At 70.2% G+C, this 110,524-nt stretch carries 107 protein-coding genes, 2 rRNA genes, 3 pseudogenes and 1 riboswitch (2 of these 113 cut by a window edge); of the genes and pseudogenes, 53 read left to right on the top strand and 59 right to left on the bottom strand.

Annotation, left to right across the window (positions count from 1 at the left end; translation table 11 throughout):
• Positions 1 to 509, bottom strand: partial view of a LysE family translocator gene (locus QFZ67_RS33845; protein ID WP_307664840.1) — the 5' portion only. The gene continues 121 nt to the left of window position 1, outside the view; only the first 509 of its 630 coding nucleotides appear in the window; its start codon is at positions 507 to 509; the stop codon falls past the left edge of the window.
• Between the two features lie 82 nt (positions 510 to 591).
• On the opposite strand from QFZ67_RS33845, the gene QFZ67_RS33840 reads away from it, so the two are divergent.
• Positions 592 to 1,503, top strand: coding sequence for a LysR family transcriptional regulator (locus tag QFZ67_RS33840; protein WP_307664839.1), 912 nt, complete (start codon positions 592 to 594; stop codon positions 1,501 to 1,503).
• A gap of 14 nt (positions 1,504 to 1,517) precedes the next feature.
• Here QFZ67_RS33840 and QFZ67_RS33835 read toward each other — a convergent pair whose 3' ends face one another.
• On the bottom strand, positions 1,518 to 1,949 hold the full coding sequence (locus tag QFZ67_RS33835) for an ATP-binding protein (protein ID WP_307664838.1): 432 nt from the start codon (positions 1,947 to 1,949) through the stop codon (positions 1,518 to 1,520).
• Positions 1,950 to 2,177: 228 nt separating this feature from the next.
• Here QFZ67_RS33835 and QFZ67_RS33830 point away from each other — a divergent pair.
• Together QFZ67_RS33830 and QFZ67_RS33825 are read left to right on the top strand one after the other, a co-directional pair.
• Positions 2,178 to 3,047, top strand: a pseudogene (locus tag QFZ67_RS33830) (helix-turn-helix domain-containing protein).
• 14 nt (positions 3,048 to 3,061) lie between these two features.
• Positions 3,062 to 3,268 carry a DUF397 domain-containing protein gene (locus QFZ67_RS33825; RefSeq protein WP_307664837.1) on the top strand — a complete coding sequence of 69 codons (207 nt, stop codon included), beginning with the start codon at positions 3,062 to 3,064 and terminating at the stop codon, positions 3,266 to 3,268.
• A gap of 14 nt (positions 3,269 to 3,282) precedes the next feature.
• Here the strand turns inward: QFZ67_RS33825 and QFZ67_RS33820 are convergent, their stop codons facing one another.
• Positions 3,283 to 4,428, bottom strand: a complete 1,146-nt coding sequence (locus tag QFZ67_RS33820; RefSeq protein ID WP_307664836.1) for an 8-amino-7-oxononanoate synthase — start codon at positions 4,426 to 4,428, stop codon at positions 3,283 to 3,285.
• A gap of 145 nt (positions 4,429 to 4,573) precedes the next feature.
• Here QFZ67_RS33820 and bioB point away from each other — a divergent pair, with 145 nt between their 5' ends.
• From bioB to QFZ67_RS33795, 5 genes are read left to right on the top strand one after another with little or no spacing between them, the layout of a single operon-like run.
• The gene (bioB, locus tag QFZ67_RS33815; RefSeq protein ID WP_307664835.1) at positions 4,574 to 5,746 is read left to right on the top strand and encodes a biotin synthase BioB; all 1,173 of its coding nucleotides are present in this window, start codon (positions 4,574 to 4,576) and stop codon (positions 5,744 to 5,746) included.
• Positions 5,739 to 7,034 (top strand): adenosylmethionine--8-amino-7-oxononanoate transaminase, encoded by a 1,296-nt coding sequence (locus tag QFZ67_RS33810; RefSeq protein ID WP_307664834.1) that lies wholly within the window; start codon positions 5,739 to 5,741, stop codon positions 7,032 to 7,034. Before bioB ends, QFZ67_RS33810 begins: the two co-directional genes overlap by 8 nt.
• Before the next feature lie 43 nt (positions 7,035 to 7,077).
• On the top strand, positions 7,078 to 7,791 hold the full coding sequence (gene bioD, locus QFZ67_RS33805) for a dethiobiotin synthase (protein WP_307664833.1): 714 nt from the start codon (positions 7,078 to 7,080) through the stop codon (positions 7,789 to 7,791).
• Positions 7,792 to 7,797: 6 nt separating this feature from the next.
• Entirely contained in the window at positions 7,798 to 8,151 is a 354-nt protein-coding gene (locus QFZ67_RS33800) for a VOC family protein (protein ID WP_307664832.1), read from the top strand.
• 34 nt (positions 8,152 to 8,185) lie between these two features.
• A complete protein-coding gene (locus tag QFZ67_RS33795; RefSeq protein ID WP_307664831.1) occupies positions 8,186 to 8,872 on the top strand; it encodes a class I SAM-dependent methyltransferase in 687 nt (228 codons plus the stop codon).
• A 36-nt stretch (positions 8,873 to 8,908) separates the two neighbouring features.
• Here QFZ67_RS33795 and QFZ67_RS33790 read toward each other — a convergent pair whose 3' ends face one another.
• Positions 8,909 to 9,280, bottom strand: coding sequence for a fic family toxin-antitoxin system, toxin component (locus tag QFZ67_RS33790; protein ID WP_307664830.1), 372 nt, complete (start codon positions 9,278 to 9,280; stop codon positions 8,909 to 8,911).
• Complete coding sequence (locus QFZ67_RS33785) at positions 9,277 to 9,573, bottom strand: antitoxin (protein WP_307664829.1); 297 nt, start codon at positions 9,571 to 9,573, stop codon at positions 9,277 to 9,279. Before QFZ67_RS33785 ends, QFZ67_RS33790 begins: the two co-directional genes overlap by 4 nt.
• 164 nt (positions 9,574 to 9,737) lie before the next feature.
• On the opposite strand from QFZ67_RS33785, the gene QFZ67_RS33780 reads away from it, so the two are divergent.
• From QFZ67_RS33780 to QFZ67_RS33760, 5 genes are all read left to right on the top strand, one after another.
• Positions 9,738 to 10,550 (top strand): ABC transporter ATP-binding protein, encoded by an 813-nt coding sequence (locus QFZ67_RS33780; RefSeq protein ID WP_307664828.1) that lies wholly within the window; start codon positions 9,738 to 9,740, stop codon positions 10,548 to 10,550.
• 7 nt (positions 10,551 to 10,557) lie between these two features.
• A complete protein-coding gene (locus QFZ67_RS33775; protein ID WP_307664827.1) occupies positions 10,558 to 13,122 on the top strand; it encodes an ABC transporter permease in 2,565 nt (854 codons plus the stop codon).
• 155 nt (positions 13,123 to 13,277) lie between these two features.
• Positions 13,278 to 13,700, top strand: coding sequence for a GNAT family N-acetyltransferase (locus tag QFZ67_RS33770; protein WP_307664826.1), 423 nt, complete (start codon positions 13,278 to 13,280; stop codon positions 13,698 to 13,700).
• 161 nt (positions 13,701 to 13,861) lie between these two features.
• Positions 13,862 to 15,199, top strand: a complete 1,338-nt coding sequence (locus QFZ67_RS33765) for a hemolysin family protein (protein ID WP_307664825.1) — start codon at positions 13,862 to 13,864, stop codon at positions 15,197 to 15,199.
• Positions 15,196 to 16,209, top strand: a complete 1,014-nt coding sequence (locus tag QFZ67_RS33760) for a hemolysin family protein (RefSeq protein WP_307664824.1) — start codon at positions 15,196 to 15,198, stop codon at positions 16,207 to 16,209. Before QFZ67_RS33765 ends, QFZ67_RS33760 begins: the two co-directional genes overlap by 4 nt.
• Here the strand turns inward: QFZ67_RS33760 and QFZ67_RS33755 are convergent.
• Together QFZ67_RS33755 and QFZ67_RS33750 are read right to left on the bottom strand one after the other, a co-directional pair.
• On the bottom strand, positions 16,206 to 16,454 hold the full coding sequence (locus QFZ67_RS33755; protein WP_307664823.1) for a holin: 249 nt from the start codon (positions 16,452 to 16,454) through the stop codon (positions 16,206 to 16,208). The genes QFZ67_RS33760 and QFZ67_RS33755 overlap by 4 nt on opposite strands.
• 62 nt (positions 16,455 to 16,516) lie before the next feature.
• Positions 16,517 to 17,521 (bottom strand): maleylpyruvate isomerase family mycothiol-dependent enzyme, encoded by a 1,005-nt coding sequence (locus tag QFZ67_RS33750; RefSeq protein ID WP_307664822.1) that lies wholly within the window; start codon positions 17,519 to 17,521, stop codon positions 16,517 to 16,519.
• A gap of 58 nt (positions 17,522 to 17,579) precedes the next feature.
• Between QFZ67_RS33750 and QFZ67_RS33745 the strand changes: the two genes are divergently transcribed.
• The 3 genes from QFZ67_RS33745 (at position 17,580) to mug (ending at position 20,620) form a co-directional block, all read left to right on the top strand.
• On the top strand, positions 17,580 to 18,359 hold the full coding sequence (locus QFZ67_RS33745; RefSeq protein WP_307664821.1) for an SGNH/GDSL hydrolase family protein: 780 nt from the start codon (positions 17,580 to 17,582) through the stop codon (positions 18,357 to 18,359).
• Positions 18,360 to 18,548: 189 nt separating this feature from the next.
• Entirely contained in the window at positions 18,549 to 19,991 is a 1,443-nt protein-coding gene (gene purB, locus QFZ67_RS33740; RefSeq protein WP_307664820.1) for an adenylosuccinate lyase, read from the top strand.
• Positions 19,988 to 20,620 (top strand): G/U mismatch-specific DNA glycosylase, encoded by a 633-nt coding sequence (mug, locus tag QFZ67_RS33735; protein WP_373430254.1) that lies wholly within the window; start codon positions 19,988 to 19,990, stop codon positions 20,618 to 20,620. Before purB ends, mug begins: the two co-directional genes overlap by 4 nt.
• Here mug and QFZ67_RS33730 read toward each other — a convergent pair.
• Together QFZ67_RS33730 and QFZ67_RS33725 are read right to left on the bottom strand one after the other, a co-directional pair.
• On the bottom strand, positions 20,617 to 21,036 hold the full coding sequence (locus QFZ67_RS33730) for a hypothetical protein (protein WP_307664819.1): 420 nt from the start codon (positions 21,034 to 21,036) through the stop codon (positions 20,617 to 20,619). The genes mug and QFZ67_RS33730 overlap by 4 nt on opposite strands.
• Before the next feature lie 40 nt (positions 21,037 to 21,076).
• The gene (locus tag QFZ67_RS33725; RefSeq protein ID WP_307664818.1) at positions 21,077 to 21,661 is read right to left on the bottom strand and encodes an ABC transporter permease; all 585 of its coding nucleotides are present in this window, start codon (positions 21,659 to 21,661) and stop codon (positions 21,077 to 21,079) included.
• 120 nt (positions 21,662 to 21,781) lie between these two features.
• Here QFZ67_RS33725 and QFZ67_RS33720 point away from each other — a divergent pair.
• The 3 genes and pseudogenes from QFZ67_RS33720 to QFZ67_RS33710 all read left to right on the top strand — a co-directional run.
• A pseudogene (locus QFZ67_RS33720) lies at positions 21,782 to 22,333 on the top strand (sensor histidine kinase); the annotation flags it as partial.
• A gap of 4 nt (positions 22,334 to 22,337) precedes the next feature.
• Entirely contained in the window at positions 22,338 to 22,988 is a 651-nt protein-coding gene (locus QFZ67_RS33715) for a response regulator transcription factor (protein ID WP_307664817.1), read from the top strand.
• Positions 22,989 to 23,075: 87 nt separating this feature from the next.
• The gene (locus QFZ67_RS33710) at positions 23,076 to 24,233 is read left to right on the top strand and encodes an ROK family transcriptional regulator (protein WP_307664816.1); all 1,158 of its coding nucleotides are present in this window, start codon (positions 23,076 to 23,078) and stop codon (positions 24,231 to 24,233) included.
• A 42-nt stretch (positions 24,234 to 24,275) separates the two neighbouring features.
• On the opposite strand, the gene QFZ67_RS33705 is transcribed toward QFZ67_RS33710, so the two are convergent.
• Together QFZ67_RS33705 and QFZ67_RS33700 are read right to left on the bottom strand one after the other, a co-directional pair.
• The gene (locus QFZ67_RS33705) at positions 24,276 to 25,040 is read right to left on the bottom strand and encodes a GntR family transcriptional regulator (protein ID WP_307664815.1); all 765 of its coding nucleotides are present in this window, start codon (positions 25,038 to 25,040) and stop codon (positions 24,276 to 24,278) included.
• Between the two features lie 252 nt (positions 25,041 to 25,292).
• A complete protein-coding gene (locus QFZ67_RS33700; RefSeq protein ID WP_307664814.1) occupies positions 25,293 to 26,177 on the bottom strand; it encodes an RNA polymerase sigma-70 factor in 885 nt (294 codons plus the stop codon).
• Positions 26,178 to 26,345: 168 nt separating this feature from the next.
• On the opposite strand from QFZ67_RS33700, the gene QFZ67_RS33695 reads away from it, so the two are divergent.
• The gene (locus QFZ67_RS33695) at positions 26,346 to 27,176 is read left to right on the top strand and encodes an alpha/beta fold hydrolase (RefSeq protein ID WP_307664813.1); all 831 of its coding nucleotides are present in this window, start codon (positions 26,346 to 26,348) and stop codon (positions 27,174 to 27,176) included.
• An 84-nt stretch (positions 27,177 to 27,260) separates the two neighbouring features.
• On the opposite strand, the pseudogene QFZ67_RS33690 reads toward QFZ67_RS33695, so the two are convergent.
• Positions 27,261 to 28,052 (bottom strand): annotated as a pseudogene (locus QFZ67_RS33690) (DMT family transporter); the annotation flags it as partial.
• A 136-nt stretch (positions 28,053 to 28,188) separates the two neighbouring features.
• On the opposite strand from QFZ67_RS33690, the gene QFZ67_RS33685 reads away from it, so the two are divergent.
• The 3 genes from QFZ67_RS33685 to QFZ67_RS33675 all read left to right on the top strand — a co-directional run bounded on the left by QFZ67_RS33685 (position 28,189) and on the right by QFZ67_RS33675 (position 33,425).
• Positions 28,189 to 29,679 (top strand): PLP-dependent aminotransferase family protein, encoded by a 1,491-nt coding sequence (locus tag QFZ67_RS33685; protein ID WP_307664811.1) that lies wholly within the window; start codon positions 28,189 to 28,191, stop codon positions 29,677 to 29,679.
• 133 nt (positions 29,680 to 29,812) lie between these two features.
• Complete coding sequence (locus tag QFZ67_RS33680; protein WP_307664810.1) at positions 29,813 to 31,390, top strand: alkaline phosphatase; 1,578 nt, start codon at positions 29,813 to 29,815, stop codon at positions 31,388 to 31,390.
• A 619-nt stretch (positions 31,391 to 32,009) separates the two neighbouring features.
• Positions 32,010 to 33,425 (top strand): GNAT family N-acetyltransferase, encoded by a 1,416-nt coding sequence (locus QFZ67_RS33675; protein WP_307664809.1) that lies wholly within the window; start codon positions 32,010 to 32,012, stop codon positions 33,423 to 33,425.
• On the opposite strand, the gene QFZ67_RS33670 is transcribed toward QFZ67_RS33675, so the two are convergent.
• Positions 33,361 to 34,560 (bottom strand): PLP-dependent aspartate aminotransferase family protein, encoded by a 1,200-nt coding sequence (locus QFZ67_RS33670; protein ID WP_307664808.1) that lies wholly within the window; start codon positions 34,558 to 34,560, stop codon positions 33,361 to 33,363. The two genes, QFZ67_RS33675 and QFZ67_RS33670, sit on opposite strands and share 65 nt — an antisense overlap.
• Positions 34,561 to 34,619: 59 nt before the next feature.
• On the opposite strand from QFZ67_RS33670, the gene QFZ67_RS33665 reads away from it, so the two are divergent.
• The gene (locus QFZ67_RS33665) at positions 34,620 to 35,111 is read left to right on the top strand and encodes an Lrp/AsnC family transcriptional regulator (RefSeq protein ID WP_307664807.1); all 492 of its coding nucleotides are present in this window, start codon (positions 34,620 to 34,622) and stop codon (positions 35,109 to 35,111) included.
• Positions 35,112 to 35,170: 59 nt separating this feature from the next.
• Entirely contained in the window at positions 35,171 to 36,853 is a 1,683-nt protein-coding gene (locus QFZ67_RS33660; protein WP_307664806.1) for a DUF885 domain-containing protein, read from the top strand.
• Positions 36,854 to 37,077: 224 nt separating this feature from the next.
• On the opposite strand, the gene QFZ67_RS33655 is transcribed toward QFZ67_RS33660, so the two are convergent.
• A complete protein-coding gene (locus QFZ67_RS33655) occupies positions 37,078 to 37,560 on the bottom strand; it encodes a rhodanese-like domain-containing protein (RefSeq protein WP_307664805.1) in 483 nt (160 codons plus the stop codon).
• Positions 37,561 to 37,654: 94 nt separating this feature from the next.
• Here QFZ67_RS33655 and QFZ67_RS33650 point away from each other — a divergent pair, with 94 nt between their 5' ends.
• Complete coding sequence (locus QFZ67_RS33650) at positions 37,655 to 38,101, top strand: Lrp/AsnC family transcriptional regulator (protein ID WP_307664804.1); 447 nt, start codon at positions 37,655 to 37,657, stop codon at positions 38,099 to 38,101.
• On the opposite strand, the gene QFZ67_RS33645 is transcribed toward QFZ67_RS33650, so the two are convergent.
• The 3 genes from QFZ67_RS33645 to QFZ67_RS33635 are packed head-to-tail and all read right to left on the bottom strand — an operon-like array spanning position 38,091 to position 43,066.
• Positions 38,091 to 41,234, bottom strand: coding sequence for an SMC family ATPase (locus QFZ67_RS33645; protein ID WP_307664803.1), 3,144 nt, complete (start codon positions 41,232 to 41,234; stop codon positions 38,091 to 38,093). The two genes, QFZ67_RS33650 and QFZ67_RS33645, sit on opposite strands and share 11 nt — an antisense overlap.
• Positions 41,231 to 42,397 (bottom strand): exonuclease SbcCD subunit D, encoded by a 1,167-nt coding sequence (locus tag QFZ67_RS33640; RefSeq protein ID WP_307664802.1) that lies wholly within the window; start codon positions 42,395 to 42,397, stop codon positions 41,231 to 41,233. Before QFZ67_RS33640 ends, QFZ67_RS33645 begins: the two co-directional genes overlap by 4 nt.
• Before the next feature lie 42 nt (positions 42,398 to 42,439).
• Entirely contained in the window at positions 42,440 to 43,066 is a 627-nt protein-coding gene (locus QFZ67_RS33635) for a YigZ family protein (RefSeq protein WP_307664801.1), read from the bottom strand.
• A 62-nt stretch (positions 43,067 to 43,128) separates the two neighbouring features.
• Between QFZ67_RS33635 and QFZ67_RS33630 the strand changes: the two genes are divergently transcribed.
• Positions 43,129 to 43,536 (top strand): CoA-binding protein, encoded by a 408-nt coding sequence (locus tag QFZ67_RS33630; protein ID WP_307664800.1) that lies wholly within the window; start codon positions 43,129 to 43,131, stop codon positions 43,534 to 43,536.
• Between the two features lie 50 nt (positions 43,537 to 43,586).
• Here the strand turns inward: QFZ67_RS33630 and QFZ67_RS33625 are convergent, their stop codons facing one another.
• Both QFZ67_RS33625 and QFZ67_RS33620 read right to left on the bottom strand, forming a co-directional pair.
• Positions 43,587 to 44,141 carry a YbaK/EbsC family protein gene (locus tag QFZ67_RS33625; protein ID WP_307664799.1) on the bottom strand — a complete coding sequence of 185 codons (555 nt, stop codon included), beginning with the start codon at positions 44,139 to 44,141 and terminating at the stop codon, positions 43,587 to 43,589.
• A 44-nt stretch (positions 44,142 to 44,185) separates the two neighbouring features.
• Positions 44,186 to 44,758 (bottom strand): helix-turn-helix domain-containing protein, encoded by a 573-nt coding sequence (locus QFZ67_RS33620; RefSeq protein WP_307664798.1) that lies wholly within the window; start codon positions 44,756 to 44,758, stop codon positions 44,186 to 44,188.
• A 93-nt stretch (positions 44,759 to 44,851) separates the two neighbouring features.
• Between QFZ67_RS33620 and QFZ67_RS33615 the strand changes: the two genes are divergently transcribed.
• On the top strand, positions 44,852 to 45,715 hold the full coding sequence (locus tag QFZ67_RS33615) for a DMT family transporter (protein WP_307664797.1): 864 nt from the start codon (positions 44,852 to 44,854) through the stop codon (positions 45,713 to 45,715).
• 34 nt (positions 45,716 to 45,749) lie between these two features.
• Here QFZ67_RS33615 and QFZ67_RS33610 read toward each other — a convergent pair whose 3' ends face one another.
• Entirely contained in the window at positions 45,750 to 46,487 is a 738-nt protein-coding gene (locus QFZ67_RS33610) for an acyltransferase (RefSeq protein ID WP_307664796.1), read from the bottom strand.
• A 300-nt stretch (positions 46,488 to 46,787) separates the two neighbouring features.
• On the opposite strand from QFZ67_RS33610, the gene QFZ67_RS33605 reads away from it, so the two are divergent.
• Together QFZ67_RS33605 and QFZ67_RS33600 are read left to right on the top strand one after the other, a co-directional pair.
• Positions 46,788 to 47,222, top strand: coding sequence for a hypothetical protein (locus QFZ67_RS33605; RefSeq protein WP_307664795.1), 435 nt, complete (start codon positions 46,788 to 46,790; stop codon positions 47,220 to 47,222).
• A gap of 117 nt (positions 47,223 to 47,339) precedes the next feature.
• On the top strand, positions 47,340 to 47,795 hold the full coding sequence (locus tag QFZ67_RS33600) for a roadblock/LC7 domain-containing protein (RefSeq protein ID WP_307666070.1): 456 nt from the start codon (positions 47,340 to 47,342) through the stop codon (positions 47,793 to 47,795).
• Between the two features lie 243 nt (positions 47,796 to 48,038).
• Here QFZ67_RS33600 and QFZ67_RS33595 read toward each other — a convergent pair whose 3' ends face one another.
• Positions 48,039 to 50,870 (bottom strand): LuxR C-terminal-related transcriptional regulator, encoded by a 2,832-nt coding sequence (locus QFZ67_RS33595; RefSeq protein WP_307664794.1) that lies wholly within the window; start codon positions 50,868 to 50,870, stop codon positions 48,039 to 48,041.
• An 88-nt stretch (positions 50,871 to 50,958) separates the two neighbouring features.
• Here QFZ67_RS33595 and QFZ67_RS33590 point away from each other — a divergent pair, with 88 nt between their 5' ends.
• Entirely contained in the window at positions 50,959 to 51,486 is a 528-nt protein-coding gene (locus QFZ67_RS33590) for an ATP-binding protein (RefSeq protein ID WP_307666069.1), read from the top strand.
• A 31-nt stretch (positions 51,487 to 51,517) separates the two neighbouring features.
• Here QFZ67_RS33590 and QFZ67_RS33585 read toward each other — a convergent pair whose 3' ends face one another.
• The 3 genes from QFZ67_RS33585 to QFZ67_RS33575 form a co-directional block, all read right to left on the bottom strand.
• Positions 51,518 to 52,051 (bottom strand): gamma carbonic anhydrase family protein, encoded by a 534-nt coding sequence (locus tag QFZ67_RS33585; protein WP_307666068.1) that lies wholly within the window; start codon positions 52,049 to 52,051, stop codon positions 51,518 to 51,520.
• A 60-nt stretch (positions 52,052 to 52,111) separates the two neighbouring features.
• Positions 52,112 to 52,774 (bottom strand): DedA family protein, encoded by a 663-nt coding sequence (locus QFZ67_RS33580; protein ID WP_307664793.1) that lies wholly within the window; start codon positions 52,772 to 52,774, stop codon positions 52,112 to 52,114.
• Positions 52,775 to 52,880: 106 nt separating this feature from the next.
• Complete coding sequence (locus QFZ67_RS33575) at positions 52,881 to 53,318, bottom strand: DUF4442 domain-containing protein (protein ID WP_307666067.1); 438 nt, start codon at positions 53,316 to 53,318, stop codon at positions 52,881 to 52,883.
• A 109-nt stretch (positions 53,319 to 53,427) separates the two neighbouring features.
• Between QFZ67_RS33575 and QFZ67_RS33570 the strand changes: the two genes are divergently transcribed.
• Both QFZ67_RS33570 and QFZ67_RS33565 read left to right on the top strand, forming a co-directional pair.
• Positions 53,428 to 54,483 (top strand): hypothetical protein, encoded by a 1,056-nt coding sequence (locus tag QFZ67_RS33570; protein WP_307664792.1) that lies wholly within the window; start codon positions 53,428 to 53,430, stop codon positions 54,481 to 54,483.
• 41 nt (positions 54,484 to 54,524) lie between these two features.
• A complete protein-coding gene (locus QFZ67_RS33565) occupies positions 54,525 to 55,832 on the top strand; it encodes an MFS transporter (RefSeq protein WP_307664791.1) in 1,308 nt (435 codons plus the stop codon).
• On the opposite strand, the gene QFZ67_RS33560 is transcribed toward QFZ67_RS33565, so the two are convergent.
• The 3 genes from QFZ67_RS33560 to QFZ67_RS33550 form a co-directional block, all read right to left on the bottom strand.
• The gene (locus QFZ67_RS33560) at positions 55,794 to 56,639 is read right to left on the bottom strand and encodes a spermidine synthase (RefSeq protein WP_307664790.1); all 846 of its coding nucleotides are present in this window, start codon (positions 56,637 to 56,639) and stop codon (positions 55,794 to 55,796) included. The two genes, QFZ67_RS33565 and QFZ67_RS33560, sit on opposite strands and share 39 nt — an antisense overlap.
• A 70-nt stretch (positions 56,640 to 56,709) precedes the next feature.
• A complete protein-coding gene (gene tuf / locus QFZ67_RS33555; RefSeq protein WP_307664789.1) occupies positions 56,710 to 57,879 on the bottom strand; it encodes an elongation factor Tu in 1,170 nt (389 codons plus the stop codon).
• A gap of 287 nt (positions 57,880 to 58,166) precedes the next feature.
• The gene (locus QFZ67_RS33550; protein ID WP_307664788.1) at positions 58,167 to 58,865 is read right to left on the bottom strand and encodes a DNA alkylation repair protein; all 699 of its coding nucleotides are present in this window, start codon (positions 58,863 to 58,865) and stop codon (positions 58,167 to 58,169) included.
• A 49-nt stretch (positions 58,866 to 58,914) separates the two neighbouring features.
• Here QFZ67_RS33550 and QFZ67_RS33545 point away from each other — a divergent pair, with 49 nt between their 5' ends.
• The 5 genes from QFZ67_RS33545 (at position 58,915) to QFZ67_RS33525 (ending at position 64,244) form a co-directional block, all read left to right on the top strand.
• On the top strand, positions 58,915 to 59,619 hold the full coding sequence (locus QFZ67_RS33545; protein ID WP_307664787.1) for a TVP38/TMEM64 family protein: 705 nt from the start codon (positions 58,915 to 58,917) through the stop codon (positions 59,617 to 59,619).
• Between the two features lie 147 nt (positions 59,620 to 59,766).
• Positions 59,767 to 61,812, top strand: a complete 2,046-nt coding sequence (locus QFZ67_RS33540; protein WP_307664786.1) for an ABC transporter ATP-binding protein — start codon at positions 59,767 to 59,769, stop codon at positions 61,810 to 61,812.
• Positions 61,813 to 61,918: 106 nt separating this feature from the next.
• Positions 61,919 to 62,794 (top strand): undecaprenyl-diphosphate phosphatase, encoded by an 876-nt coding sequence (locus QFZ67_RS33535; protein ID WP_307664785.1) that lies wholly within the window; start codon positions 61,919 to 61,921, stop codon positions 62,792 to 62,794.
• 53 nt (positions 62,795 to 62,847) lie between these two features.
• Positions 62,848 to 63,021, top strand: a complete 174-nt coding sequence (locus QFZ67_RS33530; RefSeq protein ID WP_307664784.1) for a hypothetical protein — start codon at positions 62,848 to 62,850, stop codon at positions 63,019 to 63,021.
• Between the two features lie 47 nt (positions 63,022 to 63,068).
• Positions 63,069 to 64,244: a methyltransferase gene (locus QFZ67_RS33525; protein ID WP_307664783.1), complete on the top strand. Its 1,176-nt coding sequence runs from the start codon at positions 63,069 to 63,071 to the stop codon at positions 64,242 to 64,244.
• A 3-nt stretch (positions 64,245 to 64,247) separates the two neighbouring features.
• On the opposite strand, the gene QFZ67_RS33520 is transcribed toward QFZ67_RS33525, so the two are convergent.
• A complete protein-coding gene (locus QFZ67_RS33520; RefSeq protein ID WP_307664782.1) occupies positions 64,248 to 64,865 on the bottom strand; it encodes a flavin reductase family protein in 618 nt (205 codons plus the stop codon).
• 82 nt (positions 64,866 to 64,947) lie between these two features.
• Here QFZ67_RS33520 and QFZ67_RS33515 point away from each other — a divergent pair, with 82 nt between their 5' ends.
• From QFZ67_RS33515 to lnt, 3 genes are all read left to right on the top strand, one after another.
• Positions 64,948 to 65,943, top strand: coding sequence for an aldo/keto reductase (locus tag QFZ67_RS33515; RefSeq protein WP_307664781.1), 996 nt, complete (start codon positions 64,948 to 64,950; stop codon positions 65,941 to 65,943).
• A 62-nt stretch (positions 65,944 to 66,005) separates the two neighbouring features.
• Entirely contained in the window at positions 66,006 to 66,464 is a 459-nt protein-coding gene (locus QFZ67_RS33510; protein WP_307664780.1) for a nuclear transport factor 2 family protein, read from the top strand.
• A 94-nt stretch (positions 66,465 to 66,558) separates the two neighbouring features.
• Positions 66,559 to 68,226: an apolipoprotein N-acyltransferase gene (gene lnt, locus QFZ67_RS33505; protein WP_307664779.1), complete on the top strand. Its 1,668-nt coding sequence runs from the start codon at positions 66,559 to 66,561 to the stop codon at positions 68,224 to 68,226.
• On the opposite strand, the gene QFZ67_RS33500 is transcribed toward lnt, so the two are convergent.
• Positions 68,150 to 69,055 (bottom strand): Gfo/Idh/MocA family protein, encoded by a 906-nt coding sequence (locus tag QFZ67_RS33500; protein ID WP_307664778.1) that lies wholly within the window; start codon positions 69,053 to 69,055, stop codon positions 68,150 to 68,152. The two genes, lnt and QFZ67_RS33500, sit on opposite strands and share 77 nt — an antisense overlap.
• The gene (locus tag QFZ67_RS33495; protein WP_307664777.1) at positions 69,052 to 70,296 is read right to left on the bottom strand and encodes an FAD-dependent monooxygenase; all 1,245 of its coding nucleotides are present in this window, start codon (positions 70,294 to 70,296) and stop codon (positions 69,052 to 69,054) included. Before QFZ67_RS33495 ends, QFZ67_RS33500 begins: the two co-directional genes overlap by 4 nt.
• A 106-nt stretch (positions 70,297 to 70,402) precedes the next feature.
• Between QFZ67_RS33495 and QFZ67_RS33490 the strand changes: the two genes are divergently transcribed.
• Positions 70,403 to 70,996, top strand: coding sequence for a TetR/AcrR family transcriptional regulator (locus QFZ67_RS33490; RefSeq protein WP_307664776.1), 594 nt, complete (start codon positions 70,403 to 70,405; stop codon positions 70,994 to 70,996).
• A gap of 40 nt (positions 70,997 to 71,036) precedes the next feature.
• Complete coding sequence (locus tag QFZ67_RS33485; RefSeq protein ID WP_307664775.1) at positions 71,037 to 71,552, top strand: DinB family protein; 516 nt, start codon at positions 71,037 to 71,039, stop codon at positions 71,550 to 71,552.
• Positions 71,553 to 72,085: 533 nt separating this feature from the next.
• Here the strand turns inward: QFZ67_RS33485 and QFZ67_RS33480 are convergent.
• The 7 genes from QFZ67_RS33480 to QFZ67_RS33450 form a co-directional block, all read right to left on the bottom strand.
• Positions 72,086 to 72,592: a hypothetical protein gene (locus tag QFZ67_RS33480; RefSeq protein WP_307664774.1), complete on the bottom strand. Its 507-nt coding sequence runs from the start codon at positions 72,590 to 72,592 to the stop codon at positions 72,086 to 72,088.
• Positions 72,593 to 72,730: 138 nt separating this feature from the next.
• On the bottom strand, positions 72,731 to 73,414 hold the full coding sequence (locus QFZ67_RS33475; RefSeq protein WP_307664773.1) for a uracil-DNA glycosylase: 684 nt from the start codon (positions 73,412 to 73,414) through the stop codon (positions 72,731 to 72,733).
• 68 nt (positions 73,415 to 73,482) lie between these two features.
• On the bottom strand, positions 73,483 to 75,063 hold the full coding sequence (locus tag QFZ67_RS33470) for an ABC transporter substrate-binding protein (RefSeq protein ID WP_307664772.1): 1,581 nt from the start codon (positions 75,061 to 75,063) through the stop codon (positions 73,483 to 73,485).
• A gap of 116 nt (positions 75,064 to 75,179) precedes the next feature.
• The gene (locus tag QFZ67_RS33465; protein ID WP_307664771.1) at positions 75,180 to 75,941 is read right to left on the bottom strand and encodes an SDR family oxidoreductase; all 762 of its coding nucleotides are present in this window, start codon (positions 75,939 to 75,941) and stop codon (positions 75,180 to 75,182) included.
• Positions 75,942 to 75,958: 17 nt separating this feature from the next.
• The gene (fabG, locus tag QFZ67_RS33460; RefSeq protein WP_307664770.1) at positions 75,959 to 76,720 is read right to left on the bottom strand and encodes a 3-oxoacyl-ACP reductase FabG; all 762 of its coding nucleotides are present in this window, start codon (positions 76,718 to 76,720) and stop codon (positions 75,959 to 75,961) included.
• Positions 76,721 to 76,874: 154 nt separating this feature from the next.
• Positions 76,875 to 77,258: a DUF3037 domain-containing protein gene (locus QFZ67_RS33455; RefSeq protein WP_307664769.1), complete on the bottom strand. Its 384-nt coding sequence runs from the start codon at positions 77,256 to 77,258 to the stop codon at positions 76,875 to 76,877.
• On the bottom strand, positions 77,255 to 78,070 hold the full coding sequence (locus QFZ67_RS33450; RefSeq protein WP_307664768.1) for a HipA family kinase: 816 nt from the start codon (positions 78,068 to 78,070) through the stop codon (positions 77,255 to 77,257). Before QFZ67_RS33450 ends, QFZ67_RS33455 begins: the two co-directional genes overlap by 4 nt.
• A gap of 130 nt (positions 78,071 to 78,200) precedes the next feature.
• Here QFZ67_RS33450 and QFZ67_RS33445 point away from each other — a divergent pair, with 130 nt between their 5' ends.
• Positions 78,201 to 78,641 carry a Rieske (2Fe-2S) protein gene (locus QFZ67_RS33445; RefSeq protein WP_307664767.1) on the top strand — a complete coding sequence of 147 codons (441 nt, stop codon included), beginning with the start codon at positions 78,201 to 78,203 and terminating at the stop codon, positions 78,639 to 78,641.
• On the opposite strand, the gene QFZ67_RS33440 is transcribed toward QFZ67_RS33445, so the two are convergent.
• Positions 78,628 to 79,278, bottom strand: a complete 651-nt coding sequence (locus QFZ67_RS33440) for a cysteine hydrolase (protein WP_307664766.1) — start codon at positions 79,276 to 79,278, stop codon at positions 78,628 to 78,630. The two genes, QFZ67_RS33445 and QFZ67_RS33440, sit on opposite strands and share 14 nt — an antisense overlap.
• A gap of 141 nt (positions 79,279 to 79,419) precedes the next feature.
• Between QFZ67_RS33440 and QFZ67_RS33435 the strand changes: the two genes are divergently transcribed.
• Positions 79,420 to 79,887: a pyridoxamine 5'-phosphate oxidase family protein gene (locus QFZ67_RS33435; RefSeq protein WP_307664765.1), complete on the top strand. Its 468-nt coding sequence runs from the start codon at positions 79,420 to 79,422 to the stop codon at positions 79,885 to 79,887.
• A 20-nt stretch (positions 79,888 to 79,907) separates the two neighbouring features.
• On the opposite strand, the gene QFZ67_RS33430 is transcribed toward QFZ67_RS33435, so the two are convergent.
• Positions 79,908 to 80,837: a LysR family transcriptional regulator gene (locus QFZ67_RS33430; protein ID WP_307664764.1), complete on the bottom strand. Its 930-nt coding sequence runs from the start codon at positions 80,835 to 80,837 to the stop codon at positions 79,908 to 79,910.
• A gap of 74 nt (positions 80,838 to 80,911) precedes the next feature.
• On the opposite strand from QFZ67_RS33430, the gene QFZ67_RS33425 reads away from it, so the two are divergent.
• Positions 80,912 to 81,985 carry a DMT family transporter gene (locus QFZ67_RS33425; protein ID WP_307666066.1) on the top strand — a complete coding sequence of 358 codons (1,074 nt, stop codon included), beginning with the start codon at positions 80,912 to 80,914 and terminating at the stop codon, positions 81,983 to 81,985.
• Here QFZ67_RS33425 and QFZ67_RS33420 read toward each other — a convergent pair.
• Positions 81,976 to 83,307: an aminotransferase class I/II-fold pyridoxal phosphate-dependent enzyme gene (locus QFZ67_RS33420; protein ID WP_307664763.1), complete on the bottom strand. Its 1,332-nt coding sequence runs from the start codon at positions 83,305 to 83,307 to the stop codon at positions 81,976 to 81,978. The two genes, QFZ67_RS33425 and QFZ67_RS33420, sit on opposite strands and share 10 nt — an antisense overlap.
• Positions 83,308 to 83,342: 35 nt before the next feature.
• On the opposite strand from QFZ67_RS33420, the gene QFZ67_RS33415 reads away from it, so the two are divergent.
• Positions 83,343 to 84,008, top strand: coding sequence for a pyridoxamine 5'-phosphate oxidase family protein (locus tag QFZ67_RS33415; RefSeq protein ID WP_307664762.1), 666 nt, complete (start codon positions 83,343 to 83,345; stop codon positions 84,006 to 84,008).
• Between the two features lie 52 nt (positions 84,009 to 84,060).
• Here QFZ67_RS33415 and QFZ67_RS33410 read toward each other — a convergent pair whose 3' ends face one another.
• From QFZ67_RS33410 to QFZ67_RS33400, 3 genes are all read right to left on the bottom strand, one after another.
• Positions 84,061 to 85,023 (bottom strand): DMT family transporter, encoded by a 963-nt coding sequence (locus QFZ67_RS33410; RefSeq protein ID WP_307664761.1) that lies wholly within the window; start codon positions 85,021 to 85,023, stop codon positions 84,061 to 84,063.
• A gap of 162 nt (positions 85,024 to 85,185) precedes the next feature.
• Positions 85,186 to 86,187: a DMT family transporter gene (locus QFZ67_RS33405; protein ID WP_307664760.1), complete on the bottom strand. Its 1,002-nt coding sequence runs from the start codon at positions 86,185 to 86,187 to the stop codon at positions 85,186 to 85,188.
• A gap of 107 nt (positions 86,188 to 86,294) precedes the next feature.
• The gene (locus QFZ67_RS33400; RefSeq protein WP_307664759.1) at positions 86,295 to 86,819 is read right to left on the bottom strand and encodes a Clp protease N-terminal domain-containing protein; all 525 of its coding nucleotides are present in this window, start codon (positions 86,817 to 86,819) and stop codon (positions 86,295 to 86,297) included.
• A 242-nt stretch (positions 86,820 to 87,061) separates the two neighbouring features.
• Here QFZ67_RS33400 and QFZ67_RS33395 point away from each other — a divergent pair, with 242 nt between their 5' ends.
• On the top strand, positions 87,062 to 87,490 hold the full coding sequence (locus QFZ67_RS33395) for an SRPBCC family protein (RefSeq protein ID WP_307664758.1): 429 nt from the start codon (positions 87,062 to 87,064) through the stop codon (positions 87,488 to 87,490).
• An 82-nt stretch (positions 87,491 to 87,572) separates the two neighbouring features.
• Here the strand turns inward: QFZ67_RS33395 and QFZ67_RS33390 are convergent, their stop codons facing one another.
• Positions 87,573 to 88,175, bottom strand: coding sequence for a PadR family transcriptional regulator (locus tag QFZ67_RS33390; RefSeq protein WP_307664757.1), 603 nt, complete (start codon positions 88,173 to 88,175; stop codon positions 87,573 to 87,575).
• Positions 88,176 to 88,313: 138 nt separating this feature from the next.
• Here QFZ67_RS33390 and QFZ67_RS33385 point away from each other — a divergent pair, with 138 nt between their 5' ends.
• Entirely contained in the window at positions 88,314 to 89,141 is an 828-nt protein-coding gene (locus QFZ67_RS33385) for a PhzF family phenazine biosynthesis protein (RefSeq protein WP_307664756.1), read from the top strand.
• Positions 89,142 to 89,216: 75 nt separating this feature from the next.
• Here QFZ67_RS33385 and QFZ67_RS33380 read toward each other — a convergent pair whose 3' ends face one another.
• Complete coding sequence (locus QFZ67_RS33380; RefSeq protein ID WP_373430158.1) at positions 89,217 to 89,969, bottom strand: CPBP family intramembrane glutamic endopeptidase; 753 nt, start codon at positions 89,967 to 89,969, stop codon at positions 89,217 to 89,219.
• A 209-nt stretch (positions 89,970 to 90,178) separates the two neighbouring features.
• Here QFZ67_RS33380 and QFZ67_RS33375 point away from each other — a divergent pair, with 209 nt between their 5' ends.
• Positions 90,179 to 90,697: a hypothetical protein gene (locus tag QFZ67_RS33375; RefSeq protein ID WP_307664754.1), complete on the top strand. Its 519-nt coding sequence runs from the start codon at positions 90,179 to 90,181 to the stop codon at positions 90,695 to 90,697.
• 8 nt (positions 90,698 to 90,705) lie between these two features.
• Here the strand turns inward: QFZ67_RS33375 and QFZ67_RS33370 are convergent, their stop codons facing one another.
• Positions 90,706 to 92,217 (bottom strand): glutamate-cysteine ligase family protein, encoded by a 1,512-nt coding sequence (locus QFZ67_RS33370; RefSeq protein WP_307664753.1) that lies wholly within the window; start codon positions 92,215 to 92,217, stop codon positions 90,706 to 90,708.
• A 500-nt stretch (positions 92,218 to 92,717) separates the two neighbouring features.
• Here QFZ67_RS33370 and QFZ67_RS33365 point away from each other — a divergent pair, with 500 nt between their 5' ends.
• Together QFZ67_RS33365 and QFZ67_RS33360 are read left to right on the top strand one after the other, a co-directional pair.
• Positions 92,718 to 93,305, top strand: coding sequence for a hypothetical protein (locus QFZ67_RS33365; protein ID WP_307664752.1), 588 nt, complete (start codon positions 92,718 to 92,720; stop codon positions 93,303 to 93,305).
• 341 nt (positions 93,306 to 93,646) lie between these two features.
• On the top strand, positions 93,647 to 93,853 hold the full coding sequence (locus QFZ67_RS33360) for a DUF5999 family protein (RefSeq protein WP_307664751.1): 207 nt from the start codon (positions 93,647 to 93,649) through the stop codon (positions 93,851 to 93,853).
• 77 nt (positions 93,854 to 93,930) lie between these two features.
• On the opposite strand, the gene gcvP is transcribed toward QFZ67_RS33360, so the two are convergent.
• Positions 93,931 to 96,816: an aminomethyl-transferring glycine dehydrogenase gene (gene gcvP, locus QFZ67_RS33355; RefSeq protein WP_307664750.1), complete on the bottom strand. Its 2,886-nt coding sequence runs from the start codon at positions 96,814 to 96,816 to the stop codon at positions 93,931 to 93,933.
• A 181-nt stretch (positions 96,817 to 96,997) separates the two neighbouring features.
• Positions 96,998 to 97,095, bottom strand: a riboswitch (glycine riboswitch).
• A gap of 102 nt (positions 97,096 to 97,197) precedes the next feature.
• Here gcvP and QFZ67_RS33350 point away from each other — a divergent pair.
• Complete coding sequence (locus tag QFZ67_RS33350; RefSeq protein WP_307666065.1) at positions 97,198 to 97,593, top strand: PRC-barrel domain-containing protein; 396 nt, start codon at positions 97,198 to 97,200, stop codon at positions 97,591 to 97,593.
• On the opposite strand, the gene QFZ67_RS33345 is transcribed toward QFZ67_RS33350, so the two are convergent.
• The 12 genes from QFZ67_RS33345 to QFZ67_RS33290 all read right to left on the bottom strand — a co-directional run.
• A complete protein-coding gene (locus QFZ67_RS33345) occupies positions 97,503 to 99,098 on the bottom strand; it encodes a DNA polymerase IV (protein ID WP_307664749.1) in 1,596 nt (531 codons plus the stop codon). The genes QFZ67_RS33350 and QFZ67_RS33345 overlap by 91 nt on opposite strands.
• 92 nt (positions 99,099 to 99,190) lie before the next feature.
• Positions 99,191 to 99,739 carry a MerR family transcriptional regulator gene (locus QFZ67_RS33340; protein ID WP_373430253.1) on the bottom strand — a complete coding sequence of 183 codons (549 nt, stop codon included), beginning with the start codon at positions 99,737 to 99,739 and terminating at the stop codon, positions 99,191 to 99,193.
• Positions 99,740 to 99,954: 215 nt separating this feature from the next.
• Positions 99,955 to 100,428 (bottom strand): bifunctional nuclease family protein, encoded by a 474-nt coding sequence (locus QFZ67_RS33335; protein ID WP_006123076.1) that lies wholly within the window; start codon positions 100,426 to 100,428, stop codon positions 99,955 to 99,957.
• Between the two features lie 53 nt (positions 100,429 to 100,481).
• Positions 100,482 to 101,225 (bottom strand): MerR family transcriptional regulator, encoded by a 744-nt coding sequence (locus tag QFZ67_RS33330; RefSeq protein WP_307664747.1) that lies wholly within the window; start codon positions 101,223 to 101,225, stop codon positions 100,482 to 100,484.
• Between the two features lie 43 nt (positions 101,226 to 101,268).
• Positions 101,269 to 102,150 (bottom strand): FHA domain-containing protein, encoded by an 882-nt coding sequence (locus QFZ67_RS33325; RefSeq protein ID WP_307666064.1) that lies wholly within the window; start codon positions 102,148 to 102,150, stop codon positions 101,269 to 101,271.
• Between the two features lie 148 nt (positions 102,151 to 102,298).
• Entirely contained in the window at positions 102,299 to 103,168 is an 870-nt protein-coding gene (locus QFZ67_RS33320) for a DUF881 domain-containing protein (RefSeq protein WP_307664746.1), read from the bottom strand.
• 5 nt (positions 103,169 to 103,173) lie between these two features.
• Positions 103,174 to 103,506, bottom strand: a complete 333-nt coding sequence (locus tag QFZ67_RS33315) for a small basic family protein (RefSeq protein ID WP_307664745.1) — start codon at positions 103,504 to 103,506, stop codon at positions 103,174 to 103,176.
• Positions 103,503 to 104,432 (bottom strand): DUF881 domain-containing protein, encoded by a 930-nt coding sequence (locus tag QFZ67_RS33310; protein WP_307664744.1) that lies wholly within the window; start codon positions 104,430 to 104,432, stop codon positions 103,503 to 103,505. The genes QFZ67_RS33315 and QFZ67_RS33310 overlap by 4 nt, the downstream gene beginning before the upstream one ends.
• A 97-nt stretch (positions 104,433 to 104,529) precedes the next feature.
• Positions 104,530 to 107,025 (bottom strand): mannose-1-phosphate guanyltransferase, encoded by a 2,496-nt coding sequence (locus QFZ67_RS33305; protein ID WP_307664743.1) that lies wholly within the window; start codon positions 107,023 to 107,025, stop codon positions 104,530 to 104,532.
• A gap of 111 nt (positions 107,026 to 107,136) precedes the next feature.
• Positions 107,137 to 107,745 (bottom strand): CDP-alcohol phosphatidyltransferase family protein, encoded by a 609-nt coding sequence (locus tag QFZ67_RS33300; RefSeq protein ID WP_307664742.1) that lies wholly within the window; start codon positions 107,743 to 107,745, stop codon positions 107,137 to 107,139.
• Positions 107,746 to 107,890: 145 nt separating this feature from the next.
• Positions 107,891 to 108,007 (bottom strand): 5S ribosomal RNA (gene rrf, locus QFZ67_RS33295).
• A gap of 87 nt (positions 108,008 to 108,094) precedes the next feature.
• Positions 108,095 to 110,524, bottom strand: a 23S ribosomal RNA gene (locus tag QFZ67_RS33290); it runs 693 nt beyond the window's last position.

Genomic DNA, 110,524 nt, shown 5'->3' with positions numbered 1-110,524 from the left:
AGCAGCGCCACCGCCGGGAACCAGAGCAGCGCCAGTACGACGACGATCGCGGCAAGCAGCAAGGTGCGCGGCAGCACCGGCGCACCGTCCGGCACGAACTGCGGGAGCAGGCTGAGGAAGAGGACCGGCGCCTTCGGATTGAGGACGTTGGTGAGGAAGCCCTGCCGCAGACTGCGTCCGACGCCGTCGGCCGCCTCGCCCTCCTGGTCCGGCCCGGCGGGCGCCGGACGCAGCGCACCGCGCACCGCCCGTACCCCCAGGTAGAGCACATAGGCGCCGCCCACGATCTGCAGCGTGCGGAACAGCACCGGCACCGCGACCAGAACCGCCGCGAGCCCCGCCACCGCGAGCGCGGTGTGCACCAGCAGTCCCCCGGCGACGCCGACGGCGCAGGCCACGCCCGCGCGCCGGCAGGCGAGGGCGTTGCGTACGACGACCGTGAAATCCGCGCCCGGCATGGCGACCATGCCCGCGGCGACCCCGGTGAAGGCGACGAGTTGTGCGTCCATGGAAACCATCCTGGACCGGAGCAGGCCTTAGCGTGTACTTGCAATCTTCTAGGTCTGCCCAAAGCAATGCTTAAGGGGTGGCATGTACGACCCGACACGGCTGGCGGCGCTGGTGGCGGTCGCCGAGGCCGGTTCGATCACCCGGGCCGCAACCCGCCTGGGCTACACCGCACCCGCGCTCTCCCAGCAACTGGCCAAGCTGGAGCGCGAGGCGGGGGCGACTCTGCTGGTCCGCCACCACCGCGGGGCGCGGCTGACGGCCGCGGGCGAGCTGCTGGCGACACGGGCCCGCCGGGTGCTGGACGAGATGGAGCAGGCGCGGCACGAGCTGGCGCGGCTGGCAGGTCTGTCCGGGGGGCGGCTGCGGGTGGGCACCTTCACGACGGTCGGCATCCATCTGCTGCCGCCGGTGCTGAGCGCGTTTCGCCGTGCGCATCCGGATGTGGAGCTCACCGTCGCGGAGTACGAACCGCCGGCCGGGGTCCTGGCCGTGGCGGCCGGCGATGTGGATCTGGCGCTGACCCATGCGTACGAACCGGGCGAACCGGCGCCGCTGCCCGCGGGTGTGGTGCTGGATCCACTGCTGGTGGAGGAGTTGGTCCTGGTCACGGCGCCCGGCCATGCGCTCGCGGGCGGCTCGGGCCGGCTGCCGGTTGCCGGGCTGGCGGGCCAGCCGCTGATCAGCAGCGCTCCTTCGCATCCGTCGCGCAAGGGGGTCGAGGGGGCCTTGGCGCAGGCGGGGGCGAGCCCCGCCGTGGTCTGCGAGTCCCCGGGCTATGCGCTGGTGTGCGCGCTCGTCAGCGCGGGGCTCGGGGTGGCGGTGGTGCCGGAGATGGTCGCCGCGATGGCCGCGACGCCGCTCGGCGTACGGCAGTTGGAACCGGCGGCGTACCGGCGGACGATCTCGGTGGCACACCGCGGCGAGGAGTCGGGTCCGGCTGCCGAGTCACTGCGGGCTCTGCTGCGCGGCGCGTTCGGCCGCGCGGGAAACTGACCGCCGGGCCGTGATCAGCTCTGCACCGGTACGGTCCACGGCAGGACGATCCAGACGGTCTTGCCGCCCTCCGGGGTCGGGGTGACCAAGAGCTGTCCGCCGCACTCCGCGGTGAGGCTGCGGATGATGACCATGCCGCGGCCGTTGTCCTGGCGGACGGCGGCGGGCAGCCGCTGCGGCCAGCGGGGGTGGCTGTCGGTGACGCCGATGCGCAGCTCCTCGTCCCGCTCGAGACGCAGGTCCACGGTGAAGGTGGGCGACTGGCCGAAGGTGTGCTGGACGGCGTTGGTGGCGAGTTCGGAGACGATCAGCCGGACGGTGTCGACGGCTTCGGTCTCGACCGGCAGGCCCCATTCGGAGATGACATCGGTGGCGTATCTCCGGGCGGCGGAGACCGAGGCGGGGGCGCTCGGCAGAGTGACGGAGGCTTCCTGATGGTCTGCCATGGCGACGCTGTCCCTTTCCCACCGGGGCCGGGCTCCGACTCGTAGCGGATGAATGCGAGGACGGCCACGGATTGCGCTTCGCGCCAGAGTGCCACCTATCGTGCCGTCAGGGGCGGCGATCCACCAAGATGTGCATATATCTGTCGCTCAAAGCGGTGAACTCTGCTACGCGAGACCGTATTTGGGCGGCACACTCACCATTTGGGCACAGTCGGGAAGGAGCGGGAGATGCGGCACGGTCCCGCGGTGCGCCGTCGCAAACTCGGCGAGGAACTGCGGAGGCTGCGCCTGGACGCGGGCCTCACCAGCCGGGACGCAGGGCGGCTGGCGGGCTGGCACCAGTCGAAGGTGAGCCGGATCGAGACCGGCGCCAGCAGGGTCAAGGCAGCCGATGTGACCCTGCTGCTGGAAGTGTACGGCGTCGGTGATCCTCAACTGCGGTCGCTGCTCGAGAACTTGGCGGGCTGCGGCGGACGGCGCGGGCAGCGGCTGGTGGCATGCGTTCCGCGGGCTGATCCCGCCCGAGTACCGGGACTTCATCAGTCTGGAGGCCAATGCATGTGCGGCGCGCACGCTGGAGACCTCGGTGGTGCCGGGCCTGTTGCAGACGCCCGACTACGCACGTGCGGTGACCCGCGCGGCGCTGGAGGAGCTGCCTGTGGAGAGCGTCAACTCGCTGGTGGAGGTGCGGATCGCCCGTCAGTCGGTGCTGCGCGCGGAGAGGCCGCTGGAGCTGAGCGCGGTGCTCGACGAGGCGGCGCTGCGGCGCGAGGTGGGCGGCTGCCGAGTGATGCGCGAGCAACTGCGGCAGCTGGCGGAGACGGCACAACTGCCCCATGTGCGCCTCCAGCTACTGCCGTTCTCGGTCGGCGGCTACGTAGGACTCACCGGCCCTTTCGTTATCTTCTCCTTTATCTTCTCCTTTCCGAACATTTTCGATCTGGGCGTGGTTGTTCGCGACCACTTGACGAGTAGCCTCTACCTCGAGCGAAAAGAGGACTTGGAGGTGTACAGCGCCGCCTTCCATACGATGCAGAAGCGTGCTCTGTCACCAGCGGACTCATTCGACTCATCGCAAGGATCAGTGACGGCGCATAGGAGGCACCCCCCACATGTCCGATCGCCTCGCACAGGACTCACTACGGTGGCGGCCCAGCAGCCGCAGCACGGGAATGAACAACTGCGTCGAGGCGGCCCGGCTGCCCGACGAAACGCTCGCGGTAAGGGACTCGAAGAACATCGCGCGGCAGTCCCTGCGTTTCTCGCCGCAGGCCTGGTCCCGCTTTTTGACCGCGGTCCACGACAAGACCGTCAATTGACCGTCGGCTGAAGGTCAATTGACGGGCGCGGTCCCGGTGATCGTGGCGATCGCCGCCTCGATCTGCTGATCCGTCAGATCTGCCCTCGCCGTGAGCCTGATCCGGGAGATGCCGTCCGGCACCGACGGGGGTCGGAAACAACCCACGACGAGCCCGGCGGCGCGGCAGTCGGCGGCCCAGCGCAGAGCGGACTCCGGTGACGGCGCCCGTACGGAGACGACGGCGGCGTCCGGCCGTGCGGCGGTCAGGCCCACGTCCGTGAGCCGGCGGTGCAGGGTCGCGGCGACCGTGCGGGCCCGCTCGGCCAGCGCCGGTTCGCGGCCGAGGAGTCGCAGGCTCGCCAGCGCGGCTCCCGCGGCGGCAGGCGCCAGGCCCGTGTCGAAGATGAAGGTACGGGCAGTGTTGACCAGGTGGTCGATCACCCGGGCCGGGCCGAGGACCGCTCCGCCCTGGCTGCCCAGGGACTTGGAGAGGGTGAGCGTGGCGACGACGCCTGCGCCGCCCGCGATGCCCGCGGCGTTCAGCGCTCCGCGCCCGCCGTCGCCGAGTACGCCGAGACCGTGCGCGTCGTCGACGAGCAGCGCGGCGCCGTGCTCGCTGCACGCCTCGGCGAGGTCCGTCAGCGGAGCGGCGTCACCGTCCACCGAGAAGACCGAGTCGGTGACCGCGAGGGCGCGCCGCCCGGGGTCCGCGTCGAGTGTCTTGCGTACGGCGTCGACGTCGGCGTGCGGGACGACCGCGGTCTCCGCGCGCGCGAGCCGGCAGCCGTCCACGATCGAGGCGTGGTTGCCCGCGTCGGAGACGATCAGCGAGCCGCGGCCGCTCAGCGCGGTCACGGCGGCGAGATTCGCGGCATAGCCGGAGGACAGCACCAGGGCGGCCTCGAATCCGCAGAAGGCGGCAAGCTCCCGCTCCAGCTCGGCGTGGAGCGCTGTGCTGCCCGTGACCAGCCGGGAGCCGGTGGCCCCCGCTCCCCAGCGGCGGGCCGCCTCGGCCGCCGCGCCGGTGATCTCCGGACGGCGGGTGAGGCCCAGATAGTCGTTGCTGGCGAGATCAAGCAGCTCGGAGTCGGCGGTGCGCGGCCGGAGCGTACGCACGAGACCCGCGCGCTCACGGCGGCGCGACTCGTCGTCGATCCAGTCGAAAGGATCCTGGGGCATGGTGGTCCGGTCCTTTTGTAGGCAGCGCACAGACCCTAACCGGGCTCACTCGAGGAGCGGATGTGGCCATGCACACACCTCAAACATGCTCTGTTGTGGGGTTCCTCCTTGGCCACGACGTGTGCCGTACGTCAGGATCTGCGCCATGGACCTGCTGAACACGCTGGTGGAGAAGGGGTTGCGGCGCGAGCTGCCGACCCGTGAAGAAGCGCTCGCCGTGCTGGCGACCTCCGACGACGATCTGCTCGAAGTGGTGACCGCGGCCGGCAAGGTGCGCCGCCAGTGGTTCGGGCGGCGGGTGAAACTGAACTATCTCGTCAACCTGAAGTCGGGGCTGTGCCCCGAGGACTGCTCGTACTGCTCCCAGCGGCTCGGCTCCAAGGCCGAGATCCTCAAGTACACCTGGCTGAAGCCCGACGAGGCCTCGCAGGCTGCCGCGGCGGGGGTGGCGGGCGGCGCCAAGCGGGTCTGCCTGGTGGCCAGCGGCCGCGGCCCGACGGACCGCGACGTCGACCGGGTCTCCAAGACGATCGAGGCGATCAAGGAGCAGAACGAGGGCGTCGAGGTCTGCGCCTGTCTGGGGCTGCTCTCGGGTGGGCAGGCGGAGCGGCTGCGGGCCGCGGGCGCCGACGCGTACAACCACAACCTCAACACGTCCGAGGGAACATACGGGGACATCACCACCACCCACACGTACGCCGATCGGGTGGACACGGTGCACCAGGCGCAGGCCGCCGGGCTCTCCGCCTGCTCCGGGCTGATCGCGGGCATGGGCGAGAGCGACGATGACCTGGTCGATGTCGTCTTCTCGCTGCGCGAGCTGGACCCGGACTCGGTGCCGGTGAACTTCCTGATCCCCTTCGAGGGCACGCCGCTCGCCAAGGAGTGGAACCTCACCCCGCAGCGCGCGCTGCGCATCCTGGCCATGGTCCGGTTCGTCTGCCCGGACGTGGAGGTACGGCTCGCGGGCGGGCGCGAGGTGCATCTGCGCTCGATGCAGCCGCTCGCGCTGCACCTGGCCAACTCGATCTTCCTTGGCGACTACCTCACCAGCGAGGGGCAGGCCGGGCAGGCCGACCTCGACATGATCGCGGACGCGGGGTTCGAGGTGGAGGGCGCGGGCACGACGACGCTGCCGGAACACCGTACGGACAGCGCGGCCGGGGGCGGCTGCGGTTCGCACTCCGGCGGGTGCGCGCCGTGCGGTGACAGCGAGCCCGCCGCTCAGGTGCCGGCGGCACAAGCGCCGGACGCCCGTACGGATCTGGTCGCGGTACGCCGCCGTGGCGCCGGCACCGATCTGGCGCCCAATGCATGAGTCCCGTCTCCGCCCCGGCGAGCTGCTGGCACTGGACCGGGCGCATGTCTGGCATCCGTACGGCCCCATGCCCGGGCGCAGCGATCCGCTGATCGTCGAGTCGGCGTCCGGGATACGGCTGCGGCTGGCCGAGCCGGTCCACGGGCATCGCGAGTTGATCGACGGCATGTCGTCCTGGTGGTCGGCGATCCACGGCTACAACCACCCGGTGCTCAACGAAGCGGCGCACAGCCAGCTGGAGCGGATGAGCCATGTGATGTTCGGCGGGCTCACGCACGAGCCCGCCGTACGGCTGGCGGCCCGGCTGGTCGAGATCACGCCCGAGCCGCTGCGCCATGTCTTCCTCTGCGACTCGGGCTCGGTCTCGGTCGAGGTCGCGGTGAAGATGTGCCTGCAGTACTGGCGCTCGGTGGGGCGGCCGGCCAAGCAGCGGCTGCTGACGTGGCGCGGCGGGTACCACGGGGACACCTGGCAGCCGATGTCGGTGTGCGACCCCGAGGGCGGGATGCACGAGCTGTGGTCGGGGGTGCTGCCGCGCCAGATCTTCGTGGACGCGCCTCCGGTCGGGTTCGAGGAGTCGTACGCACAGCAGCTGCGCGACGCCGTCGCGCGGCACGCGGACGAGCTGGCCGCGGTGATCGTGGAGCCCGTGGTGCAGGGGGCGGGCGGGATGCGGTTCCACTCGCCCGAGTATTTGCGGGTGCTGCGGGAGGCGTGCGACGAGCACGGCGTGCTGCTGATCTTCGACGAGATCGCGACGGGGTTCGGCCGTACGGGCGCGCTGTTCGCGGCTGAGCACGCGGGGGTCTCGCCGGATGTGATGTGCCTGGGCAAGGCGCTGACCGGCGGCTATCTCACGATGGCGGCGACGCTGTGCACCTCGCGGGTGGCGGACGGCATCTCCCAGGGCGAGGTGCCGGTACTGGCGCACGGCCCGACGTTCATGGGCAACCCGCTGGCTTCGGCGGTGGCCTGCGCATCGATCGATCTGCTGCTCGGCCAGGACTGGCAGCAGGAGGTCAAGCGGATCGAGGCCGCACTGGCCCAGGGGCTGGCGCCGGCGCGCGGGCTGCCGGGTGTGAAGGACGTACGGGTGCTGGGGGCGATCGGCGTCGTACAGCTGGACCACGAGGTGGACATGGCGGCGGCGACGGAGGCGGCGGTGCGCGAGGGGGTGTGGCTGCGGCCCTTCCGGGACCTGGTCTACACCATGCCGCCGCTTGTGTCGGCTGACGAGGACGTGGCCCGGATAGCGCGGGCGGTGTGCGCGGCGGCGGCGCCGGGGTGATCCCCACGCAAGGGTACGGATGCGGGACAGGGCAAGGAGCGGGATGAGCGTCATCGTCATCAGCGGGACCGGGACCGAGATCGGCAAGACGGTCGTGACCGCCGCCGTCGCCTCGGTCTTCCAGGCGCAGGGGCGGTCCGTCGCCGTCCTCAAACCGGCGCAGACCGGGGTCGCTCCCGGTGAGCCGGGGGACGTGGCCGAGGTCGCTCGGCTGGCGGGCGCGGTAACCGGGGTTGAACTCGCGCGGTTTCCCGAGCCGTTGGCCCCTGCGACCGCCGCGCGGCGGGCCGGGATGGCGACGGTGCGGCCGCAGGAGGTGGCCGAGGCCGTTGAGAAACTGGCCGCGGAGCATGACCTCGTGCTGGTCGAGGGGGCCGGGGGGCTGCTCGTGCGGTTCGACGAGGACGGGGGGTCGCTCGCCGATGTCGCCCGGCTGCTGGGCGCGCCCGTGCTGGTCGTCGCACCCGCCGGTCTCGGCACGCTCAATGCGGTGGCGCTGACCGCCGAGGCCCTGCGGGCACGGGAGTTGGAGCAGCTCGGCGTGGTGGTCGGGAGCTGGCCCGGCGAGCCGGATCTGGCCGCCCGGTGCAATCTCGCGGATCTGCCCGAGGCCGCGGGCGCGCCGCTGCTGGGGGCCGTACCGGAAGGGGCGGGTGCGCTGGCGCCCGCCGAGTTCCGGGCGCGGGCCGGGAGTTGGCTCGCGGGCCGGCTCGGCGGCGCGTGGGACGCCCAGGCGTTCACCACCGCCGTACGCTGATTCCTCATGCGAGCCCAAATCGACGAGATCGTCTTCGACTGCCACGACCCCGCTAGCCTGGTGCGCTTCTGGGCGTCCCTGCTCGGCGGGGACCCGGTGGACCGCAGCGCCGACTGGTCGTACATCGATCCGCCCGGTTTCGTGCGGGTCGCCTTCCAGCGCGTGCCGGAGGGCAAGTCGGCCAAGAACCGGCTCCATCTCGATCTGGACGCGGGCGAGGTGGACGAGGCGGCAGACGAGGCCGTGCGGCTCGGCGCCGCTCGGCTCGGCGCGGTCGTCACCAACGATCACGGAAGGTTCCAGGTCCTGACCGATCCCGAGGGGAACGAGTTCTGCTTTGTCGCCGCAGGGGGACAATGACGGTGAGCGCACCGCCGTTCCGAGGAGGCCCGCAATGCCCCTGCGCAGCACCAAAGTGCCCCGGGACGCCGTCCACCACCCGGTCTTCGCCCGCGTCTACGCCAAGGTCAGCGTGGCGGCCGAGACGAAGGCGGGTATCGCCGCCTACCGCAAGGAACTGCTGTCCGGGCTGTCCGGCCGGGTGATCGAGATCGGCGCGGGCAACGGTCTGAACTTCGCGCACTACCCGTCGGCCGTCTCCGAGGTCGTGGCGCTCGAACCGGAGCGCAGCCTGCGGCACTTGGCGGCGCAGGCCGCGCGGAGCGCCGAGGTTCCGGTGGACGTGGTGCCGGGGGCGGCCGAGGCACTGCCGGTCAAGAGTGAGGCGTTCGACGCGGCCGTCGTGTCGCTGGTGCTGTGTTCCGTACGGGATCTGCCGCGGGCGCTCGCCGAGATCAGGCGGGTCCTGCGGCCGGAAGGTGAGCTGCGGTTCTTCGAGCACGGACTGGCCGAGACCAAGGGCATGGCACGGACCCAGCGCGCCCTGGACCGCACGGTGTGGCCGCTGCTGTTCGGCGGGTGTCACACCGCGCGGGACACCATCGCCGCGATCGAGGCGGCGGGCTTCGAGCTCGGGACGTATCGCAGGCTGCAGGTGCCCGAGACGGGCATGCGGCTTCCTTCGTCCCCCTGCGTGCTGGGCGTGGCGCGGCGGCCGTTCAGCGATACCGCGGGCGCGTGATCGCCGGCTCGCGCGTAATCACTGGCTCGCGCGTAATCACTGGCTCCACTGCCGCAGCTCGTCGGCGATGGTTCTGACGTCCGCCTTGCCCTCCTTGACCAGCCGCGCCAGGTCCCGTACCTGCACGGGCGAGGTGACGACCTTCAGTCCGCTGGCCACGAGATAGCCGTACGCGACGGCGGAAGCGAACATCGCGTTGGAGTGCTCGAGCGCGGGCACATGGAGCAGCAGCTGAAGCAGGGACGCGGCGCGGGCGTGCGGGTCGCTGTAGACGGGGATGCCGAATATCTCGGCGTCATGACGGCTGACGGCGGCGACGAGCGCGCCCCAGTCGGTGACCTGTGGATCGCCGGGGGTCTTGTGCTCGGCGACCATGAGCAGCCACGCGAGGTCGATCTGAAGAGTCAACGCTTGCCTTCGCGTCCGGTGCCATTGCTGGTACCCGTGCCGGTGCCGGTGCCATTGCCATTGCCGGTGCCGGTGCCGGTGCCGAACTCGCCGAACTCCTCCGCGAACACGGATTCGTACTGCTTCATGAAGTCCGACGCCGCCTCCACGAAGGTGCGTCCCACCTCGCCCGCGTCCTGCTTGACGAGCTCCTCGATGTAGCGGTTGACGCTCATCCCGCGCTGCATCGCCCGCTGGCGCGCGGCCTCCGCGGTGGTCTCGTCCACTCTCACGTTCAACTGAGTCTTCGCCACAGGGTAAAGCTAGCGCACAGACGCTAGCATGGGCAACACGTCCGTCAGGTGCCCCTTACATGAACCCGGAGGACCGGACCTACGAGGGATACCGACGCACGCACGCGCCCTCTACTCTCGCCACTTGTACGGGAGTCGGAGCGGCCACGACCCGGGAGGCGGCCTTGTCCACACCTGCCACTGCACCCGCCCACGACCATGCCTCGGAAGTGCCACTCGCCGCCCGGGCGCGAGCCCTGACCAAGGCATACGGCAGCGGGGAGACGACCGTACTCGCCCTGGACGCCGTCGACGTCGACATCGCGCGTGGCCGGTTCACCGCGGTCATGGGTCCCTCCGGGTCGGGGAAGTCCACACTGATGCACTGCCTCGCCGGACTCGACACCGTCTCCGCCGGTCAGGTCTGGCTGGGCGACACGGAGATCACCGGTCTGAAGGACCGCGAGCTGACCCGGCTGCGCCGGGACCGGATCGGCTTTATGTTCCAGGCGTTCAACCTGCTGCCCACGCTGACTGCCGCCGAGAACATCACGCTCCCCATGGACATCGCCGGGCGCAAACCCGACAGCGAGTGGGTCGATCAGGTCATCGACACGCTCGGGCTGCGCGACCGGCTGCGGCACCGGCCCGCCCAGCTCTCCGGCGGGCAGCAGCAGCGGGTGGCCTGCGCGCGGGCGCTGGCCTCCCGCACCGAGCTGATCTTCGCGGACGAGCCGACCGGCAATCTCGACTCGCGCGCGGGCGCCGAGGTGCTCACCTTCCTGCGCGAAGCCGTCGACCGGCTGGACCAGACGGTGGTGATGGTGACGCACGACCCGGGCGCGGCCGCCTACTCCGACCTGGTGCTGTTCCTCGCGGACGGACGGATCGTCGACGTCATGCAGGATCCGACTGCGGAGGCGGTACTGGAACGCATGCGGCTCTTCTCCGGGGCACAGCCCCAGACCCCCGGCTCCGACGCCCTGCGCAAGAGCTGAGGCCACGATGCTGAAAGCGACGCTGCGGAGCTTCTTCGCACACAAGGGCCGGCTGCTGCTTTCGGCGCTGGCGGTGCTGCTGTCCGTGGCCTTCGTGAGCGGCAGCCTGATCTTCTCGGACACCGTCTCCCGTACCTTCGACCGGCTCTTCGCCTCCACCTCGGCGGATGTGACGGTCGCGCCGAAGGAGGGCATCGGCGAGAGGCTGCCTACCGGAGTCGTACGGACCCTGCCCACCGAACTCGCCGACCGGATCGGCTCGGTCGACGGCGTCAAAGCCACACACATCGACGCGGCGGTGGAGAACATCACCGTCGTCGACGACAGGAACGACCCCGTCGGACCGACGGCCGGCGCCCCCACCGTCGCCACCAACTGGAATGTCACCGAACGCAGTCCGGTGAAGCTCACCAGCGGCCGCGCGCCGAGCGGGCCGGGCGAGGCGCTGCTCGACAAGGACACCGCCGACAAGAAAAAGGTGGACATCGGGGACACGCTCACCGTCCTCGCGCAGCCCGGCTCGTTCAAGGTCGAGGTCGTCGGCATAGCGACCTTCACCACCACCAACCCGGGCGCCGCGCTGGTCTACCTCGACACTCCGACAGCCCAGACCAAGCTGCTTGGCAGGCCGGGGGTGGCCACCTCGATCTCGGTGGACGCCGCGGACACAGTCGGCGACGCGACGCTGAAGCAGCGGATCGCGGCCGAACTGGGTGATGCGTACGACCTCAAGACCGCCGACGAGCAGGCCGAGTCGGCCGCCGCCCAGCTGGGCGGCTTCCTCGATGTCATCAAGTGGGTGATGCTCGGCTTCGCCGGTGTCGCCGTGCTGGTCGGCATCTTCCTGATCGTCAACACCTTCTCGATGCTGATCGCCCAGCGCACCCGCGAGCTGGGGCTGCTGCGGGCGCTCGGCGCGGACCGCCGCCAGGTGCGCCGCTCCGTGCTCACCGAGGCGGTACTGCTGGGGCTTGTCGGCTCGACGCTCGGTCTTGCCGCCGGGATCGGGCTGGCGGCCGGGCTGATCGAGCTGATGGGTCTGCTCGGCATGAATCTGAGCGCCGCCGAAATGGTGCTGGGTGTGGCGACACCGGTGTCCGCGTACGCGGTCGGTCTCGGCGTCACCTTCGTGGCCGCCTATCTGCCAGCCCGGAGGGCGGCCAAGGTCTCCCCGATGGCCGCGCTCGCGGATGCCGAAGTCGCGGGTGTGGGGCGGCCGTTGAAGATCCGGGCGATCGCCGGAACCGTGGTCGGCGCGGCGGGAGCGGCGGCGCTGGCCGGCTGCGTGGTGAGCGAGAAGACCGCGACCGCGTCCTCCCTGCTCGGCCTTGGCGTGGTGCTGACGCTGATCGCGACTGTGGTGGCGGGGCCGCTGCTGGTGCGGCCGGTGATCCGGGTGCTGGGCGGGGCGTTCCCCAAGGTGTTCGGCTCGGTCGGCCGGATGAGCCAGCGCAACGCGCTGCGCAATCCGCGGCGCACCGGCGCCACCGCGGCCGCGCTGATGGTGGGCCTGGCGCTGGTGGGCGGGCTCTCGATCGCCAGCGCCTCGATGACCAAGTCCTTCGACGACCAGATCGACAAGACGCTGGGCGCGGACTTCGTCGTACAGAACAGCAACTTCATGCCCTTCCCGCAAGAGATCACCGAGAAGGTGAAGGGGGTGAAAACCGCGGGCACCGTCGTACGGCAGCGCTTCGCGCCGCTCGCGCTGAGCCTGCCGGACGGGAAGCGGGTGGAGTCGACGGCTTCCGGCTACGACCCGAAGCTCGACGAGGTCGCCCACATCACCTATGCGAACGGGGACACAGCGGCCGCCCTCGCGCCGGACAGCATCGCCATGGACCGTAAGTACGCCACCGAACACAAGGTGCGCATCGGGTCGGTCCTGCCGGCCGAGTTCGCGGGCGGACAACGCGCGAGGCTGACGGTGGGGGCGCTCACGGACATGGACCAGAGCGGCGGGCCCGGGATGGAGGGCGGCCTGTTCATGGGGCTCGCCACCGCCGAGAAGTATCTGCCGGGCGGGCAGGAGGCCGCACTCTACGTCAACGCCAAGAGCGGCAGCGACGCCCAGGAGCTGCGCAAGGGCCTGGAGACGGCCCTCGATCCGTATCCGCAGGTGCAGGTCAGGGATCAGGCCGACTACAAGGAGCTGATCCGCCAGCAGATCGCCGTGATGCTCTACCTGGTGTACGCGCTGCTGGGGCTGGCGATCGTCATCGCCGTGCTGGGCGTGGTCAACACCCTTGCGCTGTCGGTGGTGGAGCGGACCCGGGAGATCGGGCTGCTGCGCGCGATCGGTCTCTCCCGCGTCCAGCTGCGGCGCATGATCCGGCTGGAATCGGTCGTGATCGCGGTCTTCGGGGCGCTGCTGGGGCTCGCGTTGGGCATGGTGTGGGGTGTGGCGGTGCAGCAAGTGCTGGCGCTGGAGGGGCTGACGGCGTTCGCCGTGCCGTGGGGCACGGTCGTCGCGGTCGTGGTGGGCTCGGTGGTCGTGGGGCTCGCGGCGGCGGTGCTTCCGGCGCTGCGCGCCTCGCGGATGAATGTGCTGGCCGCCATCGCGCACGAGTAGTCGGCCCGGTGATCGGGGAGCAGTCCGCCCGGTGGTCCAAGAGCTGCGCGTCCGACCGGAAGCCGCACGCCCGGCCGGAAGCCTCACGCCCGCGGCCCGTCTCGAACCCTGAAAGTCGGTGGCGGCCCGTTCCCCCGCGTGCTTGGCTCCCGTCCGTGATCGACCTGCAAATACGCGCCGCCAGGGCCGACGAGGCCGAGACCGTCCTCAGCTTCTGGAAGGAAGCGGCGGAGGGCACGAGCATCACGGACGACGTGCACGGGGTCACCCGTCTTGTCGCGCGCGATCCCGAGGCGCTGATCCTCGCCGAGTCCGAGGGCCGGGTGGTGGGCTCGGTGATCGCCGGGTACGACGGGTGGCGCTGCTCGCTGTACCGGCTTGCCGTGCTGCCGTCCCATCGTCGGCAGGGGATCGCTTCGGCGCTGCTGGAGGCGGCCGAGAGGCGCTTTCTGGCCGCGGGCGGCAGGCGCGGCGACGCCATGGTCCTGGAGGCCAATGAGCGGGCCCGGCGCGCGTGGGCCGCCGCCGGGTACCAGCGCGAGGACCACTGGCGCCGCTGGGTGAAGCCGTTCGTCTGAGCGCCGTCGCCGTCGCATCGGACACTTTGCACGTCCTTTACCATGGGCAGGTCATCCACTCCGTACGAAAGGTGTGAGCGTCCGCCCATGGGCGAGCCTCCCAGTAGTCGACATCGAGCATTCCTCCAGTCCCTGCCCGATCATGGGACGGAGGTGAACCGATGACCGAAGTGCTCTTGCTCGTCGTGGCGGTGCTGCTCTCGGTCGCCTGCGGCGCCTTCGTCGCGGCGGAGTTCTCCCTCACCACGGTCGAGCGCGGCGACCTCGAGCGGGCCGCCGAGCGCGGCGAGCGCGGTGCGGCCGGCGCCCTCAAGGCCGCCCGGAGCCTCACCTTCCAGCTCTCCGGCGCCCAGCTCGGCATCACCGTCACCAACCTGATCGTCGGCATGCTCGCCGAGCCGTCCATCGCCAAGCTGATCCGCGGCCCGCTCGAGGCGCTCGGCGTCTCCCCCTCGGTGGCCTCATCCACAGCCCTGGTCATCGGCACCGGGCTGTCCACCATCGTGCTGATGGTCGTCGGCGAGCTGGTCCCGAAGAACTGGGCGATCTCCTCCCCGCTGGCCGTGGCGAAGGTGGTGGCGCCCCCGCAGCGGATCTTCACCGCCGCCTTCAAGCCCTTCATCAGCCACCTCAACAACACGGCCAACCGCATCCTGCGCCGGCTCGGCATGGAGCCGACCGAGGAGCTGGCCTCCGCGCGCAGCCCGAAGGAACTGGTCGCGCTGGCCCGCCACTCCGCGAAGGAGGGCGCGTTGGAGGCGGACACCGCCGAGCTGTTCGTACGCACCCTCAATCTGGCCGAGCTGACCGCGGAGAATGTGATGACCCCGCGGGTCCAGGTCACCGCCCTGGAGGTACAGGCCACCGTCGAGGACGTAGCCAACGCCACGCGCGCGACCGGCCTGTCCCGCTTCCCCGTCTACCGGGGCAGCCTCGACACCGTCGTCGGGATCGCGCACATCAAGGACGTGCTGGCCGTCCCTGCCGGGCGACGGCCCCGGCACCCGGTCTCCGAGCTGCTGCGCGAGCCGCTGCTCGTGCCCGAGACACTGACCGTGGACCGGCTCCTGGACCGACTGTCAGGCAAGAACACGATGGCCGTCGTCATCGACGAGTACGGCGGCACGGCCGGCGTGGTCACGCTGGAGGACATCGTGGAGGAGGTCGTCGGCGAGGTGCGCGACGAGCACGATCCGCACGAGACGCCGGACCTGGCGCCGGCCGGCGAGGACGCGGACGGGCGCACCCTGTGGTCGGCGGACGGCGCCGCCCGCACCGACCAACTTGAGCGGGTCGGGCTGCGGGTGCCGGAAGGCCCGTACGAAACACTCGCCGGACTTATCGCCACCGAACTGGGGCGCATCCCCGCTGAGGGCGACCGGATCGATCTGGAGGGCTGGCAGCTCGATGTCGTGGACGCCTCCGGACGGCGTGCGGCACGGGTACTGATGCATGCGCCGCTCCCCTCGGCCGACGCCGCCGAGGAGGCCGGACGATGACCGTGATCCAGCTCCTCATCGGTTTTCTGACCCTGGTGGTCAACGCCTTCTTCGTCGGCGCGGAGTTCGCCCTGATCTCCGTACGCCGCAGCCAGATCGAGCCGGAGGCGGAGGCCGGGAACCGGCGGGCGCGCAGCGTCCTGTGGGGCCTTGAGCATGTCTCGGCGCTGCTGGCCGCGGCCCAGCTCGGCATCACGCTGTGCACCCTGGTGCTCGGCATCGTCGCCGAGCCGGCCATCGCGCATCTGCTGGAGCCCGTGTTCGACGCGGTGGGTGTGCCGCACGGCCTGGTGCACCCGATCTCCTTCGTGATCGCGCTGGCGGCGGCGACCTATCTGCACATGCTGCTCGGCGAAATGGTGCCGAAGAACATCGCGCTGGCCGAGCCCACGCGGACCGCGCTACTGCTCGGACCGCCGCTGGTCACGCTGGCCCGGGCGCTGCGCCCGGTGATCTTCACCGTCAACGCCTTCTCCAACGGGCTGCTGAAGCTGCTGCGGGTGGAGACGAGGGACGAGGTGTCGGCGACCTTCTCGGACGACGAACTGGCGCGGCTGGTGCGGGACGCGGACGACGCCGGGCTGCTCGACGGCCGGTCTGCCGAGCGGTTGCGCGACGCGCTGAAGCTTGGGCGCCGGCCGGTGCGCGATGTGGTGATGCCGATCGAGCGGGTGGTGTACGCACGGGCCGGGACCACGCCCGAGCAGTTGGAGCAGCTGGCGGCCGAGTCAGGGTTCTCCCGCTTCCCGGTTCTCGACGAGGGCCGCCGGATCCTCGGCTATCTCCATGTGAAGGACGCGCTGGACGCGACTCCGCGCGATGTGCCGTTCCCGGTCTCGGCGATGCGCCCGATCGCCCGGGTGCGGGCGACCACGCCGCTCGACGATGTGCTGACCGCGATGCGGCGCAGCCGTACGCATCTGGCGGCGGTGGTGGACGAGGACGGCACGCCGGTGGGACTCGTGACGATGGAGGACGTGCTGCGCGAGCTGGTGGGCAGGCCCGGCTAACTCACCTCACTGGTGACGGCCCATTCCGTGGTCTCGGTGATGCCCGGTCCTGGCCGTCCGGCCTTGGCCGCGCCTATCGCGGTGAGGACGGCGAGGAGGGTGGCCAGGCCGGCGGTGGCGAGCGCGGCCTGCCAGTCGACGTCGAAGAGGTTTGTCGCACCGGCCGTCAGAACGGCGACGAGCGACTGCGCGAAGGTGCGCACAGCGCGCTCCGTGGTGGCTTTCCAGAAGTCTGTGGTGAACATGCTCTGGACATACTGCGGAACGCGCCGTGCCGACAGCCCTCGCGGCAGACCGGCCTGCCCGATTACAGCGCGGTCGCCGCGAGCCACGCGTCGAGAATCGCGCGGTCGCCACTGATGCCGAAGCGCGCGTCGTCCGCCCTCAGACGTCCGTAGACGAGCAGCAGCAGATCGCCCGCCGTGGCCTTGACGCCCGCGGTGGCCGAGCCATCGCCCTTCGTCCAGGCGAAGCCGCCGCCCCCGAAGCTGATCGTCCAGGCTGCGCCGGTGTCCGTGGCGGTCAGTCTGACCGAGCCGTTCGCGAGCGCGGCGAGCGGGTCGGCGATCCAGGAGTAGTGCGGCAGGTTCTCCAGGAACTCCTCGATGCCGTCGGCCGCCGTGCCCGCCGCTATTCGCGGTTCGATGCCCAGGGCGATTTCCGCGTCGGCGAGATGGATGACGGCCTCGAACAGCAGCCTGCGCGGGAAGAAGCGCACCCGCTGGTCGGCGCCGTGGGACCACATCGGCGTCTCCGGGTCGATGCCGCGCAGCGTGCGCAGCGTGACCTCGGCGCTGCCGGCGAGCCACTGCGGATATGCCGCCGGGTTCTCGGGCAGGTCGAGAGGGACGTCCCGTGACCAGACGCGCTCGGCGGCCCGGGTCCGTACGAGATGTTCCATCCAGCGATGCGTCGTGCCGTGGTGCTTGACGAGGTCGGCGAAGGTCCAGCCGGGGCAGCTCGGCACGGGCGTGGCGGGGTCCACGTCCCGTACGGTCTGGACGAACCGGCGCTCCAGCTGCTCGATGGCGTCGCAGTACAGCTCGTGCTGGTCGTCGTCGAGGCCGAACTCCTCGGGGATCCGGAGCAGATCGTCCCGCCAGGCTCCGTCGGGCTGGCGCGCGGCGGCCCGGCGCATCAGCAGGGACAGGGCCCGACGGTCGGCGGGCGACAGCCGGTCGAGGAGATAACCGGTTGTCTCCAGCCATTTCACCGCGGTGTCGGGGTCGAGCACATCGTCGTCACAGGTGTCGATCGAGGTCACTAGATCGGCCAGCGCCTCGGCCAGCGCGTTCAGCAGCGCGTCACTCACAGGGCTCCCTCCCGGTACGGAACCGACGGACCTTACCGCGCGGTAGGATCGCTCCGCCATGGAGATGAATGCCTCTTACACCAGTTTTGTCGCGGTCGGCGATTCCTTTACCGAAGGAATGTCCGACCTGTTGCCCGACGGTTCGTACCGAGGCTGGGCGGATCTGCTCGCGGGCCGGCTCGCCGCTCGCACGCCGGGCTTCCGGTACGCGAATCTCGCCGTGCGCGGAAAGCTCATCGGCCAGATCGTCGACGAGCAGGTGGACGTGGCGGCCGCCATGCAGGCGGATGTGGTCACGCTGGTGGGCGGGCTCAATGACACGCTGCGGCCCAAGTGCGACATGGGGCGGGTGCGCGGGCTCCTGGAGGAGGCCGTGGAGAAGCTGACGCCGTCCTGCGGTCAGCTGGTGCTGATGCGCAGCCCGGGCCGCAACGGGCCGGTGATGGAACGCTTCCGCCCCCGCATGGAGGAGCTGTTCAGTTACATCGACGAACTGGCGGCCCGCCACGGTGCGCTGGTGGTGGATCTGTACGAGCCCCAGGTCCTCGGCGACCAGCGCATGTGGGACGTCGACCGGCTGCATCTGACGGCCGAGGGGCACCGGCGGGTCGCCGAGGCCGTCTGGCAGACGCTGGGACTGGACGCGGAGCACGACTGGCAGACACTTCTGCCGTCGGCGGCACGGGCCCGTTGGGCGGCGCGGCGGGCCGGCGATCTGCGGTTCGCGCGGCAGCATCTGGGGCCGTGGATCGCGCGGCGGCTGACGGGGCGCTCATCCGGGGACGGCCGGCCGGCGAAGCGGCCCGAGCTCCTGCCGTACGAGCCGCCGCTCTCGTAGCCCGTCGTAGTTCCTCGTCGTTTCTCGTCGTTTCTCGTCGTCTCTCGTCGTTTCTCGTCGTCTCTCGTCGTCTCTCGTAGTCCCTCGGACTCCTTCGGGGTCCCTTGGAGTCCCTCGGAGCCTTTCGTAGCAAGGTACAACTGGGACCGCGGCGCTGGCCTGCAGAAACCGCCAGTAGAATCTGGACACGTGACTGCTGTGTCTGCGAAGCCTCGCATCCCCAATGTCCTGGCCGGCCGCTACGCCTCCGCGGAGCTGGCCGTCCTGTGGTCCCCCGAGCAGAAGGTGAAGCTGGAGCGTCAGCTCTGGCTCGCGGTGCTGCGCGCCCAGAAGGACCTCGGCATCGAGGTGCCCGAGGCCGCGATCGCCGATTACGAGCGGGCGCTCGACCAGGTCGACCTGGCGTCGATCGCCGAGCGCGAGAAGGTCACCCGCCACGATGTGAAGGCGCGGATCGAGGAGTTCAACGCGCTCGCGGGCCATGAGCAGGTCCACAAGGGCATGACCTCCCGCGACCTGACCGAGAACGTCGAGCAGCTGCAGATCCGGCTCTCGCTGGAGCTGATGCGCGACCGCACGGTCGCCGTGCTCGCCCGGCTGGGCAAGCTCTCCGGTGAGTACGCCGAGCTGGTGATGGCCGGACGGTCGCACAATGTCGCCGCGCAGGCCACGACGCTGGGCAAGCGGTTCGCGACCGCGGCCGACGAGCTGCTTGTGGCGTACGGACGGCTCGAGGACCTGCTGAGCCGCTATCCGCTGCGCGGCATCAAGGGCCCGGTCGGCACCGCGCAGGACATGCTCGACCTGCTGGGCGGCGACGCCGCGAAGCTCGCCGAGCTGGAGCAGCGCATCGCCAGGCACCTCGGCTTCGCGCACGCCTTCACCTCGGTCGGCCAGGTCTACCCCCGGTCCCTCGACTACGACGTGCTGTCCGCGCTGGTGCAGCTGGCAGCCGCGCCGTCCTCCGTCGCCAAGACGATCCGGCTGATGGCCGGCCACGAACTGGTCACCGAGGGCTTCAAGCCCGGCCAGGTCGGCTCCTCCGCGATGCCGCACAAGATGAACACCCGCTCCTGCGAGCGCGTCAACGGCCTGATGGTCATCCTGCGCGGCTACGCCTCGATGACCGGCGAGCTGGCGGGCGACCAGTGGAACGAGGGCGATGTGTCCTGCTCCGTGGTGCGCCGGGTGGCGCTGCCGGACGCGTTCTTCGCCTTCGACGGCCTACTGGAGACCTTCCTTACGGTGCTCGACGAGTTCGGCGCGTTCCCCGCCGTCGTCGCCCGTGAGCTGGACCGGTACCTCCCCTTCCTCGCCACGACCAAGGTGCTGATGGCCGCTGTACGGGCAGGGGTGGGCCGTGAACTCGCGCACGAGGCCATCAAGGAGAACGCGGTCGCATCGGCGCTGGCGATGCGCGAGCAGGGCGCCGAGCGCAATGAGCTGCTCGACAAGCTCGCCGCGGACGAGCGGATCCCGCTGGACCGGGCGGAGCTGGACGTGCTGATGGCCGACAAGCTGTCGTTCACGGGCGCGGCGAGCGACCAGGTGACGGCGGTGGTCTCCCGGATCGAGGAGATCGTCAAGCAGCACCCGGAGGCCGCCGGCTACACCCCGGGGTCGATCCTCTGACCCCCGCCGAGCTCGAGGCCGCCCGCGACCGCATCGTTCCGGATGTGGTTACGGGCGGTCTTTCCGTGCTGTTCTGCGGCATCAACCCCGGCCTGATGACGGCGGCGACGGGCCATCACTTCGCCCGCCCCGGCAACCGGTTCTGGCCGGTGCTGCATCTGTCGGGCTTCACGCCGCGTCAGTTCAAGCCTGCGGAGCAGGACGAGCTCCTCGGCCACGGTCTCGGCATCACCAATGTGGTGGCCCGGGCGACGGCGCGCGCCGGTGAGCTGAGCGACGAGGAGTTCCTCGAGGGCGGGCGGTTGCTGACCGCGAAGGTGGAGCGGCTACGGCCGCGGTGGCTGGCGGTCGTCGGTGTGACGGCGTACCGCACGGCCTTCGGCGAGCGGAAGGCGAAGATCGGACCACAGGAGCGCACGATCGGGGAGACGAGGATCTGGGCGCTGCCCAATCCGAGCGGGCTCAACGCCCACTGGACCGCGCAGACGATGGCCGAGGAATTCGCGCGGCTGCGCGCCGCGGCCGAAGAGGACGGCTCGCTCCAGGACGGCTCGCTCCACCACGGCTCGCTCCACCACGGCTCACTCGGTGACGGCTCGCTCGGTGACGGCTCGCTCCAGGATCGCTAGGGCGGGTCTATCTCGGTCACCACGGCCAGCAGCTGGAACTCGGACAGTCCGACCGCTATCCAGCGGTCCTCGATGCGCCACAGGTGCAGCCACCCCATCTGCTCGCTGAGCCGCCGCCACGGGTCCGGCATCTCTTCGTCTCTCTCTGCGCGCAGCCGCGTACTGGCGAGGCTGAAGAGGTCCGGCTCGCCCCAGCGTTGTGTGAGCCCCCGCAACAAGCCCTCCTGCTCGGCCAGACGTTGTTCCGCCTCCGCCTCTCGGTCCGCGTCCGGGTCCGCGCCGTCGCCGAAGCGCCCGTTCAGCTCCGCGATGTGAAATCCGGGGCCTTCCGAGCCGACGTCCGACGGGCCGCGCTCCGCGGGGAAGCCACGGGCGCGCAGCAGGTCGATGATTTCGAGATGCCGTGCGGTGGTCATGCACTCAGTAAACCTGCTGGCACTGACATTTGGCTGTCTGTCAGGCGTCGCGCCGCCGCAGAGCCCACCAGCCCGCCGTTATTGCAAGGGCGCTCCAGACCGCCAGGACCGCCATGCCGCTCCAGGGTCCCAGCGTCCCCGCCGGATCCTGCAGCAGGATCTGCTGCCCCGCCCGGTCCGGGAGGAACTCGGCGGCGCTGCTGTCGCGCGATACGTCCCCGATCACGAAGGGCAGTATCAGGAACAGCGGAACGAGCAGGCTCAGGGCACCGGTCACACTGCGCAGCAGGGCTGCGAGCCCGGCCGACAGCAGGCTGATCAGCGCGAAGTAGAGGGCGCAGCCGACGACCGCGCGCAGCGCTCCCGGGTCGCCGATGCCTATGCCGAATCCCTTGTCGATGAGTGCCTGCCCGGACAGGAAGCAGGTCAGACTCGTGACCAGGCCGACGACGAACGCCGGCCCGCCCACTACGGTCAGCTTGGCCGCGTAGAACAGTTCCCTGTTCGGAACAGCCGCCAGGGAGACCCGGATACCGGCGTTCTTGTACTCGGCGGCCATGGCTATGGCACCGAAGGTGAGAGCCGCCATCTGGCCGAAGTTCAGGCCGTAGTAGGAGAACAGCACCGGATCGAAGTCGGTGACGCCAGGCTCCGGACGGCCGAGCGCGGCGCAGACGAGGATGGAGAAGCCGGCTGTCGTCAGGAAGACGGACGTCAGCGAACCGGCAAGGGAGCGCAGTGAGCGTCGCTGACCGTCGCCGTAGTGCAGGCGGGTGCCGCGCGGGCCGCCGGGGACCCGGAGTTCACCGAACGGGCCCTGGCCGCGATCGAGGAGACGGGCCGGGCCGCGCTCGACGATCTGGAGCGCGTTCTGCTCGTCCTCCGCGAGACCGGACAGCCGGTGAGCCAGCGGCCGTCTCTCGAAGAGTCGGACCGGCTGCTGGAATCGGCACGGGCCTCCGGGGCGAAGGTCGATGCCGAGATGACGGGCCCATTGGAGCTGGTGCCCGGGCCGGTCTCCCGGGAGGGGTACCGCATCCTTCAGGAAGCACTCACCAATGTGCTGCGCCACTCCGGTCCCGTCCCGGTGCAGGTGCGGATCGCCGTCATCGGGCAGCGACTGGAGATGGACGTGACCAATCCGCTGGCCGGCGGCACGGCGCCGAAGGGGCAGGGCGGCAGCGGGCTGCGCGGCATACGGGAGCGGGCGGCGCTGCTCGGCGGAGAGACCCGGACCGGACCGTACGAGGGAGAATGGAGGGTGCGCGTGAGGCTGCCGCTGGACGGCCTACGCTGACCGGATGCCCGTTACCGTTCTGCTCGTTGACGACGAACCCCTGGTCCGTGCGGGTCTGCGCGCCGTGCTGGAGGCGCAGCCCGACATCGAGGTGGTGGGCGAGGCGGCCGACGGCGCGGCCGTGGTCCCCCTCGTCCGGCAACTGCGGCCCGACGTGGTCGCGATGGACGTGCGGATGCCGCTGCTCGACGGCATCGAGGCAACCCGGATCGTGCTCCGTACGGTCCCTCAGCCGCCGAAGATCCTGGTCGTGACGACGTTCGAGAACGATGAGTACGTGTACGAGGCGCTGCGCGCGGGGGCGGACGGCTTTCTGCTCAAGCGCGCCCGGCCGGCCGAGATCGTGCACGCGGTGCGGCTGGTCGCCGAGGGCGAGTCGCTGCTGTTCCCGGCCGCGGTCCGCTCCCTGGCCGCCGAGTACGGGAATCGCACTGCCCGCGCCGCGATGGAGCGGGCCGCGCTCACCGAGCGCGAGGCGTCGGTGCTGCGGCTGATGGCCCGGGGGCTGTCCAACGCGGAGATCGCCGCCGAGCTCATCGTCGGCGCGGAGACGGTGAAGTCCCATGTCAGCGCGGTGCTCGCCAAGTTGGGCGCCCGCGACCGCACCCAGGCGGTCATCGCCGCGTACGAGTCCGGATTCGTGGCCCCTGCCTGACTCCGGCTCCGTCCCGCAGACGCTCGCCGCCGTCGCGGGCAGCGAGTACGATCCGGCAAACACGCGCTCGAGCTGGGAGGACACACGGTGGGGCGGCTGACCGGCGGAGACCCGTCGCTGCTGCGGCGGATCAACTCCGCGGTGGTACTCCATGCACTGCGGGGCGCTGACTCCCCCACGCTCACAGACCTGACCCGGATCACCGGGCTCTCCCGGCCGACCGTCGAGGGCGTGACCGAGGGGCTCATCGAGGCCGGCCTGGTCGTCGAGACCGTCCCCGAGGAGGGCGGTGCGCGCCGTCAGGGACGCCCGGCCCGGCGGTTCAGGTTCCGGGCGGAGGCCGGTCATCTGCTGGGTGTCGAGATCGGCTCGCACCGTATCGCCGCGCTGCTGTCGGGCCTGGACGGGCGCATCATCGGCGCGGGGTCCCGGGATGTGTCGGAGACGGCCGGTGCGGACGAACGGCTGGAGCGGGTGCGCGTGCTCGTCGCCGATGTGCTGCGGCGGGCCGGGGTCGCGCGCAGCAGTCTGCGCGCCGTCGGGGTCGGTTCCCCGGGGATCGTTGAGGCCGACGGAACCGTACGGCTCGGGACCGCGCTGCCCGGCTGGACCGGGCTCGCGCTCGGCGAGAGGCTGCGCAGGTCGTTCCGCTGCCCGGTGCTGGTGGAGAACGACGCGAATGCGGCCGCGGTCGCCGAGCACTGGAAGGGCGCTGCTGCCGAGTCCGACGACATCGTGTTCGTACTGGCCGGGCTCAGCCCGGGTGCGGGCTCGCTTATCGGCGGGCGGCTGCACCGCGGCTATGGCGGAGCGGCGGGCGAGATCGGAGCGCTGCATCTGCTGGGCCGCGAGGTGACCCCGGAGAAGCTGCTGTCGACGACGGACGAGCCGCTGCACCCGCTGGACGAGCAGGCGGTGGCCAATGTCTTCGCCCTCGCCAGGCAGGGCGATCCCCAGGCGCAGGAGGCGGTCGAGCGGTTCATCCAGCGCCTGGTGCACGATGTGGCGGCACTTGTGCTGGCGCTCGACCCGGAGCTGGTGGTGGTCGGCGGCTGGGCCGCGGGGCTCGACGGCGTACTCGATCCGCTGCGCGACGAGCTGTCGCGGTACTGTCTGCGGCCGCCGCGGGTGACCCTGTCGCTGCTCGGCGAGGCGGCCGTGGCGACCGGTGCGCTGCGCCTCGCGCTCGACCATGTCGAGGAACAGCTCTTCGCTGTCGAGACAACGGTGACGGCCCGCCGCTGAGCGCGAGCTCGGTGCGACGGGCCGTACTGGACAGAGCCGCATTCAGGAAGCGCGGCGCTCCTCGTCGGGGTGGCTGATCTCCAGGTCACCCGAGTCACCGAAGGTGAGCCGGCAAGTGTCGGCCCGGTACGTGGCCACCGAGACGGCCGCGGTCCTGCCCTCGGAGAAGTACCGCGTGGTGACGACCAGCACGGGCGCGCCCGGCAGCCGGTCGAGCTCCTTGGCGTCGTCCACACGGGCAGAGCCCAGTTCCACCGCCCGGTCCTGGCCCTCGAGGTCGAGGCGCTGGAGCTCGCGCAGTACGGCGCGGGCGCGGGCGGGCCCGGACGGCGCGTCGATGGCGGAGAGCTCGGGCACGGACGAGGCCGGGACGTACAGCAGCTCGGCGGCGACCGACTGGCCGTGCGTCACGCGAAGCCTGCGCACGGTGTGGGTCTCTTCGCCCGTGTCGGTGTCGAGCAGCCGGGCCACCGCCAGTGGCGGCACCACCGTTGTGCAGTCGACGGACTGCCAGGCTTCCTCTCCGGCGCCCGGCCAGGTGTGCTCGGTGGTGGAGACGTCCACGCCCATGCGCGGCGGGGCGACGGTCGTGCCGACGCCGCGACGCCGCTGCAACCGGCCTTCCAGCTCAAGCTGTTCGAGCGCCTGTCGGAGCGTGGCGCGGGCGACTCCGAAGCGAGCGGCGAGATCTCGCTCGTTGGGCAGGATCTCCCCTACCGCGAAGTCCGAGTCGAGCGCTTCGCCGAGCACGGTCTTGAGGTGCCAGTACTTAGGTTCCGGCACCGATTCCAGCTGCGTGGTCCCCACCCTGATCCTCCGCAATCGCCGTGTCAGCGGCGGCTATTCCGCGCCCTTGTTTATTAAAGGTTCCTGCACTAACTCTGCCGACCATAGGACGGCACTCCCCCTTGGTCAAGACCAATCCTCCGCCGGTTACGCAATGAAACCAACCGGCTTCGCAGAGCGTTCACAGGACGTTCGTGCCCCCGTGAAACGCAGGCAGCACAAGACCCCGCGCTCCCTTGGGGCACGGGGTCCGACGTGCGGAGACGGAAGTGGCTAGGCAGCAGCCAGGGAGACGAGCTTGTCGGGGTTGCGAATGATGTAGACGCATTGGATGCGGCCGTCCAGAACCTCCAACTGCATGACGCTGTCCGGCTTTCCGGCAGAGAGCACGAGAATCGCGGGCGCGCCGTTGAGCTCCACGAAGCGGACGTCCAGCTCCTGGACCGGCTCGTTGGTCACGGCGAACAGGAAGCGGCCGACCTTGTCCGCGCTCTCGATGACCCGCAGCGGGGCCTTGGCCTTGCCGCCGCTGTCGCCGACCAGGCGCACATCGGGCGCCAGCAGGGTCAGCAGCGCGTCCAGGTCGCCGCCGGAAGCGGCGGCCAGGAAGCGCTCGGTGAGGTCGCGGCATTCGCCCGGGTCGACGTCATAGCGGGGCTTGCGCTCCTCCACATGCCGGCGCGCCCGGCCCGCGAGCTGGCGCACGGCCGCCTCGGACCGGTCGAGCGTGGTGGCGATTTCTCCGTACGGGAACCCGAAGGCCTCGCGCAGCACGAACACCGCGCGCTCCAGCGGCGACAGCGACTCCAGCACTACGAGGACCGCGAGAGAGACGGATTCGGCGAGCACGGCGCGCTCGGCCGTGTCGGGGAGGGTGGGCCCGAAGTCCGTGGCGACCGGCTCGGGCAGCCAGGGGCCGACGTATGCTTCGCGCCGCGACTGGACGTGCCGCAGCCGGTCGATGGCGAGGCGGGTGGTGATCCGGACGAGAAAGCCGCGTGGCTCCCGGACGTCGCTGCGGTCGCCGGCCGACCAGCGCAGCCAGGCGTCCTGCACCACGTCCTCGGCGTCGGCCACCCGGCCGAGCATGCGGTAGGCCACCCCGGTCAGCACGGGCCGGTGCTCTTCGAAGACGTCAGTCACGGTGTCTGTTGCCACCCCTTCATCCCAACCGACCGCGCACCGCATGTCCAGCCGGCCTCAACCCGCATGCCCCCTTGAACTGGAAGCTACTGAGCGGTAATTGTTACTGACGAACCGTCTAAAACGCCTTCACGTGGGCGCCGATGCGCGCGACACCGTGGGCGACACCAGGGAGCAGCAAGCATGGCCGCGAAGATCTCGTTCTCCATCGAGTCCCCCATGGGCAGCCACACGCTGTCCTTCACCTACGAGCGCGCCGGCGAGGGTGAGCCGCTGCTGCTGCTCCACGGCATCGGGCACCACTGGCAGGCATGGGAGCCGGTGCTCGGAATCCTGGCCGCCGAGCGTGATGTCATCGCTGTCGACCTGCCCGGCTTCGGCAGCTCGCCGGCGCTGCCCGACGGCGTGTCGTACGACCTCACGACCGTGGGCTCGCTCCTCGGCTCGCTCTGCGAGGCACTGGAGATCGAACGCCCCCATGTGGCGGGGAACTCCCTCGGCGGGCTGCTCGCCCTGGAGTTGGGCCGGGAGAAGCTCGTACGGTCGGTGACGGCGCTCTCGCCCGCCGGCTTCTGGACGGAGCGCGAGCGGCTCTACGCCTTCGGGACGCTGCGCGCGATGCGGTTCGGGGCGCAGTCGATGCCGCTGCCACTGATCGAGAGCCTGTCCCGCACGGCGGCCGGGCGGGCGGCGCTGACCAGCAGTATCTACGCCCGGCCCGGACGACGCTCACCCGAGGCGGCCGTCGCCGAGACCCTCGCGCTGCGCCGGGCCACCGGTTTCCACGAGACCCTTGCCGCCGGGCGCTCCGTCCTGTTCCGCGACGACGTCCCCGATGTGCCCGTCACCATCGGCTGGGGGACACGGGACCGGCTGCTGCTGCGCCGCCAGGGCATCAGGGCCAAGCACGTCATCCCCGGGGCACGGCTGGTGCGGCTGCCCGGCTGCGGCCATGTGCCCATGAACGACGACCCCGCGCTTGTCTCGCGCGTCATCCTGGACGGCAGCCGCTGACCGCCTCTCGAACACCCCCGAGCCGAGGGCCGCGCCCGCTCCGACCAGCACACCGCCCGCTGCCTGGGCCGGACCGAACGTCCCTGTGCCCACCAGGGGCGCGGTGAGGGCGGCGGCGACCGGGATCAGCCCGGTGAAGAGCGTGGCGCGCTCGGCGCCGATGCGCTGCACGCCCATGTACCAGGTGACGAAACCGACGACGGTGACGACAGCCGCCTGCCACAACAGCGCCAGGGTCTCGCCCTGGCCGGGCGTCCGCACGAAGCCCGCGCCGTCGAGGACCAGGCCGACGACGGTGGACTCTGCGGCCGCGATGCCGCAGATGGTGGCGGTCAGCAGCTTGGGGCCGAGCGGTCGCAGCACGGGTGTGGCCAGTACGGCGAAGCCCACCTCGCCGACCAGCGCGCCCACCGACCAGAGGATGCCCGCCGGGTCGGTACGCCCCCAGCCCTGCACGGTGAAGGCTCCGGCGGCGACGAGCAGGGCCCCGTACAGCACGGGCCGGGCGGGCCGACGGCCGTCCAGGAGCGGTACGAGCACGGCGACGATGACGGGCGCGCAGCCGACGAACACGCCCGGAACGGCGGGCTCCGAGGTACGTTCCGCGGCCAGGATCGCCAGATTGAAGCCGACCATGCCGACGGCGGCGAGCAGGGCGAGCCGCCCCCACTGCCGCCCGCTGAGGGCACGCAGCGGAGCCAGTGCGGCCCGGCCGCCGAGCAGGGGCAGAAGGAGCAGACAGGCGAGGGCGTAACGCAGCGCCTGGCCACCCGCGTACGGATAGTCGCCCAGGACGCTGTTGGCGGTGAAGGAGGCGCCGACGAGGGTGTAGGCGAAGGTGACGAGGAGCGCGCCCCGCAGGGAGTTCAGGTGCATCTGTTTCCGTCTCACGCTTGTGCGGCGATGAGCCCATCGGCCTTTTTGCGGCCGGGGGTCCGGGGGCTGTCCCCCGGGAAATGCGGCATGGTGCCGACGCTATGGATCGGGGCGGTCCGGTTTAAGGTCCACTTCCATGACGTCATCGGGGACCACTTCCGCGACCGGCGGGCCCAGCGAGCGCGGCCGGCCCGGCGGGCCCGGCGGGCCTTCCCGGGGAGACTCCTGGAACGCCGCCTGGGAAGTGCTGCTGCCCGCGGCCGCCGCCCCCGCCCGGCAGCGCGGGCGCGCGTTGCAGTCGGCGCTGCGCGAGGCGGTCAGATCGGGGCGGCTGGCTGCCGGAACGCGGCTGCCTTCGAGCCGCGAACTTGCCGCTGACCTGGGCGTTTCACGCGGACTCGTCACCGAGGCCTACGAGCAGCTGACGGCGGAGGGCTATCTGCGCAGCGACAGAGGCGCGGGCACCTGGGTCGGGGACGCGGCGCGCGCGGCCGTGCCCGGGGCGCGCGACCTCGCGCCGCGCACTCCCGGCGCGCGGGTGGACTTCCGCCCAGGGACGCCCGATCTCTCGCTCTTCCCGCGCACCGCCTGGGCGGCGGCGCAGAAGTCCGTCCTCGCGCGGCTGCCGCACCGGGCGCTCGGCTATCCCGATCCGCGCGGCCTCCCGGAGCTGCGAACATCGGTGGCCTCGCTGCTGACCCGGCGGCGGGGTGTGGTGGCCGATCCGGAATGCGTCGTGGTGTGTTCGGGCGTCGCCCAGGCGATGACGGTGCTCGGGTTCGTACTGCACGAACACGGCCTGCGGACCTTGGGCGTCGAGGATCCGGGGAGCCCTGGGCACGGGCCGCTGTTCGCGGCGGCCGGGCTGGGCATGACGCAACTGCCGCTGGATGACGAAGGGCTCGCGACCGGACCGCTGGAACGGTCCGGCGTACGTGCCGTGGTGACCACCCCGGCCCACCAGTTCCCGACCGGAATCGCCTACTCGGCGCGGCGCCGCACCGAACTCCTCGACTGGGCGCGGGCCGTGGACGGTCTGATCCTCGAGGACGACTACGACGGCGACTTCCGCTACGACCGGGCGCCCGTCGGCGCTCTCCAGGGACTCGACCCCGAGCGCGTCGCGTACACCGGCTCGGTCAGCAAGTCCCTCGCACCAGGGCTGCGGCTCGGCTGGCTGCTCGTACCGGCACACCTCATGGACGAGGTCGTGGAGCGCAAACGCACGCTGGATCTCGGCAATCCCACCCTCGACCAGGCGCTCCTCGCCGACTTCATCGACCGCGGCGGTTACGACCGGCAGTTGCGCCGCTGCCAGCGCGCCTACCGGGAACGGCGGGACGCCCTCGTCGGCGCGCTGACGGAGCACTTCCCGGGCGCCGAGGTCAGTGGCATCGCCGCCGGTCTGCACATCATCGCCCGGCTGCCCGAGCGGTACGGTCCCGAGCCGCGGTTCCTTCAGAGCGCGGCCGGGGCCGGTGTTGCGGTACACCCGCTGGCCGACTACGCGGCGGCGCTCACCCGGGATGCCGGGGTGCGGCTGGTCCTCGGATACGCGCATCTGACGCCGTCCGAGATCGCGCGCGGGGTACGGCTGATGGCACAGGCGGCAGGGACAGCACGCTGACGGAGTCGACGGGCCGCTGGTCGTCGGTCGAACGCCACTGGACAAGTTGTTCATTTGGGGTTCGTGTGACGGCCGCGGCCGGGCGCTAGGCATGGCACGGCACACCCGCCCGACCTGCCCTGGAGGCGCAGCGATGTCGCACAACCTACGGAATTCGTCCCCCGACCGCCGTTCCGTACTGCGCGGCACGGTCGCCGCATCGGCGGCACTGGCACTGCCCGCACTGGGCGCGGCGCCCGCACTGGCGCTGTCCGGCCGCCCGCGCGCCACGTTGGGTGTGCAGACCGGCGATGTAACGGCCTCGTCCGGCCTGGTGTGGGTGCGCGCGGACCGGCCTGCCCGGATGATCGTGGAAACGTCCGCGACGGACTCCTTCCGACGCGCGCACCGCCACCACGGCCCGCTCATAGGGTCCGGCACGGACTTCACCGGGACGACATCGCTGCGCGGTCTGCCCGCGGGCGAGCAGGTGCACTACCGCGTCACGCTGGCTGACCCCGACGACCCGCGGCGCACCGGTGAGCCGGTGTACGGGACGTTCCGCACGGCTCCCGCGAAGCGCCGCGAGGGCGTGCGTTTCCTGTGGTCGGGCGATATCGCGGGCCAGGGGTGGGGGATCAACCCGGAAATCGGCGGCTACCGCGCGTACGAAGAAATGCGCCGTCTCGACCCGGACTTCTTCCTGTGCAGCGGCGACACGGTCTATGCGGACGGTGTGATCCAGCCGAGCGTGACGCTGCCGGACGGCCGTATCTGGCGCAACATCACCACCGAGGAGAAGTCCAAGGTGGCGCAGACGCTGGCGGACTTCCGCGGCAACTTCCGCTACAACCTGCTCGACGAGAACGTCAGGCGCTTCAACGCCCAGGTGCCGACGGTCGTGCAGTGGGACGACCATGAGGTGCGCAACAACTGGTATCCCGGCCAGATCCTGGACGACCCGCGCTACACCGAGAAGAACGTGGATCTGCTGGCGGAGCGCTCGATGCGCGCCTTCAGTGAGTACTTCCCGATCTCGACGCTCCCCGCGGGCGGGCGCGAGGGCCGCGTCCACCGGGTGGTGCGCTACGGTCCCCTGCTCGATGTCTTCGTCCTCGACATGCGTTCGTACCGCAACGCCAACTCCCCCGGTCGGCAGGCCGATGACGCGCAGGGCATCCTCGGCGCGGAGCAGCTCGCCTGGCTGAAGCGCGAGCTGTCGCGCTCGCGCGCGGTGTGGAAGGTGATCGCCTCCGACATGCCGCTCGGCCTTGTCGTCCCGGACGGCGCGGCGAACTTCGAGGCGGTGGCGCAGGGCGATCCGGGTGCGCCGCTCGGTCGTGAGCTGCAGATCGCCGAGCTGCTGCGGTTCATCAAGCACCGGCGGATCACGGGGACGCTCTGGCTCACCGCTGATGTGCACTACACCTCGGCGCAGCACTACGCACCGGAGCGTGCGGCCTTCAAGGACTTCGCGCCGTTCTGGGAGTTCGTCTCGGGCCCGCTGGCCGCCGGCGGCTTCCCGGCCAACGCGCTGGACGCCACCTTCGGTCCGGAGCGCGTCTTCGTCCGGGCGCCGGAGCGCGCCAACGTCTCGCCGATGGAGTCCCCGCAGTATTTCGGGGAGGTCGACATCGACGGCGGCAGCGGTGAGTTGACGGTGCGGCTGCGGGCGGAGGGCGGAACTGTCCTGTTCAGCAAGGTGCTTCAGCCCGGGCGAGTGGGCCAGTAACTGATCCGCCCCCGGCTCCCGCCCGATTGTCAGTAGTGGGATCCGACGTCATTTCCATGACGCGATCAGTGCAGGCACTGGCCTACGCCCGACAGTCCGCCCTCGAGTCCGCAGGGGGCGGACGGCTCCCCGGCCTGGAGACATCCGGCGGACTCACACCGACAGGCCGCCGCGGCCCTGGCCGGGCTTGTCGGGAGCGGGACGGTGAAGCCCAACCGGCTTGGCCGAGTCTGCCCGTACGGCCGCCTCGACCGGTGCGTATGAGACAACGTGGTCCGTGCTCGCGGGGGCGCCGCCCGGACTGCCGGCCTCTCAGGCTCCCGTCCGCGGACTCGGGGAGATACTGGCCGTGGCCGTGGACTGCGTCGAGCGCTGCGGGCCTGCCGCTGCGGGATCATGGGGTGCGGAAGGGATACCCGGACTGACTGAGGTCGCCTCACGGCGGGCACTTCCCAGCTGGTCGGCCAGGCGTCCCGGCTGGTGACCGCCTTGAATCGTGGAACCGAACACTCCGCGCCAGGAACGGCGAAAAACAGCCGATAGTGGTCTAGATCCATGCTTTACCCATCAGTCACAAAGCGTTCGTGATCACGCAACACCGTTCGGTCACAGTGGGGTCATGACTGATGTGACTTCTGCGAAGACAGCCCGCCGCCCACACCACTGGCGGCGGGATCTCATCGAGCTGGCGGCCTTGTTCACGGCGGTGGCGGTCGCCGACGCCGTGGCGAACATGATCGGGCACGGGCCGGACGGCCCGTTCCTGCTCATCACCTCGGCCGTGATCCTCGTTGCCACAGCCACCTTCCACACATGGTGGGCACGACACCACAGCCATGCGCCTCCGGCCGTCATCACCCATAGTGCCCGCGGCGCGGGACCGACCGCCGCGGCGCACGCGCAGGCCGCGACCGAGCCCGCCGGGCAGGACGACGACGTGCGCGAGACCGTGCTGTGGCGGATGCGGACCACCGTGAAGGACACGCCCGGGAGCCTGGCCGCGCTGTGCATCGCCCTCGCCGGGTACGGCGTCGACATCCTCACCCTCCAGACGCACCCGCTCGCCGACGGCACGGTGGACGAGTTCCTGCTGCGCGCCCCCGCGTCCCTCCAGGCCCAGCAGCTCACCCGGGAGATCTCGACGGCGGGCGGCAACAGCACCTGGATCGAGCGCGCCGACGCCCACGATCTCGTCGACACCCCGACCCGGGTGCTCGGCCTCGCCACCCGTACGGCGCTCGACGCGGCCGAACTGCCACTGGCACTACGGCAGTTGCTCGGCCGCTGCACCATCCACTCGCTGCCAGCCGTCACCCTCACCGGCCGCCCTCTGGGCGACACCCCGCCGGTGGAGGGCGTGCTGGAGGACACGGTGATGCGGCTGCGCGACCCGAATGGCGGCGCGATCACCATCGAGCGGCCCTATCTCCCCTTCACACCCACGGAGTTCGCCCGGGCCCGCGCCCTGGTCGAGCTGGATGCCCGCCTCGGCCCGCGCATCCCGCGCAGCGAGGACGTCCTCACCCTCCCCGAGGGCAACGAGATCACCGTGCGACGCGCCGACCAGAGCGACGTCGAGGCGGCCACGGCCATGCACGAGCGCTGCTCCGACCGCACCTTGAGCCTGCGCTACCACGGCCCGGTCGGCGACGCCGGCCGCTACCTCAACCACCTGCTCAGCCCGCGCTTCGGCCGCACCCTGACCGTGCAGACGGCCTCCGGCCGCATCGTCGCCCTCGGTCATCTCCTCTGGGACGGCGACGAGACCGAGGTCGCCCTGCTCGTCGAGGACGCCTGGCAGCGCCGCGGCATCGGCTCGGAGCTGCTCGGCCGACTGGTCGCACTCGCCGTCGAGGCCGGCTGCGAGAGCGTGTACGCGGTGACCCAGTCCTCCAACACCGCCATGGTCGCGGCCATGCGCGGCCTCGGCCTGCCGCTCGACTACCAGATCGAGGAGGGCACGCTGGTGATCACCGCCCGACTGGACTCGACCGCCGTGCGCCCCCGTTCCTGGTTCGAACAGGCTGAGCGCTGAGCGCCTCGGCCAGATCGCGCCAAAGATCCTCGATGTCCTCGAGCCCGACCGACAGCCGCAGCAGCCGGTCGCTGACGCCCGCCGAGCGCCGGTCTCCCTCAGCCACGATGCGGTGGCTGATGGAGGCCGGGTGCTGGATCAGCGTGTCGACGCTGCCGAGGCTGACCGCCGGTGTGATCAGCCGTACTCCCGCGATCACTTGGTGCGGGTCGCCGTACACCTCGAAAGAGACCATCGCCCCGCCCACCCGCGGATAGTGGACGCGGGCGACGCGCGGGTCGGCGGACAGCCGGCGGGCCAGATCGGCGGCCGTGGTGGACGCGGCCCGGACCCGCACCGGCAGCGTGGACAGCCCGCGCAGCAGCAGATATCCGGCCATCGGGTGCAATATGCCGCCGGTGGCGAAGCGCACCTGGCGCAGTATGCGCGCGAACTCCTCGTCGCAGGCCACCACGCCGCCCATCACATCGCCGTGCCCGCCCAGATATTTGGTGGCGCTGTGCAGCACGATCCGCGCACCGTGCTCCACCGGCCGCTGAAGCACCGGGGTGGCGAAGGTGTTGTCGACGAGCAGCGGCACGGAGCCGCTGGCGTGCCGCACCGCACGCAGATCGACCTCCGCGAGCGTCGGATTGGCGGGCGTCTCCACCATCACCAGACCGGTGTCGGGCCGGATCGCCGCCGCGATGCCGGCCGGGTCCGTCCAGGTCACCTCGGTCCCCAGCAGCCCGGCGCTGAGGAGATGGTCACTGCATCCGTACAGCGGCCGCACGGCGACCACATGGCGCAGGCCCTGGCTCGCGCGTGCCAGCAGTACGGCGGTGAGCGCCGCCATTCCGCTGGCGAAGGCCACCGCGCTCTCCGTCCCCTCGAGCCTGGCCAGCGCCGTCTCGAAGCGAGCCGTCGTCGGGTTGTCCAGCCGCGCGTAGACGGGCGGCCCCTCCAGGCGCGCGCCGGTGGCGGCGAACTCGTCGATCCGCTGGGCCTCAGCGGCGGCGTCGTGCGACGGGTAGGTCGTGGACATGTCCAGCGGCGGGGCGTGCAGACCGAGCTGCGCGAGGTCCTCGCGTCCGGCGTGGACTGCTTCGGTGGCCAGCGCCCGGGGTGCGGGGGCGGCGAAGGCTTCGTTCTCCATGCCCGCACTCTGAACACCTACCGGAGGGTATGGACCATGGCCCGTGTTACGTTCGGTGAATGGCTGAAACTGTCGCTCTCGACCCGGTGGATCTCCACATACTCCGCCTGCTGCAGAACGACGCCCGGACCACCTATCGCGAGCTGGCGGCGGAGGTCGGAGTGGCTCCCTCCACCTGTCTCGACCGGGTGGCGAGGCTGCGTCGCTCGGGTGTGATTCTCGGGCACCGCCTGGCCCTGGACCCGGCCCGGCTGGGGCGGGGACTGCAGGCGCTGCTCTCGGTCCAGGTGCGTCCGCACCGGCGCGAACTGATCGGCCCGTTCGTGGAGCGGATCCGCGCGCTGCCCGAGTCCCGGGCACTGTTCCATCTGACGGGCCCCGACGACTACCTGGTGCATGTGGCCGTGGCGGACACGGCGGATCTGCAGCGCCTGGTGGTGGACGAATTCACGTCGCGGTCCGAAGTCGCCCGCGTCGAGACGCGGTTGATATTCCAGCAGTGGGACTGCGGCCCGCTGCTCCCACCGTCGGCGGATCTGACGCATACCTGACAGGCCACTGGGCATCGATGATGGTGACGCGGAGCCCCCACTCGTATGAGGATATGCGCATGCCAGTCACCCTCAGCAGCGAGCTGCCCCGCCAGGTCGCCGACGCCTACGTCGACGCACTCATCGAACTCGACCCGACCATCGGGACATACCTCGGAATCAAGGAGAGTTCGGGTTTCCTTCCCGACTACTCACCCGCTGGTCAGGAAGGAATCGCCGAACTCGCCCGCGAGACGCTCACCCGGCTCGACGATGCCGAGAAGCTGCCGGGCGCCGAGAGCGATGCGGAGCGGCGCTGCGGCCGGTTGTTGCGAGAGCGTCTGACGGCCGAACTCGCCGTGCACGAGGCCGATGAAGGGCTGCGTACGGTGAGCAATATGCGCTCGCCGGTGCACACGGTGCGCGAGGTGTTCACCGTGACGCCGATGGAGACCGACGAGGACTGGGCGGCCATCGCGCAGCGGCTCCGTGCGGTGCCGCGCGCGTTGGAGGGTTACCGGGCCTCGCTGGAGCTGGGGCTCGAGCGCAAGCTCCTGGGCGGCCCCCGTGCCACCCAGACCAATATCGGCCAGATGACAGAGTGGCTCGGCACGGGCCGCAGCTGGTTCGAGGAGTTCGTGGCGGACGGCCCAGGCGCGCTCCGCGCCGAGCTCGACGCCGCGGCCCGCACGGCGACGACCGCGCTGGGCGAGCTGCGCGACTGGATGCGCGATGTTTACGCACCGGCCGTCATGGACGCGCCCGACACGGTCGGCCGGGAGCGCTACGCCCGCTGGTCGCGCTTTTTCAACGGCACCGATCTGGACCTCGACGAGGCGTACGCGTACGGCTGGTCCGAGTACCACCGGCTGCTCGCCGAGATGAAGACCGAGGCTGACAAGATCCTTCCGGGCGCCGGGCCGTGGGAGGCGCTCGCGCATCTCGATGTGCACGGCGAGCACATCGAGGGTGTCGAGGAGGTGCGGGTCTGGCTGCAGAAGCTGATGGACGAGGCGATCGAGGCGCTGGACGGCACGCACTTCGAACTCGCCGAGCGGGTACGGAGGGTGGAGTCCCGGATCGCCCCGCCCGGCGGCGCGGCCGCGCCGTACTACACCGCTCCGTCGGAGGACTTCACCCGGCCGGGCCGCACCTGGCTGCCGACCATGGGCGCCAACCGCTTCCCCGTGTACGACCTGGTGTCGACCTGGTACCACGAGGGTGTGCCCGGCCATCACCTTCAGATCGCGCAGTGGGTGCATGTCGCGGACCAGCTCTCCCGCTACCAGGCGACGATCGGCGGCGTCAGCGCCAACGCGGAGGGCTGGGCGCTGTACGCGGAGCGGCTGATGGACGAACTGGGCTTTCTGCCCGACCCGGAGCGCAGGCTCGGCTATCTGGACGCGCAGATGATGCGGGCGTGTCGGGTGATCGTGGACATCGGCATGCATCTGGAGCTGGAGATTCCGGCGGACTCGGAGTTCCACCCGGGCGAGCGGTGGACTCCGGAGCTGGCACAGGAGTTCTTCGGCAGCCACAGCGGGCGGCCCGCGGACTTCGTGGAGAGCGAGCTGACCCGGTATCTGTCGATGCCGGCGCAGGCGATCGGCTACAAGCTCGGTGAGCGGGCCTGGCTGCTCGGGCGGGAGAACGCCCGCAAGGCGCACGGCGACGCGTTCGACGCGAAGGCATGGCACATGGCGGCGCTGTCGCAGGGCTCCCTGGGGCTGGACGACCTGGTCGACGAGCTGTCGAAGCTCTGACGACCGGGCCCGCTCCGCCGCGCGGGACGGCGGCCGGAGCGGGCCCGGGCCGACTGTCTGCGGGCGGTGCGTCCGGTGGCGGCCCGGACCGGCTGCCTGCGGGGGCGGCGCGCCGATGGCGGCCCGGACCGACCGCCTGCGGGGGCGGCGCGCCCGGTGGCCGGGACCGGCCGCTCGGACGCGCAGTTCCCGACGCGTCCCTCCCCCACCGTCGCGCCGGCGGTTCAGCAGCCGCAGTCGTCCGCGTCGACGGGCGCGGTCAGGGGGTCGGCTGCCCGCCGCTGCCCGCCCTCCCAGGTCTCGAACTCGAGGCCCTCACGGGCCCAGTACTCGAAACCGCCGAGCATCTCCTTGACCTGGTAGCCGAGTTCGGCGAGAGCGAGGGATGCGCGCGTCGCGCCGTTGCAGCCGGGGCCCCAGCAGTACGTGACCACCGGCACGGACTTGTCCAGGAGCTGCTCGGCCTGCTCGGCGATCAGCGCGGTCGGCAGGTGGACGGCGCCGGGAATGTGCCCCTGGTCCCAGGACTCGGTGGAACGGGAGTCGAGAACGACGAATCCGGGGTCGCCGCCGGCCGCCAGGGCCGCGGCGACATCGGAGACGTCGGCGTGAAAAGCCAGGGCGGCGCCGAAGTACGCGGCAGCCCCGGCGGGCGAGGCCGGCGGGACGCGGAGGACGGGGTTCGAGGCGAGCTGCGTCGTGGTCATGACTCAGAATCTACGGTCGGTGATCGGCTCCATGAAGTGACAATCCCCGGCACTGGTCTTGATCGGCCGGGGATTCCCCTGCTATCTCTCGGGGATGACCGGATATTCACCGGACGCCACGGATTGGCGCATCCTCGCAGCCCTGCAGAGCCAGGGCAGGGCCAGTTTCGCCGAGCTGGCCAGGGCCGTCTCGATGTCCCCGAGCGCCGTGACCGAGCGGGTGCGGCGGCTGGAGGAGGCCGGGGTGATCGCCGGCTACACCGCGGTGGTCGACCACGACCGGCTCGGGCTGCCGATCCTCGCGTTCGTACGGCTGCGGTATCCGAACGGCAACTACAAGCCGTTCCACGATCTGCTGGAGACGACGCCCGAGATCCTCGAGGCGCACCATGTAACGGGCGACGACTGCTTCGTACTGAAGGTCGCCACCCGGTCCATGAGCCATCTCGAGGAGACTTCGGGCAAGATCGGCGCGCTCGGCTCGGTCACCACGAGCGTCGTCTACTCCTCCCCGCTGCCGCGCCGCGCGATCAGCCGCTGAGCGGCGCCCCGCCCAGCCTCACCGTGGAGCCGTGGCGGCCCTTGACGACCTCCAGCTGAGCCGGGATGCGGCGGCGCAGATCGGCGACATGGCTGACGATGCCGACGCTGCGGTCCCGTTCGCGCAGCGAGTCCAGCACGTCCAGCACCTCGTCCAGGGTCTGGTCGTCGAGGCTGCCGAAGCCCTCGTCGATGAAGAGGGTGTCGAGCTGTACACCGCCGGCCTCGTCGGTGACGACGTCGGCGAGGCCGAGCGCCAGGGCGAGCGAGGCGAAGAAGGTCTCGCCGCCGGAGAGGGTCGCGGTGTCGCGTTCGCTTCCGGTCCAGGCGTCCACGACATGCAGGCCGAGTCCGGAGCGCTTGCCGCCGGTTCGGGCGTCGGAGTGCACGAGCGTGTAGCGGCCGGACGACATGCGCTGCAGTCGTACGGTGGCTGCGGCCGCGACCTGTTCGAGGCGGGCCGCCAGGACATACGACTCGAGGCGCATCCTGCGTTCGTTGTCGGCGGAGGTACCGGCGGTGAGCGCGGCAAGGCGGGCGACCCGGTCGTACTCCTCGCGCAGCGGGCCGAGGCGGAGCACTTCCGCGACGGCCTGCCGCGACAGCCGCGCGAGTTCGGCGCACCGGTCGCGGGCGGCGGCAAGCACGGACGCGGCGTCGCGCAGGGCACGCTCGGCCTCGTCATGCGCGGCCCGGACCGCTTCGGGGTCGGCGGGCGGATGCTCGGCGGCGCTGCCGGCGTCCGCCTCCGCGAGCCGGTCGGCGACGGCCGCGGCCTCGGTCTGCCAGGCGTCGATACGGTGCTGCAGATCCCGCTGCTCCGCCTCGCCGAGCAGCACTGCGGCAGCGGCGCGGGGCGTGTCGAACCCGGCCCGGAACGCGGCGTCGGCCAACCGGTCGTCGGCCTCCTTCAGGCGCTGCGCGGTGAGGTCGACGGCTCGTACGGCCTCGGCGGCATCGGCGAGCAGCCGCACCCGGCGCTCCAGCAGCGCGGCATGCTCGGCGACGCTGCCCGCGCCGCCCCGGGCCTGGGCCAATTCGCTTTCCAACGCGGTCTGTTCCCGATCGAGCCCTTCCCGCCGCGAGGTCCGCGCGGCGACGCGCCGCTCGGCCTGTTGCTGCGCGGCAAGCCGCTCCTCGTGCTCGCGCTCGGCCTGATCGAGCCCCTCGCGAGCGGCGTGCATGCCGGAGGCGAGGCTGTGCGCGTGCTGGTGGTCGCACTCCAACTGCTCGACGAGACGCAGCAGTTCGGACACATCGGGCTCGTCCCCAATCCCGCGGTCCGCGGCCTGCGGCTGCCCGTGGGCGTCGGCGAGGCCGGGCACGCCACCCGCCACCGGGGCGTCGGTGGTACCGGGCACGCCACCCGCAACCGGGGCGTCACCGCCCCGCTCCGCCGCCCGGGCCTCCTCCCTCGCCGTGGTCAACGACTCCCGCACCACCGCCAGTTCGCGTTCCGCCTCCGCCCTGGCCGAGTCCGCCCGCGTGTAACTCTCGTACGCCGACTCCTCCGCCCTGCGGTCCACATGGCCGTCCCCCGCGCGGGCCGGCGCGGGGTGGTCCGCAGAGCCGCAGACCGCGCAGGGTTCGCCCCGGACCAGGCCCGTCGCCAGTTCCGCCGCGATGCCTCGCAGGCGGCGTTCCTTGAGATCGAGCCAGCTCTCTCGGGCCGTGTTGGCGCGTTCGCGGGCCGTGTGCAGCTGGTCCTCCAGCTGCTCGGTGCGGGCCGCGAGCCGGTCGCGTTCACGTGCCGCGCGGAGCCGGCGGCGGGCCGGGCCGAGGCGGCCCGCGAGGTGTTCGGCGCGGGTCGCGGCGTCCTGGGCGGCCGCGATGCCGTCCTGGTGGGTGCGCCGCACCGTCTCCCAGCCGGCCAGCCAGCCGGCCGCGTCGGCGAGGATGTCGTCGTCGGCCCGGGCCTGGCGGTCGAGGTCCGCGCGCTCGCGGGTGATCTCCGCGCTGCGTCGCTCCGCCCGCCGGGCGGCTTCGAGGCCGCCCAGGTCCTGGCTCAGCTTGCGTTCGAGCGCCGCCAGTTGTTCCGCCCCGGCCTCCGCGAGCTCCGGCGGGAGTCCGGCCCGCGCCCGCTCGCGGTCCGCGCTCGCGCGCCGGTGCCCGCGCTCGGCGTCGTCGCGCAGCCGCAGCGCGGGCTCGACGAGCTCCGCCTTGCGGGCCCGTTCCAGCCTGGCCTGCAGTTCCTCCCACTCGGGCCGCCGCGCCTCAAGCGCCTCCCTGCGCCGCCGGGCGTCCGCGTATCTCTCCTGGAGCCGGGCGAGTTCACGTTCGGCTTCCAGCTCACGCCGTGCGGCGGCCTGCCGGCTTTCCGCCGCGGCCAGCGCGCATTCGGCGATGTCCAGCCTCTCCCGGGCGCCCGCGCGGGCGACGGCCGCCCACTGCAGTACGGCCGCGGCGAGTCCCGGATCGCCCGGCTGCTGCGGCGGCAGCGGCCAAGGCCCCGCCGCTGTGCCCGCGGCCTGTTCCATCCGGTGGGCGACCGCGAGCAGCCGCTCGTCACCGGCGCGTACCTGCTGCTCGGCGGCGCGGCGCTGTTCGGCGAGGCGCTCCTCGACCGCGGCGAAGCGGCGGGTGTCGAAGAGCCGCCCGAGCAGCTTGCCGCGCGCCTCCGCGTCGGCGCGCAGGAAGCGTGCGAAGTCGCCCTGCGGCAACAGCACCACCTGGCAGAACTGGTCGCGGCTCATCCCGACGAGCTGGCTGATCTCCTCGCCGATCTCCTGGTGGGAGCGGCTCAGCGCCTGCCACTGGCCGGCCTCGAAGTCGTATTCGCGCAGCCAGCTCTGGGACCGCTCGGTGGTGAAGCCCTTGCCGTTCTTCTTGGGGCGCGGCTGGGAGGGCCGCCGCCGGATCTCCAACCGCCGCCCTCCCACGGTCAGTTCGAGGCAGACCTCGGTGGAGGTGCCGACCAGGGCGTGGTCGCTGCGCAGGGACGCCCCTGCGCTCTGACGCGTGCCCGGCACCGCTCCGTACAGCGCGAAGCAGACCGCGTCGAGGATGGACGTCTTGCCCGCGCCGGTCGGGCCGTGGAGCAGAAAGATCCCGGCGGCGGACAGCGCGTCGAAGTCGACGTCCTGGCCGGCTCCGAACGGGCCGAAGGCGGTGACGCTCAGTCTGTGCAGCCTCACCCGGCCACCTCGCGCACGCCCTCGTCCACTCGTACGTCGTCGAAGGCACCGCGCAACACGGTGCGCTCCAGATCGTCGGGCCCGCTGCCGCCGCGCACATGGGCCACGAAGTCCTCCGCGATCTGGTGGTCGTCGCGGCCCTTCAGCCGCTTTGCGTACGAGGCGACAGCGTCGTCGCCGGTCCGCTCGGGCTCGAAGACGAGGCTGAGGGTGTGCGGGAACCGCTCGGTGAGCCGCGCCATCGGCTCGGCCGGTCGCACCGGGTCGGTGAGGGTCGCCTCGACGAACGACTGCTCGTGCGGGGCCAGGGCGGGGTCGTCGAGCAGTTCCTCCAGCGCGCCGCGCAGCCGGGCGAGCCGCCGCGGCACGGGACATTCGATGCGCTCGGCCTCGATCTCGCCCCGCGCGCCGAGGTCGATGAGCCACATGGTCTTGCGGTGCCGTGCCTCGGAGAAGGAGTAGGCGAGCGGTGATCCGGAGTAGCGCACGCGGTCGGCGATGGCCTGGCAGCCGTGCAGATGTCCGAGCGCGACATAGTCGACGCCGTGGAAGACCCCGGCGGGCACGGCGGACACGCCTCCGACGGTGATGTCCCGTTCGCTGTCGCTCTCTTCGCCGCCCGCGACGAAGGCATGGGCGAGGACGACGGACCGGGTGCCGGCCGCACGCGTCGCCAGGTCGGCTCGTACGCGCTCCATCGCGGCGCCGATGACGGCCTCGTGCCGTGCCTTGTCCGTCTTGAACTCGTCCTTCACCAGGGCGGGTTCGAGATACGGCAGTCCATAGCAGGCCACGTCGCCGTGCGCGTCGCTCAGCAGCACGGGTGTGTCGCATCCGGCCGGATCGGTGCGCAGATGTATCCCGGCGCGCTCGATCAGCCCGGCCCCGACGCCGAGCCGGCGCGCCGAGTCATGGTTCCCGGAGATCATCACGGTCGGCACTCCGGCGGCGGCGAGCCGGTGCAACGCCTCGTCGAACAGCTGCACGGCCGCGAGCGGCGGCACTGCCCTGTCGTACACATCCCCTGCGACCAGCACCGCGTCCACGTCGCGCTCGCGCACCGTCGCCACGAGGTGGTCGAGGAACGCTGCCTGGGCGTCGAGCATGCTCACCCGGTGGAACGACCGCCCCAGGTGCCAGTCCGACGTATGCAGGAATCTCATGATCCCCGAGAGTATCGGTGGGGTCGGACATCACGAGCGGCTTCAGGCGTCTCCATAAGCCTCACCGCCGAGTTCGAGTCCCGCGGTCCCCGCTGTGATATCGGCGAGCCAGCTGCGGAAGGCTTCGACGTCGGCGTCCGGCAGCCCGATCTCGATGGTGACCGCCTCCGCGTACCGCACCTGGCGCACATCCCGTCCGGTCGCCCGCAGATCGTTCTCCAGCTTTCCCGCCCGCTGGTGGTCGACGGTGACGGTGGCGAGCCGGAAGCGCTGCCGGGTGAGGGTGCCGAGCGCGTCCAGGGCTTCGCCGACGACTCCGCCGTATGCCCTGATCAGGCCGCCCGCGCCGAGTTTCACACCGCCGTAGTACCGGGTGACGACGGCTACGGCATAACGGACTTCGCGCCGCATCAGCATCTGCAGCATGGGCACGCCCGCCGTGCCGCCCGGTTCGCCGTCGTCGCTCGCTTTCTGTACGGCGGCGTCGGCGCCGATGACGTACGCGAAGCAGTTGTGCGTGGCGGTCGGGTGCTCCTTGCGGATGCGTGCGACGAAGGCCTGCGCCTCCTCCTCGGTCGCGGCGGGCGCGAGCGCGCAGATGAAGCGCGATCTGTTGATCTCGGTCTCGTGCACGCCCTCGCGGGCGACCGTCCGGTACTGCTCCTGCATCCGGCCACCCTATGTGCCGCCCGGAGGGGAATGCTCCGCGCGGGCCCCCGGTTGTCCGGAGCATGTACGCAGACGCAGAGACGATCCGCAGGATTCTGACCTCGACGGGCGAGACCTGGGCGGTGGTCGGCCTGTCCAACAACGAGGCGCGGGCGGCGCACGGCGTCGCCGGTGTCCTCCAGCGCTTCGGCAAGCGCATCGTCCCGGTGCACCCCAAGGCGGAGACGGTCCACGGCGAGCAGGGCTACGCGGCGCTCGCGGACATCCCCTTCGAGGTCGACGTGGTCGATGTGTTCGTGAACTCCTCGCTGGCCGGACCGGTCGCGGACGAGGCCGCGGCGATCGGCGCGAAGGCGGTCTGGTTCCAGCTGGGGGTGGTCGACGAGGAGGCGTACGAGCGCACTCGCGCGGCCGGGCTCGACATGGTGATGGACCGCTGCCCGGCGATCGAGATCCCGCGGCTCGGCTGACCGGGCGGCGTTGCTCGGCCGACCCGACCCGCGACCCGGTGGGCCGGGCCTCAGACGCCGAGGCCGTCGATGACCATCGCGCCCGGCAGCCCGGCGAAGGCCTTCCCGGGCACGATCAGCTTTCCGCGCCGGCGGCCGCTGCCGATGAGTACCCACTCCGTGTCGACGACCGCGGAGTCCACCAGCAGCGGCCACTCGGCGGGCAGTCCGATCGGCGTGATGCCGCCGTACTCCATGCCGGTCTCGCCGGTCGCGGTGTCCATGGACGCGAACGACGCCTTGCGGGCGCCCAGTTGCTTACGGACGACACCGTTGACGTCGACGCGCGTACTGGACAGGACGACGCAGGCAGCGAGCGAAGTCTCGCCGCCACGCTTGCCCGCCACGACCACGCAGTTCGCCGACTCGTCGAGCAGTTCCTGCCCGTAGTGCTCCGCGAAGACGGCGGTGTCGGCGATGTCCGGGTCGGTGTCGACGTAGATCACTTGCTCGGCGGGTACGTCGCCGTGCCAGGCGCGCACGGCGTCGGCGACCGGCGGGGTGAACAGGTCGAGGCAGTCGGGGGCGGGTCTGGCGTCGTCGAAGTTTCCGATGGGAGCGCGCATACGCATCACGCTAACAGCGGCTGTCCCGTGTGCGATCGGCCGTCTCAGCGCACGGGCGGGATGGAGACGGCCATCGTCATCTCGACCGTCTCGTCACCGTCGTTGCGGTAGGAGTGCGAAACATTCGCCTCGAAGGTGGCGGAGGTCCCGGCAGGTACGGCGTGCGGTTCGCCGTCGACGACGAGGGTGAGTTCGCCCGCGGTGACATGCAGCAGCTCGATCGTGCCGTCGGGGTGCGGGTCGGACTCGCTGCGGTCGCCTGGCATCAGCCGCCAGGCCCACAGTTCGAGTGGCCCGCGGCGCTCGGTGCCGACGAGCAGGGTGGTGAAGCTGCCCGTCGAGGTGGACCACATGCGTACGGCCTGCTCCGGGGGTACCAGGCGGACCTGTGGGCCCTGCTCGTAGTCGAGGAGCGTGGTGATGCTGACGCCGAGTGCGTCGGCGAGCTTCACCGTGGTCCCCACACTCGGATTCGTACGTGCCTGCTCGATTTGGATGATCATGCCGCGGCTGACCCCCGCCCGGGCCGCGAGGGCGTCGAGCGTGAACCCCCGCTCGCCGCGCCAACGCTTGAGATTGCGGGCGAGCGACTGCGTGAGCTGGTCGAGGTCCGACACATTCCGTCCAATATTCTGGATGACAGGGTTCAATAAACTGCACTACGGTGTGGTGCACCCAAACGTTCACTGCACTGTACTGCGAGGCCCGCCATGACCGCACTGTTCGCCCTGGCCACGAGCTTCCTGTGGGGCCTGGCCGACTTCGGCGGCGGGCTGCTGACACGGCGTGCGCCGGCCCTCACGGTGGTCGTCGCCTCGCAGTCGATCGCGGTGGTCGTCCTCGGCGCGGTCGTCGTGGCCACCGGCGGCTGGCACGAGGCGGGACCGCAGCTCTGGTACGCCGTCGCGGCGGGCGCCGTCGGCCCGGTGGCGATGCTCTCCTTCTACAAGGCGCTCGCCCTCGGACCGATGGGCGTGGTCTCTCCGCTCGGATCGCTGGGTGTGGCCGTGCCCGTCGGCGTCGGCCTGATGATCGGCGAGCGGCCCGGGCTGCTCCAGTTCGCGGGTATCGCGGTGGCCGTGTCCGGCATCGTCCTGGGCGGGCCCGAACTGCGCGGTGCGCCGGTGCAGCGGCAGGCGATCGGGCTGACCCTGGTCGCCGCCTTCGGCTTCGGCGCGGTGATGACCCTGATCGCCGAGGCCTCGACCACCATCACCGGGCTTTTCCTCGCGCTGTTCGTACAGCGCGTCACCAATGTCGCGGTCGGCGGCGCGGCGCTGTACGTGTCGGTGAAGCGCGGCGCGCGGGCGCTGCCGCAGGACGGCGGAATGCGGGTCATCTGGTCCTCGCTCCCGGCCCTCGCCTTTGTCGGCCTTGCCGATGTCGCGGCCAACGGCACCTACTCCATCGCCGCGCAGAACGGGCCCGTCACCGTCGCGGCCGTACTCGCGAACCTCTACCCGGTGATGACGGTGCTCGCGGCGCTGGTGCTTCTCAAGGAGCGGCTGCGCCTGGTCCAGGCGACCGGCGCGGGGCTCGCGCTGGTGGGCACCGTACTACTGGCGGGCGGCTGAGCGGCACTGCCGGCGGTCGGCTGAGCAGCGCGGCTCAGCTCTCCTCCAACTCCGCGAGCGCCAGCAGCTGTTCGGGCGTGACGCCGTCCGGAATCGGCACGGGAGCGGGCGAACGCAGCGGGGGCTGCCAGCCGCGGACCGGATCCCAGCTCCGTACGACCCGGGCCGGGGCCCCGGCCACCACCGAGTGGTCGGGGACCTCTCCCCGTACGACCGCGCCCGCGGCGACCACCACATTGCGGCCGAGGCGCGCGCCGGGCAGGACCACCGCGCCGGTGCCCAGCCAGCATCCAGGCCCGATCATCACCGGTTCGGTACGCGGCCACTGCTTGCCGACCGGCTGGTGGGGGTCGTCGTAGCTGTGATTGGTCGAGGTGATGTAGACGTACGGACCGCAGTACGTGTCCGAGCCGATGGTCACCCTAGTGTCGGCGATGACATGGCTGCCGCGGCCGAGGACCACGCCGTTGCCCAGCGTCAGGATCGGGTCGGGTCCCAGGTCCAGGCCCGGCATCATCCCTGCGGTGAGCGTGACCTGCTCGCCGATGATGCAGTGGTCGCCGAGCTCGATCCACGCATCGCCGAAGACGGTGCCCTGCGGGAAGGCGAGCCGGGTGCCGGAGCCGAGCCGGCGGAAACCCAGCCGTCCCGGGTGCTCGGCGGTGACAGCACCCGCCTCCTGCACCCAGCGCCAGCCGCGGTGGACGGCGCGTGCGAGGACGCGGCGCCGCCAGGCGGCGAGCGATGAGAACGTGTTTCTGTTCTTCGGCACCCGCACACGGTAGTCGGCCGGACCTGGCCCGATCACAGCGGTGCGCTGTGATGTTCGCCCCACCAAGCCGACGCCGTGTACCACGGCGGACCGCCGGGGGACTGCGCGTTCGAGCCCAAGTCCCCCGTTCTGTGGGCAGTCGAAGCACTCCCGTCTCACCAGCATCACCGCGTGGCTAGCATATGCGCCACATACATGCGGAAGATCACCGTCAACTTGGTGCCCTACGGCCGTATGTGCGGCCGATGCACGCCCGTCGGCCTGTCTGTTTCCCGCACTCGAGCAGCAAGGGATCGCGGAATGTCAGTGCCAGTCGCCCCGAAACCGCACCGGATACGCACGGCCGCCTGGCTCTGTCTGGCCGTCGCCGTCGGGGCCACCGCACTCTCCGCCCGGCGACTGCGTGGCGCATTGGCCGTGGTGCACGGTGAACTGCGTTCGTTGCAGAACCAGTTGGCGCAGGCGGCCGACGATCTGGACCGGCTGGCGACGACCCCCTCCGGCTCCGGCACTGCGATCCCGTCGCAGGGCGGCCCCCAGGTGGCCACGCCGGGCGGTCTGCCGGTCCGGCCGCCGGGGCGCACCATGGCCGCCGCCGACCGCGGCCGCACCGGGCCCACCGCGCCGGACAAGGGCCACGACTCGCCCGGACGCGACGCCGGTGCGCAGTTCGGCGCCTTCCACCGCTCACTCAAGGCCCCGGCGGATCCGTCCGGGACGCCCGCGGAGCAGTAACGCGATCCACCCCGTCCGGCGCCCGGGGCACTGGCGCCCATCCCCCGTACGAGAACGTAAGACAGGAGGCACGGGCCGGTGACCGGATTGCAGGGCAGCACCCGCCCCAGGCACACGATGCAGACCACTGACAACAGCCTCAACTGGCTCCTGGAAAGTTTGTTGGAACGCACCCCGGGGACCCAACACGCCCTGGTGGTCTCGCGCGACGGGCTGAAGCTCTGCTGGAGCCGGCATCTGACACTCGACCAGGCCGATCAGCTCGCCGCGATCTGCTCGGGCATCCAGGCGCTCGCCCAGGGAGCCTCGGTCGAGTTCGGCAACGGCAACGGCGGCGTACGGCATTCCATGACCGAGTTCTACGGCGGACTGCTGTTCGTCGTGGAGGCGGGAGACGGCGCGCATCTGGCCGTCGTGGCCGAGGACGGCGCCGATCCGGGCGTGGTCGGCCACCGGATGACCGAATTGGTCGAGCAGATGGGCGAACATCCGCGGGCCGAGCCTCCGCTGCCGTCCCAGGTCGAGGTCCCGGCCCCCTCAAGCGGTAACGGGCAAAGCCCTCAAGGGTATTGACCGACGGGGGACCGTGCCCGGGGCCGGGTCTCCCCTTGCCGCAACGAGGGCAGCCACCTAGGTGGGGTTGTGGCGCACACTCGCCCGGCATTCCGGCAACCCGGGCACAGCACCGAACGCGGGCACTCCGGCTGCCGCGATCAGACGCGGCAACGGTGCATTCCGCTTTTCGGTGCCTGGAAGCTAAGCCCGGGCGCAGACACGCGCCTATCCGTGGAGGCGATCTACGGATACGTAAATAAATCAGCCGGGGCGGGTGTTCCAGGTCCGGCTCAGCTGCTGCCGGGACTGCGATTCGAGCTTCCGCCTGGCCCGGGACACGTGCTGTTCGACCGTACGCGGCGACAGGTGCAGGGTGGCGGCGATCTCCCGGTTTGTGAGCCCCGCGTTGGCCAGGTCGATGACCTCCTGTTCGCGGGGGGAGAGCTGGTCCCCGTAGCTCGGGCGGCCGCGACGGCGCTGTTCGGTCGCGGGCTGGTGGGCACGGAGTGTGGCCCGCACCCGCGCGGCGTCCCAACCCGCGCCCACTTCCGTCAGTTGCTGCACACAGGAGGCGAGGTCTTCGACGGCGCCGGCCGCGGCCTCGGCGTCCGCGCCCGACTCCAGCGTGCACTGGGCGGCCGCCTCGGTGGTGAGGATCACCGCGTACGGCCGGGGCATCTCGGCGTACACGGCCGCCGCCCGGCGGAAGTGGGGTATCGCCAGGGCCTGTTCGCCGGCCGTCTGCGCCAGGACACCGCGGCACCAGTGGAGTGCGGCGGCGGCCGACGGGACGACGTTTCCCTTCAGCCCGGTCTCGAACTCGGCGACCATGTCCTGGGCCGCTTCCTGGCGGCCTGCCCGGGCTGTCGCCTCGACTGCCCAGGGCGCGAGCTCCGCCGCCCACACCCAGACGCCTTTGTCGCGCACCCTGTCCCACGCCGCGGCCGCCTCGGACGCCGCCGTGTCGACGTCGCCACGGGCCAGGGCGGTCCGGATCAACGCACCGGCGGCCGCCGCCACATGCGGCAGCGGCGAGCCGACGGGCAGCGGATGCCCGTCGCCCGACAGCCAGGCCGCCATCTGCTGCCATTCGCCCTGGGCCAGGGCGAGCATGCCGAGGACGACCCGGGCGTCGGCGGCGGGTCCCGGCATGACGCCGGTCTCGGAGACGAAGGCCCGGGCCCGCCCGGACAGTCCCGTCCACCGGCCGGTGAACCAGTCCAGCAGCAGGCCGCTGCCACGCCCGTCCTGCTCGACGTAGGAGGCTCCGCTGCGGGCCGCCAGATCCAGCCCTTCCTCCAGCAGATCCCCGACGCGCTGCGGATGCCCCAGCCACAGGGCGGCGTCCGCGCCGTTCACCAGACCCCGGGCCACATGCGGTAGCCGCTCGGTGTGGTCGGTATCGGTGTCCGTGTCGGTGCGCAGCCGTTCCAGCACGTCCCATGCCGTGGGGTCCCCGGTCTCCAGCAGCACGGCGATGGTGTTGGCCGCGACCGCCGTTCGCACTTCGGCGTCGTCGCTGTGGGCAGCCAGCTTCTGGACCTTCTCCAGCCAGTGCAGGTTGCGTTCCAGCGGGACCGGGGACATGACGGGCATGGCGAGCGCCGACATCGCTCGCGCGGCGAGCGCCGGCCGTTCCGCCAGCTCGCCGACCGCCTGCTCCAGTTCCACCCAGCCCTGCAGGCCCATTCCCGCCTGGTTGTAAAGGACCAGCCCCAGGTCGAGCCGGATCTGGCCGCGTACGGCAGGAGGCAGGGACTGCTCGTCGAGGATCTGCCGCAGGACCTGCACCGTCTGGTCGGTGTGCAGCCCCAGCACCGCGCTGTGTGCAAGCAGCGGCGCGAGCCGGGCCCGCATCTCCCGGGGGACCGCGTGGTGGGAGAGCGCGTGCTCCAGCAGGTCGATCGCCGTCTGATGCTCACCGGCCTCGGCGCACTCCCGCGCGGCCCGCTCGACCGCGCTCAGCCAGCCGCGCAGCCGCCCGCCGCGGTGCCGGTGTTCCGCGAGCCGAGTCCACGACACCGGTTGCCGCTGCGCCAGCACGTCGGCCGCCCGGCGGTGCATCTCTTGCCGCAGAGGCCCCGGCATTTCCTCGTAGACGGCCGCGCCCGCCAGCGGCGAGGGGAAGCCGTACACGTCCCGGCCGGTCTCCTGGAGTACGGCTCTGCGCAGGGCCGCGACGAGTGCCTGCCGACCGGTTTCGGCGGGCAGCGCGCCCACCGCGTACAGATCCTCGGCGCTGCTGGGCTCGTCCAGCACCGCCGCGGCCCGGACGACGGCCCGGTGCTCCTCCGGCAGCGCGGCTAGGCGGCCGAGGACCAGCTCGGCCAGCCGTACGGGCGTCCCCGTGGCGTCCACGTCCTTGGCGGTGTACCGCTCCTTCGGTCCGCACACGTCCTCCAGCTGGCGCACCAGGTCGACGACTACCTGGGGCACGCCGGCCGAGCGCTCATGGATGCGGGCGACCAGTTCCGGCGGACAGCTCTCGGCGCCGAGCCGTTCCTCGACCATCAGGCGCACCTGTTCGGCGTCGAGCGGCATGAGACGTATTCGCAACAGCGACAGCCGGGCGGGATAGGTCACTGCCCGGCCGAGGACCAGTCCGGGCTCGGCCAGTTCCTCGGGCCGGTAGGCCAGTACGGCAGCGAGCCCGGTGGGCGGCCGCTCCAGCACTCGTCGCAGCAGCTCCTGGCCGCCCCGGTCGGCGCGGTGCACGTCTTCGGCGATCAGCAGGACTGGACCGTCGGATTCCAGCAGCGGCACCAGGTCCTTGGCGAGCGCGGCGGCGTCCGGGTAGAGGCGCGGCGGCAGTGGAAGCGGCCCGTGGCGCGCTCGCCCGGCGGCCTGGCCACTGCCCGCATCCGATCGCGCCGAGCGGACAGCGTGGTGGGCGAGTGCGACGCCGGACGCGGTGAAGGTCAGGACGACGCGTGGTCGCGGGCCGGTCTCCGCGGCCTCGAGCAGCCGGTCGACCAGTCGGCTCTTGCCGACTCCGGCCGATCCCTCGATCAGCAGCAGTGCCGGTTGCCGGGTGGGATGGGCGAGCGTCTGTTTCAGCCACCGCTCCCAGGCCTCGTCACTGAGCGTGCTCACCGGCTCACTCTCCTCGACATTTCCGGTCATTTCATTTCTTTACGTATCCGTACTTCAGTCTCCCCAATTGCGCGAGTACGCGGCGACCATGAGCGTAGAGCTGCCGCTCGGGCATCCCCTGGGCAAAAAAGGAGCCGACGTGATCGCATCAGAGGAGTCCTCCCACCCTCCGTCTTCCGGCCTTGTGCCGCATGGCGGAATCTCGGGTCTGGCCCAGTGTGCGATGTCGGCGACACCAGAAGCGGTGCGCATGCTGAGACATTTCGCCCGCGCCGCGGCGCACCGCTGGCGGCTGGCCGACGACTTCCACGAGGCGCTGTCGGTGATCGTCACCGAGCTGGTCAGCAATGTGGTGCTGCACAGCGGCAGCCCGTGGGTCGCGGTGGCCATCAAGGTCCGCGGCAATACGCTGACGACCCAGGTCAGGGACGGCGGGCGGTGGAAGCACCGCCCGGTGCGGCGTCAGGAGCCGCTGGACGCGCATGCCGACTGCGGTCATGGGCTGGGGCTGGTGGAGTCCTTCGCGACACGGATCACCACACGCCGTCTGGACGCCGGCAGCGTGGTGGTGGCGGAGATCGTCATGCCCGCCCGGTACGGCGGGCCTTCGGTTTAGCCGCGAGGGGCCGGGGTCAGGTCCCCGGCGCTCAGTCCGTCTCGGACGCCTCGCGGTGGCCCTTGGCCAGCACCAGATACATCGCGGCGTTGAGCTTGATCCCCTCGCGCTCTTCCTCGGTCAGCTGGCGCTTGACCTTGGCGGGCACGCCCGCGACCAGGGAGCCGGGCGGGACGCGCATCCCCTGGGGTACGAGCGCCTGCGCCGCGATCAGCGAGCCGGCGCCGATGTGCGCGCCGTTGAGGACGGTCGCCCCCATGCCGACAAGTACGTCGTCCTCGACGGTGCAACCGTGCAGCACGGCGTTGTGGCCGACCGAGACACGCTCGCCCACAGTGACTGGGAAGCCCGGGTCAACATGCACCGTGCAGTTGTCCTGGATGTTGGTGTCGGCGCCGAGGACGATGGGACCGCAGTCCGCGCGCAGCACGGTGTGATACCAGACGCTGGAGCCCGCGGCCATGGTGACCTCACCGATCACGACGGACGTGGGAGCGGTGAAGGCGTCCGGCGCGATGCTCGGCTCCTTGCCGCCCACCCCCGCGATCAGCGCCTGACCTGCCATCGCCTTCTCCTCGTTCATGGACACGTTCATGGACTCAGGGGCCGGTTCATCTCGGACCGCTCAGTCGGCGGCGGGCACGGGCTCCGGTTCGGCCACGGCAGGGCGGGCCTCCACCTGCGCGGCCGCCTTCTTGGCGCGGCTCTTGAGCACCAGCATCGAGGTGAGTCCGATCAGCACGGCGAGGACCAGTCCCAGCCAGGAGAACCGCTTGAGCCAGGCCTCGGCGACCACGCCGACGGAGTAGATGACGGCGGTCGTGCCGCCGGCCCAGAGGATCCCGCCGAAGACATTGGCGATGAGGAACTTCCAGTACGGCATCCGCAGCACGCCCGCGAGCGGCCCGGCGAAGATACGCAGCAGGGCGACGAAGCGGCCGAAGAAAACGGCCCACATGCCCCACTTCTCGAACGACCGCTCCGCCATGGCGATCTGCGCGTCGCCGAAGTGCTTGGGGAACTTCCCACCGAGCCAGGTCAGCAGTGGGCGCCCGCCCTTGCGGCCGATGGCGTACCCGATCGAGTCGCCGATGATCGCACCGGCGATCGCGCAGGCGCCGAGGATGTACGGATTGATGTCCCCGTGCTGTGAGGCCAGCAGCGCCGAGCTGACAAGGACGATCTCGCCCGGCAGCGGGATGCCGAGGCTCTCGAGCCCGATGACCACCCCCACCAGGAGGTAGATGCTGACCGCAGGGACGGTCTCGAGCCACTCCTGGACGTGCAACGCCGGCTCCTCCCGAGTTCACTGGGCCTGTGCTGCCCGGCGTACGCCCCTCGTCGGCGCACGCCGGGCAGCCTACCTGGTCAGCGATGGACCAGTCCCTAGGGCCTCAGGCGTTCGGGCGCAGCGTCCACACGATCGTCATCTCGCCGGTCACCGCGCCGTCCGCGCGCTGAATGGCGATCTCCACCGGGAACTCCGGGCGCTCGCCCGCGTCCAGCTCCGCGACCACGTCCGCGATGGGACGGCCCAGGGTGGCGGTCGCCGTGACGACGCCCATCGCCAGCTTCTTGTAGCCGATTTCCGCCTTGACGGCGAGCGGCACGGCGCGCGTCATCTGGTCGCCGAAGGCGGCGATGACGATCGCGCCGCTCGCGGACTCGGCGAGCGTGAACATCGCCCCGGCGTGCGGTCCGCCGACGTGGTTGTGGAAGTCGGGCTGGTCCGGCAGGCGGACGACAGCACGCTCGGCGGTGGTCTCCACGAACTCCAGGTTGAGGGTCCGGGCCATGGGGACGGTGGCGGCGAGCATCTCGCCGACGGACATCTGATCAGCGCTCATGGATGGAATGTTACCCACGAGTAGCGCTGTTGGCCATCCCCTGGTCGGGGGCGGCCGTAGCCCCCGTGACGCGGCACCTCTATCGTTACCCGCCATGTGGCCAGGACAGCAGCCGCCCGGGGGCGAGCAGAACCCGCAGGACCAGAACCCGTACCAGCAGCCGGGGTACCAACAGCCGAATCCGTACCAGCAGCCCGGCTACCAGCAGCCCGGGCACCAGCAGCCCGGGCACCAGCAGCCGGGCTACCAGCAGCAGCCCAACCCGTACCAGCAGCCGACTGTGCAGCAGTACGGCGTGCCCGGGCAGCCGCCCGGTGGGCCCCAGCCGCCGCAGGACAACAAGAAGAAGACGACCATCGTCGCGATCGTCGCGGCCACGGCGGTCGTAGCGGCTGCGGTGGTCACGGGCGTCATCGTGCTGAAGGACGACAACAAGGGCACCGAGGACGAGGGCAGCAAGGTCAGCTCCTCGAAGACGCCCGCGACGGACAAGCCCAGCCAGGCTCCCGCGTCGCCGACCGAGAACCCCCGCGGCGGCGATGAGGGCAAGCCGACCATCGCGGGCTGGAAGGTCGTCACCAACCCGAAGCACGGCACGCAGTTCGACGTCCCGTCCTCCTGGGAGGTGGCCGGTTCGAGCATCAGCACCTTCTTCGAGGACGAGAAGAAGGGCGACGGCTCGCCGGTCGTCGTCATGTCGGCTCCGGCCCACTACAAGTCCGAGTGGTGCACGTTCGACACCGACAAGGACGGCAAGCTCGAGACGTGGGGCCAGAGCTCGGTCGGCACCAAGGGCGGTAAGGGCGCCACCGACAGTGCCACGGCCGCCTACAACGAGGCCGGCAACTGGGTGTGGGCGGGCTACGCGCAGACCGAGCCCAAGGGCACGGTCAAGATCACCAAGGCCAAGCCGTACACCACCAAGTCCGGCCTCAGCGGAAGTGTCGCGACGGCCACCGCGCTCGGTGTCAAGAAGGAGAACAAGTGCGAGACCGACGGCAAGTCGATCGCCTTCACCTTCAAGGACAGCAAGGGTGACTTCAAGAGCTGGGTCCTGTACGCCAACACCGGCGTCAAGGACGAGGTCCCGGACGCGACCATCGCGCAGATCCTGAGCACGGTTCGGCTGGCGGGCACGCCCACCGGCTAATCCGTTTGGCACGACGGTCCGGCAGCGGGGATAGTCCCGAGGTGACCACTCCCGCCGCCGGATTCCGCCGCCGTGCGCGCCGCCCCGAATGGGCCGGACGCAACTACACCCTGCTGACCGCCGCCGCGATCGTCACCGGCCTGGGCACCCATGGTGCGCTGATCGCGGCGGCGTTCGCGGTTCTGCAGTCCGGCGGGGACGGCGGCGACGTGGGTCTGGTCGCGGCGGCCCGCACCCTCCCCCTCGTGCTCTTTCTGCTGATCGGCGGCGCGATCGCCGACCGGGTGCCGCGGCACCGCGTGATGGTCGCCGCCAACGCGCTCAACTGCGTATCGCAGGCGGTCTTCGCCGTGCTCGTCCTGGCCGGCGATCCGCAGCTGTGGCAGATGATGCTGCTGACCGCGCTCTGCGGCACCGGCCAGGCGTTCTTCAACCCGGCCGCCGAGGGCATGCTGATGTCCAGCGTCAGCGGCGAACAGGCCGGCCGGGCCTTCGCGTTGTTCCGTATGGCCATGCATGGCGCGGCCATCGGCGGTGCCGCGCTCGGCGGCGCGCTGATCGCGGCGGTCGGTCCGGGGTGGGTGCTGGCCGTGGACGCAGCGGCATTCGCGGTCGCGGGCGCGCTGCGTGCATTCCTCGACGTCAGCCATATCGGCCCGCGCCGGCCCGGCGGCGGGCTGCTGGCCGATCTGCGGGACGGCTGGAAGGAGTTCAGCAGCCGGCCGTGGCTGTGGGGCATCGTCGCCCAGTTCTCGGTGGTCGTCGCCGTCGTCGGGGCTGCCGAGTCGGTTTACGGGCCGCTGGTCGCCCGGGACGAGCTCGGCGGCGCGGGCCCCTGGGGCGTTGCGCTCGCCGCGTTCGGCGTGGGCACCCTCGGCGGGGCGCTGCTGATGATGCGCTGGAAGCCCCGTCGGATGTTGCTCGCCGGGACGCTGTGCGTGTTCCCGCTGGCCGCGCCGTCGGCCGCGCTCGCCGTACCGCTGCCAGTCGCGGGACTCGCGGCGGTGATGCTTCTCAGCGGTGTGGCGATCGAGGTGTTCGGGGTCGCGTGGATGACGGCGCTGCACCAGGAGATCCCGGAGGCCATGCTCTCCCGGGTCTCCGCGTACGACTGGTTCGGCTCCGTGGCCATGCTGCCGCTGGCCACCGCGCTCGCCGGTCCCGCGGAGAGCCTGTTGGGGCGGCGCGAGTCGCTGTGGGGGTGCGCGGCGCTGGTGGTGCTGGTCACCGCCGCGGTGCTGTTCGTGCCGGATGTACGGAATCTGACCCGCCGTACCAAGGAGGTCGCGGTGGGCACTGCCGTACCGCCCTCAGCCGACGCTGAAAGCGCCGTCGGGCGGATCGGGTGACGCCACCGCGTCCGCGTCCCGTACCGCCGTCGCGTCGCCGATGAGCCGGGTCAGCGAGGGGCCGTGTTCGACCCGCGCCGGGAAGGCGTCGGCGGCGGTGCGGCGGGCCAGGGCGGCCGTGTCGATGGGGATGTGCGAGGCGAGCAGCAGGGCGTTGCCGAAGCGCCGGCCGCGCAGCACGGCAGGTTCGGCGATCAGCTCGAGCTCGCCGAACACCGCGGCGAACGTGGCCAGTTGGGAGCGGAGGAAGGCGAAGGGCGCGCCGTCGGCGAGGTTGGCCGCGTAGATCCCGCCGGGGCGCAGGACGCGCTCCGCCGCCCGTGCGTACTCGACCGAGGTGAGATGGGCCGGTACCCGCGAGCCGCCGAAGACGTCCGCGATCAGTACGTCCGCCGAGTCCGCGGGGGCCGCTTCGACCCAGGCGCGGGCATCCGCGCCGTGCACCTCGATGCCCGATCCCGCGGGCAGCGGCAGATGCTCGGCGACGAGCTCCAGCAGTCCGCGGTCCGCCTCCACCACGTCCTGGCGCGAGCCGGGCCGGGTCGCGGCCACATAGCGGGGCAGGGTCAGCGCACCGCCGCCGAGGTGGAGCAGATCGAGCGGTACGCCCTCGTCCGCGGCGCAGTCGACGACATGGGCGAGGCGCTGCGCGTACTCGAACTCCAGATGGGTGGGCGCGTCCAGGTCGACGTACGACTGGGGTGCGCCGTCCACCGTCAGCAGCCAGGCCCGCTCCCGGTCGACGTCGGGCATCAGCTTGGCGGTGCCGCCGTCGACGTCACGCAGGACGGGGATCTGCTCGTTCACCGTCTCATTGTGCCCGGACATGTGCCCCGGCCGGCCTCCCGTGAGGTGCGGGAGGCCTGCCGGGGCCGGATCAGACCAGTGCGGTGACCGTGCCGGCGCCGACCGTGCGGCCGCCCTCGCGGATCGCGAAGCCGAGGCCGGGCTCCAGCGGGATGTCACGTCCCAGCTCGACGGTCATGGTGACCGTGTCGCCGGGCCGCGCGACCGCCGACTCACCGAGGTCGATGTCGCCGACGACGTCCGCGGTGCGGATGTAGAACTGCGGCCGGTAGCCGGTGGAGACCGGGGTGGTGCGGCCGCCCTCGCGGCCCGAGAGTACGTACACCTGCGCGGTGAAGCGCCGGCTTGGTACGACGCTGCCGGGCGCCGCCACCACATGCCCTCGGCGGACCGCGTCGCGCGCCATGCCACGCAGCAGCAGGGCGACGTTGTCCCCGGCCTCCGCGGACTCCATCGGCTTGCCGAAGGTCTCCAGTCCCGTGACCACCGTTTCGGTGTCGGCCCCGAGGACCTGCACCCGGTCGCCCACGCGGACGGTGCCGCGCTCGACGGCGCCGGTGACGACCGTGCCGCGCCCGGTGATGGTGAGGACGTTCTCCACCGGGAGCAGGAACGGCGCGTCCGTGTACCTGACGGGCATCGGCACATACGTGTCGACAGCGTCGAGCAGCGCCTCGACGGCCCCGGCCCAGCGTGGGTGGCCCTCCAGCGCTTTGAGTCCGGACACCCGGACGACCGGCGCGGCGTCGCCGCCGTACCCATGGGCCGTCAGCAGCTCGCGGACCTCCAGCTCCACCAGGTCGGTGAGCTCGTCGTCGCCCGCGTCCGCCTTGTTGAGCGCGACGACGATGTGGTCGACGCCCACCTGGCGGGCGAGCAGGACGTGCTCGGCGGTCTGCGGCATGACCCCGTCGAGCGCGGAGACGACGAGGATCGCCCCGTCGAGCTGGGCGGCTCCGGTGACCATGTTCTTGATGTAGTCGGCATGGCCGGGCATGTCCACATGGGCGTAGTGCCGGGTGTCGGTCTCGTACTCGACGTGCGCGATGTTGATGGTGATGCCCCGCTGCGCCTCCTCGGGCGCCCGGTCGATCCGGTCGAACGGCACGAACGTGCCGGTCCCGCGCTCGCTGAGGACCTTGGTGATGGCGGCGGTGAGAGTGGTCTTGCCGTGGTCGACGTGGCCCATGGTGCCGATGTTGAGGTGCGGCTTGGTGCGCACGTATGCCGTCTTGGGCATGGCTGTTTCCCTCGGATTTCCTCGGAACTCGAAGCGTGATGGGGACCCCTGGGCCTTGCCGACCCTCCCCCTGTGGGGTCCGCCGGACGATCCGGGAAGGGTCAGCTTCGGGCGCCGCCGAAGGGCGCTGCGGCAGCGGCTGCGGCCGCTGCGGGGAATGCGGCAGCCTTCGGCGCGTCCGCGACTGCGGACGGCGCTGCGAGGAAGGCGTACCGGAACATGTCGTCGATATTCGCTCACGGCCCCGGCCGCGTCGAATGGTTTTCCTTGTACGGGAGTTCAGCAGGTCACAGATGTTTGGTGGCTTCTCGTACGGACAGCGGCGCGAGCCGGTCGCGGGCGCCGTCGACGAAGTCGCGCACCGCCTGCGGATCCGTCTTGGCGTACTCGCGCAGGCACCAGCCGATCGCCTTGCGGATGAAGAAGTCGGAGTGGTCGGCGCGGCGCAGGCAGTAGGAGAAGAGCCGGTCGGCGTCGGTCGCGTCCTTGTAGCGCAGCTGGTGGAGCAGCGCGGTGCGCGCGACCCACAGATTGTCGTCGTCGATCCAGGCGTCCATGTCGGACTTCAGCTTGGGATCGGCACTCACCAGCGGGCCGACGACGTGCGAGGCGAGCGCGTCGACGGTGTCCCACCAGGGGACGGTGACGACGAGCCGGCGGACTGTCGGCAGGAAGACGGAGGAGCAGCGCCCCACATGGCGGCGCAGGTAGTCGACGGCGAAGTAGTGGTACTCCCGCTCGGGCAGCTCCCAGCAGCGCAGGGCGATGGCCGTGCAGTCGGCCTCGTCGGGCCGCGGCGTTCCTTCGACGACGGTGCGGGACAGGGCGCGGCGATCGGGTGTGTAGAGACCGAGGAAGGGCGCGATGCCCTTCATGTACGCGGCGGCCCCCGCGGCCCGGGTCGCGTCCGCGCCGGTCGGGTACACGGCGGTGAGCCTCTCCATGACGGTGTCGGCGAGATCGCTCTGCGGGACGGCGCGGGTCATGGCGCTCACATTACGGCGATCACATCCCTTTGTCGGTTAGTCTCCCCGGATGCTCGACCCCGTCCCCAGGCCGGCATCAGGCCTCGCCGTCCGCTGCACCCGCGCGCTGTTCTCGCCGTGGTCGCGGCTGTCGCTGCTCGTGGCCATGCTGGCCGCGGCGGCCGTGACGGTGGTGCTGTACGAGCCGCAGCAGCTGCTGTCGGCAGGCTGGCCGCCGCAGCTGAGCGGCGCCGCGGCGGTGGTGATGTTCGGCGTCGCGTACGGGGCGTGCACGGCGGCCTTCGTACCGCGACCGCTGCTCAATCTGGCGGCGGGCGCGCTCTTCGGCTCGCAGGCCGGCCTGGTCTCGGCGCTCGCCGGCACGGTGCTGGGCGCGGGCATCTCCTTCACGCTCGGCCGGCTGCTGGGGCAGGACGCGCTGCGGCCGCTGCTGCGGGGCCGCTGGCTGAAGGCGGCCGACACCCAGCTGAGCAGGCACGGCTTCCGCTCGATGCTGGCGCTGCGGCTCTTTCCGGGGGTGCCGTTCGCCGCGGCCAACTACTGCGCCGCCGTCTCCCGTATGGGCTATGTGCCCTTCCTGCTGGCGACGGGACTCGGCTCGATCCCGAACACGGCCGCGTACGTCGTCGCGGGCAGCCGGGCGGGCTCCCCGACCTCTCCGGCGTTTCTGATCGCGATGGGTTTCATCGTGGTGACCGGTCTTGCCGCGGGCGTGATCGCCTGGCGCAAGCGGCACCGGCTGCGGGGGCACTGACTCCCCTGCGCCGTGCGCCTACGGCCATTGCGCCTCCCCTCCCAGGTCGAACTGTCGTACGGGAAATAGCCCCTTGTTCCCCGTGACGAGGCGGTGATCAGGTGCGTTCTCCGACCGTTGGTCCGCACCCACCCGACAGGAGCGCCCATGGCCGAGCGCAGCACTCATGCCACTGAAACACCGAGCGAACAGCCCTCCGAGTCCGAGCAGTTACTCTTCGGCGGACCACTGCGCTACGACATGGGCTGGAACAAGCACGAAGAGGCCTTCCTCCAGCTGAACCTACGGTCCATGGTGACCCGGCTGCCCCATCTGGTGGCCACCACAGCCCAGTTGGCGTGGGAGGCGGACAAGGGGGCGCTGCGTCTGGTGGCGTTCGCCGAGATCGGCCGCGGCGTCTGCCAGGCGGTCGGGCTCATCGCCGTGAACCGCGTCCTCGCCCATCTATTGGGCACCGGCAGCACCGCCGACCGGCTCACCGAAGCCGCTCCGGCACTCGCCGTGGCAGGAGCGGCGGCTCTGGTCGGCGCGGTGCTGCGGGCCCAGTCCACCGCCGGCACCGGGCAGTTGGAGCCGAAGGTGGAGCGGGTGGCCACCGAGCGGTATCTGAAGCACACCGCCAATGTCGAGCTCGAGGCCGTCGAGGACGAGGAGTTCCACAAACTCCTCGACAGCGCCTCGTACGGTGCGGGTTCGGCCCGCCGCATGGTGAAGTACTGCACCAACGTCATCAACGCCCTGCTGTCGCTGGTCGCCGCGGCCGGCGTTCTCGCCGTACTCCATCCCGTGCTGCTGCCGCTGCTCGTGGTCATGACGCTGCCCAGCGCCTGGGCCGCGCTCTCCGTGGCACGGCGGCGCTATGTGTCCTTCCACGCCTGGGTGCAGCATTCGCGGGCCGGGCAGCTGATCAGCCAGCTGCTGATCACCACCGAGGCCGCTCCCGAGATCCGTGTCCACAACGTCGGCCCTTTTCTGCTCCACCACTTCCGGACCATGTCCCAGTCGCAGGAGGCGGAGCAGCACAGGCTGGCCCGGCTCGCCGCCCGTACGGGACTGATCGCCGCGGGCTGGACCGGGCTCGCGACGGCCGCCGCGTACGCCACGCTCGGCGGACTGCTCTGGACCGGGGCGATGGCCCTGTCCGTCGGCGGCACGGCCGTGCTCGCCATCCGCAGTGGATCCTCCAGCCTGCAGAACCTGGTGATGCAGGTGAACTTCATGCACGAGGAGAGCCTGTTCGTCGGCGACCTGCACCGGCTGTGCGCGGAGGCCGCCGACCGCGCGATCCCGGTGGGCGGGCTGCCGCTGCCCGCGGCCCCGGCCCGGATCACCTTCGAGGACGTCGTCTTCACCTATCGGGGCAAGGACAACAAGCGGGCCCTGGACGGCGCGAGCCTGACCTTCCCCACCGGCAAGATCATCGCGCTCGTCGGCGAGAACGGCAGCGGCAAGACCACCCTGGTCAAGCTCTTGTGCGGGCTCTACCGACCCGACTCGGGCCGCATTATGTGGGACGACGTGGACGCCGCCGACGCCGACCGGCAGCAGCTCGTCTCCCGCGTGGCCGTCGTCGGGCAGGACTTCTACCGCTGGCCCTTCACCGCCGCCGTCAACATCGGCATCGGACGTCCCGAAGCACCGCTCAGCCAGGAGCGGCTGGAGCGCGCCGTTCAGTACGCGGGGGCCGACGAGCTCATCGAGGAGCTGCCGCGCGGATGGCAGACGCTCCTCGCCCGCGGCTACAAGGGCGGCCATCAGCTCTCCGGCGGCCAGTGGCAGCGCCTGGGCCTGGGCCGCGCGCACTATCGGGCGGGGGAGATCCTCATCGTCGACGAGCCGACCTCCGCGCTCGACGCGAAGGCGGAGCAGCAGCTGTTCGAGCAGATCCGCCGGCTCGCCGACGCGGGCCAGACAGTCATCCTCATCACACACCGGCTCGGCTCGGTCCGGGCGGCGGACCTGATCCATGTGCTGGACCGCGGCCGGGTTGTGGAGAGCGGCACCTTCGCCGAGCTGCTCTCCGACGAGGTCGAAGGACCGAAGGTTTTCCGCGATCTGTACGGGATCCAGGCGGCGCAGTACGCGGTGGAGAGTCCCGCGCTGCCCACCCAGAAAAGGCGGCTGCCCGCGGATCAGAACACGGCGTCGGCCCCAACTGGCGATGCCGCGCAAGGCAGATCCCACGGGGGCTGACGAAGCCGCGACATCCGGGGACGCTACGCTTCCTCACAACTGGCGCATGATCGGGAACGCTACGCGCCGTCAGACCGTGATCATTTCTTGGGTGGCGTAGTTTTCCATGTCTTGGTTCGAATCATTCATCCTCGGGCTCGTCCAGGGGCTGACCGAATTCCTGCCCATCTCCTCCAGCGCGCATCTGCGGCTCACCGCCGCCTTCGCCGGCTGGCCCGACCCGGGCGCGGCGTTCACGGCGATCACGCAGATCGGCACGGAGACGGCTGTCCTGATCTACTTCCGCAAGGACATCGTCCGGATCGTCTCCGCCTGGTTCCGTTCCCTCACGAACAAGGCGCTGCGCAGCGACCACGACGCGCAGATGGGCTGGCTCGTGATCGTCGGTTCGATCCCGATCGGTGTGCTCGGCGTCACGTTCAAGGACCAGATCGAGGGCCCGTTCCGCGATCTGCGGCTGATCGCCACGACCCTGATCGTGATGGGCATCGTGCTCGGCATCGCCGACCGCCTTGCCGCCCGCGACGAGGCCGGCGGCAAGCACCGCGTGGTCAAGCAGCGCAAGACCCTCCAGGAGCTGGGTGTCCGGGACGGTCTGATCTACGGCGTCTGCCAGGCGATGGCCCTGATCCCCGGCGTCTCCCGCTCGGGCGCCACCATCAGCGGCGGTCTGCTGATGGGCTACACCCGTGAGGCGGCGGCCCGCTACTCGTTCCTGCTGGCGATCCCGGCCGTGCTCGCATCCGGCGTCTTCGAGCTGAAGGACGCGAGCGCGGGCGGGCATGTTGCCTGGCCGCAGACGATATTCGCGACCATCATCGCCTTCGCGGTGGGCTACGCGGTGATCGCCTGGTTCATGAAGTTCATCACTACGAAGAGCTTCATGCCGTTCGTGATCTACCGCATTCTGCTCGGAATCGTGCTGTTCATCCTGGTCGGAACGGATGCGCTGAGCCCGCACGCGGGTGAGTCGGCCGGCTGATCCCGTCTGTCGCGGTGGAGACGGCTGTCGTACCGAGGCCTTAGCCTGTCGCCATGTCGCCGTTTCCCCGCGAGTCAGAAACTGCACTGTCCGCCGCCGAGCTGAATGTCCGGATCCGTGAGCTCTGGGCGGACGGCGAACTGCCCGACGACCGGCGGCCGGAGTACGAGGCGCTGGTGTTGGAGTGGGCCGCGGCGACGCTCGAGGCCGTCGAGCGAGCGGCGTGAGCGCGGGCCGACCGCCCCGCGGAGCGCTCGGCTAGCCTGAGTGCACAATGAACCGTTTGACGACGTCATGGGGCGGGTTCGACCTCGCCCGCTTCCCCGACGACCCCAGCGACCCGCTCCGCGCCTGGGACGCCGCCGATGAGTACCTCCTCAGGCAGCTCAAGGGGGACGAGCCGCTCAAGGGGATCGAGGACGCCGGGCCCACGGATCTCTCCGGCACCGTGGTCGTCGTCGGCGACCGGTGGGGCGCCCTTGCCACCTCGCTCGCCGAGCACAGCCCCGTACAGATCACCGACTCCTTCCTCGGCCAGCAGGCGACCCGCGCGAATCTGGCGCGCAATGGCGTCGACGCGGACGCGGTGCGGCTGCTGTCGGTCAGGGACATGCCGCCGGAGCGCATCGACGTACTGCTGGTCCGGGTGCCCAAGAGCCTCGCGCTGCTGGAGGACCAGCTGCACCGCCTCGCGCCCGCCGTGCACGCGGACACCGTCGTCGTCGGCACCGGCATGGTCACCGAGATCCACACCTCCACGCTGAAGCTGTTCGAGCGGATCATCGGTGCGACCAGGACCACGCTGGCAGTGAAGAAGGCACGGCTGATCTTCTGTACGCCCGCCCCGGGGCTGGCCCGCACCGCCGGGCCCTGGCCGCTGCGGTACGCGCTGCCCGCCGATGCCGGGGCGCTCGCCGGCCGGACCGTGACCAATCACGCGGGCATCTTCTGCGCCGAGCGGCTCGACATCGGCACCAGGTTCTTCCTGCGCAATCTGCCGAAGCGCAGCGGCGCGGAGCGGGTCGTGGATCTGGGCTGCGGCAACGGCGTGATCGGCACGGCGGCCGCGCTGGCCAATCCGGAGGCCTCGGTGACGTTCATCGACGAGTCGTTCTCCGCGGTGGCGTCGGCCGAGGCCACATACCGCGACAACGTCGACTCGGACGCGAATCCCGAATTCCTGGTGGGCGACGGACTGTCCGGGGTGCCGGCCGACTCGGTCGACCTGATTCTGAACAACCCGCCGTTCCACTCGCACCAGGCGACGACGGACGCGACAGCCCGCCGGATGTTCGGCGGGGCGCGTCGCGCGCTGCGGTCCGGGGGCGAGCTGTGGGTGGTCGGCAACCGGCACCTCGGGTACCACGTCAAGCTCCGCCGCCTCTTCGGCAACTGCGAAGTCGTGGCCTCCGACCCGAAGTTCGTGGTCCTGCGGGCCGTCAAGAAGTAGCGGTCAGCGGGGCGCGCCGCCGCCTTGCCACTGCGCGTACGGAACACGGGAGATCTCGCGTACGTCGCCGAGCGTGCCCCATTCGTCCTTGCCCAGCCGGGTCAGCGGAGCCAGCTTCGTCACCTCGGGGTGCCCGTCAGCCATGACCTCCGGGGTGATCGCCGCATGCACCACCCGGCCGAAGACGACGGTCGAGTCGCCCAGCCGTACGGTGCTGTGCAGTTCGCACTCCAGGGCTACCGGCGATGCCGCGACGCGAGGCGGTTTCACACGCAGGCTCGCCTCGCGCTCCACGCCGACCGCGTCGAACTCGCTGATGCCGCGCGGGAAATCGGTGGCGGTCGCGTTGATCTGCTCGAAGAGCGCCTCCGGCGCAAAGTTGACCACGAAGGCGCCGGTGTCCTCGATGTTCCGCAGCGAGTCCTTGCGGCCGACGGAGGTGAACTGCACGACCGGCGGCGACACGCACGAGACCGTGAAGAAGGAGTGCGGGGCGAGATTGTCGGTGCCGTCGGCCGATGTGGTGGAGACCCAGGCGATGGGCCTCGGGACGACGGTGGCGGTCAGCAGCCGGTAGAAGGTGTCGCGGTCGCACTGGGCGGGGTCGTAGTCGATGCGCATGGGGGCAGTATGGCGGGTGACACGCAAGGTCAGCGGGTTCGCGCTCCGGCGGGCCCGTCCACGGCGGAGGAGAGCTGGGCAGATGACGTACGTCGCCGATGAGGGCCGGTACGCCGGCATGCGCTACCGCCGCTGCGGCAACAGCGGGGTCCGGCTGCCGGAGATCTCCCTGGGTCTGTGGCACAACTTCGGTGACACGAGTCCTCTGGAGACCCAACGGGCCGTGCTGCGCCGGGCGTTCGACCTCGGTGTGACGCACTTCGACCTGGCGAACAACTACGGCACGCCCTTCGGCACGGCCGAGGCGAACTTCGGCGTGCACTTCCGGGCCGACTTCCGCCCGTACCGCGACGAGCTGTTCATCGCCACGAAGGCCGGCAACGAGATGTGGGCGGGGCCGTACGGCGAGTGGGGTTCGCGCAAGCATCTGCTGGCGAGCCTCGACCAGTCGCTGCGCCGGCTCGGCGTGGAGTACGTCGATGTCTTCTACTCGCACCGGCCGGACCCCGACACTCCGCTCGAAGAGACGATGGGCGCGCTCGAGACCGCCGTACGCCAGGGAAAGGCGCTGTACGCCGGTCTCTCGAACTACAGCCCGGCCCGGACCGGGCAGGCCGCCGCGATCCTGACGGAGCTCGGCACTCCCCTGCTGGTCAATCAGCATCCGTACTCGCTGCTCGATCGCGGGATCGAGGACGGACTGCTGGCGGCCTCCGAGGCCGCGGGAGCGGGTCTCGTCGCCTTCTCGCCGCTCGCGCAGGGGCAGTTGACGGACCGCTACCTCACCGGGGTTCCTGCCAACTCGCGGATGGCGGCCGGACGCTATCTGACGCGCGACGTCCTGACCGACGAGCGGCGAGAACTGCTACGGGCCCTGGACGCGCTGGCCCGGGAGCGCGGCCAGACGCTCGCGCAGATGGCGCTTGCGTGGCTGCTGCGGGACAGCCGCGTCACCTCCGTACTCGTCGGCGCGAGCAGCGTCCGTCAGCTGGAACAGAATCTGGGGGCGCTCGACGCGCCCGGGTTCTCGGACGCCGAACTGACGGAGATCGACCGTTTGCTGACCAAGAGCGGGTGAAGAGCGGGTGACTGGCGTGCACAGCCCTTGGCGTCGGGCGCTCACTGCCCGAAACTGACCCGATGACGCAGCGCGTAGATCTCGCGACCGTGATGGACCGGCTGTCCATCGACGAATTGGTCACCAGTTACGCGGTGGCCGTGGACGATGCCGACTGGAGCGCCTACCGGGCGCTGTTCGCGCGGGAGGGGCGCGCCGACTACCGCAGCTCGGGAGGGATCGAGGGCCCGGCCGCCGAAGTCGCCGACTGGCTGGCTCAGACGCTGCGGCTCTTCCCGGTGCGACAGCACCTCATCGTCAACCGGCGGCTGCACATTCAGGACCTGGGCGGCTATCCGGGCGACCGTGCGGAGGTGCAGGCCGACTATGTGAACCCGATGCGTCTCGAGTCGGGGGACGACTTCTTCTCCGGCGGCCGGTACGCGTTCAGTCTGCTGCGTACGGACGCGGGCTGGCGGCTGCGGACCGTGGTGATCCACGAGAAGTGGCGGCGAGCCGCGGGGGCGCCGGACGGCGGCTGACGCCCAGGGCGCCCTGTCGGTGCAGGTCCCGCTCGCGCACACTGGAGGGGAACAGTGCTCGCGGGCCCTTCGAGGCAGCACGAGGAGGCGCGGCATGCGGATTCCGGTCGGCCGGCCGAAGCGGCGGGAGGGGCTGGAGGGGCACGAGCAGCAGGAGCATGGGGAGCGGCGCGAGAGGGAGCCGCTCGCGCGGCGGGCGCTGTCGTCCCCGCGGTGGCGCGGCGCGGCCGCGGTGGCTGCCGGTGCGCTGCCCGCGCTCGCCTTTCCCGAGCCGTCGCTGTGGTGGTTCGCGTATGCCGCGCTGGTGCCGTGGATGCTGCTTGTGCGGTCCGCGCCGACGGGCCGCCGTGCGGCGGTCGAGGGCTGGCTGGGCGGCATCGGCTTCATGATCGCCGTGCACCACTGGCTGATACCGAGCCTGCATGTGTTCCTCGTCGTGGTTGCCGCGCTCCTTGGGCTGATGTGGGGGCCCTGGGGGTGGCTCGTGTGGTCGCTCCTCGGCGGGACCCCGTCGCCGGCGCGCGCGGCCGCGGCCCTCGCGGTCGTCCCTTCCGGCTGGCTGATGATCGAACTGGCCCGGTCCTGGGAGGGCCTCGGCGGACCTTGGGGTCTGCTCGGGGCGAGCCAGTGGGAGGTCTCCCCCGCCCTGCGGCTCGCCTCGGTGGGTGGTGTGTGGCTGGTGAGTCTGCTGGTGCTGGCCATCAACACGGCGATCACCGTGCTGATAGCGGTGCCGCACGCCCGTACGGCCGCGGTAGGTGGCGGCCTCATATGTGCGCTCACCACCACAGCGGTCTGGATGTGGGTTCCGCAGCCAGTGCAGTCGGGGCGGGCGCGAATTGCGGTCGTCCAGCCGGGAGTCGTAAACGGCATACAGAGCGTCGAGCGCCGCTTTGCCCGCAGCGAGGAGCTGACCCGCGAACTGGCCGGGCAGGACCTCGATCTGGTGGTCTGGGGCGAGAGCAGTGTCGGCGCGGATCTGCGCGAGCGCCCCGATCTGGCCGCTCGTCTCGCGGTGCTCTCGCGCGCGGTCGGGGCCGAGGTGCTGGTCAATGTGGACGCCCGGCGCGCGGGCGGCACGGGCCCGGCCGGGATCTTCAAGAGCTCGGTCCTCGTGGGCCCGCAGGGCCCGACCGGGGACCGCTACGACAAGATGCGGCTGGTCCCCTTCGGCGAGTATGTCCCGGCCCGCGCGGTGCTCGGCTGGGCGACCTCGGTGGGCAAGGCCGCGGGCGAGGACCGGCTGCGCGGCAGCCGCCCGGTGGTGATGGTGCTGCCCGGCGACGGCGGGCTGCGGCTGGGCCCGCTGGTCTGCTTCGAGTCGGCGTTCCCCGACATGAGCCGGCGGCTTACCCGGGACGGCGCGCAGCTGCTGATCGCCCAGTCGGCGACCTCGTCGTTCCAGGGGAGCTGGGCGCCGGAGCAGCACGCCTCGCTGGCGGCGCTGCGGGCTGCCGAGAGCGGGCGGCCAATGGTGCATGCCACGCTCACCGGCGTCAGCGCGGTGTACGGGCCGGACGGCGAGCGGGTCGGCGGCCTGCTGGGCACGGACAGCAGCACCGCGGCGGTCTACGACATCCCGCTCGCCCGCGGCACGACCCTGTATGTCAGGTTCGGCGACTGGCCGGTCTACGGCGCGCTCGCCGTCCTCGCCGCGCTCTGCGCGACCGAGGGTGCCCGGTCCCTCAGGCGGCCTGCTCCAGGGCTCGCCGAACCACCCGTTCACACAGCTCATGAGTCCGCAGGGCGTCCTGCGCGCTGAGGAACTTTCCGGCGCGTACGGCGTCGAGGAAGGTCAGCACCGACTGCTCGATGCCGCGCTGGCGGGCGACCGGCACCCAGTCGCCGCGCCGCCGAAGGCTCGGCTGTCCCTTGTGGTCCACGATCTCCGCGAGATTGCGGACCTCGCGCTTGGTGTCCTGGCCCGATACTTCGAGGATCTCCTCGGTGGAGCCGCTCATCCGGTTCATCGTGCCGATCGCGGTGAAGCCGTCGCCGGACAGCTGCAGCACGACGTGGTGCATCAGGCCGTCGACGATCCGGGCCCGTACGTCGGTGTGGTCGACCGGTCCGGGGACGAGGAAGCGCAGGGTGTCGACGACGTGGATGAAGTCGTCGAGGACGAGGGTGCGCGGGTCCTCGGCGAGGCCCACGCGGTTCTTCTGCATCAGGATCAGCTCGCGCGGGTGCTCGATGCACTGGGCGTAGCCGGGCGCGAGGCGGCGGTTGAAGCCGACGGCGAGGCTGGTGCCGCGCTCCTCGGCGAGGCTCACCAACCGCTCCGAGTCGGCCAGTTCGTACGCGAGCGGCTTGTCGACGTACGTCGCCACACCCGCTTCGAGCAGCCGGGTGAGGATCTCGGCGTGCACGGACGTCGGGGCGTGCACAAAGGCGGCGTCCAGGTCCTGGGCGAGCAGTGAGTCGAGGCCGGTGTGGCGCCGTTCGGCGGGGATGTGATGGCTCTCGGCGATCCGCGCCAGCGTGGCGGGAGTGCGGGTCTGCAGATGCAGTTCGACCCCGGGCAGGGTGGTGAGCACGGGCAGATAGGCCTTCTGCGCGATGTCTCCGAGCCCGATGCAGCCGACCTTCACAGGGGCCTCCCTTGGCGCTGTGCCGGTTGTCCGTCGTGTACGTCGCGTACGTCCTGTGCACCGGCAGCATACGTGCGCTGCGGCGGCCGCCAGTCGGCTATGCCGTCGAAGGTCCGCAGAACGAGGCCGGGTCCGAGCCGGGAGACGACGGAGATCAGGGTGTCGCGCACCACGACGGCCGGAGTGCTGGTCAGGGACATCAGCCGGGCGATTTTCGCGGCCTTGCGGACGATGCCCATGGTGCGCGGCAGGCGCAGCGCCGTGTACGCGGCGAGGCCCGCGCCCAGGTCGCCGCCGGGGGCCGCGTGGTGGGCGAGCACGATGCCGTCCTCGATGGCCTGGTTGCCGCCCTGGCCGAGGGTGGGCGCCATGGCGTGGGCCGCGTCGCCGATCAGCACGGTCCGGCCGCGGTGGAAGGACGGCAGCGGGTCGATGAGGTGGTGGACGTCGTTGCGCAGCACCTGGCCGGGTTCGGCGGCGGCGATGATCCCGGGGATGGGATCGTGCCAGCCGCCGAAGCGGCGCAGCAGTTCGGCCTTCTCGTCGTCGGCGGCGCGGGCTCCGGCGGGAGCGACTGCGGCTGCGTACGCGTAGATCCGGCCGTCCTTGAGCGGCTGGGTGCCCCACAGCGTGCCGGGGCCCCAGGTCTCGTGCGGCTCGAAGGGACGGTCGGGCGCGGGGACGACGACGCGCCAGGTGGTGAATCCGGAGTAGGCGGGGCCGGGGTGGTCCGGGAAGAGGGCGCGGCGCACACCCGAGTTGATGCCGTCCGCACCGATGACGAGGTCGGCCTCGATCTCCCCCTCGGGGGTGGTCACGCGGGCCGGGCGGCCACCCGTGACACCGGGGTCGGAGAGCTGCGCGGGACTGCCGGTGCGCACTGCGCCGGCGGGCAGCCGGGACGCGATGCGGTCGATCAGGGTGGCGCGGTGGACCAGCACGAGGGGTCCGCCGAATCGTTCGGCCGCGGCGGCGCTGTTCGTACGGGAGAGCCAGCGGCCGCCGGGATTGCGCATGCCGCCGTCGCCCTGCCAGGCGGCCAGCTCGCGAATGTCGTCGCCAAGGCCGATGACGTCGAGTGCGCGCTGGGCGTTGGGGGCGAGGGCGATCCCGGCGCCGACCGGTTCCAGCGATTCGGCGCGCTCCAGGACGGTGACCTGCCAGCCGCTCTGGTGCAGGGCCACGGCGGCGGTCAGTCCGCCGATTCCGCTGCCGATGACGACGGCTCGGGGCTTGGGCATGGCTCCTCCTCGGTTGGCTCCTTGGTGTCGGTTCGCCGGCCCGCCCACTACACCTGTAGTGAAACTCACCGTACTACAGCTGTAGTTCCGACGGTAGATTGTTCGCATGGCCGCACCCACCACCACGAGCACTGCCCGTGCCGAACTGATCGCCGACGCCGCGCTGAGGCTGCTCTCCGAGCGCGGGATGCGCGGGCTCACCCACCGCGCCGTGGACGAGGCGGCCGGACTCCCCCAGGGCTCGACGTCCAATTACGCGCGCACCCGGCAGGCGCTGCTGGAGGCGGCCGTACGGCGGCTGGCGGAGCGCGAGGCGGCCGTCCTGACCCCCGACGAGATGCCCGTGCCAGACGGCGGCACCAGGGGCCTTGTCGACGCGCTCGCGTCGGCCCTGCACCGCTATCTGACCCGCCACCGCGAACTGCTCGTCTCCCGCTACGAGCTGGCGCTGGAGGCGACGCGAAGGCCCGAGCTGCGGGAGTTCTACGACGCGACGGGCAGCCAGTTCCGCGCCCCGCTCAACGCCCTCATGGCGGCGGCAGGTTCGCCCGAACCGGAGCGCCACGCCCTGTCGTTGGTGGCCTGGTGCGAGGGGCTGATGTTCTCCTGCGCGGTGGGGTCGTACCACTCCGCCCTCCCCGACGTGGCAGAGCTGCGTACCGGATTCGCCGAGCTGCTGCGCGGAATGCTCGGCGAATAAGCCCTGGCGGCACGGGGGCGCGTACCTCAGGATGATCGCCATGACGACACCTGAACGGACCGAACCATCCACCACCGCGGGCGAGCGCGAGATGCTCGACGGCTGGCTGGAATACCATCGCGAGACGCTGGAAATGAAGTGTGCTGGCCTGGACGACAGCCGGCTGAAGGAGCTGTCCGCGCCGCCCTCCGAGCTCTCGCTGCTCGGACTCGTACGGCATATGGCGGAGGTCGAGCGGGCGTGGTTCCGCAACATACTCGCCGGGGAGGGCCTCGATCCGCTCTATTACAGCGAAGGCGACCATGACGGCGACTTCCACTTCACCGAGCAGGACACCTATGCCGAGGCGTATGCCGCCTGGCAGGCCGAGATCGCACGTGCGCGGGAGCTGGCCGCCGCCCATGGACTCGACGATGTGGGCAAGGCGAAGTCCCGCCGCACCGGGGAGAGCTACAACCTGCGGTGGATCATGACGCACATGATCGAGGAGTACGCGCGCCACAACGGCCACGCGGATCTGATCCGTGAACGGATCGACGGCGCGACGGGCGACTGACCGGGAGTTGGCGGGAGGCTGACCGAGGGTTGACGGGGGCAGACCAGCGTCACCCGTGCGGGCCATTGTGTGCCTGTAAGACTGTGAACGTGCCCCGCGCACAGCAGAGTTGCGAGGGTGCACCGACCAAAAACCACCGCGAAGGTCCTGGCAGGGGTGGCCGTCTGGGCCGTGTCCGGCTGTGTGGCCGTGCAGCCGGAGCCCGTGCCCGCACCCCCGTCCCACAGCGGCCGCCCGGCACAGGCTGTGGCGCCGCAGATCGTGCAGCGACCGGCCCGCGAAGTCCTGGCGCCCCCGCCCCTGACTGCACCCTTGGCCCAAACCGCCGCTCCCCCAGCGGAGCCGGCTCCCGCCGCCCGTCACATGCCGAACGAGCAGCCAACATCCCCGCCGCCCAAGCCCCGGACCGCTGAGCCGCCTGCCCTGCCGCCCCTGCGGCCCTTGCCGGCCGTCGGGCCGGACGTCTGCGCCCTCGGCGAGAGCTATGGCCGCTGGCGGCCAGGCAGCCCCGAGTCCCGGATCTGCCAGGAGGCCTACGGGAGTTGAGCCCCGCTCGCCGGTCCAGCCTCATCGCCGCTCAGCCGGCGCTCAAGCCGGTCGATCGCTGCCCGGACGCCGTTTCCGTATCCGTCGTCCCCCAGGGCGTCCGTCGCCGCGCGCGCCCGGTCGAGGTGGGCGCGCGCGGGCTCCGGGCGCTCGAGCTTCACATAGTCGGCGGCGAGGTTGAGATGGAGCGAGGGATAGAAGGCCCGCACGGCGAGCGTCGCCTCGTGCCGGGCCAGCCGCTCCTCGCCCAGCCCTTCCGCCGCCGCCAGCGCCCGCAGATCCCAGGCGAGCTCGTCGCCTGCGTCGTCCTGGGCGTCGGCCATGTAGTGCGCAAGAGTGCAGCGGTGGAGCGGATCACCGGCCTCGCCGATCTCCGACCAGAGCGCGCCGAAGCGATTGCGCGCCTCCTCGCGGTCACCGCCGTGCAGCAACATGATCGCTTGCCCGATGCGGGTCATGACGGCGTCCTCCGACGCCTCCTGCTGCTCCGTCACTGCGGCCTCCCACGTCCCTGCGGCGAATCGCGACCATCCACGGATCATGACGCTAGCCGCCGCCAAGGACATTGCGGCACAGGCTCGGGCGCGGGCCCGAGCCTGTCAGCCGGGTGCGCGAACGCTCGGCCGAGGTGCTCAGCCGAGGTTCGGAATCCGCCAGTCGATGGGCTCGTGCCCCTGGGCCGCCACCGCCTCGTTGATCTGTGTGAACGGATGGGAGCCGAAGAACCTCTTGGCCGAGAGCGGCGAGGGATGCGCGCCCTTGACCACCGCATGACGCGTCTCGTCGATCAAGGGCAGCTTCTTCTGCGCGTAATTGCCCCACAGGACGAACACCGCGGGGTCGGGCCGCGACGCCACGGCGCGGATCACCGCGTCCGTCACCTTCTCCCACCCCTTGCCCTTGTGGGAGTTGGCCTCGCCGGCGCGCACCGTCAGCACGGCGTTGAGCAGCAGCACGCCCTGCTCGGCCCACGGCATCAGATAGCCGTTGTCCGGGACGGGGTGGCCGAGCTCCGCCTCCATCTCCTTGTAGATGTTCCGCAGGGAGGGCGGGGTCTTGACGCCCGGCCGCACGGAGAAGCAGAGGCCGTGCCCCTGCCCCTCTCCGTGGTACGGGTCCTGGCCGAGGATCAAGACCTTGACGCGGTCGTACGGGGTGGCGTCGAGCGCGGCGAAGACCTCTTCGCGCGGCGGGTAGACCGGCCCGCGCGCCCGCTCCTCCTCGACGAACTCGGTGAGCTCCTTGAAGTAGGGCTTCTGGAGCTCTTCGCCGAGGACGTCGCGCCAGGACTCGGGCAGCATGTCGGTGTCGGTCACGTCAACAACCTCCGGTATGCGATCAGTTATCGACCACTGAACCTACCCGCGGCCACTGACAATCGCGGCTACCAGCTGGCCTTCCGGTACAGCTCCCACATCTGCATGACCGTCTGCGGGTCGAGAGCGAGCTCGCCGCCGCCGATCTCCTCACTGGAAGCGACGTACAGCTTGCCCTGCCACAGCGGCAGCAGCAGCACGTCGTCGACGAGGATCTCCTGTGCCCGCTCGAACTGCTTGGTGACCGCACCGCGGTCGCTCTCGCGCCGGGATGCGGGCAGCAGCTGGTCGGTGATCTCCGGGCTCTCGTACGGAATATTGAGCACGTTCTTCGGACCGACGAACGGCGCCACAAAGTTGTCCGGGTCCGGGAAGTCGGGGAACCAGCCACGGCCGAAGACGGCGTACTCGCCCGCCTTGTAACCCTTCTTGAAGTCCTTCTCCGGCAGGCCCTTCACCGTGATCTTGAACAGGCCGGAGGCGTCGAGCTGCCGCTTTATCTCGGCGAACTCGGGCGTGGCGGAAGAGCCGTAACGGTCGGAGGAGTACCAGAACGTCAGCGACACCGGCTTGGTGATGCCCGCGTCCTTGAGAGTCTCGCGGGCCTTGGCCACGTCCGGCTCGCCGAACCGGTCGAAGAACCCGGTCGTGTGGGTCGCGATGCCCTTGGGGACCATGGAGTACAGCGGCTCGGCCGTGCCCTGGTAGACCTTACCGACCAGCGCGCCGCGGTCCACGACCTGGGCGATCGCACGCCGCACCGCGAGCTTGCCCGCCATCGGGTCCTTGGTGTTGAAAACGAGGTAGCGGATGTCGGCGCCGACCGTCTCAACGAGCTGGAGGCCGTCGTAGTCCGGCTTCTGCGACTGGAAGTTGACGACCTCCTCCGCGGTCAGACCACGGTAGATCGCGTCGATCTGCTTCTTCTTCAGGGCGTCGACCAGCACGTCGGACTGCCCGAAGTAGCGGATGGTGACAGCCTTGTTCTTGCGCTTCGCGAACCCCTCGTACTTGGTGTTCTCGACCAGCTCGGCCTTCTTGCCCTTCTCATACGAATCCAGGACATATGGCCCGGAACCGGTCAGCCCGCCGTCCTCGCGGAGCTTGTCCGACGGGTACTCCTTGGGCGGGACGAGGGACATGGCAGGCGTGGCCAGGATGAACGGGAACGTCGCGTCCGGCGTCTTGAGGCTGAATTTCACGATGCGGTCGCCGACCGCCTCGGTCTTGTCGAGGGAGCCGAGCAGACCGTTGGGGCCACCCTGCACATCGATCTTCTGGATCCGGTCGATGGAGTACTTGACGGCCGCGGCATCGAGCTTGTCGCCGTTGGAGAAGGTCAGTCCGGGCTTCAGCTCGCACTCGTAGAGCTTGTTGCCGGTATCCGTGAAACGGCAGCTCTTCGCGGCGTCGGGCTTCGGCACGGTGCTGCCGGACGGGAAGCTGACGAGCGTCTGGAAGACGTTTCGGAACAACTCCCACGAGCCGTCCCAGGCTGCGGCGGGGTCGAGCGTGGTGGGCTCACTCGTCGTACCGACCGAAATCTTCTGCTCACGCTCGGCGTCCTCATTCGAGAACAGGCTGCAACCGGCCAGCAGAGATATGGACGCTAGGGCTGCAGCGGCCTGCAGACAGGTCCGGTAGAACACGTGCACGCTCCTCGTTCAGCCATGGGTCGGCCGACCATACCGCAGCGCCCTGCCGGGTCAACCTTTTGGCCCGGCAGGGCACTTAGCACATTCAGTAACAAAACGGTTCAGGCTGCTCAGTGAACCCCGGCATTGAGGAAGATACCGCCGTCCACCACCAGCGTCTGACCAGTGATCCAGTCCGACTGGTCGGACGTGAGGAACGCTGCTGCGCCCCCGATGTCCTCCGGAACTCCGAGCCGTGCCAGCGGGTAGGCCGCGGCCGCTTCGGCCTCCCTGCCTTCGTACAACGCTTCGGCAAACTTCGTCTTGATCACCGCGGGGGCGATCGCGTTGACCCGGACACCCGGCGCGAACTCGTGCGCCAGCTGCAGGGTCAGATTGACCATGGCCGCCTTGCTCATACCGTACGCGCCGATGAAGGGTGACGGGGCGAGACCGGCGACGGAGGCGATGTTCACGATCGCACCGCCGTTCTCCTTCTGCCAGGCCTTCCAGGTCTGCTGGGCGAACCCGAGCGCCGAGATCACGTTGGTCTCGTACACCTTGCGCGCCACATTCAGGTCGAGCTCGGCCATCGGCGAGTAGACCGGGTTCGTGCCGGCGTTGTTGATCAGGAAGTCGACGCGGCCGAACGCCTCCATGGCGCGCTCCACGGCGGCCGCCTGGTGGGCCTCGTCGTGGGCCTTGCCCGCGATGCCGACCGCCCGGTCGGCGCCGAGCTTCTCCACGGCCTCCTTGAGCGCGTCCTCACCACGGCCGGTGATGCACACCCGGTCGCCGCGGGCGACAAGCGCCTCGGCGATGCCGTAGCCGATGCCGCGGCTCGCGCCCGTGATCAGCGCGACCTTTCCGCTGTCCTGTACCTCTGCGGTCATGTCCGTCGTCTCCCGATTCAGTTGAGCGGTCCGCCGGCCACGTACATGACCTGGCCGGAGACGAAGCCGGCCTCGTCGCCCGTGAAGAAGGCGATGGCGTTGGCGATGTCCTCGGGATACCCGACGCGCGCGACCGGGATCTGGGTGGCGGCAGCGGCCTGGAACTCCTCGAAGCCCATGCCGACGCGGGCGGCCGTCTGGGCCGTCATCTCGGTGACGATGAAACCGGGGGCGACGGCGTTGGCCGTGATGCCGAACTTGCCGAGCTCCTTGGCGAGGGTCTTGGTGAAGCCCTGCAGACCGGCCTTGACGGCGGAGTAGTTGGCCTGGCCGCGGTTGCCGAGCGCGGAGCTGGAGGAGAGCGAGACGATACGCCCGAATCCTGCGTCCACCATGTGCTTCTGGCAGGCCTTGGCCATCAGGAACGCGCCCTTGAGGTGCACGTTCACCACGGTGTCCCAGTCGGACTCGGTCATCTTGAAGAGCAGGTTGTCGCGGAGCACGCCCGCGTTGTTGACGAGGATGGTCGGCGCGCCGAGTTCGGCGGCGACGCGCGCGACGGCTGCCTCCACCTGGGCGCTGTCGGACACGTCGCAGCCGACGGCGATGGCCTTGCCACCCGCCGCGGTGATCTTCTCGACGGTGTCCTTGCAGGCCGCCTCGTCGAGGTCGAGTACGGCTACGGCGCGGCCCTCGGCCGCCAGCCGTACCGCGGTGGCAGCGCCAATGCCGCGCGCCGCCCCGGTCACGACCGCGACGCGCTGCTCGGTGGTGGACATGCTGGTTCTCCTCGCCCTTGGATGCGGCGCACCCGGTAACGTCCCACGTCCCCCGGATGAGCGACCGCTTAGTACCTTCAGCAGACGAGACGCTAGAAGCCCTGGCACCCGGTGTCAACGGCCCATCGGGTGCCCCGCGTCACTGAGGGGGTGCCTAGCGGACCAGCAGCGTCAGCAGCCGCTCCACCTCTGCCTCCGGATCGGCGGTCAGCCCGGTGTGCACCGGACCCGGCTGTACGACGGTCGAGCGCGGCGCGACCAGCCATCGGAAGCGGCGGCCCGGATCGTCGCGCGCCGCCTGGCCCGCGTCCTCGCCGCCGCGGCAGACGCCCTCGACGGCGTGCAGCGCGGCGCGTACACCCGTCACATCGGCGCCCGGGTCCAGCGCTCTGAGTTTCACCTCGTCCAGATGCGTACGGGCGGCGACGAAGGACTTGGCGCGGCAGTAGACCACCACACCGGCGTTGAAGCACTCGCCGCGCTCGACCTGCGGCACCACGCGCAGCAGCGCGTACTCGAAGACATCGCGCCCGCTCACTTCGCGCCACCCTTCCCGGCCAGCCAGCCGGGGGCCTGCGACGGCCGGTGCTTGGTCGGCTCGCCCAGGGTGATGCGGGTGCGGATCGTCGCCGCGCGCGGCAGCAGCGCCTCGACATAGGCGCGGCGCAGCGCGTCGGTGGTCTCGAAGCCCGGCTCGTCTACCAGCCACTCGTCGGGGACGTCGGCGGCCACCTCGGTCAGCAGTTCCTCGGTGACCAGCGGCGCGAGCTCGGCGGCGGCCGCCTCGATGTCCGGCTTGAAGGGGGCGAGGGCATGGTCGGAGGCGTCGTACGGCTTGGCGGCGGAGGCGGCGGCGCCCGGCCAGTTGTGGTGCCAGATCATGGTCGCGCCGTGGTCGATCAGCCACAGGTCGCCGTGCCACACCAACATGTTGGGGTTGCGCCAGGAGCGGTCGACGTTGTTGATCAGCGCGTCGAACCAGACGACCCGGCCGGCCTCGGCCGCGTCCACCTCGTAGGCGAGCGGGTCGAAGCCGAGCGAACCTGGCAGGAAGTCCATCCCGAGGTTCAGCCCGCCGCTCGCCTTCAGCAGCTCCTGCACTTCCTGGTCGGGCTCGCCGAGACCGATCACCGGGTCGAGCTGGATGCTGACCAGCTCCGGCACGCGCAGGCCGAGCCGCCGCCCGAGCTGCCCGCAGATGACCTCGGCGACCAGGGTCTTGCGGCCCTGTCCCGCGCCGGTGAACTTCATGACGTACGTACCGAGATCGTCGGCCTCGACGATGCCCGGGAGGGACCCGCCTTCACGCAAGGGCGTGACGTAGCGGGTCGCTGTGACTTCGGAGAGCATTGCCCCACAGTACGAGATCGGCTTCCTGAAGAAATTCTTGAAATCGTGAGGATGTGAACATCCCGGCCCCCCTGCGCGTACAACATCAAGAACCGGCCAATGGAAGGCCGACCGTGGAGAGGGAGCCAGCATGACCGGATCGCAGGTGCCGTCGCGGACCGTGACTCGCCGTACCGTCGTCGCCGCGGTGGGCGGGGCTGGCCTCACCGTCGCGCTGACCGCGTGCGGCGGCTCGGACGACGGCGGGCAGAAGGTGGCCGACACACCGGCAGGCGGAGCGGGCGCCGGGGGCAAAGTGCTCGCCAAGACCGCCGACATCCCCGAGGGCGGCGGCAAGGTCATCGGTGATGTGGTGGTCACACAGCCGAAGGCCGGGGAATTCAAGGCGTTCTCGTCGAAGTGCACCCACCAGGGCTGCGCGGTGAAGGACGTCGCCGACGGCATCATCAACTGCCCGTGTCACAACAGCCAGTTCAGCGCCGCGGACGGCAGCGTCAAGAAGGGGCCCGCCACCTCGCCGCTGCCGCCCGCCTCCATCACCGTGGACGGAGACTCGATCAAGCTCGCCTAGCGCGGCGCGGCCGCTTCCAGCAGGAGAGCACATCGTCGGTCGTGGTGATCGTGGCGACCAGAGCGAGCGTGTTGCGGATCATCGCGGGGGTGTAGTCGGCGGGCACCCCCGCGATGGCGTCCTTGGGAACCACCGCCGTATAGCCGAGGTTGACCGCGTCGAAGACGGCGTTGGGGATGGCGACGTTTGCCGAGACGCCGGTGACGACGAGGGTGCGGCAGCCGAGGTTGCGCAGCAGCGCGTCGACGTCGGTGCCGGCGATGGGCGACAGGCCGTGCAGCCGCCGTACGACGAGATCTCCGTCCGCGACCTCTATGGGCGGCGCGATACGAACGGCCGTCGTGCCGGAGTGCTGCTGCACGGGGAGCCGGGCGGCCGCCCGGAACAGCCGCGCGTTGTGGTTGGCGCCGCGCCCGTCGGGACGCCGCTCGGCCACCGCGTGCAGGACCTGTACGCCGGCTTCGTGAGCACCCGCGACCAGCCGGGCGATCCTGAACAGCGCGCCGGACGACCGTGCCTGCGCGGCGAGTTCGGGCAGGGCGCTGTCCTCGCCGACCACACCTTGCTGGCACTCGACGGTGAGCAGCGCCGTGGTGACCGGGTCAAGCTGTTCCGCGAGCTGTTCGAAGGACGGCACGACTCCCCCTCTTCAACTCATCGGATCGATTCTTCGGATCGATTCTTCCGACCGGGCGCGCGACAGTAACCGCCATTGCGCGACGAAGGAAGAGCCTCCATGATTTCTGACACGCAGTCAGCTACGAGGAGGGGGCCGCCCATGGCCGTCACACAGCGCCGGGGCCGTCGCATCATGATGACGCCCGGCGAACTGGACGAGTTCCTGGCCGAGCGGCGCACCTGCCGGGTGGCCACCGTGTCCGCCGACGGCCGCCCGCATGTCAGCGCCCTGTGGTTCGCCTGGGACGGGACGTCACTGTGGCTGTACTCCATTACGCGCAGCCGCCGCTGGGCACAGCTGCGGCACGATCCGCGGCTCGCGGTCGTGATCGACGACGGCGAGGAGTACGGGGAGCTGCGCGGCGTGGAGCTGTCCGGCACCGCGGTTTTCGTGGGCGAGGCGCCACGCACCGGCGAGCCGTGCCCCGAACTGGACGTGCCGGAGAGGCTGTTCGCGCGGAAGAACTTCAGGATGGACGAGATGCCGCACGACGGCAGGCATGCGTGGCTGCGGCTGGCCCCCGACTCGATCGCGTCCTGGGACTTCCGGAAGCTGTCAGGCCTCTGAGACAGCAGGCGTCCAAGCCGTCAGGCGTCCAAGCCGTCAGGCTCTGACCGCTCCACCGCGCCCGCGGCCTCGCGCAAGGCCCCGACCGCCGCCCTGATCGACGGGCGGCGGTCCGCGTCCGTCCGCCACACCGCATAGATGTGCCTGCGCATCCGCTGCCGTACGGGCACGAGCCGCACCCCACCAGGCACCCAGCCGCGCCCCAGCCTGGGCGTCACACACACCCCCAGCCCCGCCTCGATCAGCGCCAGCTGCGTATGGTGCTCCTCCGCCATGTGCGCGATCCGCGGCTCGAAGCCCTTCGAGCGCAGCGTGAACATCAGCCACTCGTAACAGAATTCGCCTTCCGGCCAGGACACCCAGTCGTCCTCGGCGAACTCCTCGAGATCCACCTCCGCCCGGTCCGCCAGCGGATGGTCCGCGTGCATGGCGACATCCGGGACGTCGTCGAGCAGATGGACCTGCGCGAGCCCGCCCGGCACGGGTAGCCGCTTGTTGCTCCAGTCGAGCACCACCGCGAGATCGAGGTCACCCCTGACCACCTCCCTGATCCCCTGCTCGGGCTCCAACTCACGTGAGTGCACTCGCAGTTCGGGGTGACTCGTGCGCAGCGACGTCAGGGTCGCGGGGAAAAGCCCGCGGGCGGCTGTCGGGAACGCGCCGATCCTGACCTCGCCCACGACCTGCCCGCGCTGCGCCTCGATGTCGGCCTGCGCGAGCTCGACCTGGGACAGGATGCGCGCGGCGTGGTCCGCGAGCAGCTGACCGGCGTCGGTGAGGCGCACGCCGCGCCCGTTCTTGGCCAGCAGCTGCTGGCCCACCTCCCGCTCCAGCTTCGCCATCTGCTGGGAGACGGCCGAGGTCGTCACATGCAACCCGTCGGCCGCTCCGCTCACCGAGCCATGGCGGGCCAGCGCGTCCAGGGTCCGCAGGCGCTCCAGATTCAACATGTAAGCAATGCTAAGCGAACGCGGCAAATAATTCTCGCTTGTCCTACGAGATTGGAGCGGCCAAGGTGGACGGCATGAGCACCGCCGTCCCCTCCCGGACTCCATCGGCCCCCACCCCCGCACCCGCCGACTCCGTACGCCGCCGCGGCCTCGACTGGCGCATCCGCTTCGCGGTGCTCTCCACGGTGTGGGGCTTCAGCTTCCTCCTCATCAAGGTCGGCACCGGCGAGTACGCGCCTTTTCAAGTCACCTTCGGCAGGCTGTTCTTCGGTACGGCGGTGCTGGCCGTCGCGATGGCGGTGCGGCGGGAGCGGCTGCCGCGCGGGATCCGCACCTGGATGCACCTCACCGTCGCCGCGTTTGTGCTCAACGCGCTGCCGTTCTCGCTCTTCGCCTACTCCGAGCTGACGATCCCATCGACGCTCGCCGGCATCTGCAACGCCACCTCGCCGCTGTGGGGCATGGTCCTTTCGCTGGTCGCACTCTCCGAAGACCGGCCGACCCGGCGCAGGGTCGCCGGGCTCGGCATCGGCTTCCTGGGCGTGCTGACCGTGCTCGGCGCGTGGCAGGGATTCTCCGGGCTCGACTTCCGCGGCACGGCGATGGCGCTGCTCGCCTCACTGAGCTATCCGATCGGCTGGATCTACGTGCGCCGCACACTGGCCGGCAGCAGCCACTCCAATCTCTCGCTGACCGGCGCGCAACTGCTGCTCGCGACGGTCCAACTCGCTGTGGTCACACCGCTGTTCACGACGCTGCCGACGTCCTTCCCGCTGGTGCCGCTCCTCGCGGTGGTCGCGCTCGGTGTGTTGGGGACGGGCTTCGCCCTGCTCCTCCAGTACGGCCTGGTCGCCGAGGTCGGCCCGACGACGGCGCAGATGGTCACGTACTTCATCCCGGTCATCGCGACGGCCGCGGGCGTCGCGGTGCTGGACGAGCAGCTGGGCTGGAACACTCCGGTGGGCGCGCTGATCGTCCTGGCGGGCGCGGCACTGACCCAGAGCCGGCCGAAGGCACCGGCCGCTGCCACCGGTACCTCGGCTCAGCCACAGTCTCGCGCCGAGGCCGAGGCCGAGTCAGAGGGGCGGGCCGAGTCAGAGGCGCGGGCCGAGTCGGGGACGGGGGCGGGGGCCGCGGCTCAGCCGTAGCTGCGCGCGGGCGCAGGCCCGGCAGCAGCCGCGACCGCGTCTGCGACCGGCTCGATGTCGTCCATCGCGAGGCCCGAGACAGTGAGCCGCACGCCGGGTGGCGCGGACATCCGGAAACGCGCCCCCGGCGCGACCGCCCAGCCGGCGTGCAGCAGCCGCGCCACGGCCCCGGTCTCGTCGGGGACGGGCACCCAGACGTTCATCCCGCTGCGCCCATGGGCCTCGATGCCACGCTCCGCCAGTGCCCGTAGGAGCGCATCGCGCCGTTCCCCGTACGCGTGCGCGACGACGAACGGGTCCACCGCGCCCGAGGTCCAGAGGTGGACCACCGCGCGCTGCAGCAGCCTGCTGACCCAGCCGGGACCGAGCCGCTGCCTTCCCATGACGCGGTCGACGGTGACGGCGTCGCCGGTCAGTACGGCGACGCGCAGATCGGGGCCGTACGCCTTGGCGGTGGAGCGTACGAGCGCCCAGCTGTCCGTGACCCCGGCGAGGGGGTGCAGCGGCAGATCGACGATGGCGTGTCCGTGGTCGTCCTCGATGAGGAGGGTCTGAGGGAACCTGGCGAGCACGGCACGCAGTTCACGCGCGCGTGCCTGGCTCACCGCGGCGCCGGTGGGGTTCTGCGCCCGGTCGGTGACGATGAGCGCGCGCGCCCCGCCGGCGAGCGCCTTTTCCACCTCGCTCGCCAGCGGCCCGTCGTCGTCGAGCGCCACGGGCACGGGCTTCAGCCCCAGCGCCGGCACCAGATCCAGCAGGCTGCCCCAGCCGGGGTCCTCGACGGCGACCGTGTCACCCGGCTTGAGGTGCGCGGCGAGCACGCGCTCGATCGCGTCCAGCGATCCGGAGGTGACGGCGACCGGCCCTGCGGGCACGCCGTCGGCGTCCATCGCGGCGCGGGCGAGCCGTGCGAACTCCGCGTCGACGGGAGCCTGTCCGTACAGACCCGGCTCCTCCGCGTTGCGTCGGGCCGCGGCGGCGAGCGCCTCGCCCAGCGGCGGCAGCAGCGCGGGGTCCGGGTTCCCCTCGCCCAGGTCCCGTACACCGGGGGGCGCGTCGACACGGATCGACCCGCGGGCCGTACTGGCCGGCCGCGGGCGCACCCGACTGCCCTTGCGCCCGGCGGTCTCGATGACTCCGCGGTCGCGCAGGGTCCGGTACGCGGACGCGACGGTGTTCGGGTTGACGCCCAGCTCGGTCGCCAGCTCCCGCATGGGCGGCAGCAGTTGACCCGGTTCCAGGTCACCCGCGCCGACCGCGCGCTCGACGCTGGCGGCAATCTCCGATGCGCGGCGTCCGACAATCCGATACTCTCCTAGCACAAACAAGATTATGCACTAGTACAATGGAGTTGGCAATGCCGGACGCTTACGAGCCGACCGAACGCACCGTCCCCACCCGCTCCCGGGACCGGGCCGCGTACGACCGAGAGCTGGTCCACTCCATACTCGACGAGGCATACGTCTGCCATCTCGGCTTCATACGCGACGGCGCGCCGGTCGTCCTGCCGACGCTGTTCGCCCGCGTCGACGATCACCTGTACATCCACGGCTCGACGGGCTCACGCCCCTTGCGCATGGCGGGCGAGTCGGACCCCGGCCTCGACGTGTGCCTGACGGTCACCCACGTCGACGGCCTGGTCCTTGCCCGCTCGGCGTTCCACCACTCGATCAACTACCGCTCAGTCGTGGTCCACGGCGCTGCCCACCCGGTCACGGACCCGACGGAGAAGCGCACCGCCCTCGACGCCCTGGTCGACAATGTCGTCCCGGGCCGCTCAATCGACTCCCGCCCGGCGAACCCGAAGGAACTGGCGGCGACGGCGGTCCTGCGCCTGACCTTGACGGAGGTCTCGGCCAAGCTCCGCACAGGCGGCCCGAACGACGACCCGGAGGACGCGGAACTCCCGTACTGGACGGGAGTGGTCCCGCTGACCACCCAGCAGGGCACCCCGATCCCGGCGGCGGATCTGGACGAGTCGATCGGGGTACCGAGCTATCTGGGACGGACGGGCTCACTTTGAGCCCACCCAGGCCCCTCCGGCGATTGAGGAGCGGGGGTCCGGGGCGGAGCCCCTACCCCCTCCCCACCCGCGTCTCCGCCACCGCCAGCCCCGCCACTGCCGCCAGCAGCAGCGCCGTCCCCACCACCGTCGGCGCCGTGAGCCGCTCATCCAGCGCCGTCACCGCGATCACCGCCGCGCTCACCGGCTCCAGCAGCATGATCACCGAGACCGTCGCGGCCCGCACCACCGCCGCCCCCGCGAAGTAGAGCGCGTACGCAAGCGCCGTCGGCACCGCCGCGACGTACGTCAACAGCCAGACCACCCGCCCCAGTTCCGCGGTGTGCGGCAGCAACCCCTCGCCCAGCGCCACGGGCAGCAGCCCCACCGCCCCGATCGCGAACGCCCACGCCGTCGTGGCCAGCGAGTCACCGCCGCCCTCGTCACGCCCCAGCCACCGCGTCAGCAGCGTGATCGCCGCGTACCCGGCCGCCGAGAGCAGCGCGAGCGCGACCCCCGCAGGCCGTACCGTCCCGCCCTCGCCGCCCAGGACCAGGACGAACAGACCGGCAAGCGCCCCGGTGACGGCGACGACGCCGCCCCGCCCGAGCCGCTCCCCCATCGTCAGCCGCGCGCCCACGGCGATGAGGACAGGCCCCGCGCCCAGCGTGACGACCGTGCCCACCGCGAGACCCGTCGCCTGGACGGCCGCGAAGTAGGCGCTCTGGAAGAGAGCGAGCCCGATTCCCGTAGCGAGAATGCGCAGCAGCCGGCGCCGCCGCGGCTCGACGGGCGCCGCGACAACACCCCCGGCCACAGCGGTACGCCGCGCCCGCAGCGCAAGCGCGCCCAGCAGCAGCACCAGACCCCCCGCGCAGCGCCAGAACGACAGCGCGAGAGGACCGAGATCGCTCACCCGGAAGACCAGCGAGGCAGCCGCGCCCGCGGTCCCCCATGCGACTCCGGCAAAGATCAGATAGAGGAGGCTCCGCCCGACGGGCACGCCGACAGAAGGAGCGTAGGAAACATTCGACACGTGACTTCTCCGTGTGAAGAACGGGATGGGTGGTCGCTCGACTGCGTCACGCGGGCAGCGACGAACCGCTCGGGGACACCCCGAGCCCGGTCTTCGTCAGAAAGCGGCCGCCCGCGCTAGGCGGCAGGCGGCGGAAGTACGGTCAAATGCATGATCGCCACCCTACGGTGCGACGTGCGGCGCCGACAACTCACCCTCGGCAGCGACGGCAGCGCCGCTCTGTGCGGGCACACCCCCGGCCACCGGCCCCGACGCCGCCTTCGGCGCCTGTGACTGCGCGATGAACGCCCCTACCAGCACCACCGCTCCGCCGAAGATCTGCGGAGCCGACAGATGCTCCCGCAGCAGCACCCAGGCCAGCACTGTCGCGATGACCGCCTCCAGGCACGCCACCACGCCCGCCACCTGCGGCGAGAGCTTGCGCACAGAGATGACCCCGGTGACATACGCCAGCACCGTGGCGATCAGCACGATCCAGCCCAGCAGCAGCGCCGCAGGCACCTGCGTACCACCCATGTCCGCGCTCCCGCCGAGCAGCGAGAAGTCCATCCCCCACGGCCGCGCCACCAGCGTCAGCACCGCCGCGCCGATGAGCAGTCCATACGCGATCACACCCAGCGGATCCGCCGCGTCGTCCCCGTCGCCGCCCTGGTCGGACAGGACGAAGTAGCCGACCTGGCAGCACGCCGCGGCCAGCGCGAGCAGCAGCCCGATCGCGTCGAAGCCGGCCCCCGCCCACACTTCGACGACGCACGCGAGTCCGGCGACCGCGAGGACCACGCCGACCGCCGCGGCCCGGGTGACGGGCCGGCGCTGCACGAAGCGGACCCAGCCGAGAACCAGCGCGGGGGCGAGGTATTCGATGAGCAGCGCGACGCCGACCGGGATCCGGGAGATCGCCGCGAAGTAGCAGGCCTGTACGCCCGCGACGGCGAGCAGCCCGAAGCCGACGAGCAGTGCGGGCCTGCGCAGCACCAGGTCACGGTGGCGCCAGGCCACCGGCAGCATGATGAGGGCGGAGCCGGCCACTCGTAGCCACACCACATGCAGCGGGTCGAGACCCGCTTCGATCAGCGGCTTGGCCGCGACACCTGATCCACCGAATGCGAACGCCGAGCCCAGGGCGAGTCCCAGGCCGGCGCTCCTTCCCTGAGACGCGCGCATCGGCACATCATGTCAGCGCCGGTCAGGACCGTCACCCCCGTGACACATGTCGAGACGTCCGGGTCATCCAGTCGAGACGTCCGGGCCATCCATGGGTCATCCGGACACTATTCGGCCGCCAGCCGCCCGACCAGCAGCTCCATGTCCACCCCGGCCCGCTCCAGCACCTCCACGGCCCGGCACTCCGGGTCCGCGGCGAGGCAGGCGAGCAGATCGGTGCCCCCGGCCCGCTCGTCGCCGCGCATGTGCGCCCGCTCCAGCGCGCCCTGCATCGCGGCGGCCGCCGAAGGCGACCATCCCGACATCTCCGCGTCCGTTTCGTGTACGACGGGAACGGTGCCCGAGTCCTCCACCGAGCCCTGCCAGCGCAGCCCGTATCCGATGCTGCGCTGCACGAGATATCCGAGCACCCGCGCGACCTGCGGTCCGGCGCCGAGAGCGGCACGGGCCTCGGGGTCCGACTCGATCAGGGAGTGCAGCAGATGGGCCGTGTCGATCTGCCGGTCGCCGTCGCGCAGCGCCCTCCTGCGCGCACCCGCGACCACCGAGGCAAGCTCCACGGTGAGCCTGGCGTCGATCTCCGTACGGGTGGCGGGGGCCTGCTGAGGCACCCGCGGGACAGGGCTTTGCACATCTCCCACCTCATCAGCTCCCGGGAGCCCGGGCGTCGCCGTCGGGCCCCATTTACGCATCCCACGGAGGTTGGGCACACGCGAGCGATTTCTCCTCCTTAGGGATGAGATCGAGACAGTTCTCCCCGAGGGGCGCGCGCCGCCTTGCCATGCACCAGACCTGACTGTTCATCAGTATTGAATGTTCACGTCGGCACGGCTACGTTCCGCGACACCGAAACCCGACATGGAGGGGTGGTCGTATGGCCGAAGTCAGTGCCGAGGCCCGTATCGAGGCGCCGGCCGAGAAGGTCTGGGCCCAGCTGACGGACTTCACCAGCTACGGCCAGTGGAACGCCACCCACACCAGTTTCCCCAATGGCGCCCCCGGGACGCTGGAGCTGGGAGCCACCTACGAGGAGAACATGAAGCTCATGGGCTTCCCGGCCGAAGTGGCCTGGACCGTGGACGAGTTCAAGGCGGGCCGGGTGCTGGGCGTCAAGGGCAAGGGCCCGATGGGCGTCAGCGTGGGCAACCGCTACACCCTCACTCCGGACGGGGACGGCACGAAGGTGCGCATCGACGGGGAGTTCACCGGCGCCGCCGTGTCGCTGATGGCCGGAAAGCTCAAGGACTCGGCGACGGCCGCGCTCAACGAGTCACTGCGCAAGCTGGGCGGCCTCGTCGCCTGACGCCCCAGCCTGACACCGCAGCCTGACACCCGGCGCACGAGAAGGGCCCCGCGCTGCTGCGCGGGGCCCCTCTCACGCCGGCTCAGTGTTCGTCGGCAAGGATCAGATAGAGCTTCTTACGGGCTTCGTTGATCACGGCGACGGCCTTCTGCCGCTGCTCGGTGCTGCCGGTCTTCCAGACCTGGCCGAACGCCTCCATCAGGCCGAACCCGGCCTGCCGGATCTCGTTGACCGTCTCCCAGTCGACTCCGCGCCCGGCCTCTTCCCACGGAGCCTCCGGCCCCGATTCGGCCTCGGCGCGCCCCGAGTCGGTGAGCGTGAACAGCTTCTTGCCGCCCTCGCTCTCATTGGTGATGAGACCTTCGTCCTCGAGCAGCTGGAGTGTCGGGTAGACCGAGCCAGGGCTGGGCCGCCAGGCCCCGCCGCTGCGCTCGCCGATCTCCTGGATCATCTCGTAACCGTGCATAGGCCGGTCCTTCAGCAGCGCGAGGATCGAGGCGCGCACATCACCGCGCCGCGCCCTTCCCCGACCGCCGCCACGACCGCGTCCGAAAGGCCCGCCGAACGGCGGCCCGAACGGACCGAACGCCCCACGGCGTCCCTCGAAGTCGCCCCGACCTTGATGGCCGGGCCCGCAGTGCCCATGACCCTGACCGTGTTCGTGTCCTTGTCCATGTGAACGCATCGCTACGCCCCTTCCATCGTTGATCTGTCGCGATGCGTCAACGATATATCGGAATGTGTCGGATGGAAACGCCCACTCGGTCCAGCAACCCCGAATTGGCCTTGGCCTGCGGCTTTGCGCCGCCCCTACGGTCAGCTCATGCGGATTCGAATCGTCGACGCCTTCACCGACCGCCCCTTCACCGGCAACCCCGCCGGAGTCCTGCTCCTGGACTCCGACCGGTTCCCCGACGACTCCTGGCTCCAGCAGGTGGCGACCGAGGTGAACCTCTCGGAGACCGCCTTCGCCCACCCCCTGCCCGCCGGCGGCGAGGCCGACTGGGCGCTGCGCTGGTTCACCCCGGCCACCGAGGTCGACATGTGCGGGCATGCCACGCTGGCCACCGCCCATGTGCTGCACACCACCGGCACCGCGAGCGGCACGGTGCGCTTCGCCGCACGCTGCGGCACCCTCTCCGCCACAGCCCACGAGGACGGCACGATCACCCTCGACTTCCCGACGTCCCCGCTCACCCCCGTCGAGATCCCGGACGGCCTCGCCGAGGCGCTCGGCGCCAAGGTCATCTCGGCGCACGACACGGGCCCGCACATCGGCGATCTGGTCGTCGAGCTGGCCGACGAACAGGCCGTACGGGCGCTGACCCCGGACTGCCGCGCCCTGACGGCGCACTCCGAGCGCGGCATCATCGCCACCGCCGCCGCCGAAGACCCGGCCGGCTCCTACGACTTCGTCTCGCGCGGCTTCTTCCCCCGGGTCGGTATCGACGAGGACCCGGTGACCGGCAGCGCGCACACGGCGCTCGCGCCGTTCTGGTCGGCCCGTCTCGGCCGTACGGAACTGACCGGACTGCAAGCCTCCGCCCGCTCCGGCCTGGTCCGCACCTCGCTGCGCGGCGAGCGCACCCTGCTCACCGGCCACGCCGTCACCGTCATCGACGGCGAGCTGCTGACCACGCCGAGCAGCTGACCGCGCCCCGACCGGCCTACCGCACATGGCAAGGGGCGTACGGCAGCCGCCGTACGCCCCTTCCTCCCACCCCGGTCACGGCGTGGGCAGCCATCCCACCTTCCCGGCCAGCAGCGCGTACCCGACGAAGGCCGTGATGTCGAGCAGCGCGTGCGCGGCCACCAGCGGCCCGACCCGCCCCCACCGCCGGTAGAGCAGCACGAAGACCGCGCCCATCACCATGTTGCCGACGAAGCCGCCGATGCCCTGGTAGAGGTGGTACGAACCGCGCAGCACCGAGCTCGCCACCAGCGCCGCCATCGGCGTCCAGCCCAACTGCCCCAGTCTGCGCAGCAGATACCCGACGACGATCACTTCCTCCAGTACGGAGTTCTGGATCGCTGAAAGGATCAGTACGGGGAACTTCCACCACACCTCGGGCAGCGCCTCGGGCACCACGGTGAGGTTGAACCCGGAGGCCCGTGCCACCAGATAGAACGCGAGCCCGGCACCGCCGATGCCCGCCGCGACGAGCGCGCCGCGCCCGAGGTCGGCCCATGGTCTGCTCCGGTCGAAACCGATCGACCGCAGCCCTACACCCTCCCGCAGCAGCAGATGCGCGACGAGCAGGACAGGCACCAGGCCCGTCGCGATATCGAAGAGCTGCCAGGCGAGATCGAGCCACGGCCGCCCAGGGGCGTACGACGCGTTCAGCGTCGCCGCCTGCTCCTTGAGGCCACCCGGCTTTGTCAGCGATCCGACAAAGCTGATCAGCGCCGATACTCCGCTCGCGCCCAGCGAGACCGCGAGTACGAGCAGAGTCTCGGATCGCAAGATCCTTCGCGACATGCCCTCTTGAGGAAGAGAATCAGCCACGCGTCCCGCCTCCGCCTGCACACCTGCCTCCAGTTGAGTAATCCCGCCTCGTCCCCATCCTCGCCCCGCTAGGGTCTCGAATACAGGTACGAAGATCGCGCGCGACAGGCCGGGGGACGAGCGTCATCGCGATGACGCGGTCCCCTTTTCCTTGCTCATCGTTCAAGGAGGGGCACCACCGCATGGGACGTCACAGCTTGCCCGACGACGAGGCGACGGATGAAGGCAGGTCCCGTCCGCGGGGGCGCCGTCGCACGATCGCCGTCGCCGCGATGCTTGTCATCGCCGTGGTGGCGGGGACTGGGATCGCGGCGCAGAGCGGCCTGCTGTCCTTCGCGGAGTCGTGCGAGGACTCCGCCATACCCCTGGACATCGTCGCCTCCCCCGACATCGCCCCGGCCGTGCGCGAGGTCGCCGACCGCGCCCGCGCGGAGAAGATCACCTCGGACGGCCAGTGCATGGACATACGCGTCGCCGCCCGCGAGAACTACGAGGTCGCGCAGGAGCTCGCCGACCCTGAGCGCCCGGTGCCGCTGATCGCCATCGCGGTCGGGCCGGACGCCGACCTTCAGGAGGTCGACCAGATCGCCAAGGCGACGGGCGGCGCGGGCTACCAGGTCAGCGACCCCGCCGAGATCCAGGCCGTGATCCTCAAAGCGATCATGGCGGTCGGCCAGGCGGGCCAGACCGCCGCTCAGTGAAGGCCTGCTCAGGAGTGCGCGCCGGGGAAACCGACCGGCCAGGTGTGTACCGGCTCGCCCTGGTGCATCAGCTCGCAGTAACGGCGGGTGGTGGCGGCGAGGGCTGCGTCCCGTTCGAGACCGGCCTCCAGCGCGCGGTGGTACGTGTCGGCCTGCCACGACGCCCCGTTCACCCGCCTCTTGCACCGTTCCTCGATCACGCCGAGATAGAAGTCCCGGTCGGCGGGCTCGACGTTCCACGCGTCGAGTCCCGCTGCGGCCAGCGGCAGCAGTTCGTCGCGTACGAGTTTGACGGCCGGCACCCGCGTGATGCCGCCCACCCGGCCGGGGCGCGGCCACTGGAGCTCTGCGTCGATGCCGTGTCGGCACGCGGTGTCGAAGTTGTCGGCCGCGGCGGCGAAGGGCAGCCTGCTCCACACGGGCCTGGCCTCTTCGGCGAGCGCGCGCACCAGCCCGTAGTAGAAGGCGGTGTTGGCGATCACGTCGGTGACGGTGGGCCCGGCGGGCAGTACGCGGTTCTCCACCCGCAGGTGGGGCACGCCGTCGACGACTCCGTACACCGGGCGGTTCCAGCGGTAGACCGTGCCGTTGTGCAGGACGAGTTCCTGCAGCCGCGGGACGCCGCCGTCGTCGAGCACCCTCAGCGGGTCCTCGTCGTCGCAGATCGGCAGCAGGGCGGGGAAGTAGCGCAGATTCTCCTCGAAGAGGTCGTACGCCGAGGTCACCCACCGCTCGCCGAACCAGGTACGCGGCCTGACCCCCTGGGCCTGGAGCTCGGGCGGTCTGGTGTCGGTGGCCTGCTGGAACAGCGGCGGCCGCGACTCGCGCCACAGCTCCCTGCCGAACAGGAAGGGCGAGTTGGCGCCCACGGCCACCTGCACGGCGGCCACCGCCTGCGCGGCGTTCCACACATCGGCGAAGCGCGCCGGCGTCACCTGGAGGTGCAGCTGCACCGAGGTGCAGGCGGCCTCGGGAGCTATCGACGCCGAGGTGCAGGTCAGCCGCTCCACGCCCTCGATGTCGAGCATGAAGTCCTCGCCGCGCGCCGCGACGATCTGGTCGTTGAGCAGCATGTATCTGTCGACGTCGGAGAGGTTCGCGGAAACCAGATCATGCTGGGCGAGTGTCGGCAGAATTCCGATCATCACGATCCCCGAGCCGACCTCGGCCGCTTTCCGGTGCGCATATCCGAGACCGGTGCGCAACTCCTCGGCCAGCTGGTCCAGAACTCTCCCGCTCAACCGGTGCGGAAGGATATTTACTTCCAGGTTGAACATTCCGAGCTCGGTCTGGAAATCACGGCTTGCGATGCGCTCGAGAACTTCCGCATTCATCATCCGTGGCAGCCCGTCGGCACCCGCGAGATTCAGCTCGATCTCGAGGCCCATGAGATTCCTGGGCCGGTCGAACCTCTTCTCCGCCAGCAGCCTCCCCAGTCCCGCGAGGCACTGCTGCAACTTTCGCCGGTACCTTTGCCGATCGGACAGGTCGATCCCGCCTGCCACGACCTTCTCCCCCATCGAAGCGTCCCTCCTCGAGTGGGCACCACGGAGCATCAGCCGCTCGCGTCACGGACGATAATGCCCAGACTCACTGATCTCTAACGCCCCGCGAACGGTCCGCAGCCGGTAGTGTCTACTGAGTGATCGAGCGGCACATTCCCTCGGCATGATGCACTACGCAGTTACCACCGCCTGATGCCTGGTGAAAAACACCGACTGGTTTCGGCCTACCGCTCGGCCGATAAAATCCCAGGCTGCGGACCTACCCTCACGAAAAATCGGCAGAAAAACCGCAACAGAAAGACCTGATACCGCCTTGCCGGAAATACGCACGAGCGCTAGCAGAAACACTGTGAGAACACGTTTCGTATAAACTCCGTGAACAAGGCAGAGAGTTGGCGCCCGGTGGCCTTTCCGGCCCCTCTGGCCCCGCACGCTGACAGCGCCGTCCGCACCTGCCCTTGCCCCTTGCACCAACCCTTGCACCAACGTGTCTCCGAAGTGAGAGGCGACCCATCATGCCGCTGCATGTCCCCCCGGCCCCCGCGCCTGCCCTGCGCAGCGTCCTCGCGGCACTCGGTTCCCCGACAGCCGTCCGCGAGGCCCGCACACCCGCTCTCAGGTCCGTCCAGGGACCTCTGAGCCCCGAACTGCCGCTGCCCGTCCACGTACTGGATCAGATCGTGCCGAGCGACAGTGCCCCCTACACCCGCCTCGCGGGCTGGCGTTTTCTGATCCGTAGCGGCGAACGAGCCGTGGCCGCGGCGGAGACGATGCTCACCCCCGACGGCTGGACCTTCTCCCACTTCTTCGAAGGGCCCTACCTAAGCTCCACCGAACGGGCGCTGCGCCAGGCCGAGTCAATGAAGACTCACTTCCAGCCACGCCTGCTCTCCATCCCCGAGCTCTACATGCTCACTCTCTGGCTGCACGGCGACACGGACGCCGACGCCTCGGTCGGCACACCCCTTCCGACGGACGTCCTGGTGCCGCTGCGCCCAGCGCCTCCCGGCATAGCGGCACACCGGGCGCACCGGGTCGCCGATCTGCTGCCGGTGATGACCCTGCGGCTCACACCGGCTCCGCTGCTCGGCTCCCCAGCCTGACCGTCCGCCACCGCTCGAGCCCCGCACGCGCGCTGCTCGAGCCCAGCTCGCGCCCCCCTTTGCGCCCCGTGACCACCCGGTCGCGGGGCGCACTCCTACCCCATCCGGACTAGCCCATACCGGCCACCCCGAACCACCCGAAAGGACAATGGAGTTGAGCTGAACCGTCCGCCCGAGTGACACGTCATTAACCAGTAAGAAGAGCTGCCGCGAAATCCCTGCGGATTGACGCCCGTAGGGCAACACTGGGATCGGACCTACAGATACGGGGGGCGGCCATGAACACCTCATCGAGCCGCAGGACAGTCACAGTCACTACAACGCAGCGAGAGAACCCACCCATGTGCCAGCACCAGCCAGCCTGCCCGACATCCGACTCAGCCGACCGGGAAGCCGCCCGTCTCATGGCGCACCACCCGGAGCAGGGCTGGAGCCTGCTGTGCAACGGCGTACTGCTCTTCGAGGACACCGGTGAACTGCTGCCGGACGGCCAGATCATCGCGCCGCACCGGCCGCGGGCGAGCGGGCAGGTGATGACGGCCGCCTAGCGCCGTCCGTACGACAAGGGGCCGGCCCGGAGACTGATCTCCGCACCGGCCCCGACGCATGAGCGCCGCCGCGCCCGTCAGTTGTCGTACTCGTCCAGCGGCGGGCAGGAGCAGACGAGGTTACGGTCGCCGAACGCACCGTCGATCCGGCGCACCGGCGGCCAGTACTTGTCCGAGGCGCTCACTCCGGCCGGGAAGACCGCGTCCTCGCGGCTGTACGGGTGGTCCCACTCCCCGCCCAGCGCCGCCGCGGTGTGCGGGGCGTTGCGCAGCGGGTTGTCCTCCGCGGGCCACTCGCCCGAAGCGACCTTCTCGATCTCCCCGCGGATCGCGATCATCGTGTCGCAGAAGCGGTCGATCTCGGTCAGGTCCTCGCTCTCGGTGGGCTCGATCATCAGCGTGCCGGCCACCGGGAAGGACATCGTCGGCGCGTGGAAGCCGTAGTCGATCAGGCGCTTGGCGATGTCGTCGACGCTGACACCGGTCGCCTTCGACAGCGGCCGCAGGTCCACGATGCACTCGTGCGCGACCAGACCGGCCGGCCCGGCGTAGAGCACCGGGTAGTGCGGCTCCAGGCGCTTGGCGATGTAGTTGGCCGCGAGCACGGCGACCTGGGTGGCGCGCTTGAGGCCCTCGCCGCCCATGAGCCGTACGTACGCCCAGGAGATCGGCAGGATGCCCGCCGAGCCCCACGGGGCGGCCGAGATCGGTCCCACGCCCGTCTCGGGACCGGCGGTCGGCTGAAGCGGGTGGTTCGGGAGGTACGGGGCGAGGTGCGCTCGTACGCCCACCGGGCCGACGCCCGGACCGCCGCCGCCGTGCGGGATGCAGAAGGTCTTGTGCAGATTGAGGTGCGAGACGTCGCCGCCGAACTTGCCCGGCTTGGCGAGGCCCACCAGCGCGTTGAGGTTGGCACCGTCGACGTACACCTGGCCGCCGGCCTCGTGCACCTGCGCGCAGATGTCGGCGACGTGCTCCTCGAACACGCCGTGCGTGGACGGGTAGGTGATCATCAGGACCGAGAGCTCGTCGCGGTACTGCTCGATCTTGGCGCGCAGGTCCTCGATGTCCACCTCGCCGTCGTCGGCGGTCTTCACCACGACGACCTTCATGCCCGCCATCACGGCGCTGGCGGCGTTGGTGCCGTGCGCGGAGGACGGGATGAGGCAGATGGTGCGCTGGTCGTCACCGTTGGCGCGGTGGTACGCGCGCACGGCGAGCAGACCCGCGAGCTCGCCCTGCGAACCGGCGTTGGGCTGGATGGAGACCGCGTCGTACCCGGTGACCTCGGCGAGGCGCTCCTCCAGCTCATGGATGAGCGTGAGGTATCCGGCGGCCTGCTCGACCGGCGCGAAGGGGTGGATCTGCCCGAACTCCGGCCAGGTGACCGGCTCCATCTCGGTGGTCGCGTTCAGCTTCATGGTGCAGGAGCCGAGCGGGATCATGCCGCGGTCCAGCGCGTAGTCGCGGTCGGCGAGCTTGCGCAGGTAGCGCAGCATCGCAGTCTCGGAACGGTGCTGGTGGAAGACGGGGTGGGTGAGGTAGTCGTCCGTGCGCAGCAGGGCGGCCGGCAGGGTGTCGTCGGTCGCCGCGTCGAGCACCTCGACGTCGGCCTCCACGCCGAAGGCGGCCCAGACGGCGGCCAGTTGGGTACGCGTCGTGGTCTCGTCACACGCGATGGAGAGGTGGTCGGCGTCGACGAGGTGAAGGTTGACCCCGCCCTCACGCGCGGCGGCCACGACGTCGGCGGCCTTGCCCGGCACCCGTGCGGTCAGCGTGTCGAAGTACGCCCCGTGGACGACCTCGACGCCACCGGCCCGCAGCCCCTCGGCGAGGATCGCGGCGTACCGGTGGGTGCGCTGCGCGATCCCCCTGAGCCCCTCCGGGCCGTGGTAGACGGCGTACATCCCAGCCATCACGGCGAGGAGTACCTGGGCGGTACAGATGTTGCTGGTGGCCTTCTCGCGGCGGATGTGCTGCTCACGTGTCTGCAGCGCGAGCCGGTAGGCCTTGTTGCCGTCCGCGTCCACCGAGACGCCGACGAGCCGGCCGGGCAGGCTGCGCGCGAACTTCTCGCGTACGGCCATGAAACCGGCGTGCGGGCCGCCGAAGCCCATCGGGACGCCGAAGCGCTGCGTCGTGCCCACCGCGATGTCGGCTCCCAGCTCGCCGGGCGAGGTGAGCAGGGTGAGCGCCAGCAGATCGGCGGCGACGGTGACGATCGCGCCGAGCTCGTGCGCCTGCTCGATGACGGGCTTGATGTCGCGTACGGCACCGGAGGCGCCCGGGTACTGCAGCAGCACGCCGAAAACGCCGCGCTCCGCGATCTCGGCCGGGATGCCGTCACTGAGGTCGGCGGTGACGACCTCGACGCCGGTGGGCTCGGCGCGGGTCTCGATCACCGCGAGGGTCTGCGGCAGGGTGTCGGCGTCGACCAGGAAGACGCCGTTCTTGACTTTGCCGACCCGGCGGGCCAGCGACATGGCCTCGGCGGCGGCCGTGGCCTCGTCGAGCAGCGAGGCGCCGGAGGTGGGCAGTCCGGTCAGGTCGGCGACCATCGTCTGGAAGTTGAGCAGCGCCTCGAGCCGGCCCTGGGAGATCTCCGGCTGGTACGGCGTGTACGCGGTGTACCAGGCCGGGTTCTCCATGACATTGCGCAGGATCACGGGCGGCGTGAAGGTGCCGTAGTAGCCAAGGCCGATCATGGGCGCAAGCACCTGATTGCGGTCGGCAAGCGTGCGCAGCTCGGCGAGCACATCCGCCTCGGTACGCGCGCCCGGGAGGTTCAGCGCCTCCGCGCTCTTGATCACATCAGGCACCGCGGCGGCGGTCAGCTCGTCGAGCGAGCCGTAGCCCACCTGTGCCAGCATCTTCGCCTGGGCCTCGGCGTCGGGCCCGATGTGGCGCTGCTCGAAGGGGGTGCCTCGCTCAAGCTGGGAGAGCGGAATGCGGTTGGCGGTCATTTAGGAGGCCTCCTGGTCTGACACGACCGGCGAGGGGCACCACGGCGCGGATGCCCGGACGGCCTCCCCCTCTGTCATCTCAACCTGAGAGTTTCACCGGGGCGCGCGCATGCCACGCTCCGGCTTTCACCGTCGGTGAGAGCGGATGCCGTCCGACGCCCGCCCTGCTTTCCAGAGTGACCTCGTCCGTGCGGTACAGGGGCCTGAGAGATTCCGGGGAGGATTTGCTCCTTCGGCGCCGCCGGTACTTTCACCGGTGGACTCTCCCGCACGGGGTCAGCAGCCGCTTGCCAGCCTACCAGCGCGCCCCCTCGTCGATCGCTCAAGTGGCCGACACCCCCGATGTGCACTTTTGTAGTATTTAAACAGCAGTTGCGACCTATTGGAGGGACCGTGCAGACCGATATCGATCCGCGCAGCCTGATCGGCCGCAAGGCGTTCGACCGCAACGGCCACAAGATCGGGACTGTGGACGAGGTGTACCTGGACGATGCCACGGGAGTGCCCGAGTGGGCGGCCGTGCGGACCGGCCTGTTCAGCCGGGACGCGTTCGTCCCGCTGGAGCCGAGCAAGCTGGTCGACGACACTCTGCATGTCCCGTACGAGCGCTCGCTGATCAAGGATGCCCCGGACTTCGGAGTCGGCCGCCATCTCTCCCCGGAGCAGGAGCTCCAGCTGTACCACCACTACGGCCTCGACCTCTCCGAGGCCCCCGAGACGCCCGCTCCCTCCTCTGGAGACCGGTCCTTCGGTCGCGTGGCCGGCCAGGAGGACTGACCCGCACTCTCCACCGCCGCGGGCAGCGCGACGAGCGGCAGCGGATCGGAGGGCTCCAGATCGGGGTCGTCGACCCGGAAGGTGCGTACGCGCCCCGGCGGCGACCCCGGTTCCTCGAACCGGACGGTGACGCGACCGAGCCCGCTGCCCTGCACCCATCCCGCCCCGTACTCGGCATGCCGCACGTCGTGCCCCGCGGCCCAGCGCCGCGCCGCGAGCGCCTCGTGCTCTGCCCCGCCTGCCCCGACTTCTGCACCCGCCCGGGCCCCGGCCGCGACCCCGGCTCCGGCGCCTGCCTGTGCTCCGGCTCGGGCTCCTGCCCCGGCTGCGGCTCGGGGCTCTGCCCCGGCCCCCGCCGCGGCGAGGGCCTCGTGCGTCTCCCGCTCGCCCTCGGCCGCCTCCTCGTGCGCTTCGCGCTCGGCCTGCTCATCAGCCGCGGCCTGGGCGAAGAGATCCTCCTGGGTGTAGTCCGCGAGCCCCGTCACGCCCACCCCCAGCAGGCGCACCCCGCCCGTGGTGTCCACCGCCTCCAGCAGCCGCCCGGCGGCCTCCCGCACCACCGCCGGATCGTCCGTCGGCCCGCGCAGCGTCTCCGAGCGGGTCAGCGTCGAGAAGTCGTACCGCCGCACCTTCAGCACGATGGTCCGCCCCGAGTGCCCGGACGCCCGAAGCCGCTGCACACACCGGTCGGCCAGCCGCTCCACCTCGATCCGCACCCGCACCCGGTCGTGCAGATCCACATCGAATGTGTCCTCCACCGACACCGACTTCGCGTCCCGCTCGGCCACCACCGGCCGGTCGTCGTACCCCATGGCCATCAGGAACAGCGAGGTCCCGTGCGCCTTGCCCAGCAGTCGTACGAGCTCGTCCTCGCCCGCCTCCGCCAGCTCGGCGACCGTCGTCATCCCGGCCCGCCGCAGATGCTCCCCGGTGGCCGGCCCCACCCCCGGCAGCGTCCGCACCGACATCGGCCCGAGCAGCTCACGCTCCGTACCGGGCTCTATGAGCAGCAGGCCGTCCGGTTTCGCCTGCTCGGAGGCGATCTTGGCGAGCATCTTGGACCCCGCGAGCCCGACGGACCCCGTCAGCCCGGTGACGGCGAGAATGTCTCCGCGCAGCCGCTCACCGGCCACGCGCGCGGAAGCCGAGTCATCGGCCGAGCCCCCCGCCTCCAAGTCGACGAAGGCCTCGTCCAGGCTCAGCGGCTCCACCAGCGGCGAGAGCCTGCCGAGCAGCTCCATCACCTGTTCGCTGACCGCGCGGTAGAGCGAGAAGCGCGGCACGAGATACGCGGCGTTCGGCGCCAGCCGCCTTGCCTGCGCCATCGGCATCGCCGAGTGCACGCCGAAGCGCCTCGCCTCGTACGAAGCGGTGGCAACGACCCCGCGCGGCCCGAGCCCGCCGACGACCACCGGCTTTCCACGCAGACTCGGCTTCGCCGCCTGTTCGGCGGCGGCGAAGAAGGCATCCATGTCCAGATGCAGAATCGTCGGCGCGGTTCTCACATGTTCGATGCTGCCCTACGCCACTGACAATGGCGCCGCCAGTCGGGGCGCCATCCGGCAGTGGCGACGGCAACGGCGACCGGCGCCGACGCTCAGACGGCCCGGTCGCGCCTGCGCCTGGCCAGCTCGTCCGCGGGGTTGTTCCCGACGAGGGTCTCGCCGGTGTCGATCCGCTCGCCGTGCAGCTGAGACAGCGCCGCCTCGACATCCCGCCACACCACGCCGACGGCGATCCCGAAGACCCCCTGGCCACCCTGGAGCAGGTCGACCACCTCGTCGGGCGACGAGCACTCGTAGACCGTGGCGCCGTCGCTCATGAGCGTCATGCGCTCGAGGTCCGTGAAGCCGCGCGCCCGCAGATGCTGCACCGCGGCCCGGATGTTCTGCAACGCCACACCGGTGTCGAGAAAACGCTTGACGATCTTGAGGACGACCACATCGCGGAAGCTGTAGAGCCGCTGGGTGCCCGATCCGTACGCCGGCCGCACACTGGGCTCGACCAGTCCGGTACGCGCCCAGTAGTCGAGCTGTCGATAGGTGATGCCCGCCGCCGCACACGCGGTGGGCCCCCGGTAGCCGATCGTCTCCCTCAAGGGGCCGGCCGCACTCTCGTGAAGCGGATACGGCCCGCCCTCCCCCAGACTCCGTCCGGGGGCGCCCCCTGCCGTACCGTCGCCGCTGCTTCTCACGCCGACCTCCGTCCTTGACCTGCCATCTCGACGGTAGGCAGTCACCAGGGGTGCGTCAACGATCGCCACACTCGGCACGCCGAGTGATAATCACCCTGAGAGTGGTTTCTCGTGCCCCTATTCGGGGAAAGGCTACTCGAATGTGCCGACGCCGCCCCTCGCGGCGGTCACTGACTGTTGGTGCCGAAGTCCTCGGGCGAGATCTGATCGAGGAACTCGCGGAACTTCTCCACCTCGTCCTCCTGCTCGTCCGGGATGGCGATTCCCGCATCGTCGAGCACCCCGTCACTGCCGTAGATCGGCGTACCGGTGCGCAGGGCCAGAGCTATGGCGTCGGAGGGTCTGGCGCTCACCTCGACTCCGCTGGCAAAGACCAACTCCGCGTAGAAAACCCCTTCGCGCAGGTCAGTGATGCGGACCTCGGTGAGCTCCTGGCCCACCGCCTCCAGCACGTCTTTGAAGAGGTCATGCGTCAGCGGCCTGGCCGGTGCCATGCCCTGCTGGGCAAAGGCAATGGCGGTGGCCTCCCCGGGACCGATCCAAATGGGGAGGTACCGGTCGCCTCCCACTTCACGTAGGAGCACGATCGGTTGGTTCGAGGGCATTTCGACCCGGACACCCACAACGTCGAGCTCGTTCACACAGCAACCCTAGGACTTGCCCGACCGGTTTGGGTAGTCGGGCTCCCCCATGATCAGTGCAGCCGTACTCCGAGCGCCGTCTGCACCAGGGCCGCGTGAAGCCGCACAGACAGGGCCGCCAGCTCTTTCGTGGTCGCCTCGGCATGCGCTCTGGTCTGCGGATTACGGTGCCGCCGCAAGGGTGCGACCACCTGCTCGACCAGCCCCGCCTCACGATCTGCGGCAGCCTTCATCGCCCGCAGATGCCGGGGTTCGAGACCGAATCTCCCCAGATCCGCGACCAGCCGTGCAACGGTCACCGATTCGGCGTCGTAACCGCCGTCCTCGTCCCGCGCGAGCAGGCCGTACGACTCCCACTCGTCCAGCTCCGCCTCACTCACCTCGGCGGCGGCGAGGAGCTCCGAACGGCCCACCCTGGCTGCGGTCACACGCTCCGAGTCGGATTCCCAGGCGCCGTCGAGAAGCTCCCGCTGCGGCCCCTGCGCAGGCAGCTGCACCTGCTCGCCGCGGCCGATGGCGTCGAGATGCTCGCGGATGACCTTCAGCGGAAGATAGTGGTCCCGCTGCATCCGCAGCACCTGGGCCAGCCGCTCCACGTCCTCGGGGCTGAATTTGCGGTACCCGGACGGGGTGCGCCGCGGCTCGACCAGCCCCTCGGCCTCCAGGAAACGGATCTTGGAGATGGTCACTTCGGGAAACTCGTCGCGCAGCTGGCTGAGCACCGTGCCGATGCTCATCAGCCTCTCGCCCGCTGTGGCGGTGCCGTGACCGGCACCGCCAGTCGGTGTTCGCAGCATGTACCTTCCCTGGGGGTCCCCCCGGACGGAGTCTGGGGGAGGGTCACACGCCCCGCTGGCTCGCATAGAAGACCAGCCGGTACTTGCCGATCTGGACCTCGTCACCGTTCGACAGGAGGACCGAGTCGATCCGCTCGCGGTTGACGTAGGTGCCATTGAGACTGCCGACGTCCGCGACGCTGAAGCTGCCGTCCGGGCCCCTGCGGAACTCCACATGACGCCGCGAGACGGTGACGTCGTCGAGGAAGATGTCGCTCTGCGGGTGACGGCCGGCCGTGGTCAGCTCGCCGTCCAGCAAGAAGCGGCTGCCGGAATTGGGCCCGCGGCGCACCACCAGGAGCGCCGAGCCGAGCGGCAGCGCGTCGACGGCCGCCTGGGCCTCGGGAGAGAGCGACGGAACCTGCGTCTGGCCCGTCACTTCCGAGTCGTACGCCTCGAGGCCGGAGATGGAGATCGTCGAGGTCGTCTCCGAAGGACGCTCCGCCGGCGCCCCGGCGCGCAGCGGCGCGCCGCAGTTGGAGCAGAACCGGCTGGCCTCGGCATTGCGGTGCCCGCACCTCGTACAAACCAAGGCCGACATGGACGGATCCTCCTGCCGCGGCTGCCCCGCGTGGGGATTGGTCGCATACGGGTCGGAGGAAAACCCTCCACCCGTACTTGAGGTTGATGGTTCCCCGAAACCTATGCGGCCGGGACCTGCAGGGTCAACAGACGACGCGCCCTGACCGCCCGAAATGTCACCGCCCGGACCACCGACCTCGTCCCGGAAGAGCGGCCGCTCAGCGCCCTGCTCCTCACTCTGGCCATGGCGCGGTGCGCGATGCCTGGCGTTGCCGCCGTCCTCGCGTGCGCTCTTGCCGAACAACTTCCCAAACAACTTCACGGGCGATTCCCCTTGACCGAAATAGACCCGCCCGTGGGGCAGGACGAACCCTCAATGATCACACCTGCCGACCCGGACATCCTCACAACGTCCGTAACCACCAGACAGTTTCCACCACGCGGCACGCTTGTGATGTGCCGACCCCCCGCAACGTCATGCCCTGGTCCGCCCGACCTCATGCATCCCCGCCTCACGGCGCCGACGACCGAGCGTAGTCAGGCCGCTTCGCAGGTCGCAAGGCATCCACGACGATCTTCTGCGAGCGCTCCACCGTGGCTGTGGCCTGCTCCTTCTCCAGCGTCTGCACCACACCGCCAGGGATGTTGAGGGCGGGCTCCAGATCCTGCGGCTTGCCGATGACCTTGAAGCGGTACGGCGCGGTGATCTTCTTGCCGTCCACCTCGATCTCACCACCCGTACCTGTGAAATGCGTGTCAGCGACGACCCGGATGTCGTTGACCTGGATCGCTTCCGCACCGGCGGCGCGCAGTTCCTGGATCGCGTCGAGCAGCATGTCCGACTCGACCGTGCCGGACGGGTCCTCGATGGTCAGCGTGATGCCGGGGCCCTGTGCCGCGACCGTGCCGGCCAGGATGCCGAGTTGCTGCTCCTTCTGCCGCGTCTGCTTACGCGCCTCTTCCGCCTGGTCCGAGCTGTTCTCCAGTTCGGCGCGCTGGTCCTCGAGACGCTGCCTCTCGTCCTCGAGGCGCTGGGTGCGATTGTCGAGTTCGTCGAGGATGCGCACCAGGTCCTCCTGGCGGGCGCCCCGCAGCGCGCTGTTGTCGCTGGTCGAGCGGACCTGGATCGCGAGCCCCAGACCGAGGACGAACAGCAGCACGGCGACGATGAGTTGAGCGCGGCTGACCCGCGGCGGCCACAGCACCGCGACGAGCCGCTGGCGGCCGGTCTGCTGCTCGGCCTGGGGCTGGTCCGGCTCGGCCTGCCCCGGCTCGGCCTGCTCGGGCTTGGGCTGCTCGGGCTTGGGCTTGCGCTCGGGCTGGTCCGCCGACGGCGCAACCGCCTCCGGCTCCTCGCCCTTCGGGTTCTCTTCGCTGTTCATCGGCCTCACGCCCGGAACACGTGCCGGCGGATCGCGGCAGCGTTGGAGAAGATCCGGATGCCGAGAACGACCACGACACCCGTGGACAGCTGGGCGCCGACGCCCAACTTGTCGCCCAGGAACACGATCAGCGCTGCCACCACCACGTTCGACAGGAAGGAGACGACGAAGACCTTGTCCACGAAGATCCCGTCGAGCATGGCCCGCAGGCCGCCGAAGACCGCGTCGAGAGCCGCGACGACAGCGATCGGCAGATAGGGCTCGACCACCGCCGGTACCTCGGGTCGGACCAAAAGTCCGGCCACGACTCCCACGATGAGGCCCAGTACGGCGATCACGATGTGCCCTTCCCTGTGTCAGCCGTGCCCTGCCCGTTGCCCTTCCCGGCGTCGGCGGTTTTCGGCTCTGCTGTACGTACGATCAAGCTCGGCGCCGCCGGCAGACGCACCTTCTCCTCGCTGGAGATGCTGGCGCGGATACCGAAGTTCTCCTGCAACGCGTGCAGATACTGTCCGTCGGCACTGTCCTGGAAGGCAGTGCTCAACTTCTTGCCGTCCCCCACCGCGAGCACCGTGTACGGCGGCACCAGCGGCCTGTTGTCGACCAGTATGGCGTCGCCCGCCGCCCGGATCGCGGACAGGGCGGTCAGCCGCTGCCCGTTGATCGCCACGGCTTCCGCACCCGACTCCCAGAGCCCGTTGACGATCCGCTGCATATCGCGGTCGCGGACCCGGCCCGTGTCGCTGAAGCCGCTGCTCTCCCGCGGCCCGTCGCCGCCCTGGTCGGTGTCCTTCGCATCGTCGACGACGAGCTTCACACCCGGCCCCTCGACCTCGGTAGCGCCTGCGAGCAGTGCGACGAGCTCCCCCTGGCCCCCGCCCTGTGTCTTGAGGGCCTTTCGCTGCCGGTCCCCCACCTCGTCCCGGAGTTTGTCGACGCTCCGCTCCAGCGCGTCGGCGTCGGACGTCTCGGCGCCGATCCGGTCGATGAGCTCCTCGCGCTCTTTCGCCACGACCGGTGCCGATATCCGCGCCTGCGCGGCCCCGACGGTGACGACCAGAGCCGCCAGCACAAGTCCGGCGGCGAGTCCGAGCTTCGCACGCAACGTACGGGGCAGTCCCCCGCCCTCGGCCTCCCTGCGGGCCGTCGCCTCCGCGTATCCGTCGTCGAGGCTGTGCTCCATAACGTTCGTCAGCAGCGACATGGACGCATCGGGACGTACGGGTGGAGCGCCGGTGCTCCGAACGGGGGGCTGCTGCGACATGCCGCACATCGTCGCACGTCGCAGGCGCTACCGCCGAATGGCCCCACCGGTGTGCCGGAAGCCGTCGAAAGACAACTTCCGGCACACCCGTCACACCTCAGTTACCCGCGCTGTCCACGACGGCCGACCACTCGTCGAGCAGCGCCTGCGCCGAAGCGTCATCGGGCCCCTCTGCCCACAGATGAGTGACGGCCTCCGCGGGGTCGGGAAGGACCATGACCCAGCGGCCGTCGGGCTCGACGACCCGCACCCCGTCGGTCGTATCGACGTCTCGGTCGCCGGCCGCTTCGACGACGCGTCGCATCACCAGTCCCTTGACCGCCCACGGCGTAGCCAGATCACGCCGCAGCACATGCGCCCGCGGAATCCGGGCATCGATCTGGCTCAGCGTGAGCTGCGTACGAGCCACCAGGCCGACCAGCCGCACGAAGGCCGCGAAGCCGTCGAAGACACTGCTGAACTCCGGAACGATGAAGCCACCACGGCCGTCTCCGCCGAAGATGGTGGTCTCCTCCCGGCCCACACGCGTCAGATCGTCGGGCGATGTGGTCGTCCACTCCACCTGTGTGCCGTGGTACGCCGCCACCTGCTCGGCGATCCTGGTGGTCGTCACCGGCAGCGCCACCCGCCCGCTGCGCCGTTCGGCCGCGACCAGGTCGAGCAGCACCAGCAGCGCGCGATCGTCCTCGACGATCCGCCCGCGTTCGTCAACGAAGGACAGCCGCTCGCCGACGGGGTCGAAGCGCACACCGAAGGCCGCCCGTGAGGAGGCCACGATCTCGCCCAGCCGCACCAGCCCGGACCGGCGGGTGTCCGCCGATTCGGTGGGACGGGACTCGTCGAGCCCCGGGTTGATCGTCAGGGCGTCCACACCGAGCCGTCCGAGCAGGTTGGGCAGCACAAGCCCGGCGCTGCCGTGCGACGCGTCGATGACGACCTTGAGCCCCGATTCCGCGATGCCCGAGGTGTCGACATTGCGCAGCAGTGCGCCGGTGTACGAGTCGAAGACGCTGGACGGGAAGTGCAGGTCCCCGATCTCGCCCGGGAACGCACGCCGGTACTCCTGGCGCGCATACACCCGGTCCAGCTTCCGCTGCCCGGCCTGCGAGAGGTCCGCCCCGCGCTCGTCGAAGAACATGATGTCCACGGAGTCGGCCACACCCGGCGACGTACGGATCATGATGCCGCCGGCGCTGCCGCGCGCGGTCTGCTGTCGCGCGACCGGCAGCGGTACGTTCTCCAGATCCCGTACGTCGATCGCACTGGTCTGCAGCGCCGAGATCACGGCCCGCTTCAGCGCACGGGCACCCCTGGAGTGGTCACGCGCCGTGGTGACCGTCGCCCCCTTCTTGAGGGTGGTGGCGTACGCACCTGCCAGCCGCACCGCCAGCTCGGGCGTGATTTCCACATTGAGGATTCCGGTGACTCCGCGAGCTCCGAAGAGATGCGCCTGGCCCCGCGACTCCCAGATGACCGAGGTGTTGACGAACGCGCCCGCCTCGATCGTCTTGAACGGGTAGACCCGCACATTGCCCTGGATGATCGATTCTTCGCCCACGAGGCACTCATCGCCGATCACGGCGCCGTCCTCGATGCGAGCAGCTCGCATGATGTCGGTGTTCTTGCCGATCACGCAGCCGCGGAGGTTGGCGTGCTCCCCGATGTACACGTTGTCGTGGATCACGGCCCTATGGAGAAAGGCACCGCTCTTGACGACCACGTTGGACCCGACGACCGTGTGCTCGCGGATCTCCGCATCGGCTTCGACCTTGGCGTAGTCACCGATGTACAGCGGACCACGCAGCACGGCGGCCGTGTGCACCTCGGCGCCTTCCGCGACCCAGACACCTGGGGAGATCTCGAACCCGTCAATCTCCACATCGACCTTGCCCTCGAGGACATCGGCCTGTGCCTTTACGTAGCTCTCGTGCGTGCCCACGTCCTCCCAGTAGCCCTCGGCGACATAGCCGTAGATCGGCTTGCCTTCCTTCATGAGCTGCGGGAACACGTCCCCGGACCAGTCGACCGAAACGTCTGCCTCGACGTAGTCGAATACTTCGGGCTCCATGACGTAGATGCCCGTGTTCACGGTGTCCGAGAAGACCTGGCCCCAGGTCGGCTTCTCCAGGAAACGTTCGACCTTTCCCTCTTCGTCCACGATGGTGATACCGAATTCAAGCGGATTCGGCACACGCGTCAGACACACTGTGACCAGTGCGCCCTTCTCCTTGTGGAAGGAGATCAGATCAGTGAGATCGAAGTCTGTGAGCGCATCACCTGAGATGACAAGGAACGTATCGTCCTTGAGTGCTTCCTCGGCGTTCTTCACGCTCCCCGCAGTGCCGAGAGGCTTCTCCTCATTGGCATAGGTGAGCTCAATCCCGAGCTCTTCGCCGTCCCCGAAGTAGTTCTTGACGAGTGAGGCGAGAAACTGCACGGTTACGACGGTCTCATTGAGCCCATGCCGCTTGAGCAACCGCAGCACATGCTCCATGATCGGCCGGTTGACCACCGGCAGGAGTGGCTTGGGCATGCTCGAGGTCATGGGGCGAAGTCGGGTTCCTTCGCCACCGGCCATCACGACGGCCTTCATGTCGGAAGCGTCCTCCTTGAAGAGACGACGGTCTAGCCGACTTCACCCGCCCAAAGAGGCGCTCTGGCGTCATACGCGGCCGGCAACACTGCCGGCAACGCATCGACGAGGTCAATCGGCCACTGCATCCGCCTTGACGAGGCGGCGGACCTGGACCACATACAGGATCCCTGCCCACCAATACAGAGTTGTACCCCATCCCGCGAACGCCCATCCGAAAATAGCAGCCAGTGACGCAAGCCACCCGTTTCCGTCACTGAGGAGCAGTAGGGGGAAGGCATACATGAGGTTGAACGTGGCCGCCTTGCCCAGGAAGTTCACCTGGGGCGGCGGATAGCCGTGCCGGCGGAGGATTCCCACCATCACCAGCAGCATCAGTTCCCGCGCCAATAGGGCCGCGGTGAGCCAGATGGGCAGAATCTCGCGCCAGGTCAGCCCCACCAGGGTGGACAGGATGTACAGACGGTCAGCGGCCGGGTCGAGAAGCCGCCCAAGGCGGCTGATCTGGTTCCATCGCCGGGCAAGCTTGCCGTCGAGATAGTCACTGACGCCGCTCAGCATCAGCACGAGCAATGCCCAGCCATCGCTCTTGGGGCCCCCGAACTCGGGGCGAAGAATCAGCCACAGGAAGAGCGGCACACCCGCGAGGCGAGCCATGCTGAGGATGTTGGGGATGGTGAGTACCCGGTCCGTCTGAACGCGGGTCTCCTGGACCTCCACCCGGGGGCCTCCTGTGTGGAACGTGCCAACGATGCCCCCTGACCTTACCCGCAGCCACTGTCGGCGCCTGCACAGGGGTAGTACCGCCCCCTTGAACGCAGAAAAGCCCCGCACCAAAATGGTGCGGGGCTTTCCCACAAAGATTGTTCGGCGGCGTCCTACTCTCCCACAGGGTCCCCCCTGCAGTACCATCGGCGCTGAAAGGCTTAGCTTCCGGGTTCGGAATGTAACCGGGCGTTTCCCTAACGCAATGACCACCGAAACTCTATGAAGATATCGATCCGGAACCCCGGCCATGGGGGCTCGACAGTTCGTTACTTCAGAACTGACACAGTGGACGCGAGCAACTGAGGACAAGCCCTCGGCCTATTAGTACCAGTCAGCTTCACCGGTTGCCCGGCTTCCACATCTGGCCTATCAACCCAGTCGTCTACTGGGAGCCTTACCCTCTCAAGGAGGTGGGAGTCCTCATCTCGAAGCAGGCTTCCCGCTTAGATGCTTTCAGCGGTTATCCTTTCCGAACGTAGCCAACCAGCCATGCCCTTGGCAGGACAACTGGCACACCAGAGGTTCGTCCGTCCCGGTCCTCTCGTACTAGGGACAGCCCTTCTCAAGACTCCTGCGCGCGCAGCGGATAGGGACCGAACTGTCTCACGACGTTCTAAACCCAGCTCGCGTACCGCTTTAATGGGCGAACAGCCCAACCCTTGGGACCGACTCCAGCCCCAGGATGCGACGAGCCGACATCGAGGTGCCAAACCATCCCGTCGATATGGACTCTTGGGGAAGATCAGCCTGTTATCCCCGGGGTACCTTTTATCCGTTGAGCGACGGCGCTTCCACAAGCCACCGCCGGATCACTAGTCCCGACTTTCGTCCCTGCTCGACCCGTCGGTCTCACAGTCAAGCTCCCTTGTGCACTTACACTCAACACCTGATTGCCAACCAGGCTGAGGGAACCTTTGGGCGCCTCCGTTACCCTTTGGGAGGCAACCGCCCCAGTTAAACTACCCATCAGACACTGTCCCTGATCCGGATCACGGACCCAGGTTAGACATCCAGCACGACCAGAGTGGTATTTCAACGACGACTCCCCCTGAACTGGCGTCCAGAGTTCACAGTCTCCCACCTATCCTACACAAGCCGAACCGAACACCAATATCAAACTGTAGTAAAGGTCCCGGGGTCTTTCCGTCCTGCTGCGCGAAACGAGCATCTTTACTCGTAGTGCAATTTCACCGGGCCTATGGTTGAGACAGTCGAGAAGTCGTTACGCCATTCGTGCAGGTCGGAACTTACCCGACAAGGAATTTCGCTACCTTAGGATGGTTATAGTTACCACCGCCGTTTACTGGCGCTTAAGTTCTCAGCTTCGCCACACCGAAATGTGACTAACCGGTCCCCTTAACGTTCCAGCACCGGGCAGGCGTCAGTCCGTATACATCGCCTTACGGCTTCGCACGGACCTGTGTTTTTAGTAAACAGTCGCTTCTCGCTGGTCTCTGCGGCCACCCCCAGCTCAGAGTGCAAGACTCATCACCGGTGATGGCCCCCCTTCTCCCGAAGTTACGGGGGCATTTTGCCGAGTTCCTTAACCATAGTTCACCCGAACGCCTCGGTATTCTCTACCTGACCACCTGAGTCGGTTTAGGGTACGGGCCGCCATGAAACTCGCTAGAGGCTTTTCTCGACAGCATAGGATCATCCACTTCACCACAATCGGCTCGGCATCAGGTCTCAGCCTTGATGTGTGACGGATTTGCCTATCACACGGCCTACACCCTTACCCCGGGACAACCACCGCCCGGGCTGGACTACCTTCCTGCGTCACCCCATCGCTTACCTACTACCACCTTGGGCCGGCGGCTCCACCACTCCCCTTCACCCGAAGGATCCAGGGCGGCTTCACGGCCTTAGCATTAATGGGCTCGATACTGGGCGTTTCAAAGCGGGTACCGGAATATCAACCGGTTGTCCATCGACTACGCCTGTCGGCCTCGCCTTAGGTCCCGACTTACCCTGGGCAGATCAGCTTGACCCAGGAACCCTTAGTCAATCGGCGCACACGTTTCTCACGTGTGTATCGCTACTCATGCCTGCATTCTCACTCGTGTACCGTCCACCACTCGCTTACGCGGCGGCTTCACCCGGCACACGACGCTCCCCTACCCATCCCAGCGGGCGTTGGCCCTCATGCTGGAATGACACGACTTCGGCGGTACGCTTGAGCCCCGCTACATTGTCGGCGCGGAATCACTTGACCAGTGAGCTATTACGCACTCTTTCAAGGGTGGCTGCTTCTAAGCCAACCTCCTGGTTGTCTCTGCGACTCCACATCCTTTCCCACTTAGCGTACGCTTAGGGGCCTTAGTCGATGCTCTGGGCTGTTTCCCTCTCGACCATGGAGCTTATCCCCCACAGTCTCACTGCCGCGCTCTCACTTACCGGCATTCGGAGTTTGGCTAAGGTCAGTAACCCGGTAGGGCCCATCGCCTATCCAGTGCTCTACCTCCGGCAAGAAACACACGACGCTGCACCTAAATGCATTTCGGGGAGAACCAGCTATCACGGAGTTTGATTGGCCTTTCACCCCTAACCACAGGTCATCCCCCAGGTTTTCAACCCTGGTGGGTTCGGTCCTCCACGAAGTCTTACCTCCGCTTCAACCTGCCCATGGCTAGATCACTCCGCTTCGGGTCTTGAGCGCGCTACTGAACCGCCCTGTTCGGACTCGCTTTCGCTACGGCTTCCCCACACGGGTTAACCTCGCAACACACCG

The sequence above is a fragment of the Streptomyces sp. V1I1 genome (genome assembly GCF_030817355.1).
Classification (GTDB): domain Bacteria; phylum Actinomycetota; class Actinomycetes; order Streptomycetales; family Streptomycetaceae; genus Streptomyces.
The sequence above is the reverse complement of the archived record's forward strand: the minus strand, read 5'-3'. Positions and strand labels throughout refer to the sequence as shown.

Bases quoted from the DNA above. Each gene is read 5' to 3' on its own strand.
- QFZ67_RS33765 (WP_307664825.1), top strand. From the start codon at position 13,862: ATGACCGAAGTGCTCTTGCTCGTCGTGGCGGTGCTGCTCTCGGTCGCC.
- QFZ67_RS33625 (WP_307664799.1), bottom strand. From the start codon at position 44,141: ATGCGCGCTCCCATCGGAAACTTCGACGACGCCAGACCCGCCCCCGAC.
- QFZ67_RS33835 (WP_307664838.1), bottom strand. From the start codon at position 1,949: ATGGCAGACCATCAGGAAGCCTCCGTCACTCTGCCGAGCGCCCCCGCC.
- QFZ67_RS33360 (WP_307664751.1), top strand. From the start codon at position 93,647: ATGTGCCAGCACCAGCCAGCCTGCCCGACATCCGACTCAGCCGACCGG.
- QFZ67_RS33675 (WP_307664809.1), top strand. From the start codon at position 32,010: ATGACTGATGTGACTTCTGCGAAGACAGCCCGCCGCCCACACCACTGG.
- QFZ67_RS33510 (WP_307664780.1), top strand. From the start codon at position 66,006: ATGACGCAGCGCGTAGATCTCGCGACCGTGATGGACCGGCTGTCCATC.
- QFZ67_RS33465 (WP_307664771.1), bottom strand. From the start codon at position 75,941: ATGACCGCAGAGGTACAGGACAGCGGAAAGGTCGCGCTGATCACGGGC.
- QFZ67_RS33425 (WP_307666066.1), top strand. From the start codon at position 80,912: ATGAGCACCGCCGTCCCCTCCCGGACTCCATCGGCCCCCACCCCCGCA.
- QFZ67_RS33370 (WP_307664753.1), bottom strand. From the start codon at position 92,217: ATGGGGGAGAAGGTCGTGGCAGGCGGGATCGACCTGTCCGATCGGCAA.
- fabG (WP_307664770.1), bottom strand. From the start codon at position 76,720: ATGTCCACCACCGAGCAGCGCGTCGCGGTCGTGACCGGGGCGGCGCGC.
- QFZ67_RS33760 (WP_307664824.1), top strand. From the start codon at position 15,196: ATGACCGTGATCCAGCTCCTCATCGGTTTTCTGACCCTGGTGGTCAAC.
- QFZ67_RS33680 (WP_307664810.1), top strand. From the start codon at position 29,813: ATGTCGCACAACCTACGGAATTCGTCCCCCGACCGCCGTTCCGTACTG.
- QFZ67_RS33755 (WP_307664823.1), bottom strand. From the start codon at position 16,454: ATGTTCACCACAGACTTCTGGAAAGCCACCACGGAGCGCGCTGTGCGC.
- QFZ67_RS33395 (WP_307664758.1), top strand. From the start codon at position 87,062: ATGGCCGAAGTCAGTGCCGAGGCCCGTATCGAGGCGCCGGCCGAGAAG.
- QFZ67_RS33730 (WP_307664819.1), bottom strand. From the start codon at position 21,036: ATGACCACCGCACGGCATCTCGAAATCATCGACCTGCTGCGCGCCCGT.
- QFZ67_RS33550 (WP_307664788.1), bottom strand. From the start codon at position 58,865: ATGACCCGCGCCGTCCCGCAGAGCGATCTCGCCGACACCGTCATGGAG.
- QFZ67_RS33840 (WP_307664839.1), top strand. From the start codon at position 592: ATGTACGACCCGACACGGCTGGCGGCGCTGGTGGCGGTCGCCGAGGCC.
- QFZ67_RS33605 (WP_307664795.1), top strand. From the start codon at position 46,788: ATGTCAGTGCCAGTCGCCCCGAAACCGCACCGGATACGCACGGCCGCC.
- QFZ67_RS33575 (WP_307666067.1), bottom strand. From the start codon at position 53,318: ATGTCCGTCGGCGAGATGCTCGCCGCCACCGTCCCCATGGCCCGGACC.
- QFZ67_RS33320 (WP_307664746.1), bottom strand. From the start codon at position 103,168: ATGAACAGCGAAGAGAACCCGAAGGGCGAGGAGCCGGAGGCGGTTGCG.
- QFZ67_RS33330 (WP_307664747.1), bottom strand. From the start codon at position 101,225: ATGCTGCGAACACCGACTGGCGGTGCCGGTCACGGCACCGCCACAGCG.
- QFZ67_RS33485 (WP_307664775.1), top strand. From the start codon at position 71,037: ATGACGACACCTGAACGGACCGAACCATCCACCACCGCGGGCGAGCGC.
- bioD (WP_307664833.1), top strand. From the start codon at position 7,078: ATGAGCGTCATCGTCATCAGCGGGACCGGGACCGAGATCGGCAAGACG.
- QFZ67_RS33545 (WP_307664787.1), top strand. From the start codon at position 58,915: ATGCTCGACCCCGTCCCCAGGCCGGCATCAGGCCTCGCCGTCCGCTGC.
- QFZ67_RS33515 (WP_307664781.1), top strand. From the start codon at position 64,948: ATGACGTACGTCGCCGATGAGGGCCGGTACGCCGGCATGCGCTACCGC.
- QFZ67_RS33585 (WP_307666068.1), bottom strand. From the start codon at position 52,051: ATGGCAGGTCAGGCGCTGATCGCGGGGGTGGGCGGCAAGGAGCCGAGC.
- QFZ67_RS33405 (WP_307664760.1), bottom strand. From the start codon at position 86,187: ATGCGCGCGTCTCAGGGAAGGAGCGCCGGCCTGGGACTCGCCCTGGGC.
- QFZ67_RS33535 (WP_307664785.1), top strand. From the start codon at position 61,919: ATGTCTTGGTTCGAATCATTCATCCTCGGGCTCGTCCAGGGGCTGACC.
- QFZ67_RS33450 (WP_307664768.1), bottom strand. From the start codon at position 78,070: ATGCTCTCCGAAGTCACAGCGACCCGCTACGTCACGCCCTTGCGTGAA.
- QFZ67_RS33800 (WP_307664832.1), top strand. From the start codon at position 7,798: ATGCGAGCCCAAATCGACGAGATCGTCTTCGACTGCCACGACCCCGCT.
- bioB (WP_307664835.1), top strand. From the start codon at position 4,574: ATGGACCTGCTGAACACGCTGGTGGAGAAGGGGTTGCGGCGCGAGCTG.
- QFZ67_RS33745 (WP_307664821.1), top strand. From the start codon at position 17,580: ATGGAGATGAATGCCTCTTACACCAGTTTTGTCGCGGTCGGCGATTCC.
- QFZ67_RS33385 (WP_307664756.1), top strand. From the start codon at position 88,314: ATGCGGATTCGAATCGTCGACGCCTTCACCGACCGCCCCTTCACCGGC.
- QFZ67_RS33775 (WP_307664827.1), top strand. From the start codon at position 10,558: ATGCTGAAAGCGACGCTGCGGAGCTTCTTCGCACACAAGGGCCGGCTG.
- QFZ67_RS33415 (WP_307664762.1), top strand. From the start codon at position 83,343: ATGCCGGACGCTTACGAGCCGACCGAACGCACCGTCCCCACCCGCTCC.
- QFZ67_RS33430 (WP_307664764.1), bottom strand. From the start codon at position 80,837: ATGTTGAATCTGGAGCGCCTGCGGACCCTGGACGCGCTGGCCCGCCAT.
- QFZ67_RS33380 (WP_373430158.1), bottom strand. From the start codon at position 89,969: ATGTCGCGAAGGATCTTGCGATCCGAGACTCTGCTCGTACTCGCGGTC.
- QFZ67_RS33665 (WP_307664807.1), top strand. From the start codon at position 34,620: ATGGCTGAAACTGTCGCTCTCGACCCGGTGGATCTCCACATACTCCGC.
- QFZ67_RS33525 (WP_307664783.1), top strand. From the start codon at position 63,069: ATGAACCGTTTGACGACGTCATGGGGCGGGTTCGACCTCGCCCGCTTC.
- gcvP (WP_307664750.1), bottom strand. From the start codon at position 96,816: ATGACCGCCAACCGCATTCCGCTCTCCCAGCTTGAGCGAGGCACCCCC.
- QFZ67_RS33695 (WP_307664813.1), top strand. From the start codon at position 26,346: ATGGCCGCGAAGATCTCGTTCTCCATCGAGTCCCCCATGGGCAGCCAC.
- QFZ67_RS33445 (WP_307664767.1), top strand. From the start codon at position 78,201: ATGACCGGATCGCAGGTGCCGTCGCGGACCGTGACTCGCCGTACCGTC.
- QFZ67_RS33655 (WP_307664805.1), bottom strand. From the start codon at position 37,560: ATGACCACGACGCAGCTCGCCTCGAACCCCGTCCTCCGCGTCCCGCCG.
- QFZ67_RS33795 (WP_307664831.1), top strand. From the start codon at position 8,186: ATGCCCCTGCGCAGCACCAAAGTGCCCCGGGACGCCGTCCACCACCCG.
- QFZ67_RS33435 (WP_307664765.1), top strand. From the start codon at position 79,420: ATGGCCGTCACACAGCGCCGGGGCCGTCGCATCATGATGACGCCCGGC.
- QFZ67_RS33630 (WP_307664800.1), top strand. From the start codon at position 43,129: ATGTACGCAGACGCAGAGACGATCCGCAGGATTCTGACCTCGACGGGC.
- QFZ67_RS33810 (WP_307664834.1), top strand. From the start codon at position 5,739: ATGCATGAGTCCCGTCTCCGCCCCGGCGAGCTGCTGGCACTGGACCGG.
- QFZ67_RS33660 (WP_307664806.1), top strand. From the start codon at position 35,171: ATGCCAGTCACCCTCAGCAGCGAGCTGCCCCGCCAGGTCGCCGACGCC.
- QFZ67_RS33650 (WP_307664804.1), top strand. From the start codon at position 37,655: ATGACCGGATATTCACCGGACGCCACGGATTGGCGCATCCTCGCAGCC.
- QFZ67_RS33495 (WP_307664777.1), bottom strand. From the start codon at position 70,296: ATGCCCAAGCCCCGAGCCGTCGTCATCGGCAGCGGAATCGGCGGACTG.
- QFZ67_RS33365 (WP_307664752.1), top strand. From the start codon at position 92,718: ATGCCGCTGCATGTCCCCCCGGCCCCCGCGCCTGCCCTGCGCAGCGTC.
- QFZ67_RS33670 (WP_307664808.1), bottom strand. From the start codon at position 34,560: ATGGAGAACGAAGCCTTCGCCGCCCCCGCACCCCGGGCGCTGGCCACC.
- QFZ67_RS33390 (WP_307664757.1), bottom strand. From the start codon at position 88,175: ATGCGTTCACATGGACAAGGACACGAACACGGTCAGGGTCATGGGCAC.
- QFZ67_RS33520 (WP_307664782.1), bottom strand. From the start codon at position 64,865: ATGCGCATCGACTACGACCCCGCCCAGTGCGACCGCGACACCTTCTAC.
- QFZ67_RS33820 (WP_307664836.1), bottom strand. From the start codon at position 4,428: ATGCCCCAGGATCCTTTCGACTGGATCGACGACGAGTCGCGCCGCCGT.
- tuf (WP_307664789.1), bottom strand. From the start codon at position 57,879: ATGCCCAAGACGGCATACGTGCGCACCAAGCCGCACCTCAACATCGGC.
- QFZ67_RS33615 (WP_307664797.1), top strand. From the start codon at position 44,852: ATGACCGCACTGTTCGCCCTGGCCACGAGCTTCCTGTGGGGCCTGGCC.
- QFZ67_RS33685 (WP_307664811.1), top strand. From the start codon at position 28,189: ATGACGTCATCGGGGACCACTTCCGCGACCGGCGGGCCCAGCGAGCGC.
- QFZ67_RS33490 (WP_307664776.1), top strand. From the start codon at position 70,403: ATGGCCGCACCCACCACCACGAGCACTGCCCGTGCCGAACTGATCGCC.
- QFZ67_RS33600 (WP_307666070.1), top strand. From the start codon at position 47,340: ATGCAGACCACTGACAACAGCCTCAACTGGCTCCTGGAAAGTTTGTTG.
- QFZ67_RS33825 (WP_307664837.1), top strand. From the start codon at position 3,062: ATGTCCGATCGCCTCGCACAGGACTCACTACGGTGGCGGCCCAGCAGC.
- QFZ67_RS33590 (WP_307666069.1), top strand. From the start codon at position 50,959: ATGAGCGTAGAGCTGCCGCTCGGGCATCCCCTGGGCAAAAAAGGAGCC.
- QFZ67_RS33635 (WP_307664801.1), bottom strand. From the start codon at position 43,066: ATGCAGGAGCAGTACCGGACGGTCGCCCGCGAGGGCGTGCACGAGACC.
- QFZ67_RS33310 (WP_307664744.1), bottom strand. From the start codon at position 104,432: ATGTCGCAGCAGCCCCCCGTTCGGAGCACCGGCGCTCCACCCGTACGT.
- QFZ67_RS33570 (WP_307664792.1), top strand. From the start codon at position 53,428: ATGTGGCCAGGACAGCAGCCGCCCGGGGGCGAGCAGAACCCGCAGGAC.
- QFZ67_RS33715 (WP_307664817.1), top strand. From the start codon at position 22,338: ATGCCCGTTACCGTTCTGCTCGTTGACGACGAACCCCTGGTCCGTGCG.
- lnt (WP_307664779.1), top strand. From the start codon at position 66,559: ATGCGGATTCCGGTCGGCCGGCCGAAGCGGCGGGAGGGGCTGGAGGGG.
- QFZ67_RS33305 (WP_307664743.1), bottom strand. From the start codon at position 107,025: ATGAAGGCCGTCGTGATGGCCGGTGGCGAAGGAACCCGACTTCGCCCC.
- QFZ67_RS33530 (WP_307664784.1), top strand. From the start codon at position 62,848: ATGTCGCCGTTTCCCCGCGAGTCAGAAACTGCACTGTCCGCCGCCGAG.
- QFZ67_RS33375 (WP_307664754.1), top strand. From the start codon at position 90,179: ATGGGACGTCACAGCTTGCCCGACGACGAGGCGACGGATGAAGGCAGG.
- QFZ67_RS33640 (WP_307664802.1), bottom strand. From the start codon at position 42,397: ATGAGATTCCTGCATACGTCGGACTGGCACCTGGGGCGGTCGTTCCAC.
- QFZ67_RS33540 (WP_307664786.1), top strand. From the start codon at position 59,767: ATGGCCGAGCGCAGCACTCATGCCACTGAAACACCGAGCGAACAGCCC.